Origin of the sequence: Streptomyces sp. NPDC019890, from assembly GCF_044903445.1 — a bacterium.
Lineage (GTDB): Bacteria > Actinomycetota > Actinomycetes > Streptomycetales > Streptomycetaceae > Streptomyces.
On the sequence record NZ_JBJDQK010000004.1, the window covers coordinates 111,680 to 194,847 of the forward strand.

Sequence of the window (83,168 nt, forward strand, 5' to 3'; positions counted from 1 at the left end):
CAAGCCCACTCACCGGGCAGTAACGGCCAACGCCTGCGGCCCACGGTCACCACGGACGCCCGTACGGGGGTACCTTCGGCCGCACAGGCATCGGTGTTAACCGGAGAGAGCGGAGTCGCAGCGTGAGCGTCAGGACGACCGAGTGGGCCGACCCCTTCGGGACGGCGCGGCTGCGGCGCGGGGTGCTCGACGCGTGGGGGGCCAGTCCCGCCCGCTTCCGGGAGGACGCCAACGCCGAGGAGGACCTCGTACTCGGCGGCTACCGGGACCGCCTCGTCGTCGAGCTCGCCCAGAACGCCGCGGACGCCGCGGCGCGAGCAGGTGTGCGGGGCCGGCTCCGGCTGACGCTGCGGCCGGGCACGGCCGACCAGCCTGCCGTACTCGCCGCCGCCAACACCGGCGCGCCGCTGGACGCGACCGGCGTCGAGTCCCTGAGCACCCTGCGCGCCTCGGCCAAGCGCGAGGGCCATGAGGCCGCCGTCGGCCGCTTCGGCGTCGGCTTCGCGGCTGTCCTCGCCGTGAGCGACGAGCCGGCGGTCGTCGGCCGCCACGGCGGCGTGCGCTGGTCCCTCGCGGAAGCCAGGGGACTGGCCCAGCAGGCGGCCCAGGCGAGCCCCGGCCTCGGCGACGAGCTGCGCCGCCGCGACGGTCATGTCCCGCTGCTGCGGCTGCCGCTGCCCGCCGAGGGCACGGCGCCCGAGGGGTACGACACGGTGGTCGTCCTGCCCCTGCGCGACGGCGCCGCGGTCGACCTGGTCGATCGGCTGCTCGCCGGGGTCGACGACGCGCTGCTGCTCACGCTGCCCGGTCTCGCCGAGATCGTCATCGAGACCCCGGACGGCGTACGGGAGTTGAGGCGCTCCGTGCACGGGGCGTACGTACACATCGACGACAGCACCGGCGGCGACCGGCGCTGGCGGGTGGTCAGCCACAGCGGCGGCATCGAGCCCAAGCTGCTTGCGGACCGGCCCGTCGAGGAGCGGCTGCGGCCGCACTGGACCGTCACCTGGGCCGTGCCCGTGGACGACGAGGGCGCGCCCGCCCGTCCGCGCACCGCCCCCGTGGTGCACGCGCCGACACCCACCGACGAACCCCTCGGCGTACCCGCGCTGTTGATCGCCTCGCTCCCGCTGGACACCACCCGCCGCCACCCGGCGCCCGGGCCGCTCACCGACTTCCTGGTGCGCAAGGCGGCGGACGCGTACGCCGAACTGCTCGGCCACTGGCAGCCGGTGAGCGTCGGCACCATCGACCTGGTGCCGGGCCCGCTCGGCAAGGGCGAGCTGGACGGCGCGCTGCGGGCGGAGATTCTGCAGCGGCTGCCGCGCACGGCGTTCCTGGAGGCGGCCGCCCCGCGCGACGTGTCCGGCGAGGACACCGGTCTGCCCGACCGCGAGATCTCCGCCGGGCTGCGCCCCATCGAGGCGGAAGTCCTGGAGGGCGCGGGCGCGGAGACCGTACAGGTGCTGGCCGAGGTCATGCCGAGCCTGCTGCCCGCGGGTCTTGAGCGCCGCGTCGAGCTGCGTACGCTCGGCGTCGCGCGGGTGCCGCTGACCGAGGCGATCGACCGGCTCGCGGGTCTTGAGCGCGAGCCGGGCTGGTGGCAGCGGCTGTACGACAGCCTCGCGGGCGTCGACCCGGACCGGCTGTCCGGGCTGCCCGTGCCACTGGCCGACGGACGTACGACGATCGGGCCCCGGCAGACGCTGCTGCCGCTGGCCGAGACTCCGCCGCAACTGGCCCGGCTCGGCCTGAAAGTCGTCCATCCCGAGGCCGCGCACCCCCTGCTCGAGAAGCTGGGCGCGCTGCCCGCGACACCGCGCGCCGTACTGACGACACCGCAGGTGCGGACGGCGGTGGCGGGCTCGCTGGACGCGGGCGAGGTTTGGTACGACGGAGCCGGGGACGGTGCCGCGCTGGACGCGGACGAGCTCGCGGAAACGGTGCTGGCACTCGTACGGGACGCGGGCCTCGAGCCCGGCGACGAGCCGTGGCTGGGCGCGCTGGCGCTGCCGGACGAGGACGGCGAACTCGCTCCTGCGGGTGAACTGGTCCTCCCGGGCAGCCCGTTCGCCTCCGTGATGAGCGAGGACGAACTGGCGCTGTGCGACGCCGAGCTGGCCGAACGATGGGGTGAGCAGCCGCTCGCCGCGTGCGGTGTGCTGGCGAACTTCGCGCTCGTACGGGCCACGGATGTCGTCCTCGACCCCGATGAACTGGAGCCCCGCGACGGGGACTTCGCCGAGCCGGACGATCCGGGTCTGCTGGACGCGGTCGACGTGTGGTGCGAGGACGTTCTCGACCGGCTGCCGGACACGCCGGTGCCGCCGGTCGCAACCGAGCTGGTCGCGGTGCGCGATCTGGACCTGGTGGACGACGACTGCTGGCCCCAGGCGCTGGCGCTGCTGGCGCAGCCGCCGCTGCGGGACGCGCTGACCCAGTCCGTACGGATCCTGCTGCCGGACGGCACGACGCAGACGGTGGGTCCGTACACGGCATGGTGGCTGCGGGACCATCCGGTCCTGGACGGCCGTCGCCCGGCCGGCCTGCGGGCCTCGGGCGGGGACCCGCTGCTGGAGGGCCTGTACGAGTCCGCCGACACGACGGGCTTCGAGGACACCGAGGTGCTGCGGGCGCTGGGCGTCCGCACGTCGGTCGCCGCACTGCTCGACGAGCCGGGCGGCGCGGCGGAACTCCTCGGCCGCCTTGCCGACCCGGACCGCCCGGTGCGGACGGCCCAGTTGCACGCCCTGTACACGGCGCTGGCGGACCTCGACCCGGAGCAGGTCACGCTCCCGGACGAACTCCGCGCGGTCGTGGACGGCGAGGTCCGCGTGGTCGACGCAGCGGACGCGGTGATCGCGGACGCGCCCGATCTGCTCCCGCTGACGGGCGGCATGCCGCTGCTCCCGGTGTCGCCTTCACGGGCCGCGGACCTGGCGGAGCTCTTCCAGGTCCGCCGGCTGAGCGAGACGGTCACGGCGGAGGTGACGACACCGGGCGAGGAACACGCGGTCCCCGAATCGGTGCACGTCCTCCTCGGCCCGGCCACGCCGTCGACGTACATCGAACACGAGGAACTGATCGCGGGCGGCACGGAACTGGACTGGCGCCGCACCCCGGACGGCGTGATCCACGCGGCGACGCTGGAGGGCGTGGCGGCGGCGCTGGCGTGGGCAACGGGCCAGTGGCCACGCCGCTTCGAGGTGGCGGCACTGCTGGAGGACCCGTCCCGTACGTCCGAACTGGAAACGGCGCGCTGGTTCGACGCGTAGCCCGGGGGGCAACGTCACGCTGCCCCCTACTCGTCGGCAGCCTGTCCGTGCAAGGTCACCCTGCCGATGTTTCGCCCGGCGCCGCCGGGCGTCGGCGGCCGACGAAGAGAACCACTGCTCCTGCGGTCAGTGCTGAAGCTGAGGCCAGGCCCAACGACAACCTGGTCTGCCGCAGGACCTCGAGCACAACCGCTTCATCGCGAACCCAGGATTCTGCATTCCACGCTTCGTCCCGCAGTTCCCATTCGCGTTGCTGGTCTGCGGCCTGATCCGCCTCGCGCAGCCTGCGATCCGCCAGCGCGCGATCTTCGCTCGCGTCGCTTCCGGTCGCCTGGACGAAAGCCCGCTGTCACGGCCACGTGCGCTCAAGGCGGTCATGCCGTACGGCATAGGCGGCGGGGCCGCCCTTCTCGATGGCCCGGTACATCGCGTTGCGGTGTGCGTCGAGCCGCTCGACCATCTCGATACTGCGGAGCTGCTGGTTGTCGAGGTAGAAGAGCACCGCCCCACGCTCTGAAACGGGCTGGATCTCCAGCTCCCGTGTCTTGATCCGGCCGTCCTTCGACAGCGGGACCCAGGACTGGTCGAGGCCGTGGGCGATCCATGAGTTCGTGGCCCGCCGGACCCCCGCGCGCGAGGTTCCGGCGGTTCCGGGAGGCCGCTGTGCGAGCCGGTTCCCGGTCGGCTCAGTGCCGGTGGCCGACCTTCAACTCGCCTATGAATGAGGCCCAGCAGGCTGCCGAGAGGAGCAAGGCCGGACCATGCGGGGCCTTGCTGTCACGGACGGGCACGACGCCGGGGAATCCGTCCGCCACCTCGACGCAGTCGCCCCCTGCCTGATTGCTGTAGCTGCTCTTGCGCCACGCGGCGGCGTTCAGATCGGGACGGGACAGTCGCTGCACGGTAGTTGCCCTCCATCACGGACCGGATCATGTCGAGCGACATGAGCGGGGGCAGGGCTACTGCCCGCAGCCGATCGTAAATCACCGAGTAGCGGCGGACGTCTGCCGGTTCCTCGATAAGTTGTCCGTAGTCCGCGCCCTCGGTGTAGGCCACTTCGGTGCTGTCCGGCAGGGTCAGCACCGAAAGCGATCCGCCCATCGCCTCGTGCTCGCCCTGGTCGAACGGAAGCACCTGCACGGTGATGTGGGGCTCGGCAGCCGCCTCCAGCAGCCGGGCCAACTGGCCCTGCATCACAGCCTTGCCACCGACTGGCCGCTTCAGCACCGCTTCGTCCAGGACCACCCACAGGTTCGGGCGGTCGGGCGAACCGAGCCTTTGCTGCCGTCCCATTCGTGCGGTGACACGCTCCTCCAGCTGCTCCTCGCTGCTGAGCAGCGCGTCGAGCCGCAGGACGGCCCGAGCGTACTCCTCGGTCTGCAACAGGCCCGGCACCACATGCGCCGCGTACTGCCCGATGGACACCGCCCGCGCCGAGTGCGCCATGAACGCCCGCGACCAGTCGGGGAACGCCTCGCGGTAGACGTAGGGCCACAGGTCCACCAGCAGGTTGTCCGCCCCGAGGGCCGCGTCGAGCGCCCGTGCCAGCTCCAGCGTCGGTTTCGCCCCCGACGAGCGCTCGATCTGTGTGATCCGGGTGCTCACCACATGCGTCCTGGCGCCCAGTTCGGCCTGGGTCAGCCCGGCGGCCGTACGGAGTCTGCGGACACGTGAGCCGAAGAGCGCAGCCATCGACTCCTCGGGCTGAATTCCTTTGGCCATGGACTCACTTCCGTTCCTTACCGCTTTCGATGTAAGGCGTAATCACCTTCCGAGCGTAGGCGCGCCGGACGATTCTTGAGCACGGAACGTCACGACCCGTACACGCTGCGGGCGCTGTGGGTCGTGCGATGCATCGACGGACTGGGATGGACGGCACGTGCTGAAGACCATGGACATGTCGGGCGACGGCCCGGAGCGCGAGACGGAATCGGCCGTAGGGGTGCTCGGAGAGGAAGCCCACGACGCCGGGGCCGAAGACCACACGTTCGCCGCACAGTTCACCTCGTCGGCCCGGGGAGCCCGGCTCACCCGGCGGCTGGCAGTGCGGCGCCTGGAGGAGTGGGGACATCCGCCCACGTCGGACCTCTCCTGCACCGTCGCCCTGTTGGTGGCGGAACTCGCCACCAACGCCGTACGCCACGGGCGAGTGCCAGGGCGCGATTTCAGGCTTCGCCTGAGCTCGGATGTGCGGCGAGGTCTGATCCGTATCGAGGTGTCGGACGCGTCCTCGGACCGGCCCCCGACCCATGCGGCCGTGCCGTCTCCCGACGACGAGTCAGGGCGCGGTCTGCTTCTCGTGGACATGCTGGCCACCCGTTGGGGTGTCACGCCGCGTGTTCCCCTCGGCAAGGTCGTCTGGGCGGAGGTGGCGGTGCGGCCATGAGGCCTTCGGGTGAACCGCCACCCCCTGTTCGGCCAGAGCTCCTCATCGATGCGCCCGCCGCGATGGCGGCGGGGCGGTATCAGGGGCCGCCATGACCCTCCGCATCGCGCGCGAAGTGGACCTCACTGTTGCCCGATTGCGCAATTGGTCACACTTTGCCCCCGGACTTCTGCTAATCCTATGACCCTGGTTCCGGGCGTCAGCCCGTCGCAGCGCAAGCGCGCGCTGTACGGAGGGATACACGTGAGCACGACATCACGGGAAGCGGTCGTCGCCGACGAGCAGAAGGCCGTGCACCGAGCCTACGACTGTTACGAGGCCCGCCTTGCGGAGATTGCCGAACAGTCGCCCGCCTCGGCGGCAGCCAGCGGCAAGGACGCCATCGCGGCCCGCAAGGAGGCCGAGGCCAGGGCCGAGGAGTACGGCGGTCTGGGTGAGGAAGCCCTGGTCGTCAGCAGGGTTGACGTACAGGAGCCGGGCACGAAGGAGTCCGAGACCTTCTACATCGGGCGCCGCGCCGTGTCCGATCCCAGGACCCGGGACCAGGTGGTGGTCCTCTGGACGACCGAGCTGGCCAAGAAGTGGTACAACGCGCAGCCGGAGGAACCCGGGGAGGTGCGCCTGCGGCGGCAGTTACGTTGTGCGCAGCGGACGGTCGAGGACTATCTGGACGAGATATCCCCGCCTCCCGCACCCGGTGGTCAGAGCATGGCAGCCCCCGTCACCCGCGACGACACGGTGGCTCCGCCGCGTACTGCCTTCGACCATGTGCCGGAGACGGCCCCCGCGGGGCACCGCATTCCCGAAATCGCCCCCGCCGAGGACCCCGTACTCTCCCGGGTCCCGTCACCTCGTGAAGCCGGCCGACGGCGCAGGAAGAAGCCGCAGCGTGTGGACGAGTTCCTGCTCCGGGAACTCCGCCGGTCCCGCAGCGGACGGATGCGGGACATCGTCGAGACGATCCGGCGTGACCAGATGGCTCTGGTCACCGGTTCACCGGCGGACGTGCTCGTGATCCAGGGCGGCCCGGGCACCGGAAAGTCCGCGGTCGGACTGCACCGGGTGACCTGGCTCGTGAACAACGACCACTTCCGCCCACAGGACATCCTGGTGGTGGGACCGCACCAGAACTTCCTGGAGTACGTGGGCCGGGTGCTGCCCACGCTCGGTACCCGCAATGTCAACGCCGTTCAGCTCTCGCGCCTCTGGCAGGGTGATGTCAGCGGCACCGATTCCCCCAAGGCGAGGCTGGTCAAGTCCGACGACCGGATGGCGACCGTGCTGCAACGCCGCGTGGAGAGCGAGTGCAGGCCGGAAGCACTGGACTCCCTGACCACCGCACCCTCGCACGACAGTGACGAGCCGGCGTTCACCGTGGCCGTGGGCAGCACGATGCTGCGCCTGCCTCGCTCAGAGGTGCTCGACCTTCTGCGCGAGGTGCGCGAGGGCACCGGTGCCTACCGCGCGCGCCGGGACCGCTTCCGGGCTCTGCTGGTCGACCGGCTGCTGGGCGAACTGGTCCGGCTGGCGCCGCGGCGCGGCGGGGACACGACGGTGCGCCGGGACCTCGAACGCCACCGGCAGGTCACGGCACTTGTCGACCGGACCTGGCCGGCGTTGAGTCCGGAGGAAGCTCTGCGGAGTCTGCTCAACTCGCCCGACAAGCTGCGGGAGTGCGCGTCGCAGGTCCTCGGCGACAGTGAACAGGCCGCGTTGCAGAGGCCGAGGGCCGAAAGCGCGGCGGAGGAAGCCTGGACCCTCGACGATCTGGTGTGTCTGGAGGAGCTGCGCTTCCTCCTCGCCGGTGAGGCCCCGCAGCGGTACCGTCACATCGTCGTCGACGAGGCGCAGGATCTGACGCCGATGCAGGCGAGGTCGTTGCAGAGGCGTTGCCCGACCGGATCGATGACCGTACTCGGCGACTTGGCACAGGCCACCGGTCCTCACACGTACGCCGCATGGGGCCGGTTGGGCGGGCTCCTTTCAGGCCGGGGTGCCTGGCATGTGGCGGAGCTGAACACCAGTTACCGCGTGCCCGCTCAGATCATGGAGTTCGTGGCTCCCCTGGCCCTGGCGGTCGCGCCGTCGCTTCCGTACCCGGTCGCTGTCCGCCGGGCCGACGGGGAAGCTGTACGGCTGGTTCCGACGACACCCTGGGAGCTGTTGGACGAGACGGTGACCCGCACGGCCCAGCTCGTAGGTACTGACGACGGGCGGTCCCTGAGATCGGTCGCCGTCATCGTGCCCGACGACTCCGACTGGCTGGACGAGGTCCGCGGCCGGGTGGAGCGGGCGGACGGTATGACCCCGGAGCGGCTGCACGCCGTGTCCGTGCTGGCCGCGGCCGAGGCGAAGGGCATGGAATTCGACCATGTCCTGGTCCTGGATCCGACGACCATTGCCGATCGCGGACCCGCAGGTCTGCGCCAGCTGTATGTGGCCCTGACCCGCAGTACCCAGACTCTGACCGTTCTCCACACTTCACCGCTGCCGGAGGCGCTCATGGGAGGCCGCGACAATGCGGCTGAAGCGCCTTCCAATCCCGAGGTGCCCGGGGAAACCCACGGGTCCGGAGGGGGCGGCACGTCCGGCACGTCCCGCCCGCCAGGGCTGGCGGTCGGCGACAACGTCCGGGTGCGGGTACTCGGCCCCGGCCCCGGCTCACACTGGAGGGTCCAGGCTCTCTCGCCCCCTACGGAGCGCAGGCTTTTCCTCGTTCTTCGTCACGGCTCACCGGCCCCCTCTGTCGGATCGAAGCTGGACGCCTGGGTGATCCGCAACGAAGCACGGGTGAGCCTGATCTCGGCCAGCGACTTCGGCCGCAAGCCCATCTCGGCCGGCATGGCGGCACGTTACGAGGCGGCGCTCGGCGTTCTGGGCGACATCGTTCGCGGCGACACGGTCCCGCCGGATGCCACGGCCCGGCTTTCGGAGCTGAGAGGCATGGCGAACCGCTGCCTGCGCCGGGACCAGGCCGACTGGCTCAGTGTCTGGCACCTGCTCGGATCTCCGGACGCGGGACGACTGGGAGCTCTGCGCGACCTCGCGCAGAGCACTCGTGACGCGGTCATGTCCGGTGAGGTCACTCCGGGGACCAAAGCTTTGTCGGACGTTGAGCGAAGCGGCTGGGCCCTCACTCTGTCCGAAGCCCGGGAACGTCTGCGGGGACTCATCGGCACCACCGCAGTAACCGACGTCGTACCTGCCCCCGAGCCCGAGGTCGCACGCGACACGCCATCCGAGCCCAGCAGCCCGCCGGAAACAGGACCTGAGAAGGAGCCCGAAGTGCACGCCATCGCCCCCAGGAACGACGAAGAAGCGACACCTGGCCGACGGGCAGGCGAGGAGAGCCTTCAGCGCGAGTTGACGATCGCTTCGGAGGCCGACCGCAACTGCAACACCCATGAGGCGGTGCGCCACGAGTTGAAGGCCGCTCTGCTCAGGGCAGGGTTGAAACCGTCCGACTCGTCCTTCATCGACGTCAGCCTCGTCGGTCAGGATGGTCTCTTTCTCTACGAAGTCCTTGGTGCTGGACGCTCTGCCTACCCGGACCTCCGTGCCGGAGCCACGCGGCTGCTGGAGATCAACCACACTCTGCCGAAAACCGCCGATCGTCTGTACCTGGTGCTTTCCGAACCGCCCGCCGAAGGCTGGGCGGCCGACACCGTGAGAGGGGTATTCGGGGTCCACGTCGTGTGGAGTACGACGGACGGCTGGGGCGGAGAGGACAAGGAGATCGCGCTCGGCGCCGGCAACGGCCCGGTGGCGCCTGTGCTCTGAGGCGGCGCCGGTTGGACGCGAGAGGTCTGACCGCCATTTCGCGGCTGGTGTCCGAGCCAGGACCCCGGGCCGTTTCACGGCGGCCGTAGACGCCCCAGCCACCTGTCCTTCTCATTATTATCCGACTGCCCTGTCGCTGAAATACCCGTCCGGCGGCACTGTGAAACAGCGCAGTGATGCAATGAGGGGATGCGAGAGTCGCAGCTGATTTCCCTTCAAAAATACTCTGCTTCCTTCGGGTTGTGCTCAGCTATGACCATCTAGGCCGAAGTGTGCCCATCATAAGAACAACCGCATGGGCCGAATTGCAGCCCTGCAATGACGGAACGGGAGATCACACATGGCTGAAGAAGTCGTGGCCACATTCGCTGGTCCGCTGAACTCATTCTCCATCAACCTCAATCTCAGCAACGCGAGTGCATCTGAAGTCCAATCGGTGGGCATCAGCGGCCGTACGGCCAAGTTCCCTGTCACCTGGGACAGTATGGGCAGCTTCGCAGGCCCCGCGACGCTCACGAGCACGGCCGGTGTGGACACCGAGGTTGTGGTCGCGAATTTCTCCGGTTTCGCACCCGGAGAGCAGGTGTCGTTCACCGGAGTCGATCCAGATTTCACCGGCTCCCCGTCAGCCGGGGTGAGGGTCCTCGACATGTCCGGGGCCCGGGCTTTCGTACAGTTCGCGGACGGTACAACTGGCTTCGGTGAGTTCGAGGCGACCACCGCGGGAACACTCCGCGCGGTCATCTCGAAGTAGCCGAGCAGGCGAGTGGCCGAGGGGGATCCTCCCCCTCGGCCTTTTGGGTGAGCAGCAGTCGTCGAGTTCCGCGTCGGCCCACTGGCCTCAGGAACGTGAAGTGAATCTGGCGCGCGATCGCTTTCGGGATCCCCGCCGGGGACATTGCTGTCACGGACCGGCACGACGCCGGGCATGTTCGCTGAAGCGGCGCTGCGCCATGGGCAAAGGCCTTTCCTACGCCGCGAACCTCCGGTCCACCACCCGCCACGCCACCTCCAGCAGCGCCGCCCCCGCCGCCGCGATCCCCACCGCCGCCCACGGCATCGTCGTCCCCACCAGCTTCAGCGCGAAGAAGTGCTGCAACCACGGGACCACCAGGACCAGCAGGAAGCACGCCACCATCGCCGCCACCAGGCAGACCCGCCACCATGTGTACGGGCGGGCGATGATCACCAGGACCCACATCGAGACCAGGAACAGCGTCAGGGTCGCCGCGCTCGTCTCCGCGTCGAGTGATCCCGGGCCGCTGTAGTGGGACCTTGCCAGCAGATACGTACAGAACGTGGCCGCCGCCGCGATCGCGCCCGCCGGGAGCGCGTACCGCATCACCCTGCGTACGAAGTTCGGCTTCGCGCGTTCCTTGTTCGGCGCCAGCGCCAGGAAGAACGCCGGGACCCCGATGGTCAGCGTCGACAGCAGCGTCAAGTGCCGTGGCAGGAAGGGGTATTCGACCTGGGTGCACACCACCAGGATCGCCAGCAGCACCGAGTAGACCGTCTTCGTCAGGAAGAGCGTGGCGACGCGCGTGATGTTGCCGATCACCCGGCGCCCCTCCGCCACCACCGAAGGCAGCGTCGCGAAGCTGTTGTTGAGGAGCACGATCTGGGCCACCGCCCGCGTCGCCTCCGAGCCCGAGCCCATGCTCACGCCGATGTCCGCGTCCTTCAGCGCCAGCACGTCGTTGACGCCGTCGCCGGTCATGGCGACCGCATGGCCACGCGACTGCAACGCGCCGACCATGTCGCGCTTCTGCCGCGGAGTGACCCGGCCGAAGACCGAGTTCGCGTCCAGCGACGCGGCCATCGCGGCCTGTTCCGTGGGGAGCCGCCGCGCGTCCACCGTGTCCTGCGCGCCCGGCAGGCCGAGCTTTCCGGCCACCGCGCTCACCGACACCGCGTTGTCGCCGGAGATGACCTTGGCGTGGACATTCTGCTCGTCGAAGTAGCGAAGGGTGTCGGCCGCATCCGGCCGCAGCCGCTGCTCCAGGACGACCAGCGCGGCCGGCTGCGCCCCCGCGCCGACCGAGGGCGCGTCGAGGTCGCCCGCCGCCCGGGCGAGCAGCAGCACCCGCAGGCCCTGCTCGTTGAGCTGATCGATCTCGGCCAGGGTGGCGTCGCCCGTCGGCAGGAGCACATCGGGTGCGCCGAGGAGCCAGGTGGAACTCTCGCCGTGGCCATCGCTGAAGCTCGCGCCGCTGTACTTGCGCGCCGAGGAGAACGGCAGCGACTGAGTGCACCGCCAGTCCTCGTTGTCCGGATACGCGTCGATGATCGCCTGCAAGGAGGGGTTCGGCCGCGGATCGGACTCACCGAGTGCGCCGAGGACCTTCTGTACGTAGCTCTCGTCCGAGCCGCCCAGCGGGCGCAGCTCGGTGACGTCCATGCCGCCCTCCGTCAGCGTGCCCGTCTTGTCGAGGCAGACGACGTCGACCCGCGCCAGACCCTCGATCGCGGGCAGTTCCTGCACGAGGCACTGCTTGCGGCCGAGCCGGATGACGCCGATCGCGAAGGCGACCGACGTCAGCAGCACAAGCCCCTCGGGGATCATCGGCACGATGCCGCCGACGGTCCTGGCCACCGAGTCCTTGAAGTCGTTGTTCTTGACCACCAGCTGGCTGATGACGAGCCCGATCGCGGTCGGGATCATCATCCAGGTCACGTACTTGAGGATCGTGCTGATGCCGTTGCGCAGCTCGGAGTTGACGAGCGTGAAGCGCGACGCCTCCTCCGCGAGCTGCGCCGCATACGCCTCGCGCCCCACCTTCGTCGCCGTGAACGCTCCGCCGCCCGCGACCACGAAGCTGCCCGACATCACCCGGTCGCCGGGTTGCTTGGGCACCGGGTCGGCCTCACCCGTCAGCAGCGACTCGTCGATCTCCAGGCTGTCCGCCTCCGCCACCTCGCCGTCCACGACGACCTCGTCGCCGGGCCCGAGTTCGACGAGGTCCCCGAGGACGATCTCGGTCGTGGAGACCGCCGCGGCTGTACCGTCGCGCCGTACCGTCGGCTTGGCCTCGCCGATGAGCGCGAGCGCGTCCAGCGTTTTCTTGGCGCGCAGCTCCTGGATGATGCCGATGCCGGTGTTGGCGATGATCACGTAGCCGAAGAGGCTGTCCTGGAACGGCGCGACGAAGAGCATGATCAGCCACAGCACGCCGATGATGGCGTTGAAGCGGGTGAGCACGTTCGCGCGGACGATCTCGGTGAGGGAGCGCGAGGAGCGGACGGGTACGTCGTTGACCTCGCCCCGCGCGACCCGCTCGGCGACCTCCGCCGTCGTCAGTCCGCTCGCCCGTGGCGCGAGGGCGGACTCGGGCAACTTTCTCGGGTGTACGGGATCCAGTTCGGCACCCGCGTCGATGGAGGGTCCGCCCGGCTCGGGGCCGTCCGCGTCGATCCTCGACCGCTGAGTCATGGTTTCGACGGTACGGCCGGAATGGCCGGTTCACCCGCCGAGTGCGCCCGGGATCAGACCTCGGTAGGAAGCGAATCGTCCCCTGGCACCACGAGTCGTCCCCCGGCTCCACAACGCCCGGCTCCAGGAACGCCCGGCTCTACGAACTCCAGGCACCACGAGCGGCGCGGTACGGGCTACGTGCCCTGGCCCCGCTCGCCTTCGTCGCTCGGTGCGGACGGTCCCGCGGCCCGCGACGACTCGGCAGCCACGGCCGTCTCCGCGGACTGCGCGCGCTTGATCGCCGCTTCCCGCCCCCGTACGTACCAGATGCCGATCAGGCCAAGACCGCCACCGGCCAGGCAGGTCCACACCCACCACATCAGATCGCGCTCGGCGAACCAGTTGTAGAACGGGATCTGGACCAGGAAGAGGACGAACCAGAGGATCGTGCCGCCGGTGATGGTGGCGACGACCGGCCCCTCAAGGGGCTCGGGTGCCTCGTGCTTGGGGGTCCACTTCGCCATGCGCACAGTGTAGGCGGCGGTCGTTTACGCCCAGTGGGCACAGCCGTCTGCGCGCGAAGATAGCGATCTCCCTCTGATGTGTTCATACTGAATCGGTTTTTCCCGTGACCGGAATTCTTCGTACAAACCGCCAAGATCGCATCTGATGAGGACCCCCGCATGACCCCCTCGGCCCCTGCCGCGGCCCCCGCCTCCCAGCCGCCGGCTCCCGAGCATCAGCCGATGGGTGCTCTCGGCAGCCTGGACCGTTTCTTCAAGATCTCGGCGCGCGGCTCCACCGTCTCCCGCGAGATCCGGGGCGGATTCGCCACCTTCTTCGCGATGGCGTACATCGTCGTGCTGAACCCGATCATCCTCGGCAGCGCGAAGGACATGTACGGGCACCAGCTCGACGCCGGCCAGCTCGTCACCGCCACCGTGCTTACCGCCGCCTTCTCCACGCTCCTCATGGGCGTCATCGGCAATGTCCCGATCGCGCTCGCGGCCGGGCTCGGCGTGAACACCGTCGTGGCTCTGCAGCTCGCGCCCCGGATGTCCTGGCCGGACGCGATGGGCATGGTCGTGCTCGCCGGCTTCGTCGTGATGCTGCTGGTCGCCACCGGTCTGCGCGAGCGCGTCATGAACGCGGTGCCGCGCAGCCTGCGCAAGGGCATCGCGATCGGCATCGGCCTCTTCATCATGCTGATCGGCCTGGTCGACTCGGGCTTCGTCGCCCGTGTCCCCGACGTCGCCAAGACCACCGTCCCGCTTCAGCTGGGCGTCGGCGGTCATCTGGACGGCTGGCCGGTCCTCGTCTTCGCCCTCGGTGTGCTGCTCACGCTCGCGCTGATCATCCGCAAGGTGCCGGGCGCGATCCTGATCTCCATCGTCACGATGACGATCGTCGCGATCGTCATCAACGCCGTGGCGACGGTCCCGAGCTGGGGTCTGACCACACCCACCTGGCCGGGCAACCCCGTCGCGTCCCCCGACTTCGGCCTGGTCGGCCGGATCAGCCTGTTCGGCGGCTTCGGCAAGGTCGGCTATCTGACGGGCGTGCTGTTCGTCTTCACCGTGCTGCTGTCCTGCTTCTTCGACGCGATGGGCACGATCCTCGGCGTCGGCGACGAGGCCGGACTGATGGACAAGGACGGCAACCTCCCCGGCATCAACAAGGTGCTCTTCGCCGACGGCATCGCCGTCGCCGCGGGCGGCGCCACCTCGTCCTCGGCCTCCACCTGCTTCGTGGAGTCCACGGCGGGCGTCGGCGAGGGGGCCCGCACGGGACTTGCCTCCGTCGTCACGGGTGCGCTGTTCTCGGCGGCGCTGTTCCTCACGCCGCTCGCCACGATGGTTCCGTCCCAGGCGGCCACGCCCGCGCTGCTGGCGGTCGGTTTCCTGATCCTGGCCGGTTCGGTCCGGGACATCGACTGGGACGACTTCACCGTCGCCGTGCCGGCCTTCCTGGCGATGGTGATGATGCCGTTCACGTACTCCATCACGAACGGGATCGGCATCGGCTTCATCACCTTCAGCCTGCTGCGGCTGGTGGCCGGGCGGGGCCGCGAGGTGCCCGTGGCGATGTACGTCGTCTCCGCCGTGTTCGTCTTCTACTACGCGATGCCCGCGCTGGGCCTCACGTAGGGCGCGTACGCCGCTTCATCCACGCCGCTTCACGCGCGGCCGATCACGCGCGGCCGTAGAACTTCTCTGTCTCGTCGACGGCCGCCTTGAAGCGTTCGTCGAAGTCGTCGCGGATGAGCGTCTGGACCACATAGTCCTGGACGCTCATTCCGCGTCTGGCGGCATGGTGCCTGAGCCGGTCGAGGAGCTCACCGTCTATCCGCAGGCTGAGGACTGTCGATCCCATGTCGACCAGCGTTGCCGGACGGCCACGGCCAGTGCATCACTTTCCGGATATGTCTCACTCATATGAGTGATGAACTGATCTCGTATCGGTGCCCGCCGCCAGTGCCCGCAATTCACGACTGGTCTTTAGGTTGGGTAATGAGTTATGCTAACGAACATGCCAGACCTGTCCCACGGTAATGACGCCGACGTCGCCGCCGTGAACTCTCTTCGCTCGGCCGTGATGCGGCTGGGCCGACGCCTGAAGCATCAGCGCGTCGACGAATCGCTGAGCCCCACCGAGATGTCGGTGCTCGGCACCCTCGCCCGCTGCGGCTCGGCCACCCCCGGTGAGCTGGCCCGCAAGGAGCACGTCCAGCCGCCGTCCATGACCCGGATCGTGGCACTGCTCGAAGCCAAGGGACTGGTCCGGCTGGAGCCGCACCCCGATGACCGCCGGCAGAAGGTGGTCAGCCAGACCGAGCAGGCCGAAGCCATGCTCGAAGAGAGCCGCCGGAGGCGGAACGTCTGGTTGGCCTCGCTCGCCGAGGGCCTGGACGAGGACGAGTGGGCGAAGCTGCGCGCAGCCGCCCCTGTACTGGAGAAGCTCGCGCACCTGTAGAGACCAAACTGAGGAGGCGAACCCTTTTGAGTTCGGGACCCGGAGCACACTCCGCACCCGCACCCTCCCCTACAACCATGTTCAGCTCGCTGAAGATCCGTAACTACCGGCTCTTCGCCACCGGGCAAGTCGTTTCCAACACCGGCACCTGGATGCAGCGCATCGCCCAGGACTGGCTGGTGCTGACACTGACGGGATCCGCGTCCGCCGTCGGCATCACCATCGCGCTGCAGTTCCTGCCGATGCTGCTCTTCGGACTGTACGGCGGGGTGCTCGCCGACCGGCTGCCGAAGCGGCCGCTGCTGCTGGCCACCCAGTGCGCGATGAGCCTCACCGGTCTCGCCCTCGCCGTCCTCACCCTCAGCGGGCACGTCCAGGTCTGGCACGTGTACCTCACGGCCTTCCTGCTCGGCCTCGTCACCGTGATCGACAACCCGGCCCGGCAGTCCTTCGTCGCCGAGATGGTCGGCCCCGAGCAGCTCGCCAACGCGGTCAGCCTCAACTCCGCCAACTTCCAGTCCGCGCGCCTCGTCGGTCCCGCCGTCGCCGGTGTGCTGATCACCGCCGTCGGCAGCGGCTACGCCTTCCTCTTCAACGGCCTGTCGTTTCTCGCCCCCATCGTCGGCCTGCTGTTGATGCGCCCCGGCGAACTGCACAAGGTCGAGCGCGCGCCGCGCGGAAAGGGTCAGCTGCGGGAGGGGCTGAAGTATGTCGCGGGCCGACCGGAGCTGATCTGGCCGATCGTCCTCGTCGGCTTCATCGGCACCTTCGGCTTCAACTTCCCGATCTGGCTGTCGGCCTTCGTGAACGACGTCTACCACTCGGGCGCGAGCACATACGGCCTGCTCAACACGCTCATGGCCGGCGGCTCCCTGGCCGGCGCCCTGCTCGCGGCCCGGCGTGGCACCTCGCGGCTGCGGGTGCTCGTGGGAGCCGCGGTGCTCTTCGGCCTACTGGAGATCGTGACCGCGTTCGCGCCGCAGTTCTGGATCTTCGCGGTGTTGTTGGTGCCGATCGGGATGTTCGGCCTGACGGTCAACGTCACGGCCAACTCCAGCATTCAGATGGCGACGGAACCGGCCATGCGAGGCCGCGTGATGAGCCTGTTCATGATGGTCTTCGTCGGCGGTACGCCGATGGGCGCACCCCTCGTCGGCTGGATCACGGACACCTACGGACCGCGGATCGGCTTCGCGGCGGGCGGCACGGTGGCGCTGATCGCGGCGATCGGAGTCGGCGTGATGCTCGCCCGGGTGGGCGGGCTGCGCCTGAAAATAGATCTGCGGCGGGGACGCCGGCATGTGGAGTTCGTACCGCGGGAGCAGCTGGCGCCGGCCGCGTGAGCCTGTCCCGGGCCGGGCCCCCGGCTTGTCCCGGGCCCGACCCCCGGCCGGCCTCAGCTGTACCGGCCGGTCCCGTACGGCCCCGGCCGGTTCCGTCGGTCCCGTACGGCCCCGGTTTGGGCCAGACTCGGATCATGAGACTCTTCGCCGCCGTTCTGCCGCCCGCCACGGCAGTCGACGAACTCGTCCGTGCCGTCGACCGGTTGAGAACCCTGCCCGGCGCGGACGACCTGCGCTGGACCGGCCGGGCGGGCTGGCACTTCACGCTCGCCTTCATGGGCGAGGTCGACGACGGCCTGCTGCCCGAGCTGCACGAGCGGCTCGGGCGGGCCGCCCACAGGTCCTCCCCCTTCCCGCTCCGTCTCCACCAGGGTGGCCGGTTCGGGCACCGGGCGCTGTGGTCCGGCGCCGCGGGCGGTCTGGAGGAGATGAATCTGCTCGCGGAACGCGCGGACGCGGCGGCGCGGCGGGCCGGGGTCAGCATGGAGGAGCACCGCCGTTTCCACCCGCATCTCACGATCGCCCGCAGCCGCCACGACGCCGATCTGCGCCCGTACGTCGAGAAGCTCAGCGGCTTCGAGGGCACGCCCTGGGAGGTGGCCGAGCTCGTGCTCGTACGCAGCAACCTGCCGGTGAGCGGGGTGAAGGGCGAGGAGCCGCGCTACGAGACGGTCGGTGCCTGGCCGCTCGGGCGGGCCGGTTAGTCTCAAAGCGTGAATCCCAAGACCAGAAACCAGATCATGGCCGGCGTGCTTGTGCTGATGTTCGCGATCATCGCCGTCACGGCCCTGGTCGGACGGTAGGGCCCAGGTCGGTCAGTGGACCTGACCGACCACCACGCCCGGCGTGCCGCCCGCTACCAGGCGAAGGCCTCGGGGGACGGTCCAGGACCGGGGAAGATCTCGTCGAGACCCGACAGCACGTCGTCGCTCAGCTCGAGCTCGGCGGCGCGCAGCGCGGACGCCAGCTGGTCCGCCGTACGCGGCCCGACGATCGGCCCGGTGACTCCCGGCCGGGTGAGCAGCCAGGCCAGCGCGGTCTCGCCCGGCTCGAGGCCGTGCTTGTCGAGGAGATCCTCGTACGCCTGGACCTGTGCCCGAACGGCGGTGTTGGCGAGCGCGTCGGCGCTGCGGCCGCTCGCCCGCCGCGCTCCCGCGCTCTCCTTCTTGAGCACACCGCCGAGCAGCCCGCCGTGCAGCGGCGACCAGGGGATGACCCCGAGGCCGTACTCCTGCGCGGCCGGGATGACCTCCATCTCGGCGCGGCGCTCGGCGAGGTTGTACAGGCACTGCTCGCTGACAAGGCCGTACGAACCGAGGCGGCGGGCCGTCTCATTGGTCTGGGCGATCTTCCAGCCGGGGAAGTTGGAAGAGCCCGCGTAGAGGATCTTGCCCTGGTGGATGAGGACGTCGATCGCCTGCCAGATCTCCTCGACAGGCGTGCGCCGGTCGACGTGATGGAACTGGTAGAGGTCGATGTAGTCCGTCCGCAGCCGCTTGAGGCTGGCTTCGACGGCGCGGCGGATGTTGAGTGCGGAGAGCCGGTCGTGATTGGGCCAGGGCTCGCCGTCGCCTGCCATGTTCGCGTAGACCTTGGTGGCGAGGACGACCTTGTCACGGCGCTCGCCGCCCTTGGCGAACCAGCTGCCGATGATCTCTTCGGTACGGCCCTTGTTCTCGCCCCAGCCGTAGACATTGGCGGTGTCGAAGAAGTTGATCCCCGCGCCGAGCGCGGCGTCCATGATGGTGTGGCTGTCGGCCTCGTCGGTCTGAGGCCCGAAGTTCATCGTCCCGAGGACGAGTCGGCTGACCTTGAGTCCGGTGCGTCCGAGCTGTGTGTACTTCATGGGCACCAAGCCAACGCCTTGGAGCACGCTCCAGGCAAGGACGGCCGCGTGGTCAGTCGCGGGGGAATTTGTCGGTGGAGAGGGTGAGGCCGAGGGGCGTGCTGCTGAGGTCGAGGGGCTGCCCGAAGGCGACCTTCGTCTCAGTCATGTAGTCCCCGTCCTTGGGCTGGGTGTGGAGGAGGCACTTGCCGCTGTACGGGTCGACGATCAAAAAGACGGGGACTTCGGCGACGGCGTAGGCGATCTTCTTCGGGCCGTAGTCGTTGAGTGCGGTGCCCTTGGAAATCACCTCGGCGATGAACTCCACGTCCTCGGAGCGCCAGCGGCCTCGGCTGTCCTGCACCGCTCCGTCGCGGAGCTTTGCCACGTCGGGGCAGAAGCCGTTCTCCGGGCCGGGGAAATCGATGCGCACGTCCGACAGCACCTCGACATCCATGCCGAACTTGTCTTCCAGTGCTCTGACGATCCTGCGGATGATCTCCCAATGGACTTTCCGCTGCGGCGACATGAAGACGATTCCCCCGACGATCTCTACCTTGATTCCTTCGGGGACGGGCATCTGCTCAAGCCTCTCGAACCACTCGTCCAAGCGCTCGGCGTTGTCGTCGGCCATGTCGATCCTGCCGCTCTCTACGACGGTCATCGTGGCGCTCCTCCCCGCTGCAGCGGGGTCGCATGCAGCCGCGCAGTCAACGATACGCACGGTGACCGGGACACGCCCGTGACGAGAACTCGTCACGCGCCGCCGAACCAGCCCGCGGCGTCCAGCCGGAAGGCCTCGGCCGGGACCACCGTACGCAGCGCCTCCTCGATGTCGGCCACGCGCCTCGCGCCCAGCGCGCCGGCCCACTCCGCCCGCAGTTCGTCGAAGATCGCCGCCGAGCGGGCGAGGGCGTCCAGGCCGTGCGGGGTGAGGCGGACGAGCTTGCGGCGCGCGTCGCCCGGGTCGTCGGCCCGTACGGCGTAGCCCAGGGTCACGAGCCGGTCGACCGTCTTGCCGGCCGCCTGCTTGGAGACACCGAGCCGTCGGCCGATCTCGCTCGCGGTCGCGCCGCCCGCGCCGATCGCCTGCATCGCGAAGCCGTACGCGGGCCGAACGTCCGGGTGTCCCTGCTCGGCCAGTTCGGCGTGGAGCCGGTCGATGAGGGACCGGAACCCCGCGAAGAGGAGCAGGGGCAGCTCGTAACCGGGCGTGTCCTCACGGCTGTTGCGGATATCGACAACCTGGTTTACCTTTTTTTCGTCAACCACGTTGTCCATCGTAGGGGGAAAGTCGTGTTCGTCGATCACACCTTGGAGTCCGCCCCGGCCGCGTCGCGCCGCTCGTTGGAGGCGGTGACCCGGAGCATGGGGCACTTGCCGTCGGCCGCCGCCCGGCTGGCCACCTCGCCGCATCTGCTCGACGGCTTTCTGAAGCTCAGCGCGATGTTCGAGCAGACGACGCTGGATCCGATCGCGCGCGAGGTGGTCGTGATGACCGTCGCGGCACGCAACGAGTGCCATGTGTGCGTGGCGATCCACACCAAAAGACTGACGGGGCTGGGGGCGGGCGACGACATCATCTCGGCACTGCGGGAGCAGCGGCCTTTGGATGACGAACGCCTCGAAGCGGTACGGCGGTTCACGCTGGAGGTGCTGCGTACGGCCGGGGGAGTGGGCGACGAGGAACTGCGCGCGTTCCTGTCCCGCGGCCACACGGAGCAGAACGCTCTGGAGGTGGTCATGGGTATCGGGACGTACACGATGTCGACGCTGGCCAACCGCCTGACGCGGGCTTCCGGGTGATTGCCCCGGCCGGATGTGGTCGTTGCGTACAAAAGTTCATGGCGTCGAGCCTTGCATTCTTGAGGTGCACCTGCCGCAATGACAGCAGTCACTGACTGCCCGTCAGGCCCGGGATCCCCACACCCACCCCCGGGACACCGCGCAGTGCGTCGTGGCAGTCGGCGATGGCATCCCGTACACCCCCACATGAAAGCGGGACCTCCATGAAGCACGGCAGATTCGGAATCGGCGTATTAGTGAGCACCGGCCTGGCGGTCGCGGGCGCGCTCGTGGCGGCGCCCGTCGCGAGCGCGGTGACTCCTCAGACCGCGACCCTCTCGTTCGACTGCGGCTCCTTCGGGTCGGGCACGGCGACGCTCACGGCCACGCAGGACGGCACGGCCGCGACCATCAGCGTGTCCACATCGGCCATCAAGTCCCCCATCAATATCGGAGCGAACTCGGTCAAGTCGACCCTCACGCTCACCAAGAACGGCTCCGGAACATCGACGTTCACGGGTAATTCCAACCCGGCGATCCCCGCCGGGGGCGATGTGTCCACCGGGCCGCTCAAGGGCACGGTCGCCGCGGGCGACAGCCTTGAGGGGAAGTCGCTGACCGTCGTGGTCTTCGGCATCACCGTGACGTGCAATGCCACCTCGGCGCAGGCTCCCGGACCGTTCGTGTTCTGACGGCCGGACAGGCATCACCGGACAGGCGGACAGGCATCAAAGGCGGGCGGCGTCACGCGCGGTGGCGCCGCCCGCCTGCGTCCGGTCCACTGGGCCACCGGAGCGGGCGAGGCCCGGCGTTCGTGGGAGTGCCCGCGCTGGACGACGGGCTGATCTGGCCGCTGGACCGGCGGTCCCGGCCGACAGAGGAAGAACAGGGGAAGACCACTCCCCCCGGCCGCCCGCCGACCGTCAGGCGTTCGCGTACACCTTGGTCGCGAACTCCGCGATCTGCGCGTCCGTGAGGTTCTTCGCGAGATTGGCCTCCGTGATCATGCCGACCAGTTGATGGCCCTGCTTTACGTCGATCACCGGCAGCCGCTTGATCTGGTGCTGCTCCATCATCGTCAGAGCCTCGTCCGCGCCCGCGTTCGCGTCGATCCAGTGCAGTTCCCCGCCGAGGGAGCCGGCCTGGACCGTCCCCGGGTCGATGCCTTCGGCGCAACACTGGATGACGATGTCGCGGTCGGTGATCAGGCCGGTGAGCCTGTTGTTGTCGCCGCATATGGGCAGAGCCCCGACATTCATGTCGCGCATCATGACCGACGCTTCCTTCAGCGACTGGTGTGCACCGATGCACTGCACGCCGGCGGTCATGATGTCTCGGGTCGTGAGCTGCTTCTTCGTAGCCATGTTCTTTCCTCCCGCCTCCTGGGAGCGGGCCTCGGGCACGCCGGAGTGGCCTGTCCTGGTCGCCCCCCTCCAGGGTCACCTCCCGGCGCGCGGTTCGCATCCGCACGCGAGGCCGCGAGGGCCGCGGGCCGCGAAGACTGCGGGGCGACTAGTACGCCGGCCGGTACGGGCCGCCCATGTCCCACGCCTGATGCATCGCCCCGGCGAAGGCCGCCGCCAGCTTGTCCTCGCCGCTCGGGCCCGGGTGCGTGCCGTCGTACGTGTCCGTGTCGATGGCGTACGACTCCGGGCGCGACGCCAGCAGAACCGGCGAGGATGCCGTGTCCAGGTCGGCGACCGCCTTGGCCAGGAGTTCGTTGAAGTGGTCGCACTCTGCGGCGAAGGGGGCGTCGGAGCGGGCCCGTACGTTGGGGATGACGGGCAGCAGGACCATCCGTATCCGCGGGTTGGCCGCGCGGGCCTCGGCGATGAACTGGCGTGCGTTCAGGGCGGTTTGGACGCTGTTCGTGTAGAAGCCGAGGTCTATCAGGCCGAGCGAGACCAGCAGGATGTCCACCTGGTCGGCGCTGACCGCAGCCCGAATCAGTGGGGCCATGTGCAGCCAGCCCTCGCCCCAGCCCGCGAGATGCCGGCGGGCGTCGGCGGGGAAAGCGGGGTCCTTGTACGCACCGGACACGGGCCCGGCCGCGTCGGTGTCGTACAGCTCGGTGCGCGGGCCGACGATCTCGTAGGGGCCGTCGAAAGAGGCGGCGAGGTGCTGCCACATCCGGTAACGCCAGGTGTAGTCGCCGGCGCGTCCGATGGTCATGGAGTCGCCGACGAACATGAAACGCATGGGGGTCATCATGGCCGATCAAGCCACGCACCTGCGATGTGAGGCTGACCACGGGGACAGGGCCCGGGGTCCACGCGCGCGAGGTGGCAGGCTGGGGGAATGCGTTCGCTTCCGTACGTCGCCGCTGCCGTTGCTGCCGCCGCCGTTGTGCTCGCCGCTGCCCCCGCATCGGCCGACGACGACTCGGGGTTCACAATCAAGGACCCGAGGATCACGGAGTCCAGCGGCCTCGCCGCCAGCCGGGCGCACCCCGGCGTGTACTGGACGCACAACGACCAGGACGAGCCGCGCGTCTTCGCGGTCGACTCCAGGACCGGCGAGACCGTCGCGACGATCACGCTGCGCGGGGTCGGCACACCGCGTGACATGGAGGCGATCTCGGTCGGCCCGGACGGGAACGTCTACGTCGGGGACATCGGCGACAACCTCAACGGCAGCTGGGACCACGTCTGGATCTACAAGTTCCCGGAGCCGAAGACTCTCAAGGACATGACCGTCAAAGCGACGCAGTACACGGTCACGTACGCGGACGGGCCACGGAATGCCGAGGCGCTGATGGTGCATCCCAAGACCGGGCGGGTCTACATCGCCTCGAAGAACGAGGACGGCGGCGGCCTGTACGAGGGGCCCGCCACGCTCACCTCCTCCGGGACCAATGTCTTCCGGCGGATCGGGGATGTTCCGTGGGTGACCGACGGCGCGTTCTCGCCGGACGGCAAGGAGCTCGTACTGCGCTCGTACTTCAGTGCGCGGGGGTACGAGTGGAAGAAGGGGCGCCTCGGGGCCGATCACCGGGTGCGTGCGCCGATCCAGGGGCAGGCCGAGTCCGTGACGTACACCGCCGACGGCAAGGCGCTGATGTTCGGCACGGAGGGGGAGCAGAGTGATGTGCAGCGAGTCGCGCTCGGCGACGACTCGGCGTCGGGCGCCGACAGCAAGTCACCCTCCAGCAGGGGGAGTTCGGCCGAGAGCGGGCAGGGCGGAGGGAAGAGCTCCTTCACGTACGGGATCATCGTGCTGGCCGGAGCGACGGCTCTCGTCCTCGGGGTGAAGCGCCTGCTGCGCCGCGGCTGACGAGTTCCGCTAGCGGGGACGCACCTCGTACTGCAGCGTCGTGTCCCGCTTCACCTTGTGCGCGAACGGCACCAGCGCACCGTGCATGAACGGATGCTTGTGCGCCAGCAGCTTCGCCGCATGCCGGTACTCCTCGCTGCTCCGGTCGAGCAGCCGCACCCTCGCCTTGACCGGGGGCCCCGTCGGTTTGCCGAGTGCCGTGCAGGGCGCGATCTCGATCTCCGGGTTGTTCCGCATCCGCCTGGCCTTGCCGGCCTTGGCGTAGGTGCGTACGTAGGCGTGGTCACCCTCGACGGCGATGCTGACGGGGGTGCCGACGCCCGTGCCGTCCTTCTTGTAGCTGGTGAGAAGGACGGCCCACTGTTTGTCGAAGGGGGTGAGCCCCGGACTCGTACTCATGCCTCCATCAATGCACGATCCGCGCCGCGCGTCACCTCATCGTGAGCCCAGCAGCGCGCAGACGAAGTCCTCCTCCACGCTGCGGACCTCCGCCAGCAGCGCCGGGTTGTTGTCCTTGTTCACCTGGGTGGTCAGGGAGAACGTCAGGGAGCGTTTGCCGTCCGGAGTCGCCGCCGCCAGTTGCGTATAGCCGGGGAAGTTGCCCGTGTGGCCGTACACCACGCCGCACCGGGTCGTGTAGCGGAAGATCGCGAGACCGGCGGCGTTGGTCCCGGGGCCTGCCGGTTCGGACGCGCCGTCGATCCATGCCAGTTGCTGACGGCGGGTTGGCGGCGAGATCAGACGGCCGCCCGCGTAGGCGCGGATGAACGAGGTCAGGTCCTTCGGGGTCGACACGATGCCCCCGGACGCCCAGACGCCCGAGGCGCTGAGGACCGTGCTGACGTCCTCCGGCGGGTTCGGCGGGTCGGTCGCATAGCCGTGCAGATAGGGCTCGGGGAGGAGGAAGCCCTGCGGCAGGCTGGTGTTCCGCAGTCCCAGCGGGCGGTAGACGGTTCTCCTCAGCAACTCCTCGTAGGGCCTGCCCGTCACCGCCTCGGCGATCAGGGCCACGGCGATGTTGTCGGAGTTCGAGTAGAGGTACTGCGAGCCCGGCGGGAAGAGCAGCGGTTCGTCGGCGACGAAGTCGAGGAGCCGGCGGGAGTCGAAGTGGCGGCGCGGGTCCTCCGACAGCAGCGCCAGGAATTCCGGATCCGTGGAGTAGTCCGGCAGACCGCTGGTGTGGTTCAGCAACTGCCGGAGGGTCACCGGGTGCCAGTCGGCGGGGAGGCCGGGCAGCCACTGCCCGATCGTGTCGTCGAGACGGAGCCGGGTGCGGTCGACCAGTTGCAGGGCGACGGCGCCGCTGAACGCCTTGGCCGTGCTGGCGATCCGCATATGGTCGGTCGGCTGTGGCCGGCGGTCGGTGCCGAGCTCGGAGACCCCGGCCCGGTAGATCTCGGTGCGGTGTCCGCGCCGGAGTACGACGATGGCTCCGGGCGGGCCGTCGGGGGATTGAACCAGTGCCTGCAGGCGCTCGTACAGCGCATGATCGTGGCCGGTCGACCCGGCGGGCTCGGCGGATTCCGCGGCCTGAGCGGGGGCGGCCACCGGACCGGCGAGCAGGGCGACGGCGAGCAGGGCGACGAAGCGGCGGGGCAGCGGCACGGTGCGGACCTCCGGATGACGTGGGCCACGGGTTCGGCGCCCTGGCCGGTTGCACGTGACTCAGCATCAGCCGGCGGCGGGCGGCCTGCCCGCGCGGTGGGCCATCCGGCCGAAACGAGAGGGGCCCGGAGACGGTGTCTCCGGGCCCCTCCTCGTACAGCGCAGTGCTACAGCTTCTCGATCACATAGTCGATGCAGGCCGTCAGCGCCTCGACGTCCGCCGGGTCGATCGCCGGGAACATCGCGACGCGCAGCTGGTTGCGGCCCAGCTTGCGGTACGGCTCGGTGTCGACGATGCCGTTCGCGCGCAGCGCCTTCGCGACCGCCGCCGCGTCGATCTCGTCCGCGAAGTCGATCGTGCCGATGACCTGCGAGCGCTTCGCGGGGTCGACCACGAACGGGGTCGCGTACTTGGACGCCTCGGCCCAGCCGTACAGGTTCCGCGAACTCGTCGCCGTGCGGCCCACCGACCAGTCCAGGCCGCCCTGGCTGTTCAGCCAGGTCAGCTGCTCGTTCAGCAGGAAGAGCGTGGCCAGCGCCGGGGTGTTGTACGTCTGGTTCTTCAGCGAGTTGTCGATCGCCGTCGGCAGGCTGAAGAACTCCGGGACGTGCCGGCCCGAGCCGTGGATGCGCGCCGCGCGCTCCAGGGCGGCGGGGGAGAACACGCCGATCCACAGGCCGCCGTCGGAGGCGAAGGACTTCTGCGGGGCGAAGTAGTAGACGTCCGTCTCGGCGATGTCGACCGGCAGGCCGCCCGCGCCCGACGTCGCGTCCACCAGCACCAGCGCGCCCTCGTCCGCGCCCGCGACCCGCTTGATCGGGGCCGCGACGCCGGTCGAGGTCTCGTTCTGCGTGAAGGCGTACACATCGACGCCCGCCTCCGCCTCCGGGTCCGGGTGCGTGCCCGGGTCGGAGACGATCACGGTCGGCTCGGCCAGCCACGGAGCGAGCTTCGAGGCCTTCGCGAACTTCGAGGAGAACTCGCCGAAGGACAGGTGCTGGGACTTGTTCTCGATCAGGCCGTGCGTCGCGATGTCCCAGAAGGCGGTCGAGCCGCCATTGCCCAGGATGACCTCGTAGCCCTCTGGGAGCTGGAAGAGGTCGCGTACGCCGTCACGCACCGAGCCGACCAGGTTCTTGACCGGGGCCTGGCGGTGGGACGTGCCGAGGAGTGAGGTGCCGGTGGCGGCCAGGGCGTCCAGCGCCTCCGTACGCACCTTGGAGGGGCCCGCGCCGAAACGGCCGTCGGCGGGCTTGATGTCAGCGGGAATCTGGATCTCAGCCACGTCTCGGAGCGTATCCGGTCCGGCGGCGCGGTGCGTACGCGGTCCGGCGGCTGAGACGGGCCACAGGGTCCTGACCTGCGCCTCGGCCGTTTCGCGCGTCAACCGTCCTTCGTGCGCAACGCGAGCGCGTGCAGATGCTCGACCAGCGCGATCAGTACGAACTTGCTGGAGGAATGGTCCCGGGCGTCGAACTCGACGAGCGGTACCTCCGGCCCCAGCGCCAGCGCCTCGCGGATCTGCTCGTCGCTGTGCAGCGGCCCGCCGAAGTCGTTGACGGCGACGATGAAGGGCGTGCCGTGGTGCTCCAGGCGGTCCAGCGCGTACCAGGCGTCGGGCAGGGAGCGGGTGTCCACGAGGACGACCGCGCCGAGCGTGCCCTCGAAGAGGCGGTCCCAGAGGAACCCGAAGCGTTCCTGGCCGGGCGCGCCGAAGAGATACAGGCTGCGCTCGTCGATGGTGATCCGGCCGAAGTCGAACGCGACGGTGGTGGAGCCCTTGGTGCGGGCGCGGCCGGTGTCGTCGAGGCTGCGGCCGGCGCGGCTCATGACCTCCTCCGTGTGCAGCGGGCGGATCTCGCTGACGGAGCGGACCATCGTGGTCTTGCCGACTCCGAAACCGCCCACGACGATGATCTTCAGGGCGTCGGCAGCCGTCCCGGCGAGCGCGGGGTGGGGCTGCGCCTGGGGGACCGCCCGCGAGACGCGGGTCATCGGTTCTGGGCGGTGCCGGTCATCGAGTGTTGCCTTCCGGGGTGGCGAGGGCGTAACTGGAGCCGCTTGTTCCTGATCAAGTGGTCGTCACTATAGGAGAGTTGGCGATCACATTGGGGGGTTCGCGGCGGGCTTTGCCAAGGGCTGGGGCGACGCACCGGGCGCAACCGGCAGGTTTGCTGCCGGTGTGACGGGCGGTGTGAGAAGAGCGACAGGGGCATCCTGAGACACATGGCTGAACAGCGACAGGTGGGGCGGGGCGGAGAGGGCTCGGGCGGGCCGGGTCCCGGCGGTTCGGGTTCGCGCGCGGGCGGGCGTGCGGCTGGCTCGGGCGGACCGGGTTCGCGTGACGCGGGTTCGCCTGAGGCGGCCGAGCTGGCACGCGCCCTCGCGCAGGCCGTGCGCGGCGAGGTGGACTTCTCCGCGGCCGCCCGCGCCCTGATGACCATGGACGCCTCCAACTACCGGCGCGTCCCGGTCGGCGTCGTCGCGCCGCGCGACGCGGACGACGTGGCCGCCGCGCTCGAGGTGTGCCGGACCCGGGGCGTTCCGGTGGTGCCACGCGGCGCGGGTACCTCGATCGCCGGCCAGGCCACCGGCATCGGCGTGGTGCTGGATTTCACCCGCCATATGAACGCCGTCGTGGACGTGGACGCCGAGGCGCATACCGCGGTGGTGCAGCCCGGCGTCGTACTGGACACGCTGCGTGACGCCGTACGGCCCGACGGGCTGACCTTCGGGCCCGATCCGTCCACGCACAACCGCTGCACGCTCGGCGGGATGATCGGCAACAACTCCTGCGGCTCCCACTCGGTGGCATGGGGCACGACCGCCGACAACATCCACGGACTCTCGGTCGTGACGTACGGCGGCGCCGAGCTCCGGCTGGGCCAGGGCTGGGCGGGCGCGCCCACCGGCCTGCACGAGCTGGTCGACCGGAATCTGGCGCTGCTGCGGACCGGCTATCCGGACGGGCTGCCCCGACGTATCTCCGGCTATGCGCTGGACGCCCTGCTGCCCGAGAAGGGCGCCGATCTGGCGCGGGCCTTCTGCGGCAGCGAGGGCACGCTGGGGGTGGTGACGGAGGCGACCGTACGCCTGGTCGAGGCGCCGCGTGCCCGTGCGCTCGCGGTGCTCGGCTATCCGGACGAGAGCGCGGCCGCCGAGGCGGCCCCCGGGCTGCTCAGCTTTCGGCCGCTCACTGTGGAGGGCATGGCCGAGGACCTGGTGCCGGACGTGCGGGGACTGCCGCGCGGCGGTGCCTGGCTGTTCGTGGAGACCGGCGGCGACACGGCGGCCGAGGCGCGCGCCCACGCGTCCGCCATCGTGCGCGCGGCGGACGCGCTGGACGGCACGGTGGTGGACGATCCGGCCGGTATGCGGGCGCTGTGGCGGGTACGGGAGGACGCGGCGGGCACGGCGACCCGTACGGCCGACGGGAGCGAGGCCTGGCCCGGCTGGGAGGACTGCGCGGTGCCACCCGCCCGGCTCGGGGCGTATCTGCGCGACTTCCGGGCCCTGCTCGCCGAGCACGGCCTGCGCGGCACGCCGTACGGACACTTCGGCGACGGCTGCATCCATGTCCGTATCGACTTCGACCTGATGAGCGCCGAGGGTGTGCGGGCCTTCCGGCGCTTCTCGGAGGAGGTGGCGGAACTCGTCGTCGCGCACGGTGGCTCGCTGTCGGGCGAACACGGCGACGGGCAGGCCCGCGCGGAGCTGCTGCCGAAGATGTACGGAGACGAACTGGTCGCCCTCTTCGGCCGGTTCAAGGACCTGTGGGACCCGGCGGGCGGGATGAACCCCGGCATGCTGGCCCGGCCCGCGCGACTGGACGAGAACCTCCGCTTCGCCGTCCTGCCGAGCAGGCCGGTGGAGGTGGAGTTCGGCTATCCGCACGACGGCGGGGACTTCGCGGGGGCGGTGCGCCGGTGTGTGGGCGTCGCCAAGTGCCGTGTCGCGGGACCGAGTTCGGGGCCGGACGTGATGTGCCCGTCGTTCCGGGCGACGGGCGAGGAGCAGCATTCGACGCGTGGGCGGGCCCGTCTGCTGCACGAGATGCTGGCGGGGGACGTCGTACGCGACGGCTGGCGCTCGACGGAGGTGCGGGACGCGCTCGATCTGTGCCTGTCCTGCAAGGGGTGCCGCAGCGACTGCCCGGTGGGCGTCGACATGGCCACGTACAAGGCGGAATTCCTGCACCACCACTATGCGGGCCGACTGCGCCCCGCGTCGCACTACGCGATGGGCCGCCTGCCGGTGTGGCTGCGGGCGGCCGCGCCCTTCGCGCGCACGGTCAACGCGGTGTCGCGGGTGCGCCCGCTGGCGGCGCTCGCGAAGCGGGTGGCCGGGATCGCCCCGGAACGCGAACTCCCCCGGCTCGCCCCCGTCACCCTGCGGCGCTGGCTGCGGGATCACATGGGGGAGAGGGCCGAGGTCTTCGCGAAGAGCCGTACGGCGGTGCTGTGGCCGGACACCTTCACCGACCACCTCGCACCGTCAGTGGGCCGCGCGGCGGTACGGGTCATGGAGGCGGCGGGTATGGACATCGCACTCCCGCCGGGCCGGGTCTGCTGCGGCCTCACCTACGTCTCGACGGGCCAGCTCGACCGCGCGCGGGCGGTGCTGCGGCAGACGCTGGACACGGTGGAGCCGCTGCTGGATCTGGCCGTCCCCGTGGTCGTCCTCGAACCGAGCTGCGCGGCGGCGCTGAAGACGGACCTCCCGGAGCTGCTCGGCGACGACCCCCGAGCGGCCCTCCTGGCGGCATCCGTCCGCACCTTCGCCCAGGCCCTTCAGGAGTGCGCCCCCGACTGGGAGCCGCCCCTGATCGGCCGCCCGGTCGCGGGCCAGACCCACTGCCACCAGCACGCGGTCCTGGGCGACGAGGCGGACCGCCGGCTGCGCGAACGGGCAGGCCTGGAGGGCGAACTGAGCGGCGGCTGCTGCGGACTTGCGGGCAACTTCGGCTTCGAGAAGGGCCACTACGGAGTGTCGGTGGCGTGCGCGGAGGACCAGCTGCTCCCGTCGGTCCGCGCGGCGGGGCAGGACGCGGAGATCCTGGCGGACGGCTTCTCGTGCCGTACGCAACTTCAGCAGCTGGAGCAGCTGGGGGGACGGCGGGCGCGGCATCTGGCGGAGGTGCTGGCGGAAGGCCTGTGACTCACCCGAACGTGAGCTCCTCGACCAGTGGCGGGTCCTGGGTGAAGTCGCTGTACCGCACCCAGGTCGGCCGCACCCGGACGTGCGTGATCCCGGGCCACGCGAGCCGGTCCCGGCCGTCGGGATACACGGCGAAGTAGGTCGCGAGAAGGTGTTCGCGATCGGGGCCGGTGGGGAAGTCGGCGACGCCCTCGATCTGCACGGTGATCGCGTCGTCCCAGCCGACGACGAGCGCGATACGGGGGTCGGCGCGGAGGTTGAGGCACTTGCGGGTCGTCTCGACGGTGTCGAAGACGATCTCGAACTCGTCACTGACGGCGAATCCGACGACGGCGGCCTGGGGGGTGCCGTCCGGGGCGACGGTCGCCTGGACGGCGAGCTTGTACCGGCGAAGGAACCACAGCAGCTCGTCGCGCTTCATGAGCCCGGTCTACCACGGGGCATGTCCGGGAGCCCGCTGTCGGCCCCATGTGCGGGCCGTGGCGCAGTTGCGGTACGACGACCTGTCCGGTCGATCGTGTGCGGAGCCAGATCGTGAGGGCTCCGGTCGATCGCCTGCCGCGTCCGCTTGGGCCTGAATCTGCTGGAGCAGGTGTTCCCGGGTTCCGTTGGCAGACCACAGCCGGTGACGTTCGTAGGCCGTTTTCCCTCTGCGAGATCACCCCGCCCCATGCCCGGAGCAACGACCGGGGCACGAGGCAGTCACCTGATCGGACGGACAAGTCCCCGCGGGCGTGCCTCGGGCGTCGCCGTCGAGTTCGTCTTCGGGCTCGTCCCTGTCGTCGGGCTCCTCCTCGTGGTCGGCGGCCCGGTAGTGGTACGCGTCCGCCCACCAGTCGTCGTCCATCCAGTCGTCGTCCTCGTCACCGCCCTCGAGGAGTTCCTGGTCGGTGCCCCGCCACCTGCTGTGGTCGTCGATGCTCATGAGGACGTGGAACCGCTGCTGCTCGTCCAGCGCCGCGAGGGACGGATGCAACTCTGCGCGGTTCCGGTCCCCGAGCGGGTCCCCGCATGCCGTGCGGGCGCGGACCGCCTGGTGGGCGCCCTCGGCGAACCAGAGCGCCGCCAGGCCCGCGGCGGCCGTCGCGGAGGCGGCCCATTCCAGGACGCCGTGCGGGCGCGCCATCACCAGCAGCGTGGCCGCCAGGCTCCAGAAACTCACCAGCAGGGTGGCGCCCATGCAGGAGCAGCAGGCCAGCAGCTGCCGCCCATTGCCGTCCGGCATGCGCGGAATCTCGGGCAGCAGGGCGTCCCGCTCGCTCCGGTACGCGCTGCGCCGCGCCTGGTACTCCTCGTCGCACCAGTCGATCCAGCCGATCGACACCGGCTCGGGATCGTGCCGGCGCACGGCCTCCAGCAGGGCGGCGGGCAGCGGATGGGCGGGCGTCCGGCCGGGGTCGCGGCCCGCCTCGGTCAGGAGCGCCGCCCCTTCCCCGTCGATGTCGAGGTACCCGCCGAGCAGCAGCTCGGCGGCGGCCGCCTCGGTCGCCCGGGACTCCATCGCGGCGGCGTGGTACGGCTCGAGGTCCAGGGCGGCGACCAGCCCGAGGATCTCGCGCCGGATCCGGGCCCGGCGCCGCCACCGGAGGCCGATGGCCCCGTACACGGCGGCGGCCACGGTGAACACGGATGCGGCAAGGACGAGTTGGAGCACGCCCCGAGGCTATGTCCGCGGGCGCCGGAGCCGACATGGAATTTCCGGCACGCCGACATGATCCGCCGGACACCCCTAGGGGGTGTCTTTCGGATCTTGCCGGGCTCGCGTGCCCTGGCACGGCACCTCGCTGCGTTGTCGTCAGTCGCCGATGCTCCGCATGGACTCCTTCCTCCGCCTTGCGATGCACCACGCCAGACCCCGCTCACTGATCCGGCCTGATCCAAAAGACACCCCCTAGTTCCAAGGATGCAGTCGGATGTCCTCTTCGAGGGCGACGTTCCCCGCGTGTGCGACCGGAAGCATGGAGAGGCACACGGGAAAGATCTTCAGGAAGACGGGTCGCATGAACGAGGAAGTCATCCCCATCCTTCACGTCCAAGATGCCACCGCGGCGGTCGCTTGGTACGGCCGTCTGGGCTTCGCCAAGCAGTGGGAACATCGCTTCGATCCAGGGTTTCCCGCGTTCGTGGAGGTCGCCCGCGGCCGGGTGCGGTTGTTCTTGTCGGAGCACAAGGACGATGCCCGCCCCGACACCTTGATCTACCTCCGCGTCCGTGATGTCGACGCCATCGCTGCTGAATTCGGGGTACAGGCGAAGGACGCCCCGTGGGCGCGTGAGATCGAGCTGCGCGACCCTGACGGCAACCGCCTACGGGTAGGCACGCCGACGGAATGAATCGGCCCGGCGTCAAGTGCTCCCATGGTTGGCTCCGATCGATTCCCGGACTAGTGTGATTCTCGAACTAGTCGAGATTTCGAGAAGGAGCTGGTCCTGGTGGCCGTACCTCACCCGGCGTGGGTACGCGCATGTCTGCAGCTCTGCCTGCTGGGCGTCCTGGAAGCCGAAGGGCCCAGCTACGGCTACGCGTTGCTGAACCGCTTGTCGACGGCCGGCCTCGGCAATGTGAAGCCCGCCACGCTCTACCCCGCGCTTGCCCGCTTGGCCGAGGAAGGCGCGGTCGAGGTGCAGTGGGCGGCTGGAGAGGCCGGGCCGGGGCGCAAGTACTACCTCATCACCGAAGAGGGCCGAAGGCGCCTTGAGGAACAGCGCACGGCCTGGAGGGACTTCAGCACCACAGTGACGGCGCTTACGGGAGGGGAAGGGCTATGACGGTGAACACAGGCATCCGGTGGACCCGAGAGGAGGACGAGAGGTGGGCCGCCGACTTCGAACTCGAACTCGTTCTGAAGTACAACCCCCAGAAGGGCCTGGCGGACCAGGCACTCTCCGAGGTCCACGAGATGGTGACCGAGACCGGCAGGTCGGCGCGGGACCTGTTCGACGACCCGCGGCAGTACGCAGCCTCTGTTGCGGCCGAACGCATCGACGAGGCGCACACCAGCAGGGTGGACCTGGCGGGTACGACGGCAGGTGAGCGGTTCACGGGCGGGCTCGCGATGGCCGGGTTCTCGGGAGTCCTGCTGAGCGCAACCCGCTGGGTCCGCAACGGGACATGGGTCGATGTGTCGTGGGCGACGCTGACAGGCGTCAGCGTGCTCGCCGCGGCCGCCGTGGTCGCCTGTGTCGCGGTCGCCCTGCGCACCGCGGGCCGCGTGCCGGCCATGCGGGCGTGCATCGGAGCGTTCGCAGTGGGGTTGGCGGGCGGGATCGCTGCCGCTTCCCTGTTGCCCCGACGCGAACTGTTCTCGCTGCCCGCGCCGGTACTGCTGGCCGCATCGGCAGTGGTGATGGTGGGCGCGCACTGCCTGCCCGACGGGACAGCAGACAGGTGGTTCGCCCCGGCTCCGGGTGGGGACAGCGAGGCGTGGCTCCGGCGCCTGGACGGGCTGCTGCGCGGACGGCACGGCATGTCGGCGGCGGATGCGCGCGGGCATGTGACCGAAGCCCGCTCCCACCTGGGCGCGGCACCGGAGCTGACGGCTCAGGGGGAATTCGGTGATGTGGAGATCTACGCATCCCGGTTGGCCGACGGCCCGGGCCGCAAGCGGCGGGCCCAGCGGCGCCGGGTCTTGGCGGTCGGGCTGCTCGCCGTGCTGGTCGTCGTGGCGGGGAGCGACGAGCTGCGCAGTCCCGACGTGGCCTCGTTCCGTTTCTGGGTCCCCCTGTTGTTCCTGGCGTCGTGTGCGGCCGACATGGTGCAGGTGTGGAGGGACGTCCACCGCCAGAAGCGGTGAGGAGCGGCAGCCCCAACGAATCCCTGATTGGAGTCGAAGGTGTTCCGCCAGTCGTCACCAGCCAAGAACACGGACAGCCTCCCTCAGAACTGCCTCGGGGCTCTCGACAAGCCCTTCTCCCTGTGCTGGAGCGAAGGTGCTCGACGTGTCTCCCTGGATCTTCGGCCCCCGGTTTGGGACCGGCCGAAGTCGACGCTACGGAGTCTGTTTTCGCCCGTCCACGCCGACTTGAGGTTATTCCCGTTCCGGCATAGACGATCTTGAGGCGCAGGATGACCGGCCCCGCCGCCAGGTCCGCGCCGGGCGTGTCCACCATGCCCCGCTAGCGCAGCCGGCCCGCGTCCAGGGCCTCGTCGAAGGCGGCGACCGCGGCCGCCGCCTTGGTGCGGAAGACCTCGCCCTCCGCGGTGAGGGCGAGATGATGGGTGGAACGGTCCACCAGCCGGGTGCCGAGGTGCTTCTCCAGCGCGGCCAGCGACCGGGAGACCGCGGGCTGGGTGAGGTGCAGCCGGGCCGCCGCCCTGGTCACGCTGGACTCCTCCGCGATGGCCAGGAAGCAGCGGAGATGGCGCAGCTCGATGCTCATGCGTGTGGAGCATAACGGCAGCCCAGTCGGTATTTCACCCAGCGCTCGAAGACCCGTAGCGTGGAGGGCGTCGGCCGAAAGGTATCCAGGGAGGTTTCCGGTGGACGAGCACCGCACCGCTGTCGTCGCCAACGAGCCGGAAGCCGCCGCAGCCCTGGACACGGCCGGCTCCGGGCCCCGCCCCGCCACCGGCCACCGCCTCGGCCCCGTCGCCCTCGTCGTCGCCGGCGGGCTCTCCGTCCAGTTCGGCGCGGCCATTGCCGTCCTGCTCATGCCCCGCGCCGGAGCCCTCGGCGTCGTCACCCTGCGGCTCGTCCTCGCCGCCCTCGTGCTGCTCGCCGTCTGCCGGCCCACTCTCCGCGGGCACTCGCGCGCCGACTGGGGCACCGTCGTCGCCTTCGGTACCGCCATGGCCGCCATGAACGTCCTCTTCTACCAGGCCGCCGACCGCATCCCGCTCGGTGTCGCGGTCACCTTCGAGGTCCTGGGCCCGCTCGTGCTCTCGGTGATCGTGTCGCGGCGGCTGGTCAATCTCGTCTGGGCGGGCCTCGCGCTCGGCGGCGTCGTCCTGCTCAGCGGCGGCGGCTTCGACCGGCTCGACCCCGTGGGCGCGCTCTTCGCGCTCTCCGCGGGCGCGATGTGGGCCGCGTACATCGTCTTCAGTGCCCGCACAGGGCGGCGCTTCCCGCAGGCTGACGGGCTCGCGCTCGCGATGGGCGTCGGCGCCGTGCTGAGCCTGCCGCTCGGTATCGCGGAGGCCGGGGCCAAGCTGGTCGTGCCCTCCACGCTCGGGCTGGGGCTCGCCGTCGCGCTGATGTCGTCCGTCCTGCCGTACACCCTGGAACTGCTCGCGCTGCGCCGGCTGCCCGCCCCGACCTTCGCCGTACTGATGAGCCTGGAGCCGGCGATCGCGGCGACGGCCGGATTCCTCGTACTGCATCAAGCCCTTTCCGCGCTCGACGCGTTGGCGATCGCGCTGGTCATCGCCGCGAGCATGGGCGCCGTACGCACCCAGGTGGCCAGAAATGCGCCAGAAGGACACCAGATCTAAAGCAAGCGTGCTTGCTTGTTTTCTGTCGCGCTGCCATGCTCCAGGGCACACAACGCCGTGTCCCGAGGGAGCGCACCGTGTCCGACCCCACCGTCGTACTCGACGACCTGCGCAGTGAGAGTGATCAACTCGACCAGCTGGTAAGGGAGTTGAGCGCAAAGGAGTGGGCAGGGCCGACCCCCGCCGAGCGCTGGAGCATCGCCCACCAGATCGCGCATCTCGCCTGGACCGACTCCGCCGCACTGCTCGCCGTCACCGACGCCGGCGCCTTCGCCGCCCAGGTCGAGAAGGCACTCCTCGCGCCCGACTCCTTCGTCGACGAGGGCGCCGAAGAGGGCGCGGCGCTGCCGCCCGCCCAGCTCCTCGCCCGCTGGCGCGACGGGCGCGAACACTTGCAGCAGGCCCTGCGCGCCGCCCCGGCCGGAGCCCGTTTCCCCTGGTACGGGCCGCCGATGAGCGCCGCCTCCATGGCCACCGGGCGGCTGATGGAGACCTGGGCGCACGGGCAGGACATCGCCGACGCGCTCGGTGTCGTACGCGAACCCACCGCCCGGCTGCGGCACGTCGCGTACATCGGGGTCCGCGCGCGGGACTACGCCTTCGCAGTACGAGGACTGACGCCGCCCGCCGCGCCCTTCCGGGTCGAGCTGACCGCGCCGGACGGGACGCTCTGGGTGTACGGACCCGAGGACGCCGCGCAGCGCGTGAGCGGGCCCGCCCTCGACTTCTGTCTGCTGGTCACCCAGCGCGCGCACCGCGCCGACCTCGCCGTACGGGCCGAGGGCGCCGACGCCGACCGGTGGCTGGACATCGCGCAGGCGTTCGCGGGCCCCGCGGGACCCGGCCGCGCGCCGCAGGGAGCCTGAGGATGCTGCGTATCGCAAACGCCTCCGGGTTCTACGGCGACCGCTTCGACGCCCTGCGCGAGATGCTCACCGGTGGGCCACTCGACGTGCTCACCGGCGACTATCTCGCCGAGCTCACCATGCTCATCCTCGGCCGCGACCGGCTCAAGGACCCTCGCCTCGGCTACGCCAAGACCTTCCTCAGACAGTTGGAGGACACTCTCGGGCTCGCCCACGAACGCGGCGTGAAGATCGTCGCCAACGCGGGCGGGCTCAACCCCGCCGGACTCGCCGACGCCGTCCGCGCGCTCGCCGAACGCGTCGGCGTGCCCGTCAAGGTCGCGCACGTCGAGGGGGACGACCTCGCGGGCCGGTTCCCCGGCGCTCTCACCGCCAACGCCTACCTCGGCGGTGCGGGCATCGCCGAGTGCCTGCGTGCGGGCGCCGATGTCGTCGTCACCGGCCGGGTCACCGATGCGGCGCTCGTGACCGGACCGGCCGTCGCCCACTTCGGCTGGGGGCCGACGCAGTACGACCGGCTGGCGGGCGCCGTCGTCGCCGGACACGTCCTGGAGTGCGGCACCCAGGCCACCGGCGGCAACTACGCGTTCTTCAGCAGCCATGACGTGCGTCGCCCCGGCTTCCCCCTCGCCGAGATCCACGCCGACGGCACCTGCGTCATCACGAAGCACGACGGCACCGGCGGGTTCGTCGACGTCGGCACGGTCACCGCGCAGCTGCTGTACGAGACCGGGGGCGCCCGGTACGCCGGACCGGACGTGACCACCCGCCTCGACACCGTACGGCTCACGCAGGACGGCGACGACCGGGTGCGGATCTCCGGCGTACGCGGCGAGGCCCCGCCGCCGACCCTGAAGGTCGGGCTCAACCGCATCGGCGGCTGGCGCAACGAGGTCGTCTTCGTGCTGACCGGCCTCGACATCGAGGCCAAGGCCCGCCTCGTGCAGGACCAGCTGGAGGACGCCTTCGGCAAGCACCGCCCGGCCGAGGTGCGGTGGGAGCTCGCCCGCACCGAGCGGACCGACGGCGACACCGAGGAGCGGGCCAGCGCCTATCTGCGGCTCGTCGTGCGCGACAGCGACCCGGACAAGGTCGGGCGGACGGTGACCGGCGCGGCGGTCGAGCTCGCGCTCGGCAGCTATCCGGGCTTCCATGTCACGGCCCCGCCGGGCAAGGGCTCGCCGTACGGGGTCTTCGAGGCCGAGTACATCGACGCGGCCGAGGTGACGCACACGGCCGTACTGCCCGACGGGCGGAGAATCGCGGTGCCGACTCCCGTACGTACGCAGGTGGTCGAGCCGCCGGCCGGCCCCGGCGAGCTGCCGCAGCAGCTGCCCGACGGGCCCCGGCGTCCCGCACCCCTCGGTCTGATCGCCGGCGCCCGCAGCGGCGACAAGGGCGGCGACGCCAACGTGGGCGTCTGGGTCAGGTCCGACGACGCCTGGCGCTGGCTCGCCCACGAGCTGACGGTGGACCGTTTCCGCGCGCTGCTCCCGGAGACCGCCGAACTGCCCGTCGTACGCCATGTGCTGCCGAATCTGCGCGCCCTGAACTTCACGATCGAGGGGATCCTCGGCCAGGGCGTCGCCGCGCAGGCCCGCTTCGACCCCCAGGCCAAGGCGCTCGGCGAGTGGCTGCGCTGCCGGTACGTCGACATTCCGGAGGAACTGCTGTGACTGTGCTCGCGTCGTCGCTGGATCCCGGGGGACCGGAGTACGCAGCCCACCGGGAGGCGATGCTCGACCGGCTCGCCGCCCTGGAGGCCGAGCACGCCAAGGCGCTCGCGGGCGGCGGTGAGAAGTACGTCGCGCGGCACCGGGGGCGCGGAAAGCTGCTGGCGCGCGAGCGGATCGAGCTGCTGCTCGACCCCGACACGCCCTTCCTGGAGCTGTCCCCGCTCGCCGCGTGGGGCAGCGACTACCCGGTCGGCGCGTCGATGGTCACCGGCATCGGCGTCGTCGAGGGCGTCGAGTGCCTGATCACGGCGAACGACCCGACCGTGCGGGGCGGGGCATCCAACCCCTGGACGCTGAAGAAGGCGCTGCGCGCCAATGAGATCGCCTTCGCCAACCGGCTGCCGTGCATCTCGCTCGTCGAGTCCGGCGGGGCGGATCTGCCGTCCCAGAAGGAGATCTTCATCCCCGGCGGGGCGCTGTTCCGGGACCTCACCCGGCTGTCGGCGGCCGGGATTCCGACCATCGCGGTCGTCTTCGGGAACTCGACCGCCGGAGGCGCGTACGTCCCCGGCATGTCCGACCACACCATCATGATCAAGGAGCGGTCCAAGGTCTTCCTCGGCGGGCCGCCGCTGGTGAAGATGGCGACGGGGGAGGAGAGCGACGACGAGTCGCTCGGCGGCGCGGAGATGCACGCGCGTACGTCGGGACTCGCCGACTACTTCGCGGTGGACGAGGCGGATGCGCTGCGGCAGGCGCGGCGGGTGGTCGCGCGTCTCAACTGGCGCAAGGCGCACGCCGGTCCGGGCCCGGCCGAGCCGCCCAAGTACGACGAGGAGGAGCTCCTCGGCATCGTGCCCGAGGACCTGAAGACGCCCTTCGACCCGCGAGAAGTGATCGCGCGGATTGTCGACGGCTCGGACTTCGACGAGTTCAAGCCGCTGTACGGGCCGAGCCTGGTGACGGGGTGGGCCTCGCTGCACGGGTATCCGGTCGGGGTGCTGGCCAATGCGCAGGGCGTCCTGTTCAGCGCGGAGTCGCAGAAGGCGGCGCAGTTCATCCAGCTCGCCAACCAGCGCGATGTGCCGCTGCTCTTTCTGCACAACACGACCGGCTACATGGTCGGCAGGGAGTACGAGCAGGGCGGCATCATCAAGCACGGCGCGATGATGATCAACGCGGTGTCGAACTCGCGCGTCCCGCACCTGTCCGTGCTGATGGGGGCCTCCTACGGAGCCGGGCACTACGGCATGTGCGGGCGGGCCTACGACCCCCGGTTCCTGTTCGCCTGGCCGAGTGCCAAGTCGGCGGTGATGGGGCCGCAGCAGCTGGCGGGCGTGCTGTCGATCGTGGCGCGGGCGTCGGCGGCGGCGAAGGGACAGCCGTACGACGAGGAGGCGGACGCGGGGCTGCGGGCCATGGTGGAGCAGCAGATCGAGGCGGAGTCGCTGCCGATGTTCCTCTCGGGGCGGCTGTACGACGACGGAGTCATCGATCCGCGCGACACCCGCACCGTCCTCGGCCTGTGTCTGTCGGCCATCCACACGGCCCCGGTCGAAGGCGCGCGCGGCGGCTTCGGCGTCTTCCGGATGTGAGGACTCTTCGATGATCACTTCTGTACTTGTCGCCAACCGGGGCGAGATCGCCTGCCGGATCTTCCGTACCTGCCGTGAGCTGGGCATCGCGACGGTCGCGGTGTACTCGGACGCGGATGCGACCGCCCTGCATGTACGGGAGGCGGACGCGGCGGTACGGCTGCCGGGAGCGGCCCCGGCGGACACGTATCTGCGAGGCGAGTTGATCGTGAAGGCGGCGCTCGCGGCGGGCGCGGATGCGGTGCATCCGGGGTACGGCTTCCTGTCGGAGAACGCGGAGTTCGCGCGGGCGGTGGCGGCTGCGGGCCTGGTGTGGATCGGCCCCCCTCCCTCGTCCATCGAAGCGATGGCGTCCAAGACCCGCGCGAAGGAACTGATGGGCGGCGCGCCCCTCGACCCCGCGGCGCTGACCGAGGCCGACCTGCCGGTCCTGGTGAAGGCGGCGGCGGGCGGCGGGGGCCGGGGCATGCGGATCGTCCGTTCCCTGGCCTCCCTGGCCGGAGAGTTGGCGGCGGCCCGGTCCGAAGCGGCGTCGGCGTTCGGCGACGGCGAGGTGTTCCTGGAGCCGTACGTCGAGAACGGCCGCCATGTCGAGGTCCAGATCCTGGCGGACGCGCACGGCACGGTCTGGGCGCTGGGCACCCGTGACTGCTCCCTGCAACGCCGCCACCAGAAGGTGATCGAGGAGGCACCGGCTCCGGGCCTGAGCCCCGAACTCACCGAGACCTTGTACGCAATGGCGGTACGGGCGGCACGGGCGACGGACTACCGGGGCGCGGGGACGGTGGAGTTCCTGGTCGTCGGCGACCAGGCGCACTTCCTGGAGATGAACACCCGCCTCCAGGTGGAACACCCGGTGACGGAAGCGGTGTTCGGCGTGGACCTGGTGGAGATGCAACTGCGGGTGGCGGAGGGCGCGGCGTTGCCCGCGGAGCCACCGGGGGCGCGGGGCCACGCGGTGGAGGCGAGGCTGTACGCGGAGGACCCGGGGAGCGGGTGGACGCCGCAGACGGGGGTGCTGCACGCGCTGGACGTGCCGGGGGGAGCCCCTGGCCTGCGCGTCGACTCCGGGTATGCCGGCGGGGACTCCATCGGCGTGCACTACGACCCCATGATCGCCAAGGTCATCGCCTGGGCCCCCACCCGGGACCACGCCGTGCGGCGGCTCGCGGATGCGTTGCGGCGGGCCCGCGTGCACGGGCCCGTCACCAATCGGGCGCTGCTCGTGCGGTCCCTGGAGCATCCCGACTTCACCTCCGCACGGCTCGACACCGGGTTCTACGAGCGGCACCTCGACGCCCTCACCGCGCCCGCCGACGGGGAGCGGCACGCCGCGATTGCCGCCGCGCTCGCCGATGCCGCGGCACGGCCCGGAGCCTGGCGGAACCTTCCGTCCCAGCCGCAGGTCAAGGCGTACGGCGAGCACGAGATCCGCTACCGCCCCACCCGGGGCGGCGGGTTCGAGCTGGTCGACGATCCCGGGGTGCGGGCCGTCGACGCCGGACCGTACCGCGTACGGCTCGAGATCGACGGAGTCGTACGGCCCTTCGACGTCACCGATCACGGTGACGGGCACGTCCACATCGACAGCCCCACCGGCGCGCACGCGCTCGCCGTGCGACCGAGGTTCACCGATCCGCAGGACCGGGCCGAGCCCGGGTCCCTGCTCGCACCCATGCCCGGGACCGTCGTCCGTATCGGGGACGGTCTCGCCGAAGGGGCCAAGGTCACCCAGGGGCAGCCGCTCGTATGGCTGGAGGCCATGAAGATGGAGCACCGCATCCTCTCGCCCGCCTCCGGCATCCTCACCGCACTCCACGCCGTACCCGGCCGTCAGGTCGAGGTCGGCGCCCTGCTCGCCGTCGTACAGGAGGAGGACACCGCGTCATGACCATCGAGAGCCAGGAACACACCGCACTGCGTGCCGCCGTCGCCGCGCTCGGACAGCGCCACGGGCGCGGATACGAACGCGAACAGCTGTGGGCCGAGGCCGCCAAGCTCGGCTATCTCGGCGTCAACCTCCCCGAGGAGCACGGCGGCGGAGGAGGCGGCATGGCCGAACTCTCCATAGTGCTCGAGGAGTTGGGCGCCGCCGGGTGTCCCCTCCTCATGATGGTCGTCTCGCCCGCCATCTGCGGCACCGTCATCGCCCGCTTCGGCACGCAGCAGCAGAAGCGGCAGTGGCTCCCCGGCCTCGCCGACGGCAGCCTCACCATGGCCTTCGGCATCACCGAGCCCGACGCCGGATCGAACTCCCACCGGATCACGACCACCGCGCGCAAGAAGGACGGCGGCTGGATCCTCAACGGGCGCAAGGTCTTCATCTCCGGCGTCGACATCGCCGACGCCACCCTCATCGTCGGCCGCACCGAGGACGCGAGGACCGGCAGGCTCAAGCCGTGCCTCTTCATCGTCCCCCGCGACGCCCCCGGCTTCCAGCGCTCGCAGATCGACATGGAACTGCACGCCCAGGAGAAGCAGTTCGAGCTCGTACTGGACGAGGTGCACCTGCCCGACGACGCGCTTGTCGGTGGGGGTACCTCCCACGCCGAAGGCTGTGGGGGAGAGGACGCCGGGCTGCTCCAGCTCTTCGCCGGACTCAACCCCGAACGCATCATGACCGCCGCCTTCGGCATCGGGATGGGTCGCTACGCCCTCGCCAAGGCCATCGACTACGCGAAGACCCGCCAGGTCTGGAAGGCACCCATCGGCGCCCACCAGGCCATCGCCCACCCCCTCGCCCAGGCCCACATCGAGCTCGAACTCGCCCGCCTGATGATGCAGAAGGCCGCGGCCCTCTACGACGCCGGAGACGACATCGGCGCCGGCGAGGCCGCCAACATGGCCAAGTACGCGGCCGGTGAGGCCTGTGTGAAGGCCGTCGACCAGGCCGTCCACACCCTCGGCGGCAACGGCCTCACCCGCGAGTACGGCCTCGCGTCCCTGATCACCGCCGCCCGCGTCGCCCGGATCGCCCCGGTCAGCCGCGAGATGATCCTCAATTACGTATCCCACCAGTCCCTGGGTCTCCCCAAGTCGTACTGACAGAGGCGATTCTGGCCGTCCACACAGTGCGAGGGGGCCGACATGCCTGGAACCGTGTTCCGCAGCGAGTACGCAGATGTCCCGGCCGTCACCGAGCCGATCCACGAGGCCGTGCTCGGCCGGGCAGCCGCCGAGTACGGCGACACGATCGCCCTGATCGACGGCGTGAACGGCACCACCATCACCTACCGCCAGCTCGACCACTTCCACCGGCGCATCGCCGCCTCGCTCGCCGACGCGGGCCTGCGCAAGGGCGATGTGCTGGCCCTGCACAGCCCCAACACCATCGCGTATCCCTCCGTCTTCTACGGGGCGACCCGCGCCGGCGCGACCGTCACCACCGTCCATCCGCTCTCCACGGCGGAGGAGTTCGCCAAACAGCTCCGTGACTCCTCCGCCCGCTGGATCGTCACCGTCTCACCTCTCCTCGAAGTCGCTCGCAGGGCCGCCGAACTGGTCGGCGGCATCGAGGAGATCTTCGTCTGCGACCGTGCCGACGGGCATGCGAGCGTCCTCGACATGCTCGGCTCGATCGCGCCCGAGCCGGACATCGCCATCGACCCGGCCGAGGACATCGCCGCCCTGCCGTACTCCTCCGGCACCACCGGAGTGCCCAAGGGCGTGATGCTCACCCACCGCTCCATCGCCACCAACCTCGCCCAGCTCAGTCCGCTGCTGCCGATGGGCCCCGGCGACCGCATCCTCGCCGTACTGCCGTTCTTCCACATCTACGGCCTCACCGCCCTGATGAACGCCCCGCTGCGCAACGGCGCCACCGTCGTCGTACTGCCCCGCTTCGAGCTCGACACCTTCCTCGGGGCGATCGAGAAACACCGCATCAACGGTCTGTACGTCGCCCCGCCGATCGTCCTCGCACTCGCCAAGCACCCGGCGGTCGCGCAGTACGACCTCGGCTCGCTGAGCTACATCATCTGCTCGGCCGCCCCCCTGGACGCCTCACTGGCCGCGGCCTGCTCCCGGCGGCTCGGGCTGCCGCCCATCGGCCAGGCGTACGGCATGACCGAGCTGTCGCCCGGCACGCATGTGGTGCCGCCGGCGGCCGGCAACCCGCCGCCCGGCACCGTCGGCAAGCTCATCGCCTCGACCGAGATGCGGCTCGTCTGTCTCGACGACCCCGGAAAGGACGTCGGCATCGGCGAGGAGGGCGAGATAGCGATCCGTGGACCGCAGGTGATGAAGGGCTACCTCGGCCGGCCCGAGGCGACCGCCGAGATGATCGACGCGGACGGCTGGGTGCACACCGGCGACGTCGGGCGCGTCGACGAAGACGGCTGGCTCTTCGTCGTCGACCGGGTCAAGGAGCTCATCAAGTACAAGGGCTTCCAGGTCGCTCCCGCAGAGCTGGAGGCGCTGCTGCTCACCCACGAGGGCATCGCGGACGCGGCGGTGATCGGCGTGTACGACGCGGACGGGAACGAGATCCCGAAGGCGTACGTCGTACGGCAGCGGGACGCCGAGGAGCTGACCGAGGACGATGTGATTGCCTTCGTGGCGGAGCGGGTCGCGCCGTACAAGAAGATCCGCTGTGTCTCGTTCACCGGCGTGGTTCCGCGCGCCGCCTCCGGAAAGATCCTCAGGCGTGAACTGAGGGACCGGGAGCCGATCAAGAGGGAGAACACGTGACGCTTCTCGCCACCGCGCACGAGCGCGGCATCACCACGCTGACGCTGGACTCGCCGGAGAACCGCAACGCCCTGTCGGCGCGGCTCGTCGGCGAGCTGGGCGAGGCGCTGGGGGAGTGCGCCAAGGACGAGTCCGTACGGGCCGTTGTGCTCACCCACACCGGCTCCACGTTCAGCGCGGGCGCCGATCTGAAGGCCCCGCCCAATCCGTACACCTTCGTCGCCCTGCTGCGGCAGATCGTCACGCTGCCGAAACCGGTGGTGGCCCGCGTCACCGGGCATGTACGGGCCGGCGGCCTCGGGCTGCTGGGCGCCTGCGACATCGCGGCCGCCGCCAGTGCCGCCGACTTCGCCTTCACGGAGGTGCGGATCGGGGTCGCGCCCGCCGTGATCTCACTGCCGCTGCTGCCGCGGATGGACCAGCGCGCGGCCGAGCGCTACTACCTCACGGGGGAGCGCTTCGACGCGGCGGAGGCTGCTCGTACGGGACTGATCACGCTCGCCGCGGACGATGTGGACGCGGCGCTCGCGCCGGTGCTCGACGGGCTGCGCAGGGCGTCCCCGCAGGGGCTGGCCGCGTCGAAAGAGCTGCTCGGAGCTAGGGTGCTGGAGACCTTCGACCGCGACGCGGAGGATCTTGTGCAGCGCTCGGCGTCGCTCTTCGCCTCCGCGGAGGCACGCGAGGGGATGACGTCCTTCCTCGAACGACGGGACCCCGCATGGGTGTTGTGACCTCCGCCGCCAAGGAGCCGCAGGCCGGGGAACCGGTGACCAAGGAGCCGAAGGCGAAGGAGCCCAAGCAGGACCGCAGCCGGGCCACCCGGCAGCGGCTGCTCGAAGCCGCGGTGGCCTGCCTGGCCGAACACGGCTGGGCGGGCTCGACCGTCTCGGCGGTCGCCGAGCGGGCCGGAGTCTCGCGGGGCGCGGCACAGCACCACTTCCCGACCCGGGAGGACCTGTTCACGGCGGCGGTCGAATACGTGGCGGAGGAGCGCTCACAGGCCCTGCGGGCGCTCCCGACCCAGGACCGTACGGCGGTCGTCGCGGCCCTCGTCGACCTCTACACCGGGCCGCTGTTCCGGGCCGCGCTGCACCTTTGGGTGGCGGCGTCGAACGAGGACCAGCTGCGCTCGCGGGTCACCGAGCTGGAGGCCAGGGTCGGCCGCGAGACGCATCGGATCGCCGTGCAGCTGCTGGAGGTGGACGAATCGCATCCCGGCGTCCGCGAAACGGTCCAGGGGCTGCTCGACATGGCGCGCGGCCTGGGCCTCGCCAACCTCCTCACGGACGACGCCGCGCGCCGTAGGAGGGTGGTGGCGCAGTGGGCGGCGCTGCTGGACGAGGCGCTGGACTGATCCGCTCTGACCTGTGCTGATCCCCTGTGACCCGGGACACCACCGTCCCATTCGGTCCGCAGTACCCTGGGCGCATGCTTCTGCTCGTACGACGCCGCCACGTGGACTATGTCCGCGTCACGAGCATGGGCTGTCGACGCTCCCTCTGAGCCAGCGCACAGCCCCTCTCCACCTCCGGCACCCTTGGCCCCGCCCCACCCCTGGCGGCCCCTCGGGACCCCGTACACCCTGCGGACGCACACATGTCTCACGCCTCGTCGTACCTTCAGCTCCCCGTCATCGACCTCTCGGCCGCCGACCGCGGCCCCCAGGCCCGGGCCCTGCTGCATGCGCAGCTGCACAGCGCCGCCCATGACGTCGGCTTCTTCCAGCTCACCGGGCACGGCGTCACCGACGCCGAGACCACCGCGCTGACCACCGCCATGCGGGCCTTCTTCGCGCTGCCCGAGGCCGACCGGCTCGCCATAGACAACGTCAACTCGCCGCACTTCCGCGGCTACACGCGCACCGGAGACGAGCGCACCGGCGGCAGCATGGACTGGCGCGACCAGCTCGACATCGGCGCCGAACGGCCCGTCCGCGTCCCCGGCCCCGGCGAGCCCGGGTACTGGTGGCTGGAGGGCCCCAACCAGTGGCCCGCCGCCCTGCCCGAGCTCCGCCCCGCCGCGCTCGCCTGGATCGACCGGCTCAGCGGTGTCGCCCACAAGCTGCTCACCGAACTGCTCACCGCCATCGGCGCGCCCCCCGACTTCTACGACGACGTCTTCGGCGACCGGGCACACCTGCACCTCAAGCTGGTGCGCTACCCGGGCAGCGCCGCCGAAGGCGGGGGCCAGGGCGTCGGCGCCCACAAGGACTACGGCTTCCTGACCCTGCTCCAGCAGGACCGGATCGGCGGCCTCCAGGTGGAGCGCGAGGACGGCGCCTTCCACGACGTACCGCCGCTGCCGGGTGCGTTCGTCGTCAACCTCGGCGAGCTTCTCGAGGTCGCCACCAACGGCTATCTCAAGGCGACCAACCACCGGGTGGTCAGCCCGCCCGGCGCCACCGAGCGGTTCTCCGTGCCGTTCTTCTACAACCCGCGCCTGGACGCCCGGATCGAGCCGCTGCCCTTCCCGTACGCGGCACACGCGCCGGGTGTCACCGCGGACCCGGCGAATCCGCTGTTCGCCGAGTACGGCCGCAACGAGCTCAAGGGCAAGCTGCGGGCGCACCCGCTGGTCGCCGCCCGGCACCATGCGGACCTGCTGGAGCCGGCGGCGTAAGCGGCGGCGCGGGGGAACCCGGGGCCGGCGTGCCCCGGGGCCCGGCGTGGCCTGGGGCCCGGGGCCCGGGGGCTGCTCAGCCCCCGAGGTTCGAGATGTCCTCGTAGCCCGCGATCTCCTGCGGGTTCCGCGACCCCGGCCCGACGTAGAGCGCGGACGGCCGCACCAGCCGTCCCGTGCGCTTCTGCTCCAGGATGTGCGCCGACCAGCCCGCCGTACGCGCGCAGGTGAACATTGACGTGAACATGTGCGCCGGGACCTCCGCGAAGTCCAGGATGATCGCCGCCCAGAACTCCACGTTCGTGGCAAGGACCCGGTCCGGTCGGCGGTTGTGCAGCTCGTCGAGTGCCGCCCGCTCCAGCGCCTCCGCGACCTCGAAGCGCGGCGCGTCCAGCTCCTTGGCCGTACGGCGCAGCACGCGCGCCCTCGGGTCCTCCGCGCGGTAGACCCGGTGCCCGAAGCCCATCAGCCGCTCGCCCTTGTCGAGTGCGTGCTTGACGTAGGCAGTCGCGTCCCCGGCCCGCTCGATCTCCTCGATCATGCCGAGGACACGGGAGGGGGCGCCGCCGTGCAGCGGCCCCGACATGGCTCCCACGGCGCCGGAGAGAGCGGCCGCGACATCCGCACCCGTCGAGGCGATGACGCGGGCGGTGAAGGTGGAGGCGTTCATGCCGTGCTCGGCGGCCGAGGTCCAGTAGGCGTCGACGGCCTTCACATGACGAGGGTCCGGCTCACCGCGCCAGCGGATCATGAACCGCTCGACGACGGACTGCGCCTTGTCGATCTCCTTCTGCGGGACCATCGGCAGCCCCTGGCCGCGCGCACTCTGTGCCACGTACGAAAGCGCCATCACCGCGGCCCGCGCGAGATCGTCGCGAGCCTGCGCCTCGTCGATGTCCAGCAGCGGCTTCAGGCCCCACACGGGGGCGAGCATCGCCAGCGCCGACTGCACATCGACCCGGATGTCACCGGAGTGCACCGGGATCGGGAAGGGCTCGGCCGGCGGCAGCCCGGGATTGAACGCGCCGTCGACCAGCAGCCCCCACACGTTCCCGAAGGACACATGGCCCACCAGGTCTTCGATGTCGACACCGCGGTAGCGGAGCGAGCCGCCCTCCTTGTCGGGTTCGGCGATCTCCGTTTCGAACGCGACGACTCCCTCGAGTCCAGGTACGAAGTCGGACATCTGGCGGCTCCTCAAGATGCGTACGACGGGTGTGGGTCAATCACCCCGGTGATGCCCCGTGCGGCTGGTGGTCACCCAATCGCCGGGAGGCAGGCACGATATCCCCTGCTGTATGGGGGCCACAGTGGCCCGACCCAAGATTTTGTCCGGTCCGGCTGATGCGGGGAAGCGTGACATCCGGCACACTGCGCCATTTCGGGCGGGAAGGATTGGCGGCACTCCGTGCCGGGCAAACTGGGCCGCTGAGGCAGGATGGCCCCGTGACCGACCAAGCCGCCCCGCACCCGGATCTCGCTCCCGCCCACGACCCCGCGGACTCGCACGACCCCGCGGTCATGCGGGAGCAGTACCGCTCCACCCCGCTCCTGGAGACGGAGCTGGCGCCCGATCCCGTGGACCAGTTCGCGCACTGGTTCAAGGACGCCGCCTCCGCCGGTCTGCACGAGCCGAACGCCATGATCGTCTCCACCGCGTCGCCGGAGGGCCGCCCGTCGTCCCGCACGGTGCTGCTGAAGCAGTTCGACACCCGTGGCTTCGTCTTCTACACGAACTACGCCTCCCGCAAGGGCCGGGAGCTGGACGCCAACCCGTACGCCTCGCTGCTCTTCCCCTGGCACCCGCTCGCCCGCCAGATCATCATCAACGGCACCGTGGCCCGCATCGGCCGCGACGAGACGGTCGCGTACTTCCGCAGCCGCCCGCACGGCTCGCAGCTGGGCGCATGGGCGAGCGAGCAGTCGTCCGTGATCGGCTCACGCGAGGACCTGCTGCGCAGATACGAGGAGCTGGCGACCCGCTACCCGGAGGGCGAGCAGGTCCCGGTGCCGCCGGAGTGGGGCGGCTACCGGGTCGAGGCGGAGACGGTGGAGTTCTGGCAGGGCCACGAGAACCGGCTGCACGACCGGCTGCGGTATGTCCGTACGGATGAGGGGTGGCGGGTCGAGCGGCTGGCTCCCTGACCGGGCCCGGGAACGCAGAAACCCGCGGGCTCTGGTCCCTCCTTGCGGAGGGGCCGGCCGGATGTGCCGGCGAGCCCGCGGGTCGGTGACTGCTTGGAATTTCGGCCGACGATCAGTCGGCTGCACACAGAGTGCGACGACGGGCCGTCAGCCCGCAGTCACCTCACGCATCCGAAAAGACATCACTTCCGGACCACCTCCTTTCACCGTGTGGCCACACCCTAAGAACCCGTCCCGGGCGCCACAAGCGAATTTCCGGGAGGCAACGATTTCCGCGAACCTGGTGTGTCCTGCGTCACGTTCGAGTTCAATGATCTGACGTGCATAAGCTCGCGCGGACGCGTCCTGCAGGGGGTCCAGGATGAGTGCTTCCAAGAGTGAGACCACCAATGCGCTCGGGCCTGACGAGCCGGAGCGGGAGGGCGCGGGGTCCGAGGAGCCCGCGCCGGTGCCCGGGGCGGAGTTGCTTGCCGCGTTGCTGGACGGGATGGACGCGGCGCTCTGCGCGTTCGACGCCGACGGCGCGATCACGCACTGGAACCGCGAGGCAGAGCGGATTCTCGGCTGGTCGCCCGAGGAGGCCGTCGGCCGGCGGGGATTCGCCGGGTGGGCGGTGCGGACCGCCGATGCCGGGGAGGTGCAGGCGCGGCTGATGGCCGCGATGGATGCGCCGGGGCGGCAGGTCCATGAGTTCGCGCTGCTGCGCAAGGACGGCGGCCGCGTTCTCGTACGGACCCAGTCGGCGCGGGTGCTCGGTGCGGACGGCAAGCCGACCGGGGTGTACTGCGCGTTCAGCGAGGTGCATGCGCAGATCGACCTGGAGCGGTCGATCGCGCTGAGCGAGGCGCTGTTCGAGGACGCGTCCTGGGGAGTCGTACTCGTCGATGTGGACCTGCGGCCGACCGTCGTCAACGGTCATGCGGCGCGGGCGCTCGGCGCCGGGCGTACGTCCCCGCTCGGGCGGCCGCTGGGTGAGCTGGTCGTCCAGGGTGTGGAGGAACTGGAGGGGGCGCTCCACCATGTGCTGGCCGAGGGCGCGCCGCGGGGGCTCGCTGATCTGTGGGTGACGCTGAGTACGTCCCAGGGCGAGCAACGGCGCTGTTGGCGCAGCGGCTTTCTGCGGCTGGCCTCGCCGCTCGCGGAGGAGCCGGTGCCGCTGGGAGTGGGGTGGCTGTTCCACGACGTGACGGAGTCCAAGCTGGCCGGGCAGGAGGCGGACCGGCTGCGCTTCCGGTCCAGCCAGCTGCACCGGGCGGGGCGAGCAGCGGCGGAGTGCGAGGATCCGATGGAGGCGGCGACGGCGTATCTCGACTTCGCGCTGGCGGGCTTCGCGGACCATGCGCTGATCGATCTGACGGACCGGGACGGGGAGCGGCTGATCCGCGCCGCGGCGACTCCACGGGGTGCGCCGGGCCCGTGCATGCCGGTGGCGGGCGGCGGCATCCCGGTGCGCTACCCGCCGGGCCACCCGGCGCTCCAGTCGGCCGACCGCAACGGCTCCGTCCGCGCGAGCGCACCGGCCGGTGGTGCGGCCGGGGCGAAGGGTGACTGGGCGGCGGAGCGCCAGTGGCCGCGGGATGCGGTGCACGCGCTGTGCACGGTGCTCCGCAGCCGCGGCCGGACACTGGGCGTCCTCACCTTCCTCCGCGGCCAGGGCCGCCCGGCTTTCGAACGGGCGGACGCGGTGTATGCGGAGAGTGTGGGGGTGCTGGCGGGGGCGGCGCTGGATCTGGCGCGGGTGACACGGGGGGAATGAGCTGTTCTGCCCGGGCAGATCAGGCCCCGCCGGCAATTGAGGCGTAGGGGGGAGGGTCCGGGGCGGAGCCCCGGTTACGGGGCAAAGCAGGACGCCGCCCGGACAGGACCTAGTGACGGAAGAAGATCCGGTCCCCGTACTCGCTCATCACGCGGCCGTTCCACTCATGCCCGCCGTCCACATTCCCCGACCGCAGCAGCGGCGGCTCGATCCCCCGCTCCACCAGCTGTTCCGCCGCCGCGGCCATCGTCGCCTGCATCAGCGCGCTCGTGACGACGGTCGACGCGGGCGCGAACGGCGCCTCGATCCCCTCGTGCGTCAGCTCCGCGTCCCCGACCGCGATCTTCGAGTCCAGCACGATGTCGCAGTGGTCCTTGAGGAAGGTCCCGGACACATGCCGCGACCTGGTCCCCTCCGTGTACGCCACCGACGTCACCCCGATGACCTTCAGCCCGAGCGCCCGCGCGTTCATCGCCATCTCCACCGGCAGCGCGTTCCGACCGGAGAGGGAGATGATCACCAGCACGTCGCCGGACTTCGCCGGGCTGGAGTCGAGCACCGCCCCCGCCAGCCCCTCCACCCGCTCCAGCGCGGAGCCGAGCGTCGCAGGCATGACGTCGACGCCGACGACGCCGGGAACGGCGAGCAGGTTCATCAGGGCGAGGCCGCCCGCCCGGTAGACGACGTCCTGCGCGGCCAGCGAGGAGTGCCCGGCGCCGAAGGCGAAGAGGCGGCCGCCCGCCGCGACGGTGTCCGCGATCGCGACTCCCGCGGCCGCGATGTTCGCCGCCTCTTCGTCCCGCGCACGCTGCAGCAGACCGATCGCGGCGTCGAAGAACTGACCGGCCAGCTTGCTCTCGCTCATCGCCGAGCCCTTTCGGGGGATGGGAAACACGGAGGGGTACCTGTGCGCGTGGCGTACGGGTGCACAGGGGTGGACCAGATGGACGACCGCGGGAATACCCGTGTCGCGGATCACGTTGCGGTCTGGACCATTGCCCTGTCAATACGGGCTCCCCGACCGGCCCTGCGCATCCGGTCACCGAAGGGCTTCCCCCGGCACGGCACGGTTGTCAGTGGGATGCGTCAGAATTGAGTCGGGGCCAGCGCACGACTGTTTTCAAGTCAGAGCATCGAGGGGCACGTATGTCCGGATTGATCGACACGACGGAGATGTATCTCCGCACCATCCTCGAACTGGAAGAGGAAGGTGTGGTGCCCATGCGCGCCCGCATCGCCGAGCGGCTCGACCAGAGCGGCCCGACGGTCAGCCAGACCGTGGCGCGTATGGAACGGGACGGCTTGGTGACGGTCGCGGGCGACCGCCACCTGGAGCTGACCGAGGAGGGCCGGCGGCTCGCGACGCGCGTGATGCGCAAGCACCGGCTCGCCGAGTGTCTGCTCGTCGACGTGATCGGCCTGGAGTGGGAGCAGGTCCACGCGGAGGCGTGTCGCTGGGAGCATGTAATGAGCGAGGCGGTGGAGCGGCGCGTGCTGGAACTGCTGCGCCACCCGACGGAGTCTCCGTACGGGAACCCGATCCCGGGTCTCGAGGAGCTGGGCGAGAAGGCGGAGGCCGACCCGTTCCTGGACGAGGGCATGGTTTCGCTGGCGGATCTGGACCCGGGCGTGGACGGCAAGACCGTGGTCGTACGGCGTATCGGCGAGCCGATCCAGACGGATGCCCAGCTCATGTACACCTTGCGGCGGGCGGGCGTGCAGCCCGGCTCGGTGGTGAGTGTGACGGAGTCCGCGGGCGGAGTGCTGGTGGGCAGCAGCGGGGAGGCCGCGGAGCTTGAGGCTGATGTGGCCTCGCATGTGTTTGTGGCCAAGCAGTAGTCGATTTCCACCCGCCAGTAACCGTTTTCCGCCCGGAATGGCAGCGCCCGGGCGGTTCGCGTGCCACGCTGTGGCTGAGGCATATGACCCCACGGCCGGGGAGGGAACTGGGTGATGCGCCCGTCGTACGCCCGGCGCGCGCAACAGCGCGTCCACCGCGTCCAGCACGTCAACTGCGCAGTCATGTCTCCACAGGAGTGCCCCGGCGCCCAAGGGCGCCGGGGCCTGTCCTCCCCTGTGCTGACCCGGAGCCCCGAGCTCCCAGGGTCATTCCCCACGGGCCCTCATCCCCGAGTGGCCCGCCTCCCGCAGAAGATCTCCCCATGGCGGCGGGAGTCAATCCTTGAGCGCGGTCACTCGAACGAGCGGTGTTGTGCGCCGGGACCGCATTTTCGAATAAAGGTTCGATAGTCTGGCAGGGCTGGATAGGGCAGGACGACCTGGGGGAGAGAAGGGGGTGCCAGGCCACATGGTGCGGCGCATCGACGTAATCGGAGCCGAGGGCGTAGGCCTGGCTGCCTGGGAGTTCGCCGACCCGCCAAAAGGGCGCGGCGAGGCGGAGGCCCCCGGGGTATTACTCCTGCACGGACTGATGGGCCGTGCAGCACACTGGGCCTCCACGGCCCGCTGGCTGGCCGAGCGTCATCGCGCGGTCGCCCTCGACCAGCGCGGACACGGCCGCAGTGACAAGCCGGCGGAGGGACCGTTCACCCGCGAGGCGTATGTCTCCGACGCCGAGTCCGCCATCGAACAGCTGAGCCTCGCCCCGGTGACCCTGATCGGCCACTCGATGGGCGCGCTCACCGCCTGGCAGGTCGCGGCCAAGCGCCCGGACCTGGTCCAGGCCCTGATCATCTGCGATATGCGCGCCTCCGCGCTGGGCGCGGCATCGCAACGCGAGTGGAGCGACTGGTTCCGCTCCTGGCCCGTCCCCTTCGCGACGCTGGCGGACGTCCGCAAGTGGTTCGGCGAGGACGACCCCTGGTTGGAGCGCCACAACCCCTCCCGCGGCGAGTTCTTCGCCGAAGTCATGGCGGAGCGTGCGGACGGCTGGCGTCCGGTCTTCTCCCGCCGCCAGATGCTCATGTCCCGCGAGACCTGGGTCTACGACGCGCACTGGGAGGAACTGGCCCTGGTCCAGTGCCCGACCCTGGTGGTCCGCGGTCTCGACGGCGAACTGGGCCGCGCGGAGGCTCAGGAGATGGTGCGGGTCCTGCCGAGGGGGGAGTACGCGGAGGTGGCGGACGCCGGCCACCTGGTGCACTACGACCAGCCGGAGGGCTGGCGGACGGCCATCGAGCCGTTCCTGGACGGCGTGCTGACGCCCTGAGCGGCCTGGACTTCACCGAAAGTGGGATGACGCATGGCTGGCGGGCGGCGTTACGCGTACGTCGGGCCCGACGAGATTCGGGAAGCCCTCCGGCCCGGGAGCGGGGGCCGGGTCGTTCGTAGCCTCGGCGGCTTCGAGGACTGGGTCGCGGAACAGGCTGCCGAGGAGCTGGCGGAGCCGTTCACGTACGTCGTCGATGAGGGTGGGGATCTGCGCCTTGCGCCGCGGCGGCAACGGCTGGGCGATCAGCGAGGTCAGCAACCAGTCGACCGGCTACTGCCCCGACCTCGACTCCTGGCCGGCGGTTGCCGAGGCGCTGGAGCGGGTCGGGATCGGTCGGCCTGACGGGTTCACGTACGAGGTCGTCTTCCGGCGGTGCGTTGTCTGCGGGGAGGTCAACGTCGTGCGGGAGGACGACTTCGTGTGCGTCTTCTGCGGGGGTGGGCTGCCGGCCTCGTGGAACATCGCCTGAGGCGACGGCAGGGTCAGAACGCGAAGACCGCGCCCTGGGCCAGGCTGCCCTCCATCTCGCACGCATTGCCGTAGGTGGCCGACCAGGTGACGTGCTTGCCCTGCCAGACGCCCTGAGCGGTGACCACGACCGGGTCCCACTGGCGCGTGCACGGCTTGTGCGACGGCGACTTGGTCAGCGCGGCGAAGTTGCCTTCCACGGCCATCAGTTCCGTACACGCCGCAGCCGCCGAGGGGTGGGTGCCGTCGGGCCGCGGGGCGCAGCTCAGGGTCGCGGCGCGCACGACGGTGGCCGTCGTGGCCTCCGCGCCCTTGCCGATCGTGAGCACGAGCGCGGAAGGCGCGTACAGGCTCTTCGCCTGAGTGGGCTGCGCGGGTTGGGCCTGCGCGATGCCGGCGACCGCCGGGGTGGTCAGAACGAGGGCTGCGGCGGTGGCGGCAGCGGCGATTGTGTTGCGGATGTAACGCATCTGTGAAACTCCTTCGCTCGGGGGTTGATTGCGGTCAGGAGTCTTGCCCATGCGTACAGTGAGCGCACATCGATCGCCCTTTTCCGGCCGAATACGACCAAGCAGCAGCGACCGAATGGTCGTTCGGGCAGCTCGGAACGGGTGTGCGAGGGTGTCCAGCATGTGGGCAATTTCCGGTGGTGCAACGGAAAACTACCGCCTGAGCTGCGCTGATGTGCGGAGCGACGCCCTGGCTGTGAGGCCCGCATCGACTGGAAACCGTCGCTCCGAGGGGTGGATGCCCCGGTTCCGGGGTCCCGCCGAGTTGGAGCGCAGACACGGGCGCTCATCCATCACCCCCGCCCGCACGGTCGCGATGAGAGCGCCGAGTTGTGTCGGTTCGGTGTGCGGATCTCGGTGGAGGGCGTCGCTCCGGCGAATTGTGTATGGCGAATGTGTATACGAGGTCTACGGGGTCTGCTGGGTCTACGGAAGACAGGCCCCGGGGGACATCACCGAAGCAGCTTGCGCATCTCCGCGCGGATCTTCACCGTCGCCTCCGCCACCGATGTGAGGTCGACCTCCTCCGGGGACTGCTTCGAGGTCCGGACCGTGGTCAGGCCGACGGCCACATTCGTGTTGGAGTCGGCCCATGCGCACATCGGGAGCGTGTTCGTGCCGCCGCCCGTCTGCTCCGTCGTCATCACCTGGCAGGTGATGGTCACTTCCGAGCCCGCCGGAGTGAAGTCCTTGGGCGGTACGACGATGGTGGAGCCGTCCGACTTCCCCGCGCCGCCCAAGATCTTGGTGCGGGCCTCGTCCGGGTCCTTGATACGGCCGTGCATGCCCGAGACGATCAGGACACCGGACTCGGATGCGGAGAGGTACTGGGCCACCGAAGCCTTGGCATCGCGGATGTTGGCCTCGCTCGTCCCGGCCAGCTCCTCCTGGTGTTTGGCGGACTGGTCGTCGGACAGCTTGTACTTTCCGTCGAGGAGCGTCTTGGGGAGTGTCAGCCGGTACTCCGCCGCCGGGAAGCCGGTGCCGCTCGATCCGCCACCGACGACGTTGTTCCCGAACCACGAGATGGCGAAGATGCCCGCGATGGACGCCACCGTGATGAGCGCGATCATCGGGCCCTTGTTCTTCGGCGGGGGCGGAGGCGCGCCCCAACCCCCGCCGTACTGCTGCGGGTACGGGTACTGCTGCGGCTGCGCGTACGGGTACCCGGCGGGCGGCTGAGGCGCGTACCCCTGCTGCGGATACGGCGGCTGCTGCTGCGGATACTGCGGCTGTGTATAAGGGTTGGGAGGCGGCGTCGACATGCCCATGACGCTATGTCACGGGCGCGGGGCACCGTACAACCAGGCCCCCGCCCTCACCCCTTGCTGACCGCCGCCAGGATCTCCGGCAGCCGGTTCGCCGTCTGCGGCGCCGCCACCCGTACCCCTGCCCAGCCGATCAGCAGGCCGTACGCCGCGCCCAGCGGCAACAGCAGCCACAGCGCCGACTGGCCGGCGTTCGCCGCGTGCAGCCAGATCGTCAGCGCGATCACCGGCGCGCACAGCACCGCCGCCGAGATCATGCCGCCGAAGATCGAGATCCAGGCCAGGCCGCCCTGCCCGGGGGCGACGTTCTTGTACGCGCTGTCCTGCGGGATCGAGTAGGGGAAGCGTGCCGACGCCACCGCCCCGGTCGCCAGCATCGCGCCCAGCAGGGCGAAGGACAGACCGAGCACCTCCGGCAGGGCCTTCCAGTTGCCGAGGAGCGACGCGGTGAGGACCGTGACCAGCGCCGTGTACGGAAGCGTGATCACCAGCAACGCCAGCGCCCGCGCCCGCAGTTCCACATACGCGTCCTTCGTGGACGAGATCGTCAGTGCCACCATCCAGAACGCCGAGGTGTCCTGGCCGAACTGGTTGTACATCTGGATGCCCAGCATCCCCGCCGCGAAGCAGGCGAAGTAGACCGAGCCGGTGCCCTGGAGCGCGTTGAACAGCGGCACGATCAGGCCGATCGCCAGCGCCGTCACCCACGCGGCCTTCGTCTTCGGGTCCCGCCACACATAGCGCAGGCTGCGCTGCATCACCGTGCCCGTACGGCCCTCCGGCAGCAGGTGGTGGAAGCTGGAAGCGGACTCCTTGCGGGTCGGCTCCGAGGCCGCGGCCAGCGTCGAACCGTCCGGGGCCGTCATCAGCTTCGTCAGACTGTGCTGCCAGGAGTACAGCAGCAGGAACAGTGCCACTGCCGACAGTGCCAACTGGCCCGCGGCGACCGCGTACGCGCCCTCGCTCGCCGAGTCCGCCGCGCCGATCGCCGACGCCGGCGGAATCCAGCGCACCACGGATGCCACCGGGTCGAGCGTCGAGAGGCCCCCCGCGTCGCCGAGCCGCTGTGCGCCGAAGTTGACGACCTGGATGCCGATCGCGATCACGAGACCGCTGAGCACTGCCAGGTCGCGGCCCTTGCGCGAGGTCAGCAGACGGATGTTGGCCGCCGCGACCGCGCGCGCCAGCGCCACGCACACCAGCAGGGTGAGCGGCACGGCGATGACCGCGACCCCGACCCCGACCCCGCCGTGCGTGACCGCGAACGCCGAGCCCACCGCAAGACACAGTGTGAACAGCGGGCCGATGCCCACCAGGGATGCGGCGAGCAGGGCCCGTACAAGAGAGTGGGGACGCAGCGGCAGCATCACCAGCCGCGTCGGGTCCAGCGTCTCGTCGCCGCTGGGGAAGAACAGCGGCATGACCGCCCAGCCCAGCGCCAGTACGGCCGTCAGCAGCACCACCACCGACGCCGCGTGCTCGTTTCCGCGCAGCGCGATCAGGCCGATGAGCTGGAGCGCGGCGAACAGCAGCGTGACGACGACGGACGAGATGTACGCGGCCTTGCGGCCCGACGACTGGCGCAGGCCGTTGCGCAGCAGCGACAGCTTGAGCCGGACGAAGACCGGGGTCAGGGAGGCCGAGGTGCCAGGTGCCGGGGTCCGGAATGCCGAGGTCGGGGATGAGGTACTCAACGCTTGCCGCCGCCCAGCCAGTCCAGCGACGCTCCGGTGTCCCGGCCGTTCGCCCCCACCAACTCCAGGAACGCGTTCTGCAGCGACGGCGCATCGCCCCGTACCTCGGCGAGCGGGCCCTGCGCGCGGATCCGGCCGGCCGCCATCACCGCCACCCAGTCGCACAGCGACTCCACCAGTTCCATCACATGGCTGGAGAAGACGACCGTCGCGCCCGAGGCCGTGTACCGCTCGAGGACCCCGCGGATCGTCTGCGCCGAGACCGGGTCGACACCCTCGAACGGCTCGTCCAGAAAGAGCACTTCGGGATTGTGCAGCAGGGCGGCCGCAAGCCCGATCTTCTTCCGCATGCCCGTCGAGTAGTCGACGACCAGCTTGTGCTGCGCGCCCGCGAGGTCGAGTACGTCCAGGAGCTGGGCGGCGCGTTTGTCGACCTCGTCTCCCGGCAGACCCCGCAGCCGTCCGTTGTACGCGAGCAGTTCGCGCCCGGACAGGCGCTCGAAGAGGCGCAGACCCTCCGGCAGTACGCCGATACGGGACTTCACCTCGACCGGGTCGCGCCACACGTCGTGACCGACCACCTCCACCCGGCCCTGGTCCGGACGGAGCAGGCCCGTCACCATGGACAGGGTCGTCGTCTTTCCCGCGCCGTTCGGGCCGACCAGGCCGATGAACTTGCCCGCGGGGAGCGTGAGGTCGATGCCGGCGACCGCGACCTGCTCGCCGAACCTCTTCCACAGTCCCTCAACACGAACGGCGGGCGGCGCTGTGTGCGCTCCGCCCGCCTCTGCGGCTCCAACTGCCTGGTCCGGCATGGTGCCCTGCCCTTCGGTGTCCCCGTGTGCCCATCTGTACGGGACCACCTTATGTACGGCGTTCCTTATCCACGCCGTGCGCGTTCGGCGGCCGCCTCCCGCCCGCATGCGTAGGCCAGCGGGCTGATCAACTCGTCCGCGTCCGGCAGCCACCGGTTCGCGTGCGTGGGGCGGCGGACCCACTGCACCGCGCCATGGCCGCCGATGCGGGTCGGCGGGGCCGCGACATAGTGGCCCTCGCCCCGTGCGACGAGATCGATCGAGCTCGGCATCCAGCCCATGGTGCGGATCAGATCGGGGACCTTGAGCGCAGCGCCGGGCAGTACGAAGAACAGCATCCGGCGGTCGGGGGTGCAGGTCACCGGGCCCAGTGGCAGGTCCAGCCGCTCCAGGCGCGCCAGGGCCAGGAAGCCCGCCGACTCCGGAACGTCGAGAGCGTCGAAGGTGCGTCCCGTCGGCAGCAGGATCGACGCCTTCGGCTGCTGCGACCACATCCGTCGTGCCGCCGTCCCGCTGCCGGTCGCCTGGTTCGCCCAGTCCGGCCCGGTCGGATGGGCGCCGGCCGAGGCACAGTCGGCGTTGCCGCACGAGCACAGTTCCCTGCCGTCCGCGGGCTCCAGCCAGGTGCCGGGAAACACGTCCCAGTGCCGCTCCTCCGCATACCGCACGGCGTTGTCCAGCAGCAGTTCACCGCGCTGCTGGGGGATGTGCGCGGCTTCCGTGACTCCGACGGTCTCTTCGACTCCGATGGTCTCATTCACGACACACTCAACTCCCGCCGTCACCTCGGGTTACGGGCGAGCGGCGGCGAGGACACGGGGCATCGATCCTGCACGCGGGGCGCACGGGTGCACGAACGGGGGCGCGCATGAAGCGGGGTGGCTGCGGGCGGGTAGCCACACGCAGGGGGCGTCAGCGTGGGGACGCGTCACCCGGACGTCGTGATGGACGTCGTCCGGGAAATAACAGTCCAACTCGTTCGAAGTCTGCATTCTCCGTATATCAGCCGGGCAGTGATCACTTCATGGATCACCCACGGCCTCAGGGGGTAGTCATGGCAGCCAGGCCTCTCGTAGCCCGACAGCCGAACGAACGGTTGCAGGCGCTCATTCAGGAAGCCGGGTGTTCCAACGCCGGCCTCGCCCGTCGAGTCAACATGGTGGGTGCCGAGCGGGGATTGGATCTTCGCTACGACAAGACGTCGGTGGCGCGCTGGCTGCGCGGGCAGCAGCCGCGCGGCCGGGCGCCGGGAATCATCGCCGAGGCGCTGGGCCGCAAGCTCGGGCGCACGGTCACGATCGACGAGATCGGCATGGCGAACGGCAAGAACCTCGCCTCGGGCGTTGGCCTGCAGTTCTCGCCGACCGTGCTCGGCGCGATCGAGCAGGTCTGCGAGCTGTGGCGCAGCGACGTCGGCCGGCGCGACTTCCTGTCCGGGTCCGCGGTCGCCGCGTCCGCGCTCGTCGAGCCCAGCCGCGACTGGCTGATCACCGGCGCGGACACGCAGGTGGCGCGCACGGCGGGGGCGCGGGTCGGGGTCTCGGACGTCGAGGCGGTGAGAGCGATGACGGCGGCGCTCACCGAGCTGGACCACCGCTTCGGCAGCGGTCATGTCCGGCCGGTCGTCGTCCACTATCTGAACAGCGTCGTCTCCGGGCTGCTCTCGGGGTCGTACCGCGAAGCTGTCGGCCGTGAACTGTTCGCGGCGGTCGCGCGGTTGACGGAGCTCGCCGGGTACATGGCGGTCGACACCGGCCAGCCGGGGCTCGCCCAGCGCTACTACATCCAGGCGCTGCGGCTCGCCCAGGCGGCGGGCGACCGGGCATACGGCGGCTATGTGCTGGCCGCCTCCATGAGTCATCTGGCCGCCCAGCTGGGCAACCCGCGGGAGATCTCGCAGCTGGCGCGAGCCGCGCAGGAAGGGGCGAAGGGGCGGGTCACTCCGCGGGCCGAGGCGATGTTCTTCGCCGCGGAGGCGCGCGGGCACGCGCTGCTCGGGGACGCCCGCACCTGCCACGCGGTGGCGGGCAAGGCGCTCGCCTCGCTGGAGCGGGCGGAGCATGCGGCGGGCGACGACCCGGCGTGGATCTCCCACTTCGACCATGCCTATCTGGCTGACGAGCTGGCGCACTGCTATCGCGACCTGGGCCAGGCGGAGGCGGCCGCGCACCATGCCTCCCACGCGCTGGAGGCCCACCCGGAGTCGCGGGCCAGGCGGCGGGCGATCGGGCTCGTGCTGCTGGCGACGGCGCAGGTGCAGCAGCGCGAGGTGGAGCAGGCGTGTCATACGGGCACGCGCGCGGTGGAGCTGCTGGGGCGGCTGCGCTCCAGCCGGGGCGCGGAGTATCTGGACGACCTTCAGCAGCGGCTGGATCCGTACGCGGACGAGCCGTCGGTGCGGGAGTTCGGTGCCCGCCTGGAGCTCCAGGCGGCGTGAGGGGCGCGGAAGGGGCGCGTAAGGGGCGGGGAAGGGAGTGTGAAGGTTTGTGGTGATCCTCACGCACGCCCCTTACCAGCGTATTGAGCTGCAGTCTTGTTACTGCTGTCACGCGTGTGTGCGGACCGGCTGAGGCAGCCGGTAGCGTGAGCCGTCGATTCCATAGGTCCACACGTAGGAGTCCCGGTGACGCAAAGCGGTCAGGGTGACGAGCAGCAGCTGCCTGCTGCGCGGCCCGCGCACGAAGGCGTCGTGCTGCCCGCCGACGGAAGTGAGCCCTGGATACCGGGTGTCTCCGACGCCCAGGTGGCTCCGGCGGGCGGCCAGCCATGGGGCCAGCCGTGGGGACCACCGACCGGGGCTGCGCCGGACGGCCCGGAGGGCCCGGGTGGACCGGTCTCGCAGCCGGGCTGGCCCGAGCCACCGCAGCAGCCGTACGGAGCCCAGCCGCAGCAGGGGCACGGGATGCCCCCGCAGGGCGCGCCGGGCCAGGCGCTGCCTCCGCAGGGCGCGTCCGCGCCGCAGGGGCTGCCTCAGGGTTCGTATCCGCAGGGACTTCCCGGCCAGGGCCCTTCGTACGCGCAGGGACCGGACGGCCGGATGCTGCCTCAGGACGGGATCACGCAGGGGCTTCCGCCGGACGCGCTTGGGCAGGCGCTGCCGGGCCACGGGCTGCCTCCGCAGGACTTCGGCCCGCAGGGCGGGGACCCGCAGGCCCTGCCGCAGATGCAGGCCGCGGGTCCGGGGGACTCCGACGCCACCCAGTTCATCCCTCCCGTCGCACCCGGCGCTCTGCCTCCCGAGGCTCCGGCCGAGTCGACGCAGTTCCTCGGGACCGGGCCCGGCGCCGGGCCCGGCGCGGCGGCCGATGCCGATGCGACGCAGTACATCGCGCCCGTGCCTGCCGCGCCCAGCGCCGCGCCGTTCGGGATCAGGCCCGGGGCTCCGGGGGACCGGCAGCCGCCCGCGGAGTTCGACAGTCTCTTCCGTACGGACGGGCCCACCGCCCAAACGCCCGATTCCACGCAGCAGTTGCCCCGCTTCGAGACGCCCCGGCCGACCCGGCGGCGGCACCAGCAGCCCCAGTATCAGCAGGCCCAGCACCAGCAGGCCCAGCACCAGCCGCAGTACGAGCCCGAGCCCCGGCAGCGCAAGTCCTCCCGCGTGCCTGTCATCGCGGCCGTCGTCGTCGGCTGTGCCGTCCTCGGGCTCGGCGTCAGCATGGTGATGTTCGGCGGGGACGAGAAGCAGGACGACCCCGGCGCCGGCAAGAACGTCGCCGCGACCTCCGCCGCCCCCAACAACAGCACCGAGGCCGCTGCCGACCCCGCCAAGGCCCAGGCCGAGGCGCTCGACAAGCTCCTCGCGGACAGCAACAACAGCCGTGGCGCGGTCATCCGCTCGGTCGAGAGCATCAAGCAGTGCCAGAACCTGGACCAGGCGGCCGCCGATCTGAGCGGGGCCGCGAACCAGCGCCGCGGTCTGGTGACGCGCCTGCAGGGGCTGACCGTCGACAAGCTGGCCGGCCACGCCGAGCTGACCTCCGCGCTCACCAAGGCCTGGCAGGCGTCCGCGTCCGCCGACGACCACTACGCGGCATGGGCCCAGCAGGTCAAGGACAAGAAGGGCTGCAAGGGCGGCAAGGCCCGCAACACCGGGCAGACCGCGCAGGCCAACCGTGCCAGCGGTGAGGCGACCAAGGCCAAGCGGGAGGCCTCCGCGCTGTGGAACGCGATCGCCCGTAAGTACGAGCTCACCGAGCGCCGCGCCGACCAGCTGTAGTCCCCTGCCGACCAGCTGTAGTCCCCTGTAGCCCCTACGGGGGCTACAGGGACACGGAGTTAGCCAGCGTCTTTGCGACGTCCACAAAGCCCGGCCGCTGCGCCACCAGCCGCCCGTCGCGCACCACTTGGTACGTCACGCTGCTGTTGACGATCCGCGGGAAGCCGGGCGTGCCGAGCATGTCCTCGTACTCCCAGCGCAGCGGGGGCGTCAGGCCGCCGGTCGACACCTCTACTCCGCCGTCCAGGGCGCGCGCGATCTTCCCGGGCGAGATGTCGTCCGAGCCGAGGGAGTGGATGACCGCCCTCAGCACGGTGTACGCGATCCAGGTCGTCTGCACGCCCGCGTCCGCCGGGTCGATCCGGTTGTCGCCGAACGCGTAGGCGCGGATCACCTTCTCCATCTCGCTCCAGCGCGCATCGCCCGCGTCCGGGTACCAGCCGGTGACGTAGGCGCCTTCGAAGGGCCCGTTGCGCCCGCCGGTGCGGTCGATGAGCGGCTGGCCGACGCTGCCCATGACGGAGGAGACCCGGATCTTCCGGCCGTCCTCGGGCAGCCGCCGGAAGGAGTCGAAGAAGGTCTCGGTGCGCTCGCCGAGCGCAGCCGTGACGCACCCGGGACGGTCGTCGGAACCGGAACCGGAACCCGAACCGGACGCCGACCCCAACCCGAACCCGGACGTCGAACCCGCCTTCTTGCGGGCCTGCTTGGCCTGCGCGGTGTAGTCCGTCGCGTCCTCCTCCGCGACGATGTCCGCCGACGTGTGCCGACTGCCTTCCGAGAGGCCGGAGTTGAGGAGCTCGGGCAGCTCGTCGCCCGCGAGTGTGTTGGGGCGTACCAGCGAGACCCGCTCGCAGACGTTCGCCAACTGCCGTCCGTTGCCCGCGAGGAGGGCCGCCTGCCCGCCGTTCACCGGGTAGGAGAGGTAGCTGGTGAACTCCTCCTCGGAGATGCCGTATCCGCCGATGAAGGGGATGCCCGCGGCCTCCAGCGGAGCCATGAACGCGTCGCCGTGCTGGCTGTACGAGCCGACGACCGCGACGACGCCTTCCTTCACCGCCCGCCGTGCGCAGGCGGCCGCGCCCGTCGTGGTGTTCTCCTCGTTGCAGGTGATCACCTGCAACTCGTGCCCGTCCAGGCCGCCCTGCGCCTTGGCCCAGCGGGCGTACGCCTTCGCCATCGCGGGCATGCCGGGCAGGTTCGTCGCCCGGGTCTCCTGCGGGGCGAAGGTCATCACCTTGACGGTTTCCCTGGAGCCCCCCGTGGCTCCAGGGAGTACGCCACAGCCGCTGACCAGCGACGCTCCGGCCGCCACGGCTGCCGTCGTGGTCATACATACGGCGCGAACCCGTACGGTCCTGGAGGGGCGGGGGGAGGAGGAGCGTCGCCAGCCGGTCATGCTCAGCCACATTTCCTCCTCCCGGGTAACGGTGCAGTGAGCATTGCTCAACGAGGAGTGACGTGAAGGTGAATTCCAGGGGGTGGTCGGGCCGCCCGGGATGGGAACGTACGATCGCAGTCGTGCAGCAAGGTTCGGTCCCCTCTTCCCGTCGCGGCCGTCGCTCCTCCACCATGGGCGGCATGCCGCTCAATGACATGCCCTGGTGGCGCTGGCGCAGCAATGTGCGCTCGGCGCTGCACATGCTTTCCGATCCCGTCTTCCATCAGGAGTGCTGGCTGGCCGGCCGCGAGGAGTACGGCGACGTCACCGACGCCGTCTACCGCCTGGTCGAGGACACCTGGTTGGACAACTGGTCCGCCGAGAAGTACGTCGGCACGATCTTCCGCGACTCCGGCGAGGCGGCCCTCGTCGATGTAGCCGTTCTGCGGGTGCTGCGGATCATGCACCAAGTCGGTGCGGATGCTCCCGTATCGGCTTATATCGAGCATCACGGCTGGCCGGAGGCCGTACGCGCCGCCCGCGACGCGCATGTGCGGCTGTCGGTCAATGACGGCGAGGACCCGGACACCCCGCCACGCTCGCTCGATGTGCTCCGTATCATGACGCGGTCCGCCTGACGGACGGTGCCCTGTCGGGGCCGGTGAATATGGCAGTCTACGGGGATGACTGACCAGTACGTCCTGACGCTCTCCTGCCCGGACAAAAAGGGCATCGTGCACGCCGTGTCGAGCTATCTCTTCATGACCGGCTGCAATATCGAGGACAGCCAGCAGTTCGGCGACCGGGACACGGGTCTGTTCTTCATGCGGGTCCACTTCTCGGCCGACCAGCCGGTGACCGTGGAGAAGCTGCGGGCCAGCTTCGCCGCCGTCGGGGACGCCTTCCAGATGGACTGGCAGATGCATCGCGCCGAACAACAGATGCGGATCATCCTGCTGGTCAGCAAGTTCGGCCACTGCCTCAACGATCTGCTCTTCCGCTCCAGGACGGGCGCGCTGCCGGTCGAGATCGCCGCGGTCGTCTCCAACCACACGGACTTCGCGGAGCTCGTCGCCTCGTACGAGGTCCCGTTCCACCACATTCCGGTCACCAAGGACACCAAGGCCGAGGCCGAGGCGCAGCTGCTCGAGCTGGTGCGCGCCGAGAACGTCGAGCTCGTGGTGCTCGCGCGCTATATGCAGGTGCTCTCCGACGATCTGTGCAAGCAGCTGAGCGGCCGGATCATCAACATCCACCACTCCTTCCTGCCGAGCTTCAAGGGCGCGAAGCCGTACCACCAGGCTCATGCGCGCGGCGTGAAGCTGATCGGCGCGACCGCGCACTATGTGACGGCCGATCTCGACGAGGGCCCGATCATCGAGCAGGAGGTCGAGCGGGTGGGCCACGAGGTCACCCCGGAGCAGCTGGTGGCGATCGGCCGCGACGTGGAGTGCCAGGCGCTGGCGCGCGCGGTGAAGTGGCATGCGGAGCACCGGATTCTGCTGAACGGTCGCCGCACGGTCGTCTTCGGCTAGTTCCACGGCGGTGCTACGGCGACGGGACGACCGGGTTGTCGCACAGGTCGTCCAGTACGAACCCCTCCTCGCGCTGCTGGAGGTTCCGCTCCGCCTCCAGCTTGTCGAGCAGGTCGTCCAGCAGGCCCGGCTTCTGCGGGTCACCGAGGAATTCCAGTACGGCCCGGTAGAAGGCGTCGCGCAGGGTCGGCGGCATCGCGTCCGACGCGTCCAGGCAGATCTGGCCTGCCTTGTCGAACAACTCCTGCACGGCGCGCGTGCTCCCCGACGGGGGTACGGTGCCGAACGCGCCGCCCGGGAAGTAGGGCCGCTCCCCGGGCTTCGCGGCCTTCGCCCAGTCCTCGCGCGCCGCGCGGGAGGTGAGCCGGCCGAGCAGGTCCCAGGCCGCCGCGCTCGGCTTGAACACCGCGGCCATGTCGCCGGAGACCTCGTACGCGCCCTCGCCGGACTTCTGTGTGCCGAGGATGGCGGCCGTGGGCGTCGGCAGGACATCGTCGCCGTAGTGGCGGCGGATGAACGAGCCCTGGTGCTCATGGGTGCAGTCGCCGCGGTTCAGCAGTCCGTACCGGCCGTCGTCGAGCAGCTCGAAGGAGGCGCCGAGCGCCTCCCTGCCGAGGCCCCGGCCGCGGGTGTTCCTGCCGTTGGCGGCGAGCAGTGCCGCCCACTCCTCCCAGACCGGCTTGGTCTGAGGCCAGGGCGTCCGGCCGGTCGCCCACCTCTCGTACGCGGCGGGGCCCTCGCGCTGCAGCAGCAGATCCTCCACCCAGTCGGTGCCCGGCCAGCCCGATGTGGCGCCCGAGCCCACGCCCAGGCACCAGTCCGGCTTCTTGCCCGCGCTCGCCCGGCGGCTCCACACCAGCGACTTCAGGTCCACCCGCACCGGCGCCCAGTAGGGGCGGGTCCGGGCCTCACCCTCCTGGTTCTCGACGGTGATGGCCGGGGCCCAGGGCGGGACCGCGGCCCCCGCCACCTTCTCCGGGAGCGGATAGGCGTCCCCCGAGCGCGCGTACTCGGCGAGGTCGCCGGGGCTGCTCAGGATCGCCAGGTCCGGCGGGGCGCCGGCCTGGAGCTGGGCGACCAGTGTCTCGCGCAGCGAGCGGGTGCCCTTGTAGACGTAACTGCGCCCGGTGCGCTCGCCGATGTGCCTCAGCGCCGCCACGAACGGCTTTTCCTCGCCGTCCGTCCACGGGCCGAGGACGACCAGGGTCCGCTCCTCGGAGACGTCCGAGCAGCCGCCCGCCGTCACGGCGGTGGCGGTGAGCAGACAGCAGGCCAGCAGAGCTCTCAAGCGCTTCATGCGTCCGGGTACTTCCGTCGGGGGCGGCCGGCCGGGTAGGGCCGGACGTAGAAGAAGAGCGTCACGCCGCAGGCGAGCGCACCCACGCCGCCCGTCGGCACGACGACGCCCGCGGTCAGCGACCAGCCGTCGGGGTGCGCTGCCCGCATCACCGTGGCCGCCTCGCGTGCCATGGACTCGATCCGTCGCGGAGCCGCGCGGTCCGCGGCCACCGTCTTCAGGGCGCCGACCGTCGTACGCACCCGCTGCTGCGCGCCGTGCTCGGCGGCGCCGCCGATGCCCAGCAGTACGGGGGTGAGCAGCACCGGTACCGCCGCGGCCGCCAACTGCACGCTGATCAGCCGCAGCCGGTCGTGCAGAAAGACCGACGTGCCCACCAGTACGAAGGCGAAGAGCGCGGCCGCGAGCACGGCAGCCGCCGCGCCCGCCAGGGTGAGCGGGCTCCAGGCCGCCAGGTCGAGGGCCTCCCCGTGCAGTTGGCGCTCCAGCGACGCGATGCGGTCGAGTATGGAGATGGGCTCCTGCGGGGCGCCCTGGGCGACGGTCGTGTGGCGGCCGCGCAGCATGTCGTCGGCGTAGTCGACCCCGGCATTGCGCAGTACCTCGGTGTTGCGGTTCCAGTCCGCCCAGGCGATCTTGTCCCCGTACGCGACGACAAGGCCCGAGACCACCCGAAGCTCCTGCTCCTGGTCCTTGTGCAGGGCCCGGGACTGGGCGACGCGGCCCAGGCTCTGGGACGCCTCGGTCAGCCGGGTGCGGTACGTCTCGCCGAGCTCGACAAGAGGGACCTTGCTGCCCGGTGGCAGCCGTAACTCGGCCTGGGCCTGCGCCAGTTCGAGAGACGTCCTGGCCTGCGCCAGATCCACCAGCGCGGGCGCGCAGCGGTCCCGCAGCCGCTCCGTACGGGCGTGGATGTCGCCGTAGGCGGAGGCCGAGAGCGCGAGGGCGACGACGGCGAGCGCGGGCAGTACCAGCATGCGGCGGCGCAGGAACGCGGCGGTGGGGCGGCCGCCCTCGGCGGTGCGGCCCGTGGCGCGCTGCCACAGGGCGGGAAGGATCCCCCGCAGGGCGTGCAGGCCACGGGCCGCGGCGGCGCGCAGCGGGTCCGGGGCGCTCATGCGCTCTCCTCGGAGCCGCGCGGCCACGGCCTGCGCACCAGCCACGCGATCAGTGGCCACGGTCTGCGGTCCCGTTCGGGATTGCGGTCCCGGTAGTGCGTCAGACCGAGCGGGCGGGTCCGGTAGGCGTTGTCGAGCAACGCCTCCGCGAGCGCCGCGTGCTCGGCGCGGTCCGTGCGCGGCACCTGCTTGGCCAGCTTGCGGTAGCCGGCGGAGAGCTGCTCGCGCAACTGGCGCTCCGTGGCTGGTACCGGTACCCCGGGCGGCAGCGAGGCGCGCAGTTCGCCCAGCGGATCCGTCTGTCGTGCGGAGCCGACCAGTTCGAGGAGGAGTTCCAGCAGCTCCGCCGTGAGCCGTTCGTACGCCTGCCGGTCGGTGAGGCCCTCATGGCTGACCAGCCGGCGCAGCGCGGCGTAGGCGCGCACCGCCGATGCCACGGTCGGGGCGCTCCCGTCGGCGGGCGGGCTGGCATGAATGCGCACCATCGCCGTACGGGCCGCAGTGCGGTGCCGGGAGTCCGGGGGCACGCCGTCCAGCGAGGCGAGGGCCCGGTCCGGGCTGCGGCGGGCGAGATGGATGCGGGCGAGGCCGAAGGCGGCGCTGCCGAGCGCATGGTTGCGCCGCCACACCGCGTCATAGAACTGCATGGCCTGCTGCTGGTGGTCCTCCCGGGCCCCGGCGTCGGCGGCGGAGTCGGCCAGCTTCTCGTGGCAGTAGCCGAGGGCGAGCTTGGGCGCGTACTCGCCGGGAACGGCGTCGTACACCTCGTTGAAGCAGGTCAGCGCCGGGCGCACCCGGCCGTGGGCGAGTTCGATCAGACCGCCGTGCCAGTCGAGCCGCCAGTCGTAGCCCGCCCGCTCGCCGAGCAGGCGGCCGGCCCGGTCGAGCTCCATGCCGGCGGCGACCAGCTGCTGGTCGCGCCGGGGCAACTGGTCGCGGGCGAGCTCCAGATGGAGCCGGCAGCGCAGCAGATGCAGTTCGGGCGATGCCAGCCACTCGTCGCTGAGCTGGAGCAGACCGGCCGGATCGGCGTACGAAGTGCGCTGCAGCTTCTTCCAGTTGGGGTCCTTGCGGTCCGGCTTGGGCACGGGCAGAGCCACCGCGACCTCGGCCGGGCCCGGCACATGTGCGCCCAGCGGGTGCCCCCGGCTGCCGTCGGAGCGCCAGCGGACCAGTGGTGGGGCCTTGCCGAGCTGCCCGTCCAGGGCGGTGGCGGCCGGGTCGAAGAGCGGGGACGGCTCGAAGGTCTCCTCGCCGAGCCGCAGGGAACGCAGTTCGCGCAGCACCCCGCGCAGCTGGAGGGCCATCTCGTCGGCGGAGGCGTATCGCCGCTTGGGATCGTGCGCCATGGCGCGCCGCAGGGCGCGCTCCAGGGACTGGGTGCCCAGGTCGGCGGGGCTCGCCGGGGCCTTGTCGAGCAGCGAGCCGAGGACCGCACCGACGGTGTACAGGTCGCCCGCGGTCGTCATCTCGCCCAGGGGCCCAGCCTCCGGCGGCCGGTGGCTGACCGGTCCGGCGTCGCCCGGCTTGCGCACGCCGGCGACGTCGATGAGTTTGATGCCGTTGCCGCAGTGCAGGACGTTGGTGAGGGACAGGTCGCCGTAGACAAGGCCCTCCTGGTCGTGCAGATAGCTGAGCGCGTCCAGGATGAGCAGCCCGTACACGACGATGAACTCCCGCACCCGGGGCCCCGAGAAGGGCGGATGGAGCTGGGCGATACGGGCCGCGACCCACTCCAGCGGCGCGCCGTCGGCGAACTCCATGACGATGAACTCCGACGAAGTCGACGGATGACGCGCGTAGTTGACCACCCGGATGACGGACGGATGGTTGAGGCTGACAAGACGCAGCCGCTCCTGGTGCGCCTGCAGAACGGCGGCCGGGTTGCCCGGGTCGAGTATCCCCTTGAGCGCCACCGGCCGGTTGTCCAGCAGCAGATCGCGCGCCAGATACACCTGACCGTGGCTGCCCCGGCCGAACGGGCCCACCACCTCGTACTGCTGGTGCAGCCGGTCGCCGCTCGCCAGATGGGCCCCTGTCGGCGCGGTCACCAGCGCATCCGGGTCGCGCACCGCCACGAACGGCAGATCGGTGAGCCCTTCGCCCGGCGGTTCCAGGACGAACTCGCGCGGGCCCAGCGGCCCTGCGAGCGCCTGTTCGGCGGCCTCGGCCTCCAGCAGAGCCGTTTCGACATCGACGGCGAGGCGGAACAGCGCGTGCGGCAGGGCGGGAGTGCCGTACAGCGGGCCGCCGGCGCGCAGCTGCCTCAGCTCCCGGCGCAGCCGCGGCGACCGGGCGTCGGGACGGCGGGCCGCGGGCCGGTCCGGCGTGCCTTGATGCCCCGGCAGCTGTCGTAATCGCTGTTCGGCCTCGGCGAGCCGGGTCAGGCGGGTGGCGAGCCGGTCCGCACGGCGCTCGGGCCACTCGGGCTCCAGCAGCTCGCTGCGTACGCGGGCGAGCAGCGGTGAGCGGGGGTCGCTGAAGACCAGCAGCAGCCGGCTGTCGCCGCGGGCGAGCAGGGCGCGAAGGAGAGCGATGATCTCCTCGTCGGGAGATGCGGCCCTGTCGATGGCGAGGAAGGCGGCGATGAGAGGCGGGCTCTCCTCGGCGATCTGCTCCAGGAGCGCGCCGTGCGGCGTACGGGCCTCCAGACCGATTCGTTCGGCAGCGTGCGCGGCGAGCTGCTCGGCGGTGCGATTGGTGGCGTCGACGGCGATGTCGATGGAGCCCACCTGCGGCTCGCCCGCCGAACTCGCGGACGCGGACGGCGGGCTCTGCTCCCGGTCGGCGAGGGTGAGGGCCGAGCGGATGGTGTGCAGCAGCGCGCCCTCGCCCTCGCCCGCGAAGGCCAGCTCGACGGGACCGGTGTCCGACGCGCCGTCCAGCCAGCGGGTCAGCCTGCGGTGCAGCCCCGGCACCCGCCCGGACGCGGTCCTGTCGTGGGCGACCGCGACGTCGCGGGAGACGGCGCGGGGGCCGGTGACGGTGAGTCCGAGCCGTTCCAGCGGCAGATACTTCAGCACGGTCTCGGTCGGGATCATGTACGCATGCTCCCGGCGCACCGGCGCCTGCGGGGTCCCGAACTGGTGCGCCACGATGCCGATGAGACGACGCGAGCGACTGTGCACGACCCCGCCGCCGCTGTAGCCGTGCCGCACCACGTACGGCGAGCCCTCCGTGTCAAGCTGCACCCACTCGGGCGTGGGCGCGGGCCCGCCGCGCCCCATCAGCCGGGCGTCGAGGTGCTCGCCGCCGGGCAGATCCTCGGGATAGCCGGTGAAGTGCACCGGTTCATTGCGGGCGGGGATCTGGCGGTGCAGTACGGCATGCGGCAGCGGTGGCTCGCTGTCCAGCTTGAGCAGGGCGAGATCGCCGCTGAAGTGCGGGGTGGGCAGGACGAGATACTCACGCAGCACCCGGGCGCGCAGCGGTGCCGGTGTCTTCCGGGCGAGCGCCGCGGTGCCGGGCACGTCCACGTACACGGTGTCGAAAGGGGTCCGGACGCCGTCGCCGCCGGGGCGGGAGAGCACGGTGTGGGCGCAGGTGAGCACCAGTCCTCCGGGGAGCAGCACCCCGGCGCCCAGCGGACGGCTCGACCGGTCCTGCGTACGGAGCAGACAGACCCGCCAACTCTCCTCTTGCGACGACGAGTTGGACGTACGCAACGGCTCCCTCATACTGCACAACGATAACTACAGGAAGCGGGGTACGCGATGGCTGAGCGTGACGAGGCGCCGGTGGCCGGGCTTGCCGAGGTGATCGGACAGGTCCGGGACGAGCTGGAACGGGCGCAGCGGGCCGGCGAGGGACGCGACCTCAAGTTCAGCGTGGAGAAAGTGAATCTGGAGTTCGCGGTGCAGGTGCGACGGGAGGGCAGCGGCCGGGCGGAGCTGCGGATCGGAGTGCTGACGGCGGGCGGCGGGGGCTCGGCGGCGCGGGACACGACGCACACGATCCAGATCGAACTGAAGCCACAGGGGCGCGACGGGAACCCGAACGTGGCGGTGGGCGGGGAGTAGGCCGGTTGACGCCCCCCGGCTCAGGCCAGCCTCATGTCGATGAAGGGCATGCCGTCACCGGGCAGCAGGTACCTTTCGATTTCTGCAAATCCATGCTTTTGGGCGAATCGCAGCCCGTCCAGGTTGGACGCCAGGACACACGTCTCGATCACGTCGGCGCCGAGCTTTCGCGCCTGTGCCAGCCCTCGTTCGTAGATCTCCGCACCAAACCCCTGACCGCGGTGGGCGGGGAGCACCCGGGCGATCACTGTGGCGGTCGCTGCGTCGTCCGTCGGTGGACGCACTGTCGAGCAGCCCACAAGAACATCGCCGAGATACGCGACTTCCAGGTGGTTGCGCTGAACACGCTCGCGCACCTCGTCGAGTGACAGGAAGTGAGTGGGGACGATCAGGTTGTGGACGTACTGCCAGTCTTTGAGACTGGCATCGCCGTCCACTTGCTCGATGCGAAGGTCAGACATCGGCCCAGCAAACCCGTGCGCATCGTGGAGCGTCAACTGCAATTGGGGCCGGAGGGTGAGGGGAGGCGCCGGTGGCTCCCCGCGCTTCCTACAGCCTGCTCAGCGACGCCGCCGCGGACAGCACGTCCCTGATCGCCTCCCGGTCGCCGTCCTGGCCCGCCGCGGCCTCCTCCGGTGAGACGTGGCCCGCCACCAGGCGGCAGAATTCCACACCGTCCAACGCCACTTGGGCCACCGCCTCGTCCGCGGAGCCGACGGCCGCCGGGGAGTCCAGGGCGATGTACCAGTTCCCGCCGCCCGATCCCTCGACCTCCAGATGCAGCGAGCGGCCCGGCGTACCGGGCACCACCAGATGCTTGGCGGGGCCCGCGAGGCCCGCGCGTCTGCGGTCCGCGAGCGCGGCAGGCAGCAGCCGGGCGGCCAGGTCGATCATCCGGTGCAGATGGGAGCCGCTCGGCGGCTCGTACGGATAGTCCACCGCGTCCGCGATGTCGCCCGCGTGGATCCAGCACTCGAAGGCCCGGTCGAGCAGGGAGTCCTGCAGCGGCAGGGCGAAGTCTCCGTACGAGACGGACAGTTCGGCCACTCCACGGCCGGCGAAGGACACCGTGCGCACAAGGGCGTGGCTCTGCTCGCGCCACGGCTCGCGGACGGCCGCGGTGTGCGACAGGTCGGCGTCCCAGAACGCCTCCGTGCGCTCCGTCGGCAGTTTCGGTGCGCTCGCACCGAGCGGATCGTCCAGGCCGAGCGCGCCCGCGACCAGCCCGTCGACGGTCATCAGATGGCCGATCACCCCGGCCACGGTCGTTCTGCGGCTGACCGCCCGCTCGCCCTCGAACCACTTCAGACGCACCGGGGCGTGCCACTCCGACTCGCCGATGTCCCGCAGCAGCGCGTCGAGTCGCGCGGTCTCGGCGTCGTACGCAGTCGCCCACGCCGGCACGGGGATGCGCGCGGGCCTGCGCCCCAGGCAGTTCTCCAGGACCCGGAAGCGCAGCAGCGGGTCGAGGTCCAGATCCCGGTCGGTGTGCAGCAGGCCGACCGCGTCACGCAGCCGCAGGGCCTCTTCCGCGCAGGGCGCGCACTCGCCGAGGTGCGCCTCGACGGCCGCGATCTCCTCGGCGGAGCAGGCGGACAGGGCCCATGCGCCGAGCAGGGACTTCAGCACGCTGTGGGAGGGGCGTTCGGGGACGGGCTGCTCGGCGGTCGGCTTGAGCGGCGGCTTGACGGGCGGGTCGGCGGGCGCCTCCGGCTCAGGTGCGGGCCGCGGCGGGCGCGGGACCAGCCGGGCGGCGTCGAGATCGTCCGCCGCCGACCGCGGTCCCGGTATGCGTGGGGTGCCCCGTACCTCGTCGGGGCCGTCGTCGTCGCCGGGTCGGCCGTTTCCGCGGCCGCTGTCCCAGGGCCCGCTCACAAGGAGCGTCCGTAACCGGGCGGCGACGAGCCCTCCAGCGGGCGCGTATTGGCGGTGGAAAGGAGCTGCAGGCCGAGCCGGAGCCGGCGCCGGGCCTCGTCCTCGGTGACCCCGAGGTCGGCCGCGGTCTGGCGGTAGTCCCTGCGCTGGAAGTACGCGAGTTCCAGGGCCGCCCGCAGTGGTGCGGGCATGGAGGTGACGATGTAGTCGGCACGGGCCGCGACCGCCGCCCTGCGCACCTTCTGCTCCAGCTCCTCCGTGGTGCCCTCGCCGCCTTTGGCGAGTGCCGCGGCCTCGGTCTGGCGCAGCCGGTGCACGGCCTGGCTGTTGGTGAGCTTGGCCACCCAGGAGCGCATCGAGCCCTGTTTGGGGTCGTAGGAGTCGGGGTTCTCCCAGATGTAGCCGAAGACCTCACGGGTGACCTGGTCGGCGCCCTGGTCGTCGTCGAGCACACGGTGGGCGAGCATGTGCACCAGAGAGGCGAACCTGTCGTAGAACTCTCCGAGCGCGGCGGCCTCTCCCCGCGCGAGCCGCTGCTGCATCTTGCGGTCCCATCGCGGCGGTGTGTTCTTTGCCATACGGCCCCCAACGCCTGTTCCCGGTGCCTGTCGCCCCCTCGAATGTAATGCGCGTGGCAACAGACGCACGCCCCTTTACGTCAAGTGCGCCCCCTGAGGCGGGCCTGGATGGTAGGGGGCGGGGTTTGTGTTTCATGGCTGAGAGGGCGGGCAGGGGCGGGAGGAACGACATCTTCCGGATGTGCCTGCGCGGCCGCTCGACGTGACCGTGGCGCTTTCGGACCGGCGGGAGGAGAGGTCCGGTCGTGATGCTCAAGGTGGACTCGACCCGGCAGGGCGCGTGGACCGTGCTGCACGTCCGCGGCGAGCTCGATCTCGTCTCCTCGCCCGTCGTGCGCCAGCATGTCCACGAAGCGGTCGCCGTCGGTCACCGCGATCTGGTGCTCGACCTCTCCGAGGTGCTCTTCTGCGACTCAAGCGGCGTCGGCGTACTGGTGGCCGCCCGACGGCTGCTGCGCTCCTGCCAGGGCCGCCTCCGGCTGATACTCCCGGCCCACGGCGCGGAGGAGGGCTCGCACGTCAACCGTGTACTGGCCGCGCTCGGCGTGCGGCGCCTGTTCGAGGTGTACGCGGAGGTGGGCTCGGCCACGGACGACGCGGCCCAGCCGCTGTCGGCGTGAGCGGCGTCGCCGGGGCATTACCGGGGGTTCACCCGGGCTCCTCCCGAATGTCGTCACCACGTAATTGGCGGAGTACTTGCACGCGTCAGCGCTCGGGGCCGTACGCTCCCCGCATGGACAGCGCAGAATATGAGCGCAAGATCGCTTCCCGCTTCGCCGCCTTCGACCAGGACGGCAACGGCTATATCGACCGTGAGGACTTCAGCGGGGCCGCGGCCGCGCTGCTCGCCGAGTTCTCCACGACCGCCCGCTGCGACAAGGGCCAGGCCCTGTACAGCGGTGCGGAGGCGTTCTGGCAGGGCATGGCCGGGATCGCCGACGTGGACGGGGACCAGCGGGTCACCCGGCAGGAGTTCATCACGGGCGCGGTGAAGAGACTGCGTGACAATCCCCAGCGATTCGCCGAGATCGCCCGGCCCTTCCTGCACGCGGTGATCGCGATCGCCGACGAGGACGGCGGCGGAGTGACGCCGTCCGCGGCAGAGCGGGTGCTGAGGGTGCTGGGGGTGGATCCGGGGGTCGCGGCGGTGGCGTCGACGTCGCTGGACGCGGACGGGGACGGCAGGATCACGGAGGAGGAGATCCTGGCGGGCTTCGCGTCGTATTTCGTCACGCCGGAGCCGTAGGTCTGACCGGGGGCCCCACCCCGCCTTTTTCCGCTGTGTCGATGTGCGGCTCCGCCCCAGACCCTCCCCCTACGCCCTGGCGGGCGTGGGGGGACCCCCACGCCTCAATCGCCGGCGAGGCTTGTTTCCGCCGGTCGGCCTCAAGATTCAGGCCGACCGGCGGAAATTCAAGCCCGTCCGGCTATTGAGGACAGGCCGCCGCCGGGGCTCAACGGGGCCGCGCGGTGGCCGGCGAGGAGCTGCTATCGCGAAGCCGCTGACACTCTCTCAGCAGCCGTGCACGTGGCCAAGCGAGGCGACAGTTCGCTATCAACCCGGCACTGGGTCGCTTCAGTGCAGGCAGAGGCACATGCGGGCATGGGGGACCTCTTCGCGTGCGAGCGTGCACTCGACGAGGCGGAACAGGTTCGGCACCTGACCGAGGACAGCAACAACGGCGGCTGGCTGCGTTTCGATGGGACACGGTTGGCCGAGGAGCGAGGAGCCAGGTACGTACAGCTCGGCCGACTTGACCTGGCTGAGCAAGCCCTGCAGTCCGCGTTGGAGCAAGGCGCACTTGCCGAAGGGCATTCATTCCGCCGCCGGGGAGTCGTCCTGACTGACCTGGCAGCGATCGGCGCCAAGCGACGCGACCCTGATCACGTCATCGCGTTCGGACGTGAGGCCTTGCAGCTCGCCCGAGAAACATCCTCGGGTTACCTGGCCCGTAAGCTCCACGGCGCCTACCTGCGCGAGCTCTTAGAAGATCTCCACAGTTCGAGCCGATGACAGACAAGACCTCCACTCAACCTGAGAACGCCACCTGCCCCGCTGCTCAACTGCCGTGCCGCCCAGTACTCGCTGCCGCCCGAGATGCCGCTCAGCCCACGGAGACGGCGGCCGTGATGTGCGAGCCTGGCCGCGGAGCCCCATGTCTCCTGACCGTGTGAGGCACGCCACGGGAACCTGCCCTGCCGCGTGGACAAGGATGGACGTGGACTACTCATTGCACACCCGGATACGGGCAGGCGACCCCGAGGCGTTCCGCGAGCTCTTCCGTGACCACGCCCGACTGGTCCACCGGCACGCGGTGCGCGTGACCGGGGACTGGACCGTCGCCGAGGACATCGTCTCGCTGACCTTCTTGGAGGCGTGGCGGCTGCGCGTCAAGCTGCGGGACGAGGGCGACAGCCCGCGCCCCTGGCTGATGGGCATCGCCGTGAACGTACTGCGCAACACCACCCGCGCTGCGCGCCGCCACCAGCGGGCCCTGGAGCGCCTGCCGGCCAAGGAAACGGTCCCGGACTTCGCCGACGAACTCGTCGGCCGCATAGCCGATGCCGACCAACTGGCTGCCGCCCAGCGGGTGCTGAAGAAGCTGAGCCGGAGCGAGCGCGAGGTCTTCACACTCTGTGTGTGGTCCGGGCTCAGCTACGCGGAGACGGCGGCCGTGCTCGGCGTCCCGGTCGGCACCGTGCGCTCGCGCCTGTCCCGCGCCCGTAAACGGCTGAGCAAGCTGGCCGACGAAGAACTGGGAAAACGCAGGGAACCGCTACCGCGCAACGGACAAGTACAGGGCGGCCGCACTTCTGCGGCCCGGTCACACGAGTCGTACGAGGAGAGGTCCGAATGATCCGCAAGAAGTCTCGGCGTGAGGAGTCGCTGGACCACGCGGAACTGGCCCGGTTGCTGCCGGCGCCGGGAGACCCGCACCTGTCGCTCGACCGTCACCTGCTTCTCGAGGAGCACCTGATGAGCGAGATCCAGCCCACCGCACCCGCCCCTGCGCCGTCCCGCCGCCCGGCACGCCGTGTCCTGCTGATCGGTGTCCCGGTCACCGCCGCCGCCCTGGCCGGCACATTCGCCTTCACCGCGCTGACCGGTTCCGGGGGCAGCGACCCGGCCGCGGCCAGCCCGCCCCCGGTCGAAGCGCCGGTCGTCCGCATCGAGCCAGGCAGCACCGCCCAGCTCGCCTCCACCGTCGAGCACATCGCCGCCGCCGCCTCGGCCCGCAAGACGCCCGAACCCGGCCCGGGCCAGTACATCTACATCAAGAGCAAGGTCTCCTACCTCTCCGTCTTGCACACCGACGCATACAAGTCCAAGACCTTGGTCCAGCCCCTGCATATCCGTGAGGTCTGGAATTCCCCCGACGGCAAGCAGGGCTGGCTGGACGAGCCCGGCTACAAGCCCAAGGGCGGCATCACCCTCGACAGCGACGTCGAGAGCAGCTTGGGCGCCCCCTCCTACGACTACCTCAAGACGCTGCCCACCGACCCGGACGCCCTGCTGAAGAAGATCTACAAGGAGACCGAGGGCCAGGGGAACTCCCCGGACCAGGAGGCATTCACCACTGTCGGCGACCTGCTCAGGGAGCAGCTCGCACCGGCGAAGCTGAATGCAGCGCTGTACCGGGCCGCGGCCAAGATCCCCGGGGTTGTGGTGGTGGACCACGCCAAGGACGCCGCGGGACGCGAAGGAATCGCCCTGGCCCACGTCGACCAGCAGAGCGGCGGTCGCACCGAGTGGATCTTCGACCGCAAGACATACGCCTATCTCGGCAGCCGCGGTGTCCAGGTCAAGCAGGCCGACGACGTCAAGCCTGGCACAGTCCTCGAATGCACCGCCGTGCTGGAGCGGGCCGTCGTCGACGCCCAGAAGCAGCGCCCCGGCGCGCAAGGTACCGGTGCGTGAGCACGCGATCGCCCCGCTAGGCAGTGCGTATATTGCCACGCGACATCGCGCGCAGGCGCCGCACGGCCGGCCAGAGCTGACGGCCGGCAGCACAACGCTACGAAGGACGCAGGCCGCTCGCCGTGTCGTGGGCGGCCTGCTCGTACTCCGAACCGCTCGGTGAACGGCCACTACTGGCGCCCGGGGTGTTGGCGGTCGCCCTTGCCGTCGTCTCAGCTCCGAGGCGTGCTCCTCTTGCAGCGGCTACCCCGCCGATGGCCGGACCACCGAGCACACCCCATAGGCCGACGCCAGCAGACACGAGTGCCACAAGTCCTTGATCCATGAAGGGGGAGGATGCGCACAGGTCAAAGGCCCCGCCGGTTCGCCCGGCGGGGCCTTTTCGCGGCTCTACGCGCGCACGATCACTAGGCGTTTCCCCATGCCTCAAAGAATCGCTCGCGGTCTTCGGCCGTTTCATGCGTCCGGCGGCTGGCGAGCTGGACGTGCCAGGCAGTGGTCTCGGCGTCACGCAGCCACAACTTCCCGAAGTACTTGGCGTCACCTATGACGTCCAGGGCGCCCCCGATTAGTTCGGCGATGGCGTCACGCTCCCCGTCGTCGAGCTCTGCAAGAAAGCTGAGCACACGACCGGCAATACCCGCTTCGTTCTTCACCCCGTCGCCTGCTGGGGAACGAACCGGAAGGACACCGGCGCCGCGAGGCCGAAAAACAAGATGGATACCTGACGAAGCGGTACCGGTGGTATCCGGCTTCCTGGGACCGAGCGTTCGGGATTGCTACCGAAGCATTCTGGTCGGCCGGAAGCTTTTCGGTTCCACATCGATCCCTGATCTGCTGAGGTTGAGGCGACTCTACAGACCCGCATAACCTCAACGAACGGGGCATCACCATGAGTTCTGACAACCATCCCACCTCGCACCAGCTCCGCACCCAGCGCTCATCGCGCCTGCGGCTCGCGCTGGTCGGCGGCGCCGCCGCACTCGCGCTCCTGGGCAGCGGTGCCGCGTTCGCCGCCAGCCAGGCCCCGACGCACCGCACGGGGACGGCCGCCAGCTCACACACGCAAGAGGGAATCAGTAGGGGCTCGGATACCCTGCTCGCATCCGGCTCATGGCGCTCGGTGCATTGGCACTACTGACCGGAGACGCGTAACGCTGTTGCGGTAAGCGCTTCGGCCGTGGCTGCGGGGCGCACCATCGGTAATGCTCTCGACTAGACCAGTGAGGCATCTGGCTGCCCGGGCGGTATGAACCTGCCCCGCCCCGCGGAATCTATGCTGACGCAGCACGCCAAGCGTCCCCTCCCTGGCAGCCCTCATGCCGGCACCGTCGGCGAATGCCAGGAAACGAGAAACGGCGCCCCTCGCAGCACAGTGGGGGCTGCGAGGGGTGCGTTGTTGTGTGCCACGGCTGTTGCGGTGACTGCGCACGTTACCGGCGCATGCCAGGACGCTGGCGTCCGACACAACGCTGCATCAGCACCCTGCGGCCATCCTCTGGCCCAATTCGCCCACGCGAGCCAGACAGTGTCAGTGAACGTTCTGGTCAGCGCACGGTGCGCCCCTTCCTTCGCCCGGAGACGCGATCAGTTCTGAAAACTGAGCTCACAGGAAAAGTTCTGTGAGCCCATGGAACCAGCATGCTGCTGTGTGCCTAATTCACGGCATAGAAGGTAATTGACCGCTGCCGTCGATACGCACAGCACGCCCCCCCCGTACACAGGAGGCTTCATGTCAGCCCTCAACGCACAGCCGCCGCGTCGGAATCGCGGGCCCGCAGGATTGGGAGCCCGTCGGCTCGGACCGGGTCTCGCCGCCTGCGCCCTCTCGCTCGCCCTCGCGGCGACCGCGACCGCCTGCCAGAACAAATCCGATGTGAAGGCACCAGCTTCGGGCAGCAAGGCGGAGCAGGCACCGGTCGGCAAGGAGGGCTCCGGCGATCAGGGCGTCACGGACCCCACGCCGCAGACCATAAAGGCCAAACCGGTCGCCACGCCCTACAGCGGTAGCAAGTTCGGTGGCGCCGTGGGCAGGCTGTTCAGCGACCTTCCCAAGGGGGACACAGAGGGTTGCACCGCCACAGTGGTGAAGGATCCGGCGCACCCGGGCAAGTCGAACCTCGTCTGGACGGCGGGGCACTGCGTCCACGGGGGCAAGGGAGGCACCTGGCACCGCAACATAATGTTCTTGCCCGCGTTCAACGACAACGGACTTCCGGTCAGCCGCATCAAGGGCGCAGCGCCGGAGGACCTCGCCCCGTTCGGCGCTTGGAAGGCAGACGATGTCTCGACATCCCCACAGTGGATCTCCGAGGGGAGCGCCGGGGAGTCGGGCGACGGCATGCCCTACGACTTCGCTATTGTGCATGTGACGGGCGCCAAGGGGTCCAAGTCCCTTGAGGAGACGGTCGGTTCGGCCGTGCCCATCGACTTCGACGCTCCTCGGATGAAGGACATCGGGAAGGTGGCCGTGCGGGGATACCCCGATGCCATGCCGTTCGGCGGTGTCACGATGCTCTCATGCGAGGACCGGCCGACGCGCCTGACCATGAAGGCCGGCCAGCCGACGCTGTACCGCATCGGCTGCACGATGACGAAGGGTGCGTCGGGCGGCGGCTGGTTCATGGAGGGCGCGGACGGCAATCCCGTGCTGGTGTCGAATACCTGCTATGGCCACTTCAAGGGGGCGCGATGGCTGGCGGGACCGCACCTCGGCCCCGAGGCGAAGGCTCTCTTCAACACCATGAGCAAGAAGCACGCCGACGCATAGGCCCGGTCGGGTGAACCGATCGTCGTCGACCGGCCCGAGGCCCGCATGGCGTCGAGCATCTCGGTCCAGGAGGTACGTCCCGTCTCTGAGGCTTCTCCGACGATTCGCCTGGCCAGTGGACCAGGCGGGGATGCCGGATGAGCGCCCTTGCTCCCCCCCAGGTGTCCCCCGAGAGTGGCTCCAAGGAGGGAGACCGCAGCTCAAAGCCCTCGGAACCGTCCCGCTGTAAATCTGCTGCGGTGGGACCGACGGCGGGCGTCAATGCCGACAACTGTCACGCGGCGCGGCAATCTGCCGCGCCTCGCGGGGTGTCTGCCTAGCCGGGCCGCGAGGCTAGCCAAGGGCTGCTGTGTGGAGGCGGCGGGCGGTAGTTGCAAGTAGGCGTCGAAGTTTGTCCCTGTTGGCGCCGTAGGTCTTGAGTGCGTGGCAGTTCGGTCATGCGGACAGGGGGAAAGCGTGCGCTCCCACGCGCGCATGCTCGCGGTGGCTGCTACCCGCTGGCTCCTCGGTGGAGGGACTCGTTATGCGCTCCAGCGGCCAACCTCCGGCCAAGTCAGGACAGCGGGGAACGCCGGGGAGTCCGTATGCGCAGTTCAGGGCCTCGCCCGGAGGGCGAACCCACTGGTCTTGAAACCGTCGTGGCTTGCGCGGCGTTGGACGGCGTGCTCGTCCGGCCGAAAATGCCGCGGCTCTTCACAGTTCAGGCTGCTTGCTCGTCTGTGCCGTCGTCGGGTGCCGCCAGCCAGGGCATCCGGTGGACGAGACTGTCGCGCAGCTGGGTGAGGATCGCGATTCGCTCCTCCAGCTCGGCCACCCGCTGTGGGGCGCCGCCGCCGCCCGCCTCGCCGACACCGCCGTAGGAGGTAAACAACCGCAGATACGCCGCGGGGGTGGCCCCGCACGGAATGAAAGAAACCACCCCGAAACCCCCCCACACAAA

72 protein-coding genes and 6 pseudogenes are annotated in these 83,168 nt (G+C 70.5%); 42 read left to right on the forward strand and 36 right to left on the reverse strand.

Translation table 11 applies throughout. The features are described 5' to 3' along the window. The first annotated feature begins 122 nt into the window (after positions 1 to 122). Positions 123 to 3,275, forward strand: coding sequence for a sacsin N-terminal ATP-binding-like domain-containing protein (locus tag ACI2LP_RS12820; RefSeq protein ID WP_404724553.1), 3,153 nt, complete (start codon positions 123 to 125; stop codon positions 3,273 to 3,275). 349 nt (positions 3,276 to 3,624) lie between these two features. Here ACI2LP_RS12820 and ACI2LP_RS12825 read toward each other — a convergent pair whose 3' ends face one another. From ACI2LP_RS12825 to ACI2LP_RS12840, 4 genes and pseudogenes are all read right to left on the reverse strand, one after another. Then, positions 3,625 to 3,777 carry a hypothetical protein gene (locus ACI2LP_RS12825; protein WP_404724554.1) on the reverse strand — a complete coding sequence of 51 codons (153 nt, stop codon included), beginning with the start codon at positions 3,775 to 3,777 and terminating at the stop codon, positions 3,625 to 3,627. Between the two features lie 39 nt (positions 3,778 to 3,816). Beyond that, positions 3,817 to 3,876 (reverse strand): annotated as a pseudogene (locus ACI2LP_RS12830) (toxin-antitoxin system, toxin component, PIN family protein); the annotation flags it as partial. Positions 3,877 to 3,961: 85 nt separating this feature from the next. Further along, entirely contained in the window at positions 3,962 to 4,090 is a 129-nt protein-coding gene (locus ACI2LP_RS12835; RefSeq protein ID WP_404724555.1) for a DUF397 domain-containing protein, read from the reverse strand. Next, on the reverse strand, positions 4,053 to 4,967 hold the full coding sequence (locus ACI2LP_RS12840) for a Scr1 family TA system antitoxin-like transcriptional regulator (protein WP_404724926.1): 915 nt from the start codon (positions 4,965 to 4,967) through the stop codon (positions 4,053 to 4,055). Before ACI2LP_RS12840 ends, ACI2LP_RS12835 begins: the two co-directional genes overlap by 38 nt. Positions 4,968 to 5,154: 187 nt before the next feature. On the opposite strand from ACI2LP_RS12840, the gene ACI2LP_RS12845 reads away from it, so the two are divergent. The 3 genes from ACI2LP_RS12845 (at position 5,155) to ACI2LP_RS12855 (ending at position 10,195) form a co-directional block, all read left to right on the forward strand. After that, positions 5,155 to 5,661, forward strand: coding sequence for an ATP-binding protein (locus ACI2LP_RS12845; protein WP_404724556.1), 507 nt, complete (start codon positions 5,155 to 5,157; stop codon positions 5,659 to 5,661). Positions 5,662 to 5,904: 243 nt separating this feature from the next. Beyond that, a complete protein-coding gene (locus tag ACI2LP_RS12850; RefSeq protein ID WP_404724557.1) occupies positions 5,905 to 9,441 on the forward strand; it encodes an ATP-binding domain-containing protein in 3,537 nt (1,178 codons plus the stop codon). A 340-nt stretch (positions 9,442 to 9,781) separates the two neighbouring features. After that, positions 9,782 to 10,195 carry a hypothetical protein gene (locus ACI2LP_RS12855; protein WP_404724558.1) on the forward strand — a complete coding sequence of 138 codons (414 nt, stop codon included), beginning with the start codon at positions 9,782 to 9,784 and terminating at the stop codon, positions 10,193 to 10,195. A gap of 216 nt (positions 10,196 to 10,411) precedes the next feature. On the opposite strand, the gene ACI2LP_RS12860 is transcribed toward ACI2LP_RS12855, so the two are convergent. Together ACI2LP_RS12860 and ACI2LP_RS12865 are read right to left on the reverse strand one after the other, a co-directional pair. Beyond that, a complete protein-coding gene (locus tag ACI2LP_RS12860) occupies positions 10,412 to 12,871 on the reverse strand; it encodes an HAD-IC family P-type ATPase (RefSeq protein ID WP_404724559.1) in 2,460 nt (819 codons plus the stop codon). Between the two features lie 176 nt (positions 12,872 to 13,047). Next, on the reverse strand, positions 13,048 to 13,377 hold the full coding sequence (locus ACI2LP_RS12865; protein WP_404724560.1) for a DUF2530 domain-containing protein: 330 nt from the start codon (positions 13,375 to 13,377) through the stop codon (positions 13,048 to 13,050). Between the two features lie 159 nt (positions 13,378 to 13,536). On the opposite strand from ACI2LP_RS12865, the gene ACI2LP_RS12870 reads away from it, so the two are divergent. Next, a complete protein-coding gene (locus tag ACI2LP_RS12870; protein WP_404724561.1) occupies positions 13,537 to 15,000 on the forward strand; it encodes an NCS2 family permease in 1,464 nt (487 codons plus the stop codon). A gap of 43 nt (positions 15,001 to 15,043) precedes the next feature. Here the strand turns inward: ACI2LP_RS12870 and ACI2LP_RS12875 are convergent, their stop codons facing one another. After that, the gene (locus ACI2LP_RS12875; protein WP_404724562.1) at positions 15,044 to 15,226 is read right to left on the reverse strand and encodes a ribbon-helix-helix protein, CopG family; all 183 of its coding nucleotides are present in this window, start codon (positions 15,224 to 15,226) and stop codon (positions 15,044 to 15,046) included. 156 nt (positions 15,227 to 15,382) lie between these two features. Here ACI2LP_RS12875 and ACI2LP_RS12880 point away from each other — a divergent pair, with 156 nt between their 5' ends. From ACI2LP_RS12880 to thpR, 3 genes are all read left to right on the forward strand, one after another. Further along, complete coding sequence (locus tag ACI2LP_RS12880; RefSeq protein ID WP_404724563.1) at positions 15,383 to 15,826, forward strand: MarR family winged helix-turn-helix transcriptional regulator; 444 nt, start codon at positions 15,383 to 15,385, stop codon at positions 15,824 to 15,826. Positions 15,827 to 15,852: 26 nt separating this feature from the next. Continuing rightward, entirely contained in the window at positions 15,853 to 17,169 is a 1,317-nt protein-coding gene (locus ACI2LP_RS12885) for an MFS transporter (protein WP_404724564.1), read from the forward strand. A 134-nt stretch (positions 17,170 to 17,303) separates the two neighbouring features. Further along, positions 17,304 to 17,873, forward strand: a complete 570-nt coding sequence (gene thpR / locus ACI2LP_RS12890; RefSeq protein ID WP_404724565.1) for an RNA 2',3'-cyclic phosphodiesterase — start codon at positions 17,304 to 17,306, stop codon at positions 17,871 to 17,873. A 152-nt stretch (positions 17,874 to 18,025) separates the two neighbouring features. Here thpR and ACI2LP_RS12895 read toward each other — a convergent pair whose 3' ends face one another. The 3 genes from ACI2LP_RS12895 to ACI2LP_RS12905 all read right to left on the reverse strand — a co-directional run bounded on the left by ACI2LP_RS12895 (position 18,026) and on the right by ACI2LP_RS12905 (position 20,275). Continuing rightward, entirely contained in the window at positions 18,026 to 19,015 is a 990-nt protein-coding gene (locus ACI2LP_RS12895; protein ID WP_404724566.1) for an aldo/keto reductase, read from the reverse strand. Positions 19,016 to 19,067: 52 nt separating this feature from the next. Next, the gene (locus tag ACI2LP_RS12900) at positions 19,068 to 19,658 is read right to left on the reverse strand and encodes a Uma2 family endonuclease (protein ID WP_404724567.1); all 591 of its coding nucleotides are present in this window, start codon (positions 19,656 to 19,658) and stop codon (positions 19,068 to 19,070) included. Between the two features lie 92 nt (positions 19,659 to 19,750). Further along, the gene (locus ACI2LP_RS12905) at positions 19,751 to 20,275 is read right to left on the reverse strand and encodes a MarR family winged helix-turn-helix transcriptional regulator (protein WP_404724568.1); all 525 of its coding nucleotides are present in this window, start codon (positions 20,273 to 20,275) and stop codon (positions 19,751 to 19,753) included. A 15-nt stretch (positions 20,276 to 20,290) separates the two neighbouring features. Between ACI2LP_RS12905 and ACI2LP_RS12910 the strand changes: the two genes are divergently transcribed. Then, positions 20,291 to 20,800 carry a carboxymuconolactone decarboxylase family protein gene (locus ACI2LP_RS12910; protein ID WP_404724569.1) on the forward strand — a complete coding sequence of 170 codons (510 nt, stop codon included), beginning with the start codon at positions 20,291 to 20,293 and terminating at the stop codon, positions 20,798 to 20,800. A gap of 203 nt (positions 20,801 to 21,003) precedes the next feature. Next, entirely contained in the window at positions 21,004 to 21,471 is a 468-nt protein-coding gene (locus ACI2LP_RS12915; RefSeq protein WP_404724570.1) for a hypothetical protein, read from the forward strand. A gap of 231 nt (positions 21,472 to 21,702) precedes the next feature. On the opposite strand, the gene ACI2LP_RS12920 is transcribed toward ACI2LP_RS12915, so the two are convergent. After that, positions 21,703 to 22,143 carry a CBS domain-containing protein gene (locus tag ACI2LP_RS12920; protein ID WP_404724571.1) on the reverse strand — a complete coding sequence of 147 codons (441 nt, stop codon included), beginning with the start codon at positions 22,141 to 22,143 and terminating at the stop codon, positions 21,703 to 21,705. A 148-nt stretch (positions 22,144 to 22,291) separates the two neighbouring features. After that, positions 22,292 to 22,978, reverse strand: coding sequence for a GDSL-type esterase/lipase family protein (locus tag ACI2LP_RS12925; protein WP_404724572.1), 687 nt, complete (start codon positions 22,976 to 22,978; stop codon positions 22,292 to 22,294). A 99-nt stretch (positions 22,979 to 23,077) separates the two neighbouring features. On the opposite strand from ACI2LP_RS12925, the gene ACI2LP_RS12930 reads away from it, so the two are divergent. Then, a complete protein-coding gene (locus ACI2LP_RS12930) occupies positions 23,078 to 24,052 on the forward strand; it encodes a WD40 repeat domain-containing protein (protein ID WP_404724573.1) in 975 nt (324 codons plus the stop codon). Positions 24,053 to 24,061: 9 nt separating this feature from the next. On the opposite strand, the gene ACI2LP_RS12935 is transcribed toward ACI2LP_RS12930, so the two are convergent. The 4 genes from ACI2LP_RS12935 to ACI2LP_RS12950 form a co-directional block, all read right to left on the reverse strand. After that, positions 24,062 to 24,451, reverse strand: coding sequence for a PPOX class F420-dependent oxidoreductase (locus ACI2LP_RS12935; protein WP_404724574.1), 390 nt, complete (start codon positions 24,449 to 24,451; stop codon positions 24,062 to 24,064). 36 nt (positions 24,452 to 24,487) lie between these two features. Further along, complete coding sequence (locus ACI2LP_RS12940; RefSeq protein WP_404724575.1) at positions 24,488 to 25,657, reverse strand: serine hydrolase domain-containing protein; 1,170 nt, start codon at positions 25,655 to 25,657, stop codon at positions 24,488 to 24,490. A 167-nt stretch (positions 25,658 to 25,824) separates the two neighbouring features. Then, positions 25,825 to 26,943 carry a phosphoserine transaminase gene (gene serC, locus ACI2LP_RS12945; RefSeq protein WP_404724576.1) on the reverse strand — a complete coding sequence of 373 codons (1,119 nt, stop codon included), beginning with the start codon at positions 26,941 to 26,943 and terminating at the stop codon, positions 25,825 to 25,827. A 98-nt stretch (positions 26,944 to 27,041) separates the two neighbouring features. Then, entirely contained in the window at positions 27,042 to 27,653 is a 612-nt protein-coding gene (locus ACI2LP_RS12950) for a GTP-binding protein (protein WP_404724577.1), read from the reverse strand. A 231-nt stretch (positions 27,654 to 27,884) separates the two neighbouring features. Between ACI2LP_RS12950 and ACI2LP_RS12955 the strand changes: the two genes are divergently transcribed. Continuing rightward, positions 27,885 to 30,815, forward strand: coding sequence for an FAD-binding and (Fe-S)-binding domain-containing protein (locus ACI2LP_RS12955; RefSeq protein WP_404724578.1), 2,931 nt, complete (start codon positions 27,885 to 27,887; stop codon positions 30,813 to 30,815). 1 nt (position 30,816) lies between these two features. Here ACI2LP_RS12955 and ACI2LP_RS12960 read toward each other — a convergent pair whose 3' ends face one another. From ACI2LP_RS12960 to ACI2LP_RS12970, 3 genes and pseudogenes are all read right to left on the reverse strand, one after another. Further along, entirely contained in the window at positions 30,817 to 31,236 is a 420-nt protein-coding gene (locus tag ACI2LP_RS12960) for a pyridoxamine 5'-phosphate oxidase family protein (protein ID WP_404724579.1), read from the reverse strand. A 132-nt stretch (positions 31,237 to 31,368) separates the two neighbouring features. Beyond that, positions 31,369 to 31,461: pseudogene (locus ACI2LP_RS12965) on the reverse strand (IS5/IS1182 family transposase); the annotation flags it as partial. Between the two features lie 12 nt (positions 31,462 to 31,473). Further along, the gene (locus tag ACI2LP_RS12970) at positions 31,474 to 32,469 is read right to left on the reverse strand and encodes a hypothetical protein (protein ID WP_404724580.1); all 996 of its coding nucleotides are present in this window, start codon (positions 32,467 to 32,469) and stop codon (positions 31,474 to 31,476) included. A gap of 346 nt (positions 32,470 to 32,815) precedes the next feature. Here ACI2LP_RS12970 and ACI2LP_RS12975 point away from each other — a divergent pair, with 346 nt between their 5' ends. From ACI2LP_RS12975 to ACI2LP_RS12985, 3 genes are all read left to right on the forward strand, one after another. Continuing rightward, the gene (locus ACI2LP_RS12975; RefSeq protein ID WP_404724581.1) at positions 32,816 to 33,148 is read left to right on the forward strand and encodes a glyoxalase superfamily protein; all 333 of its coding nucleotides are present in this window, start codon (positions 32,816 to 32,818) and stop codon (positions 33,146 to 33,148) included. Positions 33,149 to 33,247: 99 nt separating this feature from the next. Further along, entirely contained in the window at positions 33,248 to 33,583 is a 336-nt protein-coding gene (locus ACI2LP_RS12980; protein WP_404724582.1) for a PadR family transcriptional regulator, read from the forward strand. After that, positions 33,580 to 34,608 carry a hypothetical protein gene (locus tag ACI2LP_RS12985; protein ID WP_404724583.1) on the forward strand — a complete coding sequence of 343 codons (1,029 nt, stop codon included), beginning with the start codon at positions 33,580 to 33,582 and terminating at the stop codon, positions 34,606 to 34,608. Before ACI2LP_RS12980 ends, ACI2LP_RS12985 begins: the two co-directional genes overlap by 4 nt. A gap of 325 nt (positions 34,609 to 34,933) precedes the next feature. On the opposite strand, the pseudogene ACI2LP_RS12990 reads toward ACI2LP_RS12985, so the two are convergent. Beyond that, a pseudogene (locus ACI2LP_RS12990) lies at positions 34,934 to 35,194 on the reverse strand (LysR family transcriptional regulator); the annotation flags it as partial. Positions 35,195 to 35,294: 100 nt separating this feature from the next. Here ACI2LP_RS12990 and ACI2LP_RS12995 point away from each other — a divergent pair. From ACI2LP_RS12995 to ACI2LP_RS13040, 10 genes are all read left to right on the forward strand, one after another. After that, positions 35,295 to 36,245, forward strand: coding sequence for an EamA family transporter (locus ACI2LP_RS12995; RefSeq protein WP_404724584.1), 951 nt, complete (start codon positions 35,295 to 35,297; stop codon positions 36,243 to 36,245). A gap of 77 nt (positions 36,246 to 36,322) precedes the next feature. After that, complete coding sequence (locus tag ACI2LP_RS13000) at positions 36,323 to 37,111, forward strand: TIGR03084 family metal-binding protein (RefSeq protein WP_404724585.1); 789 nt, start codon at positions 36,323 to 36,325, stop codon at positions 37,109 to 37,111. Between the two features lie 2 nt (positions 37,112 to 37,113). After that, a complete protein-coding gene (locus ACI2LP_RS13005; protein ID WP_404724586.1) occupies positions 37,114 to 38,787 on the forward strand; it encodes an acyclic terpene utilization AtuA family protein in 1,674 nt (557 codons plus the stop codon). Then, entirely contained in the window at positions 38,784 to 40,382 is a 1,599-nt protein-coding gene (locus tag ACI2LP_RS13010) for an acyl-CoA carboxylase subunit beta (protein WP_404724587.1), read from the forward strand. The genes ACI2LP_RS13005 and ACI2LP_RS13010 overlap by 4 nt, the downstream gene beginning before the upstream one ends. 10 nt (positions 40,383 to 40,392) lie before the next feature. After that, the gene (locus ACI2LP_RS13015; RefSeq protein ID WP_404724588.1) at positions 40,393 to 42,273 is read left to right on the forward strand and encodes an acetyl/propionyl/methylcrotonyl-CoA carboxylase subunit alpha; all 1,881 of its coding nucleotides are present in this window, start codon (positions 40,393 to 40,395) and stop codon (positions 42,271 to 42,273) included. Beyond that, a complete protein-coding gene (locus tag ACI2LP_RS13020; RefSeq protein ID WP_404724589.1) occupies positions 42,270 to 43,427 on the forward strand; it encodes an acyl-CoA dehydrogenase family protein in 1,158 nt (385 codons plus the stop codon). Before ACI2LP_RS13015 ends, ACI2LP_RS13020 begins: the two co-directional genes overlap by 4 nt. Before the next feature lie 42 nt (positions 43,428 to 43,469). Next, positions 43,470 to 45,071 (forward strand): 4-coumarate--CoA ligase family protein, encoded by a 1,602-nt coding sequence (locus ACI2LP_RS13025; protein ID WP_404724590.1) that lies wholly within the window; start codon positions 43,470 to 43,472, stop codon positions 45,069 to 45,071. Continuing rightward, positions 45,068 to 45,802, forward strand: a complete 735-nt coding sequence (locus ACI2LP_RS13030; RefSeq protein ID WP_404724591.1) for an enoyl-CoA hydratase family protein — start codon at positions 45,068 to 45,070, stop codon at positions 45,800 to 45,802. Before ACI2LP_RS13025 ends, ACI2LP_RS13030 begins: the two co-directional genes overlap by 4 nt. Further along, complete coding sequence (locus tag ACI2LP_RS13035) at positions 45,790 to 46,425, forward strand: TetR/AcrR family transcriptional regulator (protein ID WP_404724592.1); 636 nt, start codon at positions 45,790 to 45,792, stop codon at positions 46,423 to 46,425. The genes ACI2LP_RS13030 and ACI2LP_RS13035 overlap by 13 nt, the downstream gene beginning before the upstream one ends. A gap of 242 nt (positions 46,426 to 46,667) precedes the next feature. Continuing rightward, on the forward strand, positions 46,668 to 47,690 hold the full coding sequence (locus ACI2LP_RS13040) for an isopenicillin N synthase family dioxygenase (RefSeq protein ID WP_404724593.1): 1,023 nt from the start codon (positions 46,668 to 46,670) through the stop codon (positions 47,688 to 47,690). Between the two features lie 76 nt (positions 47,691 to 47,766). On the opposite strand, the gene ACI2LP_RS13045 is transcribed toward ACI2LP_RS13040, so the two are convergent. After that, a complete protein-coding gene (locus ACI2LP_RS13045; RefSeq protein ID WP_404724594.1) occupies positions 47,767 to 48,876 on the reverse strand; it encodes a citrate synthase 2 in 1,110 nt (369 codons plus the stop codon). 260 nt (positions 48,877 to 49,136) lie between these two features. Between ACI2LP_RS13045 and pdxH the strand changes: the two genes are divergently transcribed. Both pdxH and ACI2LP_RS13055 read left to right on the forward strand, forming a co-directional pair. Next, complete coding sequence (gene pdxH / locus ACI2LP_RS13050) at positions 49,137 to 49,835, forward strand: pyridoxamine 5'-phosphate oxidase (RefSeq protein WP_404724595.1); 699 nt, start codon at positions 49,137 to 49,139, stop codon at positions 49,833 to 49,835. A gap of 361 nt (positions 49,836 to 50,196) precedes the next feature. Further along, on the forward strand, positions 50,197 to 51,591 hold the full coding sequence (locus ACI2LP_RS13055) for a PAS domain-containing protein (protein WP_404724596.1): 1,395 nt from the start codon (positions 50,197 to 50,199) through the stop codon (positions 51,589 to 51,591). Between the two features lie 109 nt (positions 51,592 to 51,700). Here the strand turns inward: ACI2LP_RS13055 and ACI2LP_RS13060 are convergent, their stop codons facing one another. Then, positions 51,701 to 52,456, reverse strand: coding sequence for an SIS domain-containing protein (locus ACI2LP_RS13060; RefSeq protein ID WP_404724597.1), 756 nt, complete (start codon positions 52,454 to 52,456; stop codon positions 51,701 to 51,703). 281 nt (positions 52,457 to 52,737) lie between these two features. Here ACI2LP_RS13060 and ACI2LP_RS13065 point away from each other — a divergent pair, with 281 nt between their 5' ends. From ACI2LP_RS13065 to ACI2LP_RS13075, 3 genes and pseudogenes are all read left to right on the forward strand, one after another. Further along, positions 52,738 to 53,430, forward strand: coding sequence for a metal-dependent transcriptional regulator (locus ACI2LP_RS13065; protein ID WP_404724598.1), 693 nt, complete (start codon positions 52,738 to 52,740; stop codon positions 53,428 to 53,430). Positions 53,431 to 53,899: 469 nt separating this feature from the next. Next, the gene (locus ACI2LP_RS13070; protein WP_404724927.1) at positions 53,900 to 54,760 is read left to right on the forward strand and encodes an alpha/beta fold hydrolase; all 861 of its coding nucleotides are present in this window, start codon (positions 53,900 to 53,902) and stop codon (positions 54,758 to 54,760) included. Between the two features lie 33 nt (positions 54,761 to 54,793). Further along, positions 54,794 to 55,232: pseudogene (locus ACI2LP_RS13075) on the forward strand (hypothetical protein). A 13-nt stretch (positions 55,233 to 55,245) separates the two neighbouring features. Here the strand turns inward: ACI2LP_RS13075 and ACI2LP_RS13080 are convergent. The 5 genes from ACI2LP_RS13080 to ACI2LP_RS13100 all read right to left on the reverse strand — a co-directional run bounded on the left by ACI2LP_RS13080 (position 55,246) and on the right by ACI2LP_RS13100 (position 60,278). Then, positions 55,246 to 55,701, reverse strand: a complete 456-nt coding sequence (locus ACI2LP_RS13080) for a subtilase-type protease inhibitor (protein ID WP_404724599.1) — start codon at positions 55,699 to 55,701, stop codon at positions 55,246 to 55,248. Between the two features lie 491 nt (positions 55,702 to 56,192). Continuing rightward, a complete protein-coding gene (locus ACI2LP_RS13085) occupies positions 56,193 to 57,005 on the reverse strand; it encodes a hypothetical protein (RefSeq protein ID WP_404724600.1) in 813 nt (270 codons plus the stop codon). 53 nt (positions 57,006 to 57,058) lie between these two features. Beyond that, positions 57,059 to 58,702, reverse strand: a complete 1,644-nt coding sequence (locus ACI2LP_RS13090) for a transporter (protein ID WP_404724601.1) — start codon at positions 58,700 to 58,702, stop codon at positions 57,059 to 57,061. Beyond that, positions 58,699 to 59,517, reverse strand: coding sequence for an ABC transporter ATP-binding protein (locus ACI2LP_RS13095; RefSeq protein ID WP_404724602.1), 819 nt, complete (start codon positions 59,515 to 59,517; stop codon positions 58,699 to 58,701). The genes ACI2LP_RS13090 and ACI2LP_RS13095 overlap by 4 nt, the downstream gene beginning before the upstream one ends. A 65-nt stretch (positions 59,518 to 59,582) precedes the next feature. Continuing rightward, complete coding sequence (locus ACI2LP_RS13100) at positions 59,583 to 60,278, reverse strand: bifunctional DNA primase/polymerase (protein ID WP_404724603.1); 696 nt, start codon at positions 60,276 to 60,278, stop codon at positions 59,583 to 59,585. A 293-nt stretch (positions 60,279 to 60,571) separates the two neighbouring features. On the opposite strand from ACI2LP_RS13100, the gene ACI2LP_RS13105 reads away from it, so the two are divergent. Together ACI2LP_RS13105 and ACI2LP_RS13110 are read left to right on the forward strand one after the other, a co-directional pair. Next, positions 60,572 to 61,954, forward strand: a complete 1,383-nt coding sequence (locus ACI2LP_RS13105; protein WP_404724604.1) for a transcriptional regulator — start codon at positions 60,572 to 60,574, stop codon at positions 61,952 to 61,954. A 186-nt stretch (positions 61,955 to 62,140) separates the two neighbouring features. Continuing rightward, a complete protein-coding gene (locus ACI2LP_RS13110; RefSeq protein WP_404724605.1) occupies positions 62,141 to 63,736 on the forward strand; it encodes a hypothetical protein in 1,596 nt (531 codons plus the stop codon). 43 nt (positions 63,737 to 63,779) lie between these two features. Here the strand turns inward: ACI2LP_RS13110 and ACI2LP_RS13115 are convergent, their stop codons facing one another. Then, positions 63,780 to 65,135 carry an ABC transporter substrate-binding protein gene (locus ACI2LP_RS13115; RefSeq protein ID WP_404724606.1) on the reverse strand — a complete coding sequence of 452 codons (1,356 nt, stop codon included), beginning with the start codon at positions 65,133 to 65,135 and terminating at the stop codon, positions 63,780 to 63,782. A gap of 173 nt (positions 65,136 to 65,308) precedes the next feature. On the opposite strand from ACI2LP_RS13115, the gene ACI2LP_RS13120 reads away from it, so the two are divergent. Beyond that, the gene (locus ACI2LP_RS13120; RefSeq protein WP_360868231.1) at positions 65,309 to 65,755 is read left to right on the forward strand and encodes a hypothetical protein; all 447 of its coding nucleotides are present in this window, start codon (positions 65,309 to 65,311) and stop codon (positions 65,753 to 65,755) included. 45 nt (positions 65,756 to 65,800) lie between these two features. After that, positions 65,801 to 66,652, forward strand: coding sequence for a formyltetrahydrofolate deformylase (purU, locus tag ACI2LP_RS13125; RefSeq protein ID WP_404724607.1), 852 nt, complete (start codon positions 65,801 to 65,803; stop codon positions 66,650 to 66,652). A 13-nt stretch (positions 66,653 to 66,665) separates the two neighbouring features. Here purU and ACI2LP_RS13130 read toward each other — a convergent pair whose 3' ends face one another. From ACI2LP_RS13130 to ACI2LP_RS13140, 3 genes are read right to left on the reverse strand one after another with little or no spacing between them, the layout of a single operon-like run. Continuing rightward, positions 66,666 to 67,949 (reverse strand): extracellular solute-binding protein, encoded by a 1,284-nt coding sequence (locus ACI2LP_RS13130; protein ID WP_404724608.1) that lies wholly within the window; start codon positions 67,947 to 67,949, stop codon positions 66,666 to 66,668. Next, the gene (locus tag ACI2LP_RS13135) at positions 67,946 to 69,067 is read right to left on the reverse strand and encodes a hypothetical protein (RefSeq protein WP_404724609.1); all 1,122 of its coding nucleotides are present in this window, start codon (positions 69,065 to 69,067) and stop codon (positions 67,946 to 67,948) included. Before ACI2LP_RS13135 ends, ACI2LP_RS13130 begins: the two co-directional genes overlap by 4 nt. Further along, positions 69,064 to 72,744 carry a tetratricopeptide repeat protein gene (locus ACI2LP_RS13140; protein WP_404724610.1) on the reverse strand — a complete coding sequence of 1,227 codons (3,681 nt, stop codon included), beginning with the start codon at positions 72,742 to 72,744 and terminating at the stop codon, positions 69,064 to 69,066. The genes ACI2LP_RS13135 and ACI2LP_RS13140 overlap by 4 nt, the downstream gene beginning before the upstream one ends. Positions 72,745 to 72,780: 36 nt before the next feature. On the opposite strand from ACI2LP_RS13140, the gene ACI2LP_RS13145 reads away from it, so the two are divergent. Beyond that, complete coding sequence (locus tag ACI2LP_RS13145) at positions 72,781 to 73,086, forward strand: trypco2 family protein (protein WP_360867877.1); 306 nt, start codon at positions 72,781 to 72,783, stop codon at positions 73,084 to 73,086. A 20-nt stretch (positions 73,087 to 73,106) separates the two neighbouring features. Here ACI2LP_RS13145 and ACI2LP_RS13150 read toward each other — a convergent pair whose 3' ends face one another. The 3 genes from ACI2LP_RS13150 to ACI2LP_RS13160 all read right to left on the reverse strand — a co-directional run bounded on the left by ACI2LP_RS13150 (position 73,107) and on the right by ACI2LP_RS13160 (position 75,539). Then, positions 73,107 to 73,547 carry a GNAT family N-acetyltransferase gene (locus tag ACI2LP_RS13150; RefSeq protein WP_404724611.1) on the reverse strand — a complete coding sequence of 147 codons (441 nt, stop codon included), beginning with the start codon at positions 73,545 to 73,547 and terminating at the stop codon, positions 73,107 to 73,109. Between the two features lie 88 nt (positions 73,548 to 73,635). Continuing rightward, a complete protein-coding gene (locus ACI2LP_RS13155) occupies positions 73,636 to 74,961 on the reverse strand; it encodes a zf-HC2 domain-containing protein (protein ID WP_404724612.1) in 1,326 nt (441 codons plus the stop codon). Continuing rightward, entirely contained in the window at positions 74,958 to 75,539 is a 582-nt protein-coding gene (locus tag ACI2LP_RS13160) for a sigma-70 family RNA polymerase sigma factor (protein ID WP_404724613.1), read from the reverse strand. Before ACI2LP_RS13160 ends, ACI2LP_RS13155 begins: the two co-directional genes overlap by 4 nt. A 245-nt stretch (positions 75,540 to 75,784) precedes the next feature. On the opposite strand from ACI2LP_RS13160, the gene ACI2LP_RS13165 reads away from it, so the two are divergent. The 5 genes and pseudogenes from ACI2LP_RS13165 (at position 75,785) to ACI2LP_RS13185 (ending at position 79,458) form a co-directional block, all read left to right on the forward strand. Further along, complete coding sequence (locus ACI2LP_RS13165) at positions 75,785 to 76,159, forward strand: STAS domain-containing protein (RefSeq protein ID WP_404724614.1); 375 nt, start codon at positions 75,785 to 75,787, stop codon at positions 76,157 to 76,159. 113 nt (positions 76,160 to 76,272) lie between these two features. Further along, on the forward strand, positions 76,273 to 76,785 hold the full coding sequence (locus ACI2LP_RS13170) for an EF-hand domain-containing protein (RefSeq protein WP_404724615.1): 513 nt from the start codon (positions 76,273 to 76,275) through the stop codon (positions 76,783 to 76,785). Positions 76,786 to 77,028: 243 nt separating this feature from the next. Further along, positions 77,029 to 77,553 (forward strand): annotated as a pseudogene (locus ACI2LP_RS13175) (transcriptional regulator); the annotation flags it as partial. A gap of 199 nt (positions 77,554 to 77,752) precedes the next feature. Then, on the forward strand, positions 77,753 to 78,397 hold the full coding sequence (locus ACI2LP_RS13180) for an RNA polymerase sigma factor (protein ID WP_404724616.1): 645 nt from the start codon (positions 77,753 to 77,755) through the stop codon (positions 78,395 to 78,397). Further along, positions 78,394 to 79,458: a CU044_5270 family protein gene (locus tag ACI2LP_RS13185; RefSeq protein WP_404724617.1), complete on the forward strand. Its 1,065-nt coding sequence runs from the start codon at positions 78,394 to 78,396 to the stop codon at positions 79,456 to 79,458. The genes ACI2LP_RS13180 and ACI2LP_RS13185 overlap by 4 nt, the downstream gene beginning before the upstream one ends. 407 nt (positions 79,459 to 79,865) lie before the next feature. Here ACI2LP_RS13185 and ACI2LP_RS13190 read toward each other — a convergent pair whose 3' ends face one another. Beyond that, the gene (locus ACI2LP_RS13190; protein WP_404724618.1) at positions 79,866 to 80,084 is read right to left on the reverse strand and encodes a hypothetical protein; all 219 of its coding nucleotides are present in this window, start codon (positions 80,082 to 80,084) and stop codon (positions 79,866 to 79,868) included. A gap of 266 nt (positions 80,085 to 80,350) precedes the next feature. On the opposite strand from ACI2LP_RS13190, the gene ACI2LP_RS13195 reads away from it, so the two are divergent. After that, entirely contained in the window at positions 80,351 to 80,599 is a 249-nt protein-coding gene (locus ACI2LP_RS13195; RefSeq protein WP_404724619.1) for a hypothetical protein, read from the forward strand. A 591-nt stretch (positions 80,600 to 81,190) separates the two neighbouring features. Beyond that, on the forward strand, positions 81,191 to 82,228 hold the full coding sequence (locus tag ACI2LP_RS13200) for a trypsin-like serine peptidase (RefSeq protein ID WP_404724620.1): 1,038 nt from the start codon (positions 81,191 to 81,193) through the stop codon (positions 82,226 to 82,228). A 700-nt stretch (positions 82,229 to 82,928) separates the two neighbouring features. Here the strand turns inward: ACI2LP_RS13200 and ACI2LP_RS13205 are convergent. Next, positions 82,929 to 83,168 (reverse strand): annotated as a pseudogene (locus ACI2LP_RS13205) (hypothetical protein); the annotation flags it as partial.

Excerpts from the sequence above, each read along its gene's own strand:
- ACI2LP_RS13085 (WP_404724600.1), bottom strand. The coding sequence starts at position 57,005 with ATGTCGACGCCGCCTCCCAACCCTTATACACAGCCGCAGTATCCGCAG.
- ACI2LP_RS13140 (WP_404724610.1), bottom strand. The coding sequence starts at position 72,744 with ATGAGGGAGCCGTTGCGTACGTCCAACTCGTCGTCGCAAGAGGAGAGT.
- ACI2LP_RS13135 (WP_404724609.1), bottom strand. The coding sequence starts at position 69,067 with ATGAGCGCCCCGGACCCGCTGCGCGCCGCCGCGGCCCGTGGCCTGCAC.
- ACI2LP_RS12900 (WP_404724567.1), bottom strand. The coding sequence starts at position 19,658 with ATGACCGTCGTAGAGAGCGGCAGGATCGACATGGCCGACGACAACGCC.
- ACI2LP_RS13185 (WP_404724617.1), top strand. The coding sequence starts at position 78,394 with ATGATCCGCAAGAAGTCTCGGCGTGAGGAGTCGCTGGACCACGCGGAA.
- ACI2LP_RS13145 (WP_360867877.1), top strand. The coding sequence starts at position 72,781 with ATGGCTGAGCGTGACGAGGCGCCGGTGGCCGGGCTTGCCGAGGTGATC.
- ACI2LP_RS13055 (WP_404724596.1), top strand. The coding sequence starts at position 50,197 with ATGAGTGCTTCCAAGAGTGAGACCACCAATGCGCTCGGGCCTGACGAG.
- ACI2LP_RS12865 (WP_404724560.1), bottom strand. The coding sequence starts at position 13,377 with ATGGCGAAGTGGACCCCCAAGCACGAGGCACCCGAGCCCCTTGAGGGG.
- ACI2LP_RS13060 (WP_404724597.1), bottom strand. The coding sequence starts at position 52,456 with ATGAGCGAGAGCAAGCTGGCCGGTCAGTTCTTCGACGCCGCGATCGGT.
- ACI2LP_RS12920 (WP_404724571.1), bottom strand. The coding sequence starts at position 22,143 with ATGGCTACGAAGAAGCAGCTCACGACCCGAGACATCATGACCGCCGGC.
- ACI2LP_RS12930 (WP_404724573.1), top strand. The coding sequence starts at position 23,078 with ATGCGTTCGCTTCCGTACGTCGCCGCTGCCGTTGCTGCCGCCGCCGTT.
- ACI2LP_RS13020 (WP_404724589.1), top strand. The coding sequence starts at position 42,270 with ATGACCATCGAGAGCCAGGAACACACCGCACTGCGTGCCGCCGTCGCC.
- ACI2LP_RS13160 (WP_404724613.1), bottom strand. The coding sequence starts at position 75,539 with ATGGCAAAGAACACACCGCCGCGATGGGACCGCAAGATGCAGCAGCGG.
- ACI2LP_RS13115 (WP_404724606.1), bottom strand. The coding sequence starts at position 65,135 with ATGACCGGCTGGCGACGCTCCTCCTCCCCCCGCCCCTCCAGGACCGTA.
- ACI2LP_RS13150 (WP_404724611.1), bottom strand. The coding sequence starts at position 73,547 with ATGTCTGACCTTCGCATCGAGCAAGTGGACGGCGATGCCAGTCTCAAA.
- ACI2LP_RS13025 (WP_404724590.1), top strand. The coding sequence starts at position 43,470 with ATGCCTGGAACCGTGTTCCGCAGCGAGTACGCAGATGTCCCGGCCGTC.
- ACI2LP_RS12840 (WP_404724926.1), bottom strand. The coding sequence starts at position 4,967 with ATGGCTGCGCTCTTCGGCTCACGTGTCCGCAGACTCCGTACGGCCGCC.
- purU (WP_404724607.1), top strand. The coding sequence starts at position 65,801 with ATGACTGACCAGTACGTCCTGACGCTCTCCTGCCCGGACAAAAAGGGC.
- ACI2LP_RS12855 (WP_404724558.1), top strand. The coding sequence starts at position 9,782 with ATGGCTGAAGAAGTCGTGGCCACATTCGCTGGTCCGCTGAACTCATTC.
- ACI2LP_RS12950 (WP_404724577.1), bottom strand. The coding sequence starts at position 27,653 with ATGACCCGCGTCTCGCGGGCGGTCCCCCAGGCGCAGCCCCACCCCGCG.
- ACI2LP_RS13035 (WP_404724592.1), top strand. The coding sequence starts at position 45,790 with ATGGGTGTTGTGACCTCCGCCGCCAAGGAGCCGCAGGCCGGGGAACCG.
- ACI2LP_RS13005 (WP_404724586.1), top strand. The coding sequence starts at position 37,114 with ATGCTGCGTATCGCAAACGCCTCCGGGTTCTACGGCGACCGCTTCGAC.
- ACI2LP_RS13080 (WP_404724599.1), bottom strand. The coding sequence starts at position 55,701 with ATGCGTTACATCCGCAACACAATCGCCGCTGCCGCCACCGCCGCAGCC.
- ACI2LP_RS13195 (WP_404724619.1), top strand. The coding sequence starts at position 80,351 with ATGAGTTCTGACAACCATCCCACCTCGCACCAGCTCCGCACCCAGCGC.
- ACI2LP_RS12975 (WP_404724581.1), top strand. The coding sequence starts at position 32,816 with ATGAACGAGGAAGTCATCCCCATCCTTCACGTCCAAGATGCCACCGCG.
- ACI2LP_RS13120 (WP_360868231.1), top strand. The coding sequence starts at position 65,309 with ATGGGCGGCATGCCGCTCAATGACATGCCCTGGTGGCGCTGGCGCAGC.
- ACI2LP_RS12870 (WP_404724561.1), top strand. The coding sequence starts at position 13,537 with ATGACCCCCTCGGCCCCTGCCGCGGCCCCCGCCTCCCAGCCGCCGGCT.
- ACI2LP_RS12925 (WP_404724572.1), bottom strand. The coding sequence starts at position 22,978 with ATGCGTTTCATGTTCGTCGGCGACTCCATGACCATCGGACGCGCCGGC.
- ACI2LP_RS12895 (WP_404724566.1), bottom strand. The coding sequence starts at position 19,015 with ATGAAGTACACACAGCTCGGACGCACCGGACTCAAGGTCAGCCGACTC.
- ACI2LP_RS12985 (WP_404724583.1), top strand. The coding sequence starts at position 33,580 with ATGACGGTGAACACAGGCATCCGGTGGACCCGAGAGGAGGACGAGAGG.
- ACI2LP_RS13095 (WP_404724602.1), bottom strand. The coding sequence starts at position 59,517 with ATGCCGGACCAGGCAGTTGGAGCCGCAGAGGCGGGCGGAGCGCACACA.
- ACI2LP_RS13040 (WP_404724593.1), top strand. The coding sequence starts at position 46,668 with ATGTCTCACGCCTCGTCGTACCTTCAGCTCCCCGTCATCGACCTCTCG.
- thpR (WP_404724565.1), top strand. The coding sequence starts at position 17,304 with ATGAGACTCTTCGCCGCCGTTCTGCCGCCCGCCACGGCAGTCGACGAA.
- ACI2LP_RS12860 (WP_404724559.1), bottom strand. The coding sequence starts at position 12,871 with ATGACTCAGCGGTCGAGGATCGACGCGGACGGCCCCGAGCCGGGCGGA.
- ACI2LP_RS13045 (WP_404724594.1), bottom strand. The coding sequence starts at position 48,876 with ATGTCCGACTTCGTACCTGGACTCGAGGGAGTCGTCGCGTTCGAAACG.
- ACI2LP_RS12880 (WP_404724563.1), top strand. The coding sequence starts at position 15,383 with ATGCCAGACCTGTCCCACGGTAATGACGCCGACGTCGCCGCCGTGAAC.
- ACI2LP_RS12875 (WP_404724562.1), bottom strand. The coding sequence starts at position 15,226 with ATGGGATCGACAGTCCTCAGCCTGCGGATAGACGGTGAGCTCCTCGAC.
- ACI2LP_RS12915 (WP_404724570.1), top strand. The coding sequence starts at position 21,004 with ATGAAGCACGGCAGATTCGGAATCGGCGTATTAGTGAGCACCGGCCTG.
- ACI2LP_RS13015 (WP_404724588.1), top strand. The coding sequence starts at position 40,393 with ATGATCACTTCTGTACTTGTCGCCAACCGGGGCGAGATCGCCTGCCGG.
- ACI2LP_RS12960 (WP_404724579.1), bottom strand. The coding sequence starts at position 31,236 with ATGAAGCGCGACGAGCTGCTGTGGTTCCTTCGCCGGTACAAGCTCGCC.
- ACI2LP_RS13105 (WP_404724604.1), top strand. The coding sequence starts at position 60,572 with ATGGCAGCCAGGCCTCTCGTAGCCCGACAGCCGAACGAACGGTTGCAG.
- ACI2LP_RS13070 (WP_404724927.1), top strand. The coding sequence starts at position 53,900 with ATGGTGCGGCGCATCGACGTAATCGGAGCCGAGGGCGTAGGCCTGGCT.
- ACI2LP_RS12955 (WP_404724578.1), top strand. The coding sequence starts at position 27,885 with ATGGCTGAACAGCGACAGGTGGGGCGGGGCGGAGAGGGCTCGGGCGGG.
- ACI2LP_RS13130 (WP_404724608.1), bottom strand. The coding sequence starts at position 67,949 with ATGAAGCGCTTGAGAGCTCTGCTGGCCTGCTGTCTGCTCACCGCCACC.
- ACI2LP_RS13170 (WP_404724615.1), top strand. The coding sequence starts at position 76,273 with ATGGACAGCGCAGAATATGAGCGCAAGATCGCTTCCCGCTTCGCCGCC.
- ACI2LP_RS12935 (WP_404724574.1), bottom strand. The coding sequence starts at position 24,451 with ATGAGTACGAGTCCGGGGCTCACCCCCTTCGACAAACAGTGGGCCGTC.
- ACI2LP_RS12905 (WP_404724568.1), bottom strand. The coding sequence starts at position 20,275 with ATGGACAACGTGGTTGACGAAAAAAAGGTAAACCAGGTTGTCGATATC.
- ACI2LP_RS13200 (WP_404724620.1), top strand. The coding sequence starts at position 81,191 with ATGTCAGCCCTCAACGCACAGCCGCCGCGTCGGAATCGCGGGCCCGCA.
- ACI2LP_RS13180 (WP_404724616.1), top strand. The coding sequence starts at position 77,753 with ATGGACGTGGACTACTCATTGCACACCCGGATACGGGCAGGCGACCCC.
- ACI2LP_RS13065 (WP_404724598.1), top strand. The coding sequence starts at position 52,738 with ATGTCCGGATTGATCGACACGACGGAGATGTATCTCCGCACCATCCTC.